Source organism: Pseudochrobactrum lubricantis, assembly GCF_041929865.1.
GTDB lineage: Bacteria > Pseudomonadota > Alphaproteobacteria > Rhizobiales > Rhizobiaceae > Pseudochrobactrum > Pseudochrobactrum saccharolyticum.
The window spans coordinates 1-115,343 of the sequence record NZ_JBHEEE010000002.1; the positions used below are offsets into that span (position 1 = coordinate 1).

At 51.0% G+C, this 115,343-nt stretch carries 99 protein-coding genes, 1 tRNA gene and 2 pseudogenes (1 of these 102 running past the window's edge); 61 read left to right on the forward strand and 41 right to left on the reverse strand.

All coding sequences use genetic code 11. From position 1 onward, the window contains the following. Positions 1–54: 54 nt before the first annotated feature. A complete protein-coding gene (locus JNC80_RS04520; RefSeq protein ID WP_376709654.1) occupies positions 55–963 on the reverse strand; it encodes a helix-turn-helix domain-containing protein in 909 nt (302 codons plus the stop codon). A gap of 886 nt (positions 964–1,849) precedes the next feature. On the opposite strand from JNC80_RS04520, the gene JNC80_RS04525 reads away from it, so the two are divergent. After that, positions 1,850–3,409 (forward strand): D-aminopeptidase, encoded by a 1,560-nt coding sequence (locus tag JNC80_RS04525; RefSeq protein WP_376709655.1) that lies wholly within the window; start codon positions 1,850–1,852, stop codon positions 3,407–3,409. A gap of 42 nt (positions 3,410–3,451) precedes the next feature. Here JNC80_RS04525 and JNC80_RS04530 read toward each other — a convergent pair whose 3' ends face one another. Continuing rightward, complete coding sequence (locus JNC80_RS04530; RefSeq protein ID WP_075655878.1) at positions 3,452–4,336, reverse strand: LysR substrate-binding domain-containing protein; 885 nt, start codon at positions 4,334–4,336, stop codon at positions 3,452–3,454. A gap of 223 nt (positions 4,337–4,559) precedes the next feature. Between JNC80_RS04530 and JNC80_RS04535 the strand changes: the two genes are divergently transcribed. The 7 genes from JNC80_RS04535 to JNC80_RS04565 all read left to right on the forward strand — a co-directional run bounded on the left by JNC80_RS04535 (position 4,560) and on the right by JNC80_RS04565 (position 14,683). Further along, entirely contained in the window at positions 4,560–5,753 is a 1,194-nt protein-coding gene (locus tag JNC80_RS04535; RefSeq protein WP_376709878.1) for a 2-aminoethylphosphonate--pyruvate transaminase, read from the forward strand. A 54-nt stretch (positions 5,754–5,807) separates the two neighbouring features. Further along, positions 5,808–7,067, forward strand: coding sequence for a phosphonoacetate hydrolase (phnA, locus tag JNC80_RS04540; protein ID WP_376709879.1), 1,260 nt, complete (start codon positions 5,808–5,810; stop codon positions 7,065–7,067). Positions 7,068–7,160: 93 nt separating this feature from the next. Continuing rightward, a complete protein-coding gene (gene phnY, locus JNC80_RS04545; RefSeq protein WP_183956653.1) occupies positions 7,161–8,618 on the forward strand; it encodes a phosphonoacetaldehyde dehydrogenase in 1,458 nt (485 codons plus the stop codon). A gap of 116 nt (positions 8,619–8,734) precedes the next feature. Further along, entirely contained in the window at positions 8,735–10,087 is a 1,353-nt protein-coding gene (gene pbfA / locus JNC80_RS04550; protein WP_376709656.1) for a (R)-1-hydroxy-2-aminoethylphosphonate ammonia-lyase, read from the forward strand. Between the two features lie 201 nt (positions 10,088–10,288). Beyond that, positions 10,289–11,311 (forward strand): putative 2-aminoethylphosphonate ABC transporter substrate-binding protein, encoded by a 1,023-nt coding sequence (locus tag JNC80_RS04555; RefSeq protein ID WP_022711017.1) that lies wholly within the window; start codon positions 10,289–10,291, stop codon positions 11,309–11,311. 187 nt (positions 11,312–11,498) lie between these two features. Then, positions 11,499–12,662, forward strand: coding sequence for a putative 2-aminoethylphosphonate ABC transporter ATP-binding protein (locus JNC80_RS04560; RefSeq protein WP_376709880.1), 1,164 nt, complete (start codon positions 11,499–11,501; stop codon positions 12,660–12,662). Beyond that, positions 12,659–14,683 (forward strand): putative 2-aminoethylphosphonate ABC transporter permease subunit, encoded by a 2,025-nt coding sequence (locus JNC80_RS04565; protein WP_376709657.1) that lies wholly within the window; start codon positions 12,659–12,661, stop codon positions 14,681–14,683. The genes JNC80_RS04560 and JNC80_RS04565 overlap by 4 nt, the downstream gene beginning before the upstream one ends. A 36-nt stretch (positions 14,684–14,719) precedes the next feature. Here JNC80_RS04565 and JNC80_RS04570 read toward each other — a convergent pair whose 3' ends face one another. Next, positions 14,720–16,225, reverse strand: coding sequence for a glycosyl transferase family protein (locus JNC80_RS04570; protein ID WP_376709658.1), 1,506 nt, complete (start codon positions 16,223–16,225; stop codon positions 14,720–14,722). 233 nt (positions 16,226–16,458) lie between these two features. On the opposite strand from JNC80_RS04570, the gene JNC80_RS04575 reads away from it, so the two are divergent. From JNC80_RS04575 to JNC80_RS04590, 4 genes are all read left to right on the forward strand, one after another. Then, positions 16,459–18,663 carry a TonB-dependent receptor domain-containing protein gene (locus tag JNC80_RS04575; RefSeq protein ID WP_022711020.1) on the forward strand — a complete coding sequence of 735 codons (2,205 nt, stop codon included), beginning with the start codon at positions 16,459–16,461 and terminating at the stop codon, positions 18,661–18,663. 95 nt (positions 18,664–18,758) lie between these two features. After that, positions 18,759–19,076, forward strand: a complete 318-nt coding sequence (locus JNC80_RS04580; protein WP_376709659.1) for a hypothetical protein — start codon at positions 18,759–18,761, stop codon at positions 19,074–19,076. Positions 19,077–19,307: 231 nt separating this feature from the next. After that, positions 19,308–20,639, forward strand: coding sequence for an MFS transporter (locus JNC80_RS04585; protein ID WP_220160097.1), 1,332 nt, complete (start codon positions 19,308–19,310; stop codon positions 20,637–20,639). Between the two features lie 144 nt (positions 20,640–20,783). Beyond that, positions 20,784–21,326, forward strand: coding sequence for a DUF924 family protein (locus JNC80_RS04590; RefSeq protein WP_220160396.1), 543 nt, complete (start codon positions 20,784–20,786; stop codon positions 21,324–21,326). A gap of 5 nt (positions 21,327–21,331) precedes the next feature. Here JNC80_RS04590 and JNC80_RS04595 read toward each other — a convergent pair whose 3' ends face one another. Together JNC80_RS04595 and JNC80_RS04600 are read right to left on the reverse strand one after the other, a co-directional pair. After that, the gene (locus JNC80_RS04595; protein WP_116087882.1) at positions 21,332–22,396 is read right to left on the reverse strand and encodes a bifunctional transcriptional activator/DNA repair enzyme AdaA; all 1,065 of its coding nucleotides are present in this window, start codon (positions 22,394–22,396) and stop codon (positions 21,332–21,334) included. A gap of 70 nt (positions 22,397–22,466) precedes the next feature. Beyond that, positions 22,467–23,180 carry an extensin-like domain-containing protein gene (locus JNC80_RS04600; protein ID WP_376709660.1) on the reverse strand — a complete coding sequence of 238 codons (714 nt, stop codon included), beginning with the start codon at positions 23,178–23,180 and terminating at the stop codon, positions 22,467–22,469. A 204-nt stretch (positions 23,181–23,384) separates the two neighbouring features. On the opposite strand from JNC80_RS04600, the gene JNC80_RS04605 reads away from it, so the two are divergent. Both JNC80_RS04605 and JNC80_RS04610 read left to right on the forward strand, forming a co-directional pair. Further along, a complete protein-coding gene (locus JNC80_RS04605) occupies positions 23,385–24,050 on the forward strand; it encodes a pseudouridine synthase (RefSeq protein ID WP_376709661.1) in 666 nt (221 codons plus the stop codon). An 8-nt stretch (positions 24,051–24,058) separates the two neighbouring features. Beyond that, entirely contained in the window at positions 24,059–24,673 is a 615-nt protein-coding gene (locus JNC80_RS04610; RefSeq protein WP_376709662.1) for a class I SAM-dependent methyltransferase, read from the forward strand. Here the strand turns inward: JNC80_RS04610 and JNC80_RS04615 are convergent. After that, complete coding sequence (locus tag JNC80_RS04615; protein ID WP_376709663.1) at positions 24,666–25,907, reverse strand: TIGR03862 family flavoprotein; 1,242 nt, start codon at positions 25,905–25,907, stop codon at positions 24,666–24,668. The two genes, JNC80_RS04610 and JNC80_RS04615, sit on opposite strands and share 8 nt — an antisense overlap. Positions 25,908–25,983: 76 nt before the next feature. Here JNC80_RS04615 and JNC80_RS04620 point away from each other — a divergent pair, with 76 nt between their 5' ends. Both JNC80_RS04620 and JNC80_RS04625 read left to right on the forward strand, forming a co-directional pair. Continuing rightward, positions 25,984–26,319 carry a DUF4377 domain-containing protein gene (locus tag JNC80_RS04620; RefSeq protein ID WP_376709664.1) on the forward strand — a complete coding sequence of 112 codons (336 nt, stop codon included), beginning with the start codon at positions 25,984–25,986 and terminating at the stop codon, positions 26,317–26,319. Between the two features lie 381 nt (positions 26,320–26,700). Beyond that, a complete protein-coding gene (locus tag JNC80_RS04625) occupies positions 26,701–27,414 on the forward strand; it encodes an autoinducer binding domain-containing protein (protein WP_022710089.1) in 714 nt (237 codons plus the stop codon). 55 nt (positions 27,415–27,469) lie between these two features. On the opposite strand, the gene JNC80_RS04630 is transcribed toward JNC80_RS04625, so the two are convergent. Both JNC80_RS04630 and alr read right to left on the reverse strand, forming a co-directional pair. Next, positions 27,470–28,726, reverse strand: coding sequence for a D-amino acid dehydrogenase (locus JNC80_RS04630; protein WP_376709665.1), 1,257 nt, complete (start codon positions 28,724–28,726; stop codon positions 27,470–27,472). A gap of 54 nt (positions 28,727–28,780) precedes the next feature. Then, positions 28,781–29,953, reverse strand: a complete 1,173-nt coding sequence (alr, locus tag JNC80_RS04635; RefSeq protein ID WP_213598651.1) for an alanine racemase — start codon at positions 29,951–29,953, stop codon at positions 28,781–28,783. Positions 29,954–30,253: 300 nt separating this feature from the next. On the opposite strand from alr, the gene JNC80_RS04640 reads away from it, so the two are divergent. Continuing rightward, the gene (locus JNC80_RS04640) at positions 30,254–30,742 is read left to right on the forward strand and encodes an Lrp/AsnC family transcriptional regulator (RefSeq protein WP_213598649.1); all 489 of its coding nucleotides are present in this window, start codon (positions 30,254–30,256) and stop codon (positions 30,740–30,742) included. 85 nt (positions 30,743–30,827) lie between these two features. On the opposite strand, the gene JNC80_RS04645 is transcribed toward JNC80_RS04640, so the two are convergent. Continuing rightward, positions 30,828–31,967 (reverse strand): alpha-hydroxy acid oxidase, encoded by a 1,140-nt coding sequence (locus JNC80_RS04645; protein ID WP_151159770.1) that lies wholly within the window; start codon positions 31,965–31,967, stop codon positions 30,828–30,830. A 191-nt stretch (positions 31,968–32,158) separates the two neighbouring features. On the opposite strand from JNC80_RS04645, the gene JNC80_RS04650 reads away from it, so the two are divergent. The 8 genes from JNC80_RS04650 (at position 32,159) to purU (ending at position 42,541) form a co-directional block, all read left to right on the forward strand. Continuing rightward, positions 32,159–33,262 carry an efflux RND transporter periplasmic adaptor subunit gene (locus JNC80_RS04650; protein ID WP_170265280.1) on the forward strand — a complete coding sequence of 368 codons (1,104 nt, stop codon included), beginning with the start codon at positions 32,159–32,161 and terminating at the stop codon, positions 33,260–33,262. A 20-nt stretch (positions 33,263–33,282) separates the two neighbouring features. Then, complete coding sequence (locus JNC80_RS04655) at positions 33,283–34,365, forward strand: efflux RND transporter periplasmic adaptor subunit (protein ID WP_376709666.1); 1,083 nt, start codon at positions 33,283–33,285, stop codon at positions 34,363–34,365. Then, positions 34,365–37,463: an efflux RND transporter permease subunit gene (locus JNC80_RS04660; protein WP_376709667.1), complete on the forward strand. Its 3,099-nt coding sequence runs from the start codon at positions 34,365–34,367 to the stop codon at positions 37,461–37,463. The genes JNC80_RS04655 and JNC80_RS04660 overlap by 1 nt, the downstream gene beginning before the upstream one ends. Positions 37,464–37,707: 244 nt before the next feature. Continuing rightward, positions 37,708–38,523 carry a GntR family transcriptional regulator gene (locus JNC80_RS04665; protein WP_022709351.1) on the forward strand — a complete coding sequence of 272 codons (816 nt, stop codon included), beginning with the start codon at positions 37,708–37,710 and terminating at the stop codon, positions 38,521–38,523. Further along, positions 38,520–39,551: an SIS domain-containing protein gene (locus JNC80_RS04670; protein WP_022709350.1), complete on the forward strand. Its 1,032-nt coding sequence runs from the start codon at positions 38,520–38,522 to the stop codon at positions 39,549–39,551. The genes JNC80_RS04665 and JNC80_RS04670 overlap by 4 nt, the downstream gene beginning before the upstream one ends. Next, on the forward strand, positions 39,551–40,723 hold the full coding sequence (nagA, locus tag JNC80_RS04675; RefSeq protein ID WP_376709668.1) for an N-acetylglucosamine-6-phosphate deacetylase: 1,173 nt from the start codon (positions 39,551–39,553) through the stop codon (positions 40,721–40,723). The genes JNC80_RS04670 and nagA overlap by 1 nt, the downstream gene beginning before the upstream one ends. Then, positions 40,720–41,448 (forward strand): SIS domain-containing protein, encoded by a 729-nt coding sequence (locus tag JNC80_RS04680; RefSeq protein ID WP_376709669.1) that lies wholly within the window; start codon positions 40,720–40,722, stop codon positions 41,446–41,448. The genes nagA and JNC80_RS04680 overlap by 4 nt, the downstream gene beginning before the upstream one ends. Positions 41,449–41,656: 208 nt before the next feature. Next, on the forward strand, positions 41,657–42,541 hold the full coding sequence (purU, locus tag JNC80_RS04685; protein ID WP_151159776.1) for a formyltetrahydrofolate deformylase: 885 nt from the start codon (positions 41,657–41,659) through the stop codon (positions 42,539–42,541). 298 nt (positions 42,542–42,839) lie between these two features. Here the strand turns inward: purU and JNC80_RS04690 are convergent, their stop codons facing one another. From JNC80_RS04690 to hglS, 3 genes are all read right to left on the reverse strand, one after another. Further along, positions 42,840–43,241: a hypothetical protein gene (locus JNC80_RS04690; protein WP_376709670.1), complete on the reverse strand. Its 402-nt coding sequence runs from the start codon at positions 43,239–43,241 to the stop codon at positions 42,840–42,842. Positions 43,242–43,291: 50 nt separating this feature from the next. After that, positions 43,292–44,827 carry an L-piperidine-6-carboxylate dehydrogenase gene (amaB, locus tag JNC80_RS04695; protein ID WP_022709346.1) on the reverse strand — a complete coding sequence of 512 codons (1,536 nt, stop codon included), beginning with the start codon at positions 44,825–44,827 and terminating at the stop codon, positions 43,292–43,294. A 270-nt stretch (positions 44,828–45,097) separates the two neighbouring features. Next, on the reverse strand, positions 45,098–46,489 hold the full coding sequence (gene hglS, locus JNC80_RS04700) for a 2-oxoadipate dioxygenase/decarboxylase HglS (protein ID WP_376709672.1): 1,392 nt from the start codon (positions 46,487–46,489) through the stop codon (positions 45,098–45,100). Positions 46,490–46,880: 391 nt separating this feature from the next. Between hglS and JNC80_RS04705 the strand changes: the two genes are divergently transcribed. From JNC80_RS04705 to JNC80_RS04735, 7 genes are all read left to right on the forward strand, one after another. Further along, entirely contained in the window at positions 46,881–47,813 is a 933-nt protein-coding gene (locus JNC80_RS04705) for a LysR family transcriptional regulator (protein ID WP_022709344.1), read from the forward strand. 365 nt (positions 47,814–48,178) lie between these two features. Beyond that, entirely contained in the window at positions 48,179–49,462 is a 1,284-nt protein-coding gene (locus JNC80_RS04710) for an NAD(P)/FAD-dependent oxidoreductase (protein WP_116087864.1), read from the forward strand. Between the two features lie 274 nt (positions 49,463–49,736). Then, on the forward strand, positions 49,737–50,726 hold the full coding sequence (locus JNC80_RS04715; protein WP_170265281.1) for an ABC transporter substrate-binding protein: 990 nt from the start codon (positions 49,737–49,739) through the stop codon (positions 50,724–50,726). A gap of 11 nt (positions 50,727–50,737) precedes the next feature. Then, the gene (locus tag JNC80_RS04720) at positions 50,738–52,438 is read left to right on the forward strand and encodes an ABC transporter permease (RefSeq protein ID WP_376709673.1); all 1,701 of its coding nucleotides are present in this window, start codon (positions 50,738–50,740) and stop codon (positions 52,436–52,438) included. After that, positions 52,426–53,499, forward strand: coding sequence for an ABC transporter ATP-binding protein (locus JNC80_RS04725; RefSeq protein ID WP_376709674.1), 1,074 nt, complete (start codon positions 52,426–52,428; stop codon positions 53,497–53,499). The genes JNC80_RS04720 and JNC80_RS04725 overlap by 13 nt, the downstream gene beginning before the upstream one ends. Further along, entirely contained in the window at positions 53,496–54,677 is a 1,182-nt protein-coding gene (locus JNC80_RS04730; protein ID WP_376709675.1) for an MBL fold metallo-hydrolase, read from the forward strand. The genes JNC80_RS04725 and JNC80_RS04730 overlap by 4 nt, the downstream gene beginning before the upstream one ends. Positions 54,678–54,758: 81 nt before the next feature. Further along, complete coding sequence (locus JNC80_RS04735) at positions 54,759–55,502, forward strand: 5'/3'-nucleotidase SurE (protein ID WP_376709676.1); 744 nt, start codon at positions 54,759–54,761, stop codon at positions 55,500–55,502. A 59-nt stretch (positions 55,503–55,561) separates the two neighbouring features. On the opposite strand, the gene JNC80_RS04740 is transcribed toward JNC80_RS04735, so the two are convergent. Both JNC80_RS04740 and JNC80_RS04745 read right to left on the reverse strand, forming a co-directional pair. Next, positions 55,562–57,871 carry a Tex family protein gene (locus tag JNC80_RS04740; RefSeq protein WP_376709677.1) on the reverse strand — a complete coding sequence of 770 codons (2,310 nt, stop codon included), beginning with the start codon at positions 57,869–57,871 and terminating at the stop codon, positions 55,562–55,564. Between the two features lie 7 nt (positions 57,872–57,878). After that, positions 57,879–58,097 carry a hypothetical protein gene (locus tag JNC80_RS04745; RefSeq protein ID WP_213630850.1) on the reverse strand — a complete coding sequence of 73 codons (219 nt, stop codon included), beginning with the start codon at positions 58,095–58,097 and terminating at the stop codon, positions 57,879–57,881. A 126-nt stretch (positions 58,098–58,223) separates the two neighbouring features. Between JNC80_RS04745 and JNC80_RS04750 the strand changes: the two genes are divergently transcribed. Both JNC80_RS04750 and JNC80_RS04755 read left to right on the forward strand, forming a co-directional pair. Continuing rightward, positions 58,224–58,727: a hypothetical protein gene (locus JNC80_RS04750; protein WP_376709678.1), complete on the forward strand. Its 504-nt coding sequence runs from the start codon at positions 58,224–58,226 to the stop codon at positions 58,725–58,727. Next, positions 58,727–59,959 carry an HlyD family secretion protein gene (locus tag JNC80_RS04755; RefSeq protein WP_022711331.1) on the forward strand — a complete coding sequence of 411 codons (1,233 nt, stop codon included), beginning with the start codon at positions 58,727–58,729 and terminating at the stop codon, positions 59,957–59,959. The genes JNC80_RS04750 and JNC80_RS04755 overlap by 1 nt, the downstream gene beginning before the upstream one ends. Before the next feature lie 469 nt (positions 59,960–60,428). On the opposite strand, the gene JNC80_RS04760 is transcribed toward JNC80_RS04755, so the two are convergent. Together JNC80_RS04760 and JNC80_RS04765 are read right to left on the reverse strand one after the other, a co-directional pair. Next, the gene (locus JNC80_RS04760) at positions 60,429–61,646 is read right to left on the reverse strand and encodes a tyrosine-type recombinase/integrase (RefSeq protein ID WP_022709084.1); all 1,218 of its coding nucleotides are present in this window, start codon (positions 61,644–61,646) and stop codon (positions 60,429–60,431) included. Positions 61,647–61,649: 3 nt separating this feature from the next. Further along, positions 61,650–62,093 carry an Arc family DNA-binding protein gene (locus JNC80_RS04765; protein ID WP_213906855.1) on the reverse strand — a complete coding sequence of 148 codons (444 nt, stop codon included), beginning with the start codon at positions 62,091–62,093 and terminating at the stop codon, positions 61,650–61,652. Between the two features lie 122 nt (positions 62,094–62,215). On the opposite strand from JNC80_RS04765, the gene JNC80_RS04770 reads away from it, so the two are divergent. From JNC80_RS04770 to JNC80_RS04790, 5 genes are all read left to right on the forward strand, one after another. After that, the gene (locus tag JNC80_RS04770) at positions 62,216–62,404 is read left to right on the forward strand and encodes a hypothetical protein (RefSeq protein WP_022709082.1); all 189 of its coding nucleotides are present in this window, start codon (positions 62,216–62,218) and stop codon (positions 62,402–62,404) included. Continuing rightward, a complete protein-coding gene (locus JNC80_RS04775; RefSeq protein ID WP_139316400.1) occupies positions 62,401–62,805 on the forward strand; it encodes a hypothetical protein in 405 nt (134 codons plus the stop codon). Before JNC80_RS04770 ends, JNC80_RS04775 begins: the two co-directional genes overlap by 4 nt. A 100-nt stretch (positions 62,806–62,905) precedes the next feature. Then, a complete protein-coding gene (locus tag JNC80_RS04780; RefSeq protein ID WP_213598601.1) occupies positions 62,906–63,721 on the forward strand; it encodes a hypothetical protein in 816 nt (271 codons plus the stop codon). After that, positions 63,718–64,023, forward strand: coding sequence for a DUF6074 family protein (locus JNC80_RS04785; protein ID WP_376709680.1), 306 nt, complete (start codon positions 63,718–63,720; stop codon positions 64,021–64,023). The genes JNC80_RS04780 and JNC80_RS04785 overlap by 4 nt, the downstream gene beginning before the upstream one ends. Positions 64,024–64,600: 577 nt before the next feature. Beyond that, positions 64,601–66,544 carry a heavy metal translocating P-type ATPase gene (locus JNC80_RS04790; protein WP_075655953.1) on the forward strand — a complete coding sequence of 648 codons (1,944 nt, stop codon included), beginning with the start codon at positions 64,601–64,603 and terminating at the stop codon, positions 66,542–66,544. 90 nt (positions 66,545–66,634) lie between these two features. On the opposite strand, the gene JNC80_RS04795 is transcribed toward JNC80_RS04790, so the two are convergent. From JNC80_RS04795 to JNC80_RS04805, 3 genes are read right to left on the reverse strand one after another with little or no spacing between them, the layout of a single operon-like run. Further along, the gene (locus tag JNC80_RS04795; RefSeq protein WP_028233176.1) at positions 66,635–67,048 is read right to left on the reverse strand and encodes a DUF2177 family protein; all 414 of its coding nucleotides are present in this window, start codon (positions 67,046–67,048) and stop codon (positions 66,635–66,637) included. 40 nt (positions 67,049–67,088) lie between these two features. Further along, positions 67,089–67,745 carry a ChrR family anti-sigma-E factor gene (locus JNC80_RS04800; RefSeq protein WP_075655955.1) on the reverse strand — a complete coding sequence of 219 codons (657 nt, stop codon included), beginning with the start codon at positions 67,743–67,745 and terminating at the stop codon, positions 67,089–67,091. After that, entirely contained in the window at positions 67,742–68,320 is a 579-nt protein-coding gene (locus JNC80_RS04805; protein WP_051138947.1) for a sigma-70 family RNA polymerase sigma factor, read from the reverse strand. Before JNC80_RS04805 ends, JNC80_RS04800 begins: the two co-directional genes overlap by 4 nt. 215 nt (positions 68,321–68,535) lie before the next feature. Here JNC80_RS04805 and JNC80_RS04810 point away from each other — a divergent pair, with 215 nt between their 5' ends. Genes JNC80_RS04810 through JNC80_RS04820 form a run of 3 tightly spaced genes read left to right on the forward strand, consistent with a single transcriptional unit; the run spans position 68,536 to position 71,973 of the window. Continuing rightward, a complete protein-coding gene (locus JNC80_RS04810; protein ID WP_371257498.1) occupies positions 68,536–69,891 on the forward strand; it encodes an NAD(P)/FAD-dependent oxidoreductase in 1,356 nt (451 codons plus the stop codon). Between the two features lie 2 nt (positions 69,892–69,893). Beyond that, positions 69,894–70,736, forward strand: coding sequence for a DUF1365 domain-containing protein (locus tag JNC80_RS04815; protein WP_075655957.1), 843 nt, complete (start codon positions 69,894–69,896; stop codon positions 70,734–70,736). A gap of 7 nt (positions 70,737–70,743) precedes the next feature. Next, positions 70,744–71,973 carry an SAM-dependent methyltransferase gene (locus JNC80_RS04820; protein WP_213598593.1) on the forward strand — a complete coding sequence of 410 codons (1,230 nt, stop codon included), beginning with the start codon at positions 70,744–70,746 and terminating at the stop codon, positions 71,971–71,973. On the opposite strand, the gene JNC80_RS04825 is transcribed toward JNC80_RS04820, so the two are convergent. Beyond that, positions 71,970–72,749 (reverse strand): SDR family NAD(P)-dependent oxidoreductase, encoded by a 780-nt coding sequence (locus tag JNC80_RS04825; protein WP_238481779.1) that lies wholly within the window; start codon positions 72,747–72,749, stop codon positions 71,970–71,972. The two genes, JNC80_RS04820 and JNC80_RS04825, sit on opposite strands and share 4 nt — an antisense overlap. A gap of 80 nt (positions 72,750–72,829) precedes the next feature. Here JNC80_RS04825 and JNC80_RS04830 point away from each other — a divergent pair, with 80 nt between their 5' ends. Both JNC80_RS04830 and hemH read left to right on the forward strand, forming a co-directional pair. Further along, positions 72,830–74,248, forward strand: coding sequence for a cryptochrome/photolyase family protein (locus tag JNC80_RS04830; protein ID WP_376709682.1), 1,419 nt, complete (start codon positions 72,830–72,832; stop codon positions 74,246–74,248). A gap of 178 nt (positions 74,249–74,426) precedes the next feature. Next, positions 74,427–75,473, forward strand: coding sequence for a ferrochelatase (gene hemH / locus JNC80_RS04835; RefSeq protein ID WP_022709068.1), 1,047 nt, complete (start codon positions 74,427–74,429; stop codon positions 75,471–75,473). A 121-nt stretch (positions 75,474–75,594) separates the two neighbouring features. On the opposite strand, the pseudogene JNC80_RS04840 reads toward hemH, so the two are convergent. From JNC80_RS04840 to JNC80_RS04870, 7 genes and pseudogenes are all read right to left on the reverse strand, one after another. After that, positions 75,595–76,174 (reverse strand): annotated as a pseudogene (locus JNC80_RS04840) (DDE-type integrase/transposase/recombinase); the annotation flags it as partial. A gap of 61 nt (positions 76,175–76,235) precedes the next feature. Then, positions 76,236–76,565 carry a ribose-phosphate pyrophosphokinase-like domain-containing protein gene (locus JNC80_RS04845; RefSeq protein WP_213598587.1) on the reverse strand — a complete coding sequence of 110 codons (330 nt, stop codon included), beginning with the start codon at positions 76,563–76,565 and terminating at the stop codon, positions 76,236–76,238. A gap of 80 nt (positions 76,566–76,645) precedes the next feature. Beyond that, positions 76,646–79,036, reverse strand: a complete 2,391-nt coding sequence (locus tag JNC80_RS04850) for a phosphoketolase family protein (RefSeq protein ID WP_376709684.1) — start codon at positions 79,034–79,036, stop codon at positions 76,646–76,648. Positions 79,037–79,052: 16 nt separating this feature from the next. Continuing rightward, positions 79,053–80,237, reverse strand: a complete 1,185-nt coding sequence (locus JNC80_RS04855) for an acetate/propionate family kinase (RefSeq protein ID WP_075655965.1) — start codon at positions 80,235–80,237, stop codon at positions 79,053–79,055. 62 nt (positions 80,238–80,299) lie between these two features. Then, entirely contained in the window at positions 80,300–81,412 is a 1,113-nt protein-coding gene (locus JNC80_RS04860; RefSeq protein WP_376709685.1) for an ABC transporter permease, read from the reverse strand. Between the two features lies 1 nt (position 81,413). Continuing rightward, positions 81,414–84,197: a ribosome-associated ATPase/putative transporter RbbA gene (rbbA, locus tag JNC80_RS04865; protein ID WP_213599988.1), complete on the reverse strand. Its 2,784-nt coding sequence runs from the start codon at positions 84,195–84,197 to the stop codon at positions 81,414–81,416. A 2-nt stretch (positions 84,198–84,199) separates the two neighbouring features. Next, positions 84,200–85,279 (reverse strand): HlyD family secretion protein, encoded by a 1,080-nt coding sequence (locus JNC80_RS04870; protein ID WP_083647043.1) that lies wholly within the window; start codon positions 85,277–85,279, stop codon positions 84,200–84,202. 291 nt (positions 85,280–85,570) lie between these two features. Here JNC80_RS04870 and JNC80_RS04875 point away from each other — a divergent pair, with 291 nt between their 5' ends. From JNC80_RS04875 to JNC80_RS04885, 3 genes are all read left to right on the forward strand, one after another. After that, positions 85,571–85,795 (forward strand): hypothetical protein, encoded by a 225-nt coding sequence (locus JNC80_RS04875; protein WP_139316401.1) that lies wholly within the window; start codon positions 85,571–85,573, stop codon positions 85,793–85,795. Between the two features lie 209 nt (positions 85,796–86,004). Continuing rightward, positions 86,005–86,544 carry a hypothetical protein gene (locus JNC80_RS04880; protein ID WP_376709686.1) on the forward strand — a complete coding sequence of 180 codons (540 nt, stop codon included), beginning with the start codon at positions 86,005–86,007 and terminating at the stop codon, positions 86,542–86,544. A 97-nt stretch (positions 86,545–86,641) separates the two neighbouring features. Next, positions 86,642–87,052, forward strand: a complete 411-nt coding sequence (locus JNC80_RS04885) for a hypothetical protein (RefSeq protein WP_022709461.1) — start codon at positions 86,642–86,644, stop codon at positions 87,050–87,052. Between the two features lie 427 nt (positions 87,053–87,479). Here JNC80_RS04885 and JNC80_RS20040 read toward each other — a convergent pair whose 3' ends face one another. Then, positions 87,480–87,704, reverse strand: a complete 225-nt coding sequence (locus tag JNC80_RS20040) for a DUF7947 five-stranded beta-barrel domain-containing protein (RefSeq protein WP_445482805.1) — start codon at positions 87,702–87,704, stop codon at positions 87,480–87,482. A gap of 584 nt (positions 87,705–88,288) precedes the next feature. Continuing rightward, positions 88,289–88,365, reverse strand: a tRNA-Met gene (locus tag JNC80_RS04890). Positions 88,366–88,536: 171 nt separating this feature from the next. Between JNC80_RS04890 and JNC80_RS04895 the strand changes: the two genes are divergently transcribed. The 3 genes from JNC80_RS04895 (at position 88,537) to JNC80_RS04905 (ending at position 92,243) form a co-directional block, all read left to right on the forward strand. Then, on the forward strand, positions 88,537–89,496 hold the full coding sequence (locus JNC80_RS04895; RefSeq protein ID WP_376709687.1) for a Gfo/Idh/MocA family protein: 960 nt from the start codon (positions 88,537–88,539) through the stop codon (positions 89,494–89,496). Between the two features lie 361 nt (positions 89,497–89,857). Next, complete coding sequence (locus tag JNC80_RS04900; protein ID WP_116087848.1) at positions 89,858–90,976, forward strand: DegT/DnrJ/EryC1/StrS family aminotransferase; 1,119 nt, start codon at positions 89,858–89,860, stop codon at positions 90,974–90,976. 181 nt (positions 90,977–91,157) lie between these two features. Beyond that, the gene (locus tag JNC80_RS04905) at positions 91,158–92,243 is read left to right on the forward strand and encodes a DUF2218 domain-containing protein (protein WP_376709688.1); all 1,086 of its coding nucleotides are present in this window, start codon (positions 91,158–91,160) and stop codon (positions 92,241–92,243) included. Positions 92,244–92,355: 112 nt separating this feature from the next. On the opposite strand, the gene JNC80_RS04910 is transcribed toward JNC80_RS04905, so the two are convergent. Continuing rightward, positions 92,356–93,315 carry a coiled-coil domain-containing protein gene (locus JNC80_RS04910; protein WP_376709689.1) on the reverse strand — a complete coding sequence of 320 codons (960 nt, stop codon included), beginning with the start codon at positions 93,313–93,315 and terminating at the stop codon, positions 92,356–92,358. Between the two features lie 197 nt (positions 93,316–93,512). Further along, positions 93,513–94,097 (reverse strand): DUF1134 domain-containing protein, encoded by a 585-nt coding sequence (locus JNC80_RS04915; protein WP_022709456.1) that lies wholly within the window; start codon positions 94,095–94,097, stop codon positions 93,513–93,515. Positions 94,098–94,237: 140 nt separating this feature from the next. On the opposite strand from JNC80_RS04915, the gene JNC80_RS04920 reads away from it, so the two are divergent. Beyond that, complete coding sequence (locus tag JNC80_RS04920) at positions 94,238–94,378, forward strand: hypothetical protein (protein ID WP_376709691.1); 141 nt, start codon at positions 94,238–94,240, stop codon at positions 94,376–94,378. A gap of 236 nt (positions 94,379–94,614) precedes the next feature. After that, positions 94,615–95,241, forward strand: a pseudogene (gene chpT, locus JNC80_RS04925) (histidine phosphotransferase ChpT); the annotation flags it as partial. A 224-nt stretch (positions 95,242–95,465) separates the two neighbouring features. Here chpT and ctrA read toward each other — a convergent pair. Further along, positions 95,466–96,167, reverse strand: a complete 702-nt coding sequence (gene ctrA, locus JNC80_RS04930; RefSeq protein WP_022709454.1) for a response regulator transcription factor CtrA — start codon at positions 96,165–96,167, stop codon at positions 95,466–95,468. Between the two features lie 446 nt (positions 96,168–96,613). Between ctrA and JNC80_RS04935 the strand changes: the two genes are divergently transcribed. After that, on the forward strand, positions 96,614–97,000 hold the full coding sequence (locus JNC80_RS04935) for a hypothetical protein (RefSeq protein ID WP_022709453.1): 387 nt from the start codon (positions 96,614–96,616) through the stop codon (positions 96,998–97,000). 412 nt (positions 97,001–97,412) lie between these two features. Here JNC80_RS04935 and sciP read toward each other — a convergent pair whose 3' ends face one another. After that, positions 97,413–97,688, reverse strand: a complete 276-nt coding sequence (gene sciP, locus JNC80_RS04940; RefSeq protein ID WP_075655983.1) for a CtrA inhibitor SciP — start codon at positions 97,686–97,688, stop codon at positions 97,413–97,415. Positions 97,689–97,997: 309 nt separating this feature from the next. Here sciP and mnmA point away from each other — a divergent pair, with 309 nt between their 5' ends. Continuing rightward, entirely contained in the window at positions 97,998–99,209 is a 1,212-nt protein-coding gene (mnmA, locus tag JNC80_RS04945) for a tRNA 2-thiouridine(34) synthase MnmA (RefSeq protein WP_175576091.1), read from the forward strand. A 511-nt stretch (positions 99,210–99,720) separates the two neighbouring features. Here the strand turns inward: mnmA and JNC80_RS04950 are convergent. The 3 genes from JNC80_RS04950 to JNC80_RS04960 form a co-directional block, all read right to left on the reverse strand. After that, complete coding sequence (locus JNC80_RS04950) at positions 99,721–100,401, reverse strand: TrmH family RNA methyltransferase (RefSeq protein WP_376709882.1); 681 nt, start codon at positions 100,399–100,401, stop codon at positions 99,721–99,723. Between the two features lie 156 nt (positions 100,402–100,557). Continuing rightward, complete coding sequence (locus JNC80_RS04955) at positions 100,558–100,893, reverse strand: ArsR/SmtB family transcription factor (protein ID WP_022710093.1); 336 nt, start codon at positions 100,891–100,893, stop codon at positions 100,558–100,560. Positions 100,894–101,361: 468 nt separating this feature from the next. Next, positions 101,362–101,859 (reverse strand): HugZ family pyridoxamine 5'-phosphate oxidase, encoded by a 498-nt coding sequence (locus JNC80_RS04960; protein WP_376709693.1) that lies wholly within the window; start codon positions 101,857–101,859, stop codon positions 101,362–101,364. 342 nt (positions 101,860–102,201) lie between these two features. Here JNC80_RS04960 and JNC80_RS04965 point away from each other — a divergent pair, with 342 nt between their 5' ends. From JNC80_RS04965 to JNC80_RS04985, 5 genes are all read left to right on the forward strand, one after another. Beyond that, the gene (locus tag JNC80_RS04965; RefSeq protein ID WP_376709694.1) at positions 102,202–103,809 is read left to right on the forward strand and encodes an ABC transporter substrate-binding protein; all 1,608 of its coding nucleotides are present in this window, start codon (positions 102,202–102,204) and stop codon (positions 103,807–103,809) included. Positions 103,810–103,872: 63 nt separating this feature from the next. Beyond that, positions 103,873–104,880 carry an ABC transporter permease subunit gene (locus JNC80_RS04970; RefSeq protein WP_022710096.1) on the forward strand — a complete coding sequence of 336 codons (1,008 nt, stop codon included), beginning with the start codon at positions 103,873–103,875 and terminating at the stop codon, positions 104,878–104,880. A gap of 8 nt (positions 104,881–104,888) precedes the next feature. Next, positions 104,889–105,797: an ABC transporter permease subunit gene (locus JNC80_RS04975; RefSeq protein ID WP_028233427.1), complete on the forward strand. Its 909-nt coding sequence runs from the start codon at positions 104,889–104,891 to the stop codon at positions 105,795–105,797. A 2-nt stretch (positions 105,798–105,799) separates the two neighbouring features. Then, the gene (locus JNC80_RS04980; protein ID WP_022710098.1) at positions 105,800–106,654 is read left to right on the forward strand and encodes an ABC transporter ATP-binding protein; all 855 of its coding nucleotides are present in this window, start codon (positions 105,800–105,802) and stop codon (positions 106,652–106,654) included. Continuing rightward, positions 106,651–107,493, forward strand: a complete 843-nt coding sequence (locus tag JNC80_RS04985; protein WP_022710099.1) for a dipeptide ABC transporter ATP-binding protein — start codon at positions 106,651–106,653, stop codon at positions 107,491–107,493. Before JNC80_RS04980 ends, JNC80_RS04985 begins: the two co-directional genes overlap by 4 nt. 73 nt (positions 107,494–107,566) lie before the next feature. Here JNC80_RS04985 and choV read toward each other — a convergent pair whose 3' ends face one another. From choV to JNC80_RS05000, 3 genes are all read right to left on the reverse strand, one after another. Next, complete coding sequence (choV, locus tag JNC80_RS04990) at positions 107,567–108,604, reverse strand: choline ABC transporter ATP-binding protein (protein WP_220160049.1); 1,038 nt, start codon at positions 108,602–108,604, stop codon at positions 107,567–107,569. 2 nt (positions 108,605–108,606) lie between these two features. Continuing rightward, positions 108,607–109,443 (reverse strand): choline ABC transporter permease subunit, encoded by an 837-nt coding sequence (gene choW / locus JNC80_RS04995; RefSeq protein WP_022710101.1) that lies wholly within the window; start codon positions 109,441–109,443, stop codon positions 108,607–108,609. Between the two features lie 123 nt (positions 109,444–109,566). Continuing rightward, on the reverse strand, positions 109,567–110,472 hold the full coding sequence (locus JNC80_RS05000) for a choline ABC transporter substrate-binding protein (protein ID WP_376709883.1): 906 nt from the start codon (positions 110,470–110,472) through the stop codon (positions 109,567–109,569). Between the two features lie 704 nt (positions 110,473–111,176). On the opposite strand from JNC80_RS05000, the gene JNC80_RS05005 reads away from it, so the two are divergent. Next, positions 111,177–112,418 carry a DUF2333 family protein gene (locus JNC80_RS05005; protein WP_376709884.1) on the forward strand — a complete coding sequence of 414 codons (1,242 nt, stop codon included), beginning with the start codon at positions 111,177–111,179 and terminating at the stop codon, positions 112,416–112,418. Between the two features lie 77 nt (positions 112,419–112,495). After that, positions 112,496–113,467: a small ribosomal subunit Rsm22 family protein gene (locus JNC80_RS05010; protein WP_376709695.1), complete on the forward strand. Its 972-nt coding sequence runs from the start codon at positions 112,496–112,498 to the stop codon at positions 113,465–113,467. Between the two features lie 55 nt (positions 113,468–113,522). Here the strand turns inward: JNC80_RS05010 and JNC80_RS05015 are convergent, their stop codons facing one another. After that, positions 113,523–114,221 carry an OmpW/AlkL family protein gene (locus tag JNC80_RS05015; protein WP_376709696.1) on the reverse strand — a complete coding sequence of 233 codons (699 nt, stop codon included), beginning with the start codon at positions 114,219–114,221 and terminating at the stop codon, positions 113,523–113,525. Between the two features lie 148 nt (positions 114,222–114,369). Then, a protein-coding gene (locus tag JNC80_RS05020; RefSeq protein WP_220160046.1) for a glutathione S-transferase family protein crosses the window boundary here: on the reverse strand, positions 114,370–115,343 show its 3' portion. 7 nt of this gene lie beyond the right edge of the window; the window shows 974 of its 981 coding nt (coding positions 8–981); its start codon lies off the right edge, out of view — the gene reads right to left on this strand; its stop codon occupies positions 114,370–114,372.

A 115,343-nucleotide genomic window follows, 5' to 3' on the forward strand; every position in this document is an offset into this window, starting at 1 on the left:
TAAAAACCCGAACATTAATTAAAAGGCGGGTCAATTCTCGGTGGAAAAACTGGGTCAGTTCTTACCGGAAATCAACACGTACTCCTCGGCCAGTTCCGGATACAGGTCGGCGTAGTACGCCCGCCATGCCTGGAGTTTCTTGAGGCCTGCTCTCCGCTTTTCTTCAATACCTTCAGAGTTCGCACGGCGAATGGCCTCTGCGAACTGCTTTACCGAAACCTGGTCTTTTCCTTCCTTGGCTTGCTGCAGTACCGTGGACAGGCGGATGCGCCCCTTGACGATTGCCTCAGCCAGTGCCCGATCGCCGTCCGTGATCTGCGCTAGGAAGTCCGTATCCGGGATGTATCCCGCCGCGCCCGGAACATCTCCTGCCTCGGCGCCAACATACCAGCTGGCATCGACGTAGTCGGCGGCCTGGACGGACAGCCTATGGATTGCGGTGTCGAAGAGATTCCGAGAGGGTTCGTTGATTGGGTCTGGCGATGCAATACCAAAGCACCGCCTCAGCTTGCTGGCTTGCCGATCGATGTGGTCACCGATCATTTGCGTGCTAGCGCGGCCGCGCATCTGAGCCTCGCGCTCAAGCGCCTCATCCTGATCCGGCACCTTTAGTGCGTGTCCCGCCACGACTGCAAAAAGAACTGGTGCCAGTTCCATGATCTGCTTCTGGCTGACCCCGTAACGCCAGCGCATCAGTTCGTACGCGTTGTGGGATGCTGCAGACACATGGGCCTGGATCGAGACCTCTCCCAAGCCCATGTCAGCGAAGAACGGATCGAAATCCTGAGGCTTGCAGTTCAGAATACGAGCAATCGCCTCCAGATCCTTGGGCTTGGGCGGGTTGGTTCCTGCCAGCCAGCGACTCACGGTGCGCTTGTGCTTCTTGATTGCCGCTGCGAGGTCGTCGCGCGATTTGCCCTCTGCTTTGAGCCTCTCTCGGAGAAGTTCTGCCTTGAACGCCATGGGTGCCTCCTTTGCATCCGTGGCCTCAATATGGGTGACACAGTTATCTATATCAATTTGGCATTTTCTGTCAAAGTTTTTGGCCGGAAGCTGCTATGGAGGCGGATTCTCGCACGCTCCTGTACTAAGGGTGACAAAAATGGTGACATTCTCCCTTTCAGAAACAGGGTGCCTCACCAGAATCACCAAATCAGATCTTGCCCATCGGCAGTCGGTTACCGTGATCTCGGCTACGTCGACGATTACGTGCGTCACGAGCTGCCTCCCGTCTCCCCCGCCGTGACCTTTTCGAACGTATCCTCTGGGGGGGGCTCCTACTCAAATTCGGCTACTTCCCATCGTGACGCAAGCGCAGCGGCCGTGAGCCTGGCCCAGAGCGTCACCTCCATGAGGTCCTACGCGGCGGCTCGAAAGAGGACCGAAAGAATGCCGCCTTGTCGATTAGCATCCGCGGCGACGTTAGTCGCTGCGCCGACAGGCAATTGATGACCTTCACTGCATCGCAAGTCATGATCAACGCCGGTCCCCGCAACCATCTTTACTTGCTCGGGCAGCCAGTAAAGATTAGATCCTGCCCCCGCAACCAAATCTCCTCAAAGCAATTAAAACTACGATCCAGACGCCATTCCAATAGGCGCGTCAATGCATCTTGATGCAGCCCGTTCGAGCTAAAATCGATAATCAATCGATTTTTAACGCTCTCACCTCATCACGCTCATAACCGGAAGGCGGAGGAGGGGAGGTGTGGTTGGTTTAGTAGCTGCTTTGCAGGTTGTTTAATGCTCATGCCTGACCCTGCGGCATTACAGGCAGATAATCCCTCTTGAGCTGTAAAGGTGAGTGGCTTATGCCTGTTTGCAAAGACACATAAGCGGGAATGAAATTTATGCAAACCGTTGATAAATCAGCAATTGATACCGTGCTGCTGAGCCTCTCCGAACAATATAAAGGACCGGGGGGCGTCGCTGCGGTTCTCAAAGATGGTGAGGTTATAGCGAAGCAGGTTTGGGGCTATTCTGATCTGGAGAAAAGGGTGCCGATGAGTGCGGCGACCATGATGCCGATCTGCTCCGTCAGTAAAGAATTTACCTGCGCAGCTTTGTTGGATATCTTTGGTGAAGCCTCTGTTCTTGATGATGCGCTTGCTAGCTATCTGCCTGACTTTGAAGGTAAACGCCCTGCAATTGCTGATCTATGCAATAATCAGTCCGGCCTGCGGGATTACTGGGCGCTGACTGTGATCAGTGGTGCCGATCCGGAAGGTGTTTTTACGGCAGATGATGCACGTCAGCTTCTTGGAAAAATCCGGACAACCCATTTTGAAACCGGTACACATTATTCCTATAATAACGGCAATTTCCGTCTGCTGTCTTTTTTGATTGAAGAGAAAACCGGCCGTTCACTGGATGAACTTCTCCGTGAGCGTATTTTCCTGCCTGCGGGCATGAAAACTGCCGGACTTTTCCCTGACACATCTGTGACGCCTGGTGATGCAATCGGTTATGAGGGCAATATTGTCTCCGGTTTTACACCGGCAGTGAATAATATTCATTGGAGCGGGGATGCAGGTGTCTGCGCCTCTCTGGATGATATGATTGCGTGGGATCAGTTTATTGATGCAACGCGTGGTGATGAAAACGGTATTTATAACCGTTTGTCCCGTCCGCAATTTTACACGGATGGTAAACCGGCTTGTTACGGCTATGGCCTTAACCATGTCAATTTCGACAATGTTAAAATTACCGGTCATGGCGGTGCGCTGCGCGGCTGGCGCTGCCAGCGTTTCCATGCGGCTGATGCACGTGTATCTGTTATTGTGATGTTCAATCATCAGGCCAGTGCCTATGGTGCAGCTGAGCAGTTGATGCGTGCTGCTTTGGGCATTCCTAAAGCAAAAACTGAAGTCCTGCCGGTCGATGCAGGTTGGTATGGAAATTATTTTGATCCGGCCACGAAACTGAGCCTTAGCCTTACACCGGCTGTTTGTGGGCAGGTTCATGCGCGGTTTGGTACATCACCTGAAATGATGGATATGCAGGCCGATGGCAGCCTGCAATCTTCGGGAATGGTTTTGCAGCGTAAAGGTGATGAGATTGCTCTCCGTCGCGATGGGGAAAACCTCTCCGCAAAATTGCATCGTGTTTCCGGAAACGGGCGACAGGATATTGCCGGACGCTATCATTGTACGGAAATGGATGCTGATTTTGTCTGTGAAGTTGCAGGTAGCGCTGTCTATGCAGCATTTGAAGGCTTTTTAGGTAAAGGGCCAATGCAACCGCTTTATGCGATTGCTGAAGATATCTGGCTTTTGCCATGTCAGCGTGGAATGGATGCACCGGCGCCGGGAGACTGGACTGTGGTGGCCGAACGCGATGCGTCCGGTGCGATCTCGGGGCTGACAATCGGCTGCTGGCTTGCCCGTGGCATAATTTATAAAAAAGTCTGATATTGATACCCCGCCGGATTATTCCGGCGGTTTTTTTACTTGTTAATTCTTGATAATATTATGTGTATCACTTTCGGAAGCAATTTTAAAAAAAGCATTGATGAGCGTGCCATTGCTGCGTTCCTGAAGGCAGATCAGTGTTTCATCCATCAGCTCTTCACGCGTATTGATCGAAAGCGGATGCAAGCGGCTGTCATTGCTGAATTCGGCTAATGAAACAAAGCCGATACCGGCACCGCCTGCAACAATCTCACGAACAGCTTCGCGTCCTTCTGCTTCAATAGCAGGTTTCAGCACGACATTTTTTTCAAGCGCGAGATCTTCCAGTTTCTGACGTGTTTTTGAGCCTTTTTCACGGAATACCAGTGGCCATTGCAGCAGTTCTGCGAGATCAATATTAGAAAAACGGCTGAGCGGATGATCTCTGGCGACAAAGGCGATGATCGGCGAAGAGTTCAGCTTATGGATGAGAAAGTCCCTTGCTTTGGGTACTTCGCCCAGCACGCCGATATCTGCTTCATAGCGATAGAGGCTGGAGATAACTTCCTCACTATTGCCGGTTTGCACGCTGATTTGTACCGAGGGATATTTCTCCCGAAAGGCTCCGAGAATACCGAGAATATGGTGTGCTGCATCGGCCATAATACGCAATTTACCCGCACGCAGCACCCGCGATTCTGACAAGAAATCCAGTGCCTGTTGTTCCACTTCGAAGAGCCGGTGCGTGATCTCCAGCAGTTTTACACCGGCATCGGTCAGGCTGACTTGTTTCTTATGACGGTTGAACAGCAGAACATCATATTCCTCTTCCAGCTTGCGCACCTGATCAGAAATAGCGGGCTGCGTCAGGCATAAAGCTTCCGCAGCGCGGGAAAATCCGCCGGAAATTGCCACATAATGAAACGCCCGTAACTGAACATAGCGCATGGATTTCTCCTGATGCCGAGTGTTTTCTGACTGTAAAACGAACTCTAACACAGAGGAATTCCGGCACAAGTTATATCTGCAAAACTTATAGTTTGATTTGAAATAACGATTTTACAAATAATTACCTTTGCCTGAGGATGAAGCAAATCCGCATTTTGCACAGCATCCGGAGGGACAGGAAATGCAATCAGCCGGTGAAAAACGACCGCAGGCACAAGCAGATATGCTTCCGCATTGGAAAGCCAATCAGTTTCTGGCACCGGCACTGGGAGAACCCTATTTGCTGACACCGGGGCCGCTGACGACAGACTATGCGGTGAAGCAGGCGATGTTGCGGGACTGGGGCTCATGGGACGGTGATTTTCGGGCAATGACAGCCGAAATGCGTGAGCGCTTGCTGCGTGTTGCCGGTGATGACAAGCATGAATTTGATTGTGTGCCGATACAGGGCAGCGGCTCCTTTGCGGTTGAAGCCATGCTCGGGACATTTCTGCCGAAAGACAGTAAAATTCTGGTGCTGATGAACGGTGCCTACGGGCAGCGCATTGTGCAGACACTGAATTATCTGGGGCGTGCTCATAGTAAAATTGACAAGGGAGACTATCTCCCGCCGCGTGCCGATGAGGTTGCGCAGGCACTGGATGCTGATCCGGCAATCACCCATGTGATTGTGGTGCATTGCGAAACCAGCTCCGGCATCCTCAATCCGGTCGCGGAAATCTCAGAAGTTGTTTATGCCAAGGGGCGCAAGCTGCTTGTCGACAGTATGAGTGCTTTCGGCGCGGTTGATCTGAGTGTGAATAAAATCCGCTATGAAGCCATGGTCTCCTCGGCCAATAAATGCATCGAAGGTGTACCCGGTTTCGGCTTTGTGATTGCCCGCAAAAGCGTGCTGGAAGCCGCTAAAGGCAACTGCCATTCTCTGAGCCTCGACATATATGAGCAATGGGCAACGATGAATAAAACCGGACAGTGGCGCTATACACCACCGACCCATGTGGTTGCTGCGTTTCTGGTTGCCTTGCGAATGCATGAAGCCGAAGGCGGTGCCGAAGGACGCTTGGCACGCTACACCAATAATCGTGATGTGATGGTGGAGGGGATGCGCCAGCTGGGTTTTGAAACACTGCTGCGTGATCGCTGGCTGTCGCCGATCATCGTAACCTTCTTCAATCCTGCTCATCCGAAATTCGAGTTTTCCCGCTTCTATGATCTGATGAAGGATAAAGGCTTCATCATCTATCCGGGCAAGCTGACCGTTGTCGACAGTTTCCGTGTCGGCTGCATCGGGCGCATGGACGCCAATATTATGCGGCAGGTTGTTGTTGCCGCCGCAGACAGCCTGACAGAAATGGGTGTGGACACAGCTGCCCCGCCAGCCGCCGCACTGGACGAACGCGCCAAGCTCGCAGCCTGAGTTTTAAATTTAAAACAGCAGGTTAGCGAAATGCCGCCTGCGGAGGATAATGAAGTGAACAAGATGACCAAGGTAACCGTAACCGTGAACGGCCGTGATTATAACTGGCCGAACGTCCCCGCTATCGCGATCTGCCTTGACGGCTGCGAACCGGCTTATCTGGATGAGGCAATTGCTGCGGGGCTGATGCCGACACTGAAACGCATTAAAGAAACCGGCACGGTACGCACAGCCCATAGTGTTATTCCGAGTTTTACCAATCCGAATAATCTTTCCATCGCCACGGGGCGTCCGCCTGCTGTGCACGGCATTTGCGGTAATTATCTCTATGATCGCGAAACCGGTACGGAAGTGATGATGAATGATGTGCGCTTTCTGCGTGCGCCGACCATTTTCAAAGGCTTCTATGATGCCGGTGCAAAAGTCGCGGTTGTGACTGCCAAAGACAAGCTGCGGGCTTTGCTGGGGGCAGGTCTGCAATTCGGTGATAATCGCGCGATTTGTTTTTCAGCAGAGCGTTCCGATACGACAACGAAAGCGGAAAACGGCATTGATAATGCATCACAATGGCTGGGTATGCCGGTGCCTGAGGTTTACTCCGCAGAGCTTTCAGAATTTGTGTTCGCTGCCGGTGTGAAGCTGCTCAAAACTTTCCGACCTGATGTGATGTATCTGACCACAACAGACTATGTGCAGCATAAATATGCACCGGGTGTGCCGCAGGCCAATGCGTTTTATGAAATGTTCGACAAATATCTGGCCGAGCTGGATGCTTTAGGTGCGGCCATTGTGGTGACGGCAGATCACGGTATGAAGCCGAAACATAAGGCTGATGGCTCACCGGATGTTGTCTATGTGCAGGACGTTCTTGACGACTGGCTGGGCAAGGATGCTGCACGGGTTATTCTCCCGATTACAGATCCTTATGTGGTGCATCACGGCGCGCTTGGTTCTTTTGCAACGGCCTATCTGCCGGATGGTACGGATATCAGCGATATTATGAAGCGGCTGGCGGCTATTGAAGGCATTGATGTGGTGCTGAACAATGCTGATGCTGCTGAGCGTTTTGAACTGCCTCAAGACCGTATCGGCGATATTGTTCTGGTGTCATCGGAGAATAAAGCCATCGGCACCAGCGAGCATCGCCATGATCTTGCAGCATTGAATGAGCCTTTGCGCTCGCATGGCGGGCTGACAGAACAGGCCGTGCCTTTCATTGTGAACCGTCAGATGCCGGACCTGCCGGAAGCACCGGTTCTGCGTAATTTTGATGCGTTTTTCTATGCGGTTACAGCTGCGGTAGCTCAGCAGTAAATTGAGAAAAACATTCCCCCGTGCCGGTAAACCGGTCTCTGATTTTAAAATCAGAACGGTTTCCGGTGGGGGTGAATTGAAGGGAGAGCCTTTGTGGTGAAGCCGGAAACAATCATTAAAACCAGACATGAGCCTATGCGTATCGCCGGTAAAAAGGTCGACGCAGATGCCGTTTTTGATGTGCATTATCCTTACACAAATGCGGTCATCGGCACGGTTCCGGCAGGGCGTGCCGAACATGCCCGCGAGGCTTTCAGGATTGCCGCAGCCTATAAGCCGAAACTCACACGCTATGAACGGCAGAAAATCCTGCTGCGCACAGCTGAATTGCTGGTGGCGCGCAAAGAGGAAATGGCTGATCTGATTACTTCGGAATTGGGCATCTCCAAGATGGATTCCTATTACGAAGTAGGCCGTGCCTATGACGTATTTACGCTGGCAGGGCAGATGTGCCTGCATGATGACGGTGAGATATTCTCCTGTGATCTGACACCACACGGTAAAGCCCGCAAGATTTTCACGTTCCGTGAGCCATTGCGTGCGATTTCGGCAATCACGCCGTTCAATCATCCGCTGAATATGGTTTCGCATAAAGTGGCACCGGCGATTGCCACCAATAATTGCGTGGTGGTAAAGCCGACCGAACTGACACCAATGACAGCATTGCTGCTGTGCGATATTATGTATGAAGCCGGATTGCCGCCGGAAATGCTGTCGGTGGTGACAGGCCTGCCGAAAGATATCGGCTCGGAGATGATTACCAATCCGGATATTGATCTGATTACCTTTACCGGCGGCGTTCCGGTCGGCAAGATGATTGCCAATACTGCGGGCTATAAACGCACAGTACTGGAGCTCGGCGGTAATGACCCGCTGATTATTCTCAATGATCTGAGTGATGATGATCTGGCAAAAGCGGCCGATCTTGCTGTGGCGGGTGCGACGAAAAACTCCGGCCAGCGCTGCACAGCCGTTAAACGTATTCTGTGTCAGGAAAGCGTGGCCGACCGTTTTGTACCGATGGTGCTGGAACGGGCAAAGAAAATACGCTTTGGTGATCCGATGGACCCGAAAACAGAACTCGGTACCGTCGTCCATGAACAGGCTGCCGCACGGTTTGAAAAACTGGTCTATATGGCAGCCGAGCAGGGGGCAAAAATTCTCTATGATCCGGGTCGTCAGGGCGCTTTGCTGCCACCGATTGTGGTGGACGAAGTACCGCACAGCTCGGAGCTGGTAATGCAGGAAACTTTCGGGCCGGTTATTCCGATTATTCGTGCGCCCGATGATGATGATGCGCTGATTGCGCTGTCCAACTCGACAGATTTCGGCTTGTCATCCGGTGTCTGCACCAATGATTACCGGCGTATGCAGAAATATATCCGCGGACTCAATGTCGGTACGGTCAATATCTGGGAAGTGCCGGGTTACCGTATCGAGATGTCGCCTTTCGGCGGGATTAAAGATTCCGGCAATGGTTATAAAGAAGGTGTGATTGAAGCGATGAAAAGCTTCACCAATGTCAAAACCTTCTCGCTGCCATGGGATTGAGACGCGGGAGAAGGGCTTAAAACAAGGTTCGCGATACGTAAAATGCAATAAATTATAACAGGCATGCGTATCGCAACCGCCACATTATCTGAAAACCGTTCGGGGAGGCGGCGAGTATGAAACTGGCAGTGCATACAGAGGGCGAGTCCAATCGCTCCGAGGCAAGGCAGCGATGGCAGGCGCAGCAAAACAGTTCTCACATGGAGGAAGTGCTGCGCCGTGATGCGGATGTTTTTCTGCATCAGAGCCTTTCCAGCCCTTGCCTCACAGCGATTGTTAAGGCGCAGGGCATTTGGATTGAGGATGCCAACGGGCGCCGTTTTATGGATTTTCACGGCAACAGCGCCCATCATATCGGCTATGCCCACCCCAGACTGATTGCTGCTGTGAAGCAGCAAATGGATGATCTGAGTTTTGCACCGCGCCGTTTTACCTGTGAGCCGGCGATTGAACTGGCTGAAAAACTGGCAGAAATAGCACCGGGCAATCTGGGAAAAACGCTGTTTACCACCGGCGGCTCAGATGCGATTGAGGTGGCGCTGAAAGTGGCGCGGGCAGCCACAGGACGGTTTAAAACCCTGTCTTTCTGGGATGCCTTTCACGGGGCTGGCTTTGGCGCATCATCTGTGGGCGGGGAAGCAACATTTCGTTCGGGTATTGCAGGGCCTTTATTGCCGGGCGCAGAACATGTGCCGCCTTTTGCCTGTTATCGTTGTCATTATAAGCATAAAGGGCCTGAAAGCTGCGGCATTGCCTGTGCGGATATTGTGTCTTTCGTGCTGGAGCGCGAGGGTGATGTTGCCGCTGTGGTGGCAGAGCCAATGCGCGCCACACCCTATCCGCCGCCACCCGGTTTCTGGCAAAAAGTACGTGAGGCCTGTGATCGTCACGGAACTTTGCTGATCTTTGATGAAATTCCGACCGGACTTGGCAAGACGGGCAAATTTTTTGCGTCCGATCATGATGGTGTGACACCGGATATGATTGTGCTCGGTAAGTCGCTGGGTGGCGGTATGCTGCCGATCGCGGCGGCAATTGTGCGCCGTGATCTGGATGTGTGCGGTGATTATGCCATCGGGCATTACACGCATGAGAAAAATCCGGTAACGACACGCGCCGCACTCACCACAATTCAGATTATTGAGGAAGAAGGGCTGGTTCAGCGTGCGGCCGAGCTTGGTCAATATGCGATGAACCGTCTTCGGGAGTTGCAGTTGCGCTCACCGCATGTGGGAGATGTGCGTGGTCGTGGCTTGCTGTTCGGCGTGGAACTGGTGCGCGACCGGCACAGCCGTGAGCCGGATAATGCACTGGCTGAGGCTGTTTATTATCGCTGTCTGGAGGGCGGCGTCAGTTTCAAGATCAGTCAGGGCAATGTGCTGACCTTGTCGCCACCGCTCATCATTACTCAGCAGGAGCTTGAACAGGCACTGTCCGTTGTCGAAAGAGCGATATTGGAAGGCGCATAGATTTTTCTGTCCGGAGGAAACGCTCTCTAACCTATAAGTTTTGGAGGGCGATGTATAAAATAAATAGATTTTACTTATTGAACTGCGGTTCGCACTATGAGGAGCCATAAGAGGGAACAGCCTGCAAAAGCAGGTATAAAAATAAGCAATCAGCTATCAAACACATAACAAAAAGCTGATATAACAATGGGGAAATATGAAATGAAAAAGCATCGCGCTTTTATTCTGTCCCTTGCTGCCGGTATTGCTTTGGCATCAAGTGCTTATGCACAAACAGAACTGACTGTTTATACTGCTTTTGAAGCGGTTGATCTGCAACGCTTTGCAGAAGCTTTTAATAAAGATCATCCGGATATTAAAGTGAACTGGGTACGTGACTCCACAGGGGTTATGACCGCCAAGCTGCTGGCCGAGAAGAACAATCCGAAGGCAGATATTGTCTGGGGTATTGCGGCCACATCGCTGCTGATCCTTAAAAATGAAGGTATGCTTGAGCCTTATACGCCGAAAGATGTCGACAAGCTGGATCCGCGTTTTGTGGATAAGGATCGTCCGACCAGCTGGATCGGGCTTGATGCCTATGTGGCTGCGGTCTGTTTCAATACGGTTGAAGCAGAGAAACTTGGCCTGAAACCGCCGGCAAGCTGGAAAGACCTGACCAAGCCTGAATATAAAGGTCATGTGGTCATGCCTAATCCGGCATCGTCCGGCACCGGCTTCCTCGATGTGTCATCCTGGTTGCAGATGTTCGGCGAAAAGGGCGGCTGGGACTATATGGATGCCCTGCATGAGAATATCGCCAATTACACGCATTCCGGCTCCAAACCGTGCAAAATGGCCGGTGCGGGTGAAATACCGATCGGTGTTTCCTTTGAATTCCCTGCCTCTCAGGTAAAGAGTGCCGGTGCGCCGGTGGATATTATCTTCCCTGAGGAAGGCTCCGGCTGGGAGTCCGAGGCCGTGGCAATTATGGCCGGTACAGCGAATATGGATGCCGCCAAAACCCTGATGGACTGGACACTGACACCGAATGCCATGGAAGCGCTCAATAAGAGTTTTGCCGTGGTCGCGTTGCCGGGCATTGCCAAGCCTGTGGAACATATTCCTGCTGATCTCGAAAAGAAGATGATTAAAAATGATCTGGAATGGGCGGCGAATAACCGCAAAGCCATTCTGGAGGAATGGTCGAAACGGTACGATTCAAAATCTGAATCCAAAGGCTGATCGGAACGCTGTCTCATTGAGCGGCAGAATTTCTGTCTTCATATGGTTTCGGACACAGGCCGGTTCCCGTGTTTTCCGAAGCTGCTCTAACAGACACGCATAATGCGACTGCGAACGCGGGCTTTTCCGCGTTCGTTCAGGGAGTGTGACCATGTCAGTCCAGAGGAATGAATTCGTGAAACATGAAATGGCTACAGATGCTGTTCGTATCGGTCAGCAGGCATATAATGCCGGCGATGCGGCAGCAAACAGACAGGAATATCTCAAGGTTGACGGCCTCTGGAAAGCTTTCGGAGAGTTTTATGCGCTGAAAGATATCAATCTGGAAATCAGAGAAGGCGAGTTTATCTGTTTTCTCGGGCCTTCCGGTTGCGGCAAGACTACATTGCTGCGTGCCATTGCAGGACTGGATCTGCAGACAAGGGGGACGGTTCATCAGGCTTCCAAGGATATTTCCTGCCTGCCTCCTGCCCAACGCGATTACGGGATTGTTTTTCAGTCCTATGCTTTGTTTCCCAATCTGACTATTGAAAAAAATATCGCCTTCGGGCTTGAAAATATGAAGAAATCACGCGCCGAGATTACGCAGCGTGTTGCCGAATTGCTGGAACTGGTAGGACTGGCAGATCAGGCGAAAAAATACCCTTCACAACTTTCCGGCGGACAGCAGCAGCGTATTGCGCTGGCAAGGGCGATTGCGATTTCTCCCGGGCTTTTGCTGCTTGATGAGCCGCTTTCCGCGCTTGACGCCAAGGTGCGTGTTCATCTGCGCCACGAGATTAAAGAATTGCAGCGCAAGCTCGGCGTGACAACAATCATGGTCACCCACGATCAGGAAGAAGCGCTCGCTATGGCTGATCGTATCGTGGTGATGAATAAAGGGACAATCGAACAGGTTGGTACGCCGCTTGATGTTTATCGTCAGCCGAGCAGCCTGTTTGTGGCGGATTTTATCGGAGAGACCAATAAATATCCGGTCACGATCGGGGCGGATGGCACCGCAGTTTCCGGCGATCTGGTTCTGCAATGCAATGAGCATAATCTGCCGGGGGGCAGTGAGGCTGTTGCAGTGATCAGGCCGAATGATGTGATCCCCCATGGCCGCGCTGTGGATGCGAGTTCTTCTGCCGGAAACGGGGAAAATCTGATTGAGGTGCAGATTGAAGCCATGGAATTTCTCGGCTCTTTCTGGCGCACGCATATGCGCAGCACCTATTTGCAAAACCAGCAGCTGATTGCTGACTTTTCCATCAATGCGGAACGACGCCTTGGCCTGACAGAGGGTATGACTATTCTTGTTGAATTGCCGAAAAGCCGTTTGCTGATTTTTGACGGAAAGGGCAGGCGATGAGTGCTGTAAGCGATTATTCTGCTGCGCCGCTCATGCCGGCAGGCAAGGCTATCCGTCAGAAGGTCAGTTCGGACGACTGGATCAAGCGCGGTATGATGCTGATTATCGGCGCGTATCTGCTGATAACATTGGCGGCGCCGCTCTATGTGATGCTGTCCAAATCTTTTGCCAGTTACCAGTTTCAGCTGGAAAATTATGAAGTGCAGGTTGGTGACGGCAAAGGCAACTGGGCTCCTGCTCAGTCTTTAAGTCAGTTGAATGCCGGTCTGAAAACCATTTCAGAAGATGAGCTGGCAACCTCCAATAGCGGTCGTTTGTCTCCGGTGGCCTTGTTTCCGGAATTCAGCTTTCGCGGGCCAGAGCATTATCGCATCCGTGGTTTGACGGATAACAGCCGGTTTCTGATCGGTTCTGCTCCCTATCAGGGGCAGGAATGGCAGGAGGTGGATTCCAATAATTTCCGCCGTGTCATGCTTATGCCGCATCAAACGACAGGGCTGGATAATTACCGCACTTATTTTTCATCACCGGCGCTGTTTCAGTCGATCAGGAATTCTCTGGTGATCGCGCTGGTCAGCATGGTGCTCACCGTTTCACTGGCTTTTGGTTTTGCCTATGCGCTCAACCGTTCCAAAATGCGCTTTAAAGGCTTTTTCAAGCTGGTGGCGGTGATGCCAATTCTTGTGCCGTCATTGCTGCCGGGGATTGCGCTGATCTATCTGTTCGGTAATCAGGGAATTTTGAAAGAGCTGCTGTTCGGTCTGCCGATTTACGGACCTTTGGGCATTGTGCTGGGGTCGGTGTTCTTTACTTTTCCCCATGCTCTGATGATTATCTCAACGGCTCTGGCTGTGTCGGATGCCCGTCATTATGAGGCGGCAGATTCCCTGCGGGCAAGCAAATGGCGCACATTCTGGACTGTGACAGTGCCGGGTGCCCGCTATGGTTTGATTTCGGCAGCCTTTGTGGTGTTCAATCTGGTCATCACGGATTTCGGTTTGCCGAAAGTGATCGGCGGTCAGTATAATGTGCTGGCCGTGGATATTTATAAGCAGGTCATCGGTCAGCAGAATTTTGAAATCGGTGCGGTTGTCTCTGTAATGCTGCTGTTTCCCGCTGTGATTGCTTTTGTCGTCGACAGAGTTATCCAGCGCAAACAGGTTGCTCTGTTATCTGCGCGTGCGGTGCCGTTTGCCCCGAAAAAGAAACCGCTGTTTGACAATCTGTGCCTGCTTTATTGCGCTCTGATAGCTGTTTTCATCACCGGCCTTTTGCTGGTCTGCCAATTAGCGGCCATCGTAAAATTCTGGCCTTATGATCTGAGCCTCAGCCTGCGCAATTTTGAGTTCGGGCGTATGGATGGCGGTGGCTGGAGTTCCTATTATAATTCTATCCAGCTGGCTTTTCTGACGGCGATTATCGGAACCGTGGTTGTGTTCGTCGGTGCCTATGCGGTTGAGAAGACCGAGGGCTTTGCCAAAGGCCGTGCCTTGTTTCAGTTTCTGGCCATGCTGCCAATGGCTGTGCCGGGTATGGTGCTGGGGCTTGCCTATATCTTCTTCTTCAACAATCCGGCTAACCCGCTGAGCACTATTTACGGGACAATGATAATTCTTGTCATCTGTACCGTGACGCATTTTTATACAGTGTCCCATCTGACGGCGCTGACCGCACTGAAACAAATGGATCCGGAATTCGAGTCCGTTTCGGCATCACTCAAACAACCATTCTACAAATTATTTGCGCGGGTGACCGTGCCGGTATGTCTGCCGGCCATTCTGGATATTTCAATCTACCTGTTCGTCAATGCGATGACGACAGTATCCGCCGTGGTGTTCCTGTATTCCGCTCATACAACTTTGGCTTCCGTGGCCGTGCTGAATATGGATGATGCTGGGGATGTGGCACCCGCTGCCGCTATGGGGATGATGATCTTCTATACCAATGTCGCGGCACGGCTTGTGCATTATGGCTTGTCGCAAATGCTGCTGCGCAAGACACAGAAATGGCGGGGCACTTGACAGCGATTAAACGGCACTTTCTTCGGGAGGTGCCGTTTATTTATTGTGGCGCTGCTGCCAGAGTTGTTTTGCTTTGGTGTGACAGCCGCTGAAGTCGGGATCATTGTGCAATGTCATCAGGCCGAGCGCCGCTGTAGCTGTGACAACGGTTTCAAGACGCGGGTCAATGGCAGTCCCTGCCCAGATAGCCTGCCAATATTCAAAGGAATCCATGCCGATACGGGGCAGGGCTTCCGGCTCATGAAGTGCTTTTATAATAATGTCAGAGCCTTCCGTGCCGCTGAGACTTAAAAGTGTTGCCACACGAAAAGGATAAAACTCTGCAACATCGCGGTTGCCGCTGAGAACTGTCAGTTGCCGCTGACCATTTCCATAAACAGCAGTGCTATGCACTTCCGGCAGTTCCTGCAACAGCTTTGCCGTATCCCTGTGCAGTTCCCGATAGGCCGGTCGGGATACACCCAGCAGGCTGGCACGCGCTTGCAACGGATTGAGAAGATGCACACAATCGCCCACCGGAGAGCGCGCGGCAAATAGCGGATAGAGCGCCATCATGGATGCAAGAGCAGGCGCAAAACCTGTTAATGGCATATAGACAATGTGGCTGTTCTTCAGTGTTTGGCGGGCATCGGCAAGATTTTGTGCAACAGGAATGCCAAGCGCATGCGCTGCCTGTTCAATCTTACCGCTATTCATACCGCTGCCATTGCTGCCATGGAGTGCGATTTTATATCCGGCCTGTGCGAGCAGTTTGGCGGCCTGTAAAAACCATGGTGCACGCGGGGAGTTGGGGGAGAGATAGGCAGGCCAGTCCAGATCCGCCTGCGGACTGAATGTATCATCCAGCTGATAATATTGGCGTGCAGCCCTGACCATGCCTGCCAGTTCCTGAGCGGCTGTTCCTCGATAGTGGATCAGGCTGAAAAATGCGCTGGCCTGCATCGGATCAACCTGTTGCTGCAGGATCAGGGAAAAGGCTTCCTCTGCCTCCTCAATCGTCAGCGGACGGCTGTTACCGGCACCACGGCCAAGTATGCCCAGAAACCGCGAAAAGCGTAAAACAGGATCATGATTGCTGCTCAGATCTGCCAGCTGATTGGCGAGTTGTTTGGGGCTGGGTTGCCCGCCGATCAGCGGTGTTCTGAGCGATAAAGGCGGAACGGCGAGCAAAGCCTGTTGCTGCCAGCCGGTTTCCGCCGGTGTCTGCGTTGCCGGTATATCGGAGCTGAGCAGGTTTTCAGCCTCATCCGCAAGAGCACGCAGGCGCAGGCGCAACATCTCCGCGCGCGGAGAGGGGATCATCCGGCGGCCGGAACGTACTAAAATGGGGTCGTTAAAGGCTTCCCGAATCTGGTTGAGCAGGCGACTCATCGCCGGAGCGCTGAGATTCATGCGCTTGGCAGCCTGCTGCACGCTGCCCTCCACAAGCAATGTATCCAAAGCTATCAACAGCCTTAACTGCCCTAAGCGGGATGCGGGCAAAGCACTGTTTGTGCTGTCTTTGGCTGACTTCTTGTCATCAGGCACAGTCTTTTCACGCATTTAACTGTTCCTTCCGGCTTTGGTGCAGAGCAAAGCTTTTTTCAGGCGGTGCGATATCTTCATTATGCGGAATGCAAAAAGCTGATGTTGGAATAAGTCTGAAACATGGCGATTGACCTGTTACCTTGCCACACATAAGGGGAGTAAATAACTCATATTTGTGGCAGAGGGCAATTGAAATGACAGATATCGGACATTCAAGAGCGGAAATTCAGACAGTTTCCGGATCTGAGATGTTAAAACAGGTCAAAATGCGTCGTCTCGCAGCTCTTGCATGCGGCACTATTCTGGCCGGAACAATGCTGTCTTTCGCCCTTCCGGCTCAGGCACAGGCTGTTAAAAAGAAGCCGGTTGCGGCTGAAGCGCAGGCCGAGCAACCAACGGAACAAGTTGCGGATCAGTCCGCTGAACAGGCTGCAGCTCCGGCAGGTACTGTGCGTCTGGATCAGATCGTTGTCACAGCCACCGGCTTTGAGCAGAATGTTAAAGATGCGCCGGCCAGTATTACTGTTGTGCCGCGTGAAGAGCTGGAAAAAGGTGCCTTCCGCAACCTGACCGATGCGCTTAACAGCGTGCAGGGTGTCAGCGTGACCGGTATCGCCAATGAGCAGGATATTTATATCCGCGGTTTGCCGGGTGCCTATACGCTTATTCTGGTTGACGGTAAGCGCCAGAGCACCCGTGATGCCCGCACCAATGGTAATGCCGGTTTTGAACAGAGTTTTGTTCCGCCTGCATCGGCTATCGAGCGGATTGAAGTGGTGCGCGGCCCGATGTCTTCGCTCTATGGTTCGGATGCCATGGGTGGCGTTATCAATATTATTACCCGTAAAGTTGATGATGCATGGCATGGTGAGCTGACCCTTGACGGTACCGTGCAGACCAAATCACGCTACGGCAACAGCGGACAGGCTTCCTTCTATGTCAGCGGACCACTGGTACCTGACGTTGTTGGTGTTCAGGCCTGGGGACGCGGGCTCAAGCGCAGTGAGGATAAATTCCTCAATGGTACGCAGGAACAGCGCGACGGTGATCTGGGCGGCAAGCTGACAATTACGCCCAATGAAGATCATGACATTTTCATTGAAGGCGGTGTCACCCGCGTGCGTCGTGAAGGCAATGTCGGTGATACAATCGCTTTGACCGGAACAGATACTTATAATTACAATGACCGCAGACATTGGTCGATCAGCCATACCGGCCGCTGGGGCCCGACAACGTCTGATTTCTCGTTCTCGCAGGAATGGGCAGAACGCACCAATTTCAACTGGGATAAAGCCCGCGGTTCCTATGTGGAAAATCTGCGTTCACCGGAAATCCGTAACTCTGTACTCGACGGTAAATTCACCACACCGTTTGAGTTTTACGGCGATCATACGCTGGTCACCGGCGGTCAGTTCATTGATGCACAGCTGACAGATCAGAATCCGGGACGTCGCACCGGTCTTGATGAGACATTCAGCATTCGCCAATGGGCGGTCTTTGCTGAAGATGAGTGGTGGATTACACCGGACTTCTCGCTGACCGGTGGTCTGCGTATGGATGACCACGAAATCTACGGTTCCCATCTCAGCCCGCGTGCTTATGCCGTGTGGCATGCAACGGAGCAGCTGACGCTGAAAGGTGGTATTTCCACGGGCTTTAAAGCACCGGAAATCCGCACGATCGCACCGGGCTATGCTTATACAACCGGCGGCGGCGGCTGTTTCTATGGTCCTGAGGCAAGCCTGCCATCCGGCAAGAATCCTTGCGGCGTGATTATTGGTGATGAAAGTCTGAAAGCAGAAAAGAGCACGAGCTATGAACTGGGTGCCCTGTGGGACAATCAGGACGGTTTGCAGCTTGGCGCGACTTATTTCTACACGGATTTCAAGGACAAGATCTCCAACAAGCAGATGCTTGATGCGAATGGCAAGCCGATCCGCTGGAGCGAAAATACAAATTACGTTCTGTGGAGCAGCTTCAATATCGATAATGCTGTGATGCAGGGTGTGGAACTGACTGCAAACTGGGAAGCGACATCTGACATCCGTTTGCGCGCCAGCTATACCTATACACATTCCCGTCAGAAGGGCGGGGACTATGATGGTCTGCCGCTGACACGTACGCCGGAACATATGGGTAATATCCGCGCGGACTGGATCACACCGGTTGAAGGTCTTTCTGCATGGACAGCTGCCAATTATCATGGCTCGGAAACCAATGCCGGTGCCCGTATCGGCAGCAACGGCAAGCCGGTTTACAAAAACGGCAAGGTCATTGCCCGCAAATATGATGCCTATATGACCTTTGATATCGGTACGAGCTATGAGTTCAGCGAGAATGTTACATTCAATGCGGCACTCTACAATCTGTTCGACAAGCGTATTGAAGAGAGTGATTTCAATGCTTCGGTTGACGGACGCCGTCTCTGGGTCAGCATGACCTCGAAATTCTGATTGTTCAGCTGTTAAAAATGAAAAGCCCTTGTGTTCTGCACAAGGGCTTTTTTGTCAGATAAATGCTAGTTCACCAGACGCGGTTGACTGGCGCATTGACGGGCAGTGCTCTTTTTGTGGTGTGCGGTATCCAGCGCGGAAACCAGATGGCGGATGAGCAATTATTATTGCTTGATCTGACCGGTGGCGGTTGTTTTCTGCGATTGGTATTTTCCGAGGGCGGATGCATGACCGTAATCTCCGAAAAACAGGACTGCCGCATTCTCTGCAATTTCAATGAACAGCGCATGACTGTTGTGCAACGCATTTGTGATAAGTCCGGCATTCGTTCGCATCATTTGCATGGCCGGATTGAAATGTCGTTATCAGACTATTGCGCGAAAATGCATGTGACATGGCGAACTGCAAAATAAACGTGCATTTTGCGCAATTTTAAAAAGAAACCCTGATATTTTTGATAGTTTTCTTGCTTTTAATCGGATAGACCATTGCGATCAGAATGCGCCGGATTCCGGTTTTCGGTGTCGGTGGTGCATAATTCAGGTCAGTCCTTTTCTTTTTAAACGGCTGTTCTGCGTCGATATTTCAGCAGGTCTGCGGGATCGGATTTTACACTCGTAAACTTGCGCAAACAGGATAAAAAAATGAGTGTTTCCGGTGCCCCCCGGAGTGCTGTTGCCGGTAAAAACGGTCAGGCAGCTCCGGCCTTGAATTCGCCCGCGCGTGTGCTGTTTGCCAGCCTCGTGGGAACAACAATCGAATTTTTCGATTTTTATGTTTATGCAACGGCTGCCGTTCTGGTGTTTCCGGCTGTGTTCTTTCCGGCCAGCGATCCGACTTCGGCCATGTTGCAATCTTTTGCTACATTCTCGATTGCTTTCTTTGCCCGTCCGTTTGGTGCCATGGTTTTCGGCCATTTCGGTGACAAAATCGGCCGTAAGGCAACATTGGTTGCCGCGCTGATGACCATGGGTCTTTCGACCGTTATCATCGGCTTGCTGCCAACCTATGCACAAATCGGTGTGGTTGCGCCGCTGTTGCTGGCACTGTGCCGTTTCGGTCAGGGACTTGGCCTTGGCGGTGAATGGGGCGGGGCGGTGTTGCTGGCAACCGAAAACGCGCCGGAAGGCAAGCGTTCATGGTATGCAATGTTCCCGCAGCTTGGTGCGCCGATCGGCTTCATCCTCTCTGCCGGTACATTCATTATTCTCGGTGCCACACTGAGCAATGAGCAGTTCATGAGCTGGGGCTGGCGTATTCCGTTTGTCGGTTCGATCCTGCTGGTTGCTGTTGGTCTTTATGTTCGTATCAAGATCACCGAAACACCAGAATTCCAGAAGGCAATGGACAAGCAGGAACGCGTTCAGGTGCCGCTGGCGGCAGTCTTCAAGCATCACAAGCGCGCGCTGGTTCTCGGTACTTTCTCGGCGCTGGCAACCTTTGTGCTGTTCTATCTGATGACCGTATTCATGCTGTCATGGGCAACACGTCCGGTTGAACAGGCAGGCATGGGCTATTCCCGTGAGCAATTCCTGTTCATTCAGATGGTTGGCGTTGTGTTCTTTGGTCTGTTGATTCCGGTTTCCGGTCTGTTGTCTGACCGTTTCGGACGCCGTTTCATCATGATCCTCACCACAATCGGTATTGGTGTGTTCGGCCTGTTCATGGCACCGCTGCTGGGTGCCGGTGTTGTCGGTGCTGTGATGTGCTCGATCATCGGTTTCGCGCTGATGGGCATGACCTATGGTCCGATCGGTGCGGCGCTGGCTTCGCCGTTCCCGACTGCCGTGCGTTATACCGGTGCTTCCATGACCTTTAACATGGCCAGTATTTTCGGTGCTTCGCTGGCGCCATATATTGCGACATGGCTGGCTACAACCTATAGCCTTAGCTATGTCGGCCTGTATTTGCTGGCTGCGGCGGCAATTACTTTGCTGGCCATTCTCGGTCATAAAGACAAAGAGTTTTCTTCCTGATTGTTTCATGAAGATGATTTGTAAAAGGAGCCGCTTGCGGCTCCTTTTTTGTTGATGTGCATAGGGAAAGTTTCTGAAACTGGTAAGCGCGGAGATTTGCTCTATGTATTATGTATGAGAATAAGACAGGAGAGATGATCTATGGTGCAGGTGACCCCGCAGGATATTCTGGATTTTTGGTTTTCTGATGCAACGGAAGCGCATTGGTTTGTCCGTTCTGATGATCTTGACCAGCAAATCAAACAGCGTTTCAGCGCGGTATATGAGCAGGCAGTGGAAGGTGAACTTGCGCATTGGAAGAATGATGCCAAAAGCGCTTTGGCTCTGACCATTATTTTTGATCAGTTTCCACGCAATATGTTCCGCGGTGATCCTAAGGCTTTTGCGAGTGATCCGCTTGCCTGTGCACTGTCAAAATATGCGCTGGAGCATGATTATGACATGGCTGTGGATGAGAAAGCACGGCAGTTTTTCTATCTGCCGCTGATGCATAGCGAAGTGATTGAAGATCAGGAGCAATGCGTGAAGCTTTATAAAGCGCTCGGCAATGATTTTGCTCTCGGCTTTGCCAGAGAGCATCGTGATATTGTCGAGGAGTTCGGCCGGTTTCCGCATCGCAATGCCGTACTCGGCCGCAAAAATACGCCGGAAGAAACCGAATTCCTGAAAACCCATACAGGCTTTTAAACTATTCAGGCGGCGGAACGGGCAGCCATGCGCTTTTCGTGCTCAAGCAGCCAGCGTTTGCGCCATAGACCGCCGCCATATCCCGTGAGTGATCCGTCCGAGCCGATGGTACGATGACACGGGATAATAATTGACAGCTGATTAGCGCCATTAGCATTGGCCACGGCACGGATGGCATCGGGGCGTCCGGTCAGCTCTGCCAGCTCGGCATAGGAGCGGGTTTCACCCAGCGGAATTTCCTGCAATGCATCCCAGACCGAGCGGGTAAAGGCCGGAGCATAAAGCGCCAGCGGCGTTTTAAAACCGGTAAAACCACCGGTGAAATAGAGTTTCAGCTCTGCTTCAATTTGATCGATTGGTGCAAGGCGGCCAAAGCTGATGGATGATTTGGTGTAGAGGCGCAGTTTTTTCAACTCATTGGGCAGGCCTTTGCGCTCAAAAAACTCCAGCAAATGCAGATGATGCTGGTCGGCAACGGCGAGCATGGAGCCGATTGGTGTTTCCAGCCAGTCTGCTTTCAGCAGGTCGCGCCCTTTCAGCTGGGCAGGCGTATCACCGATCAGCTGCGTAATGGCTTCACGAAAACCGCTGCCGGAATCATAACCGGCCTCAAGCTGGGCATCGATCACGGAATGACCGGCAGCAATGCTTTCAAGCCCGCGTGCTTTGCGGCGCAGTCGTGCCATATCCAGAAAAGTCATACCCAGATGGCGTTTGAAAGCACGGCGCACTGTGGAAGGATCAAGTTGCATGGCAATGAGATCATCTTCGCACCAGAAATGATCCGGTCGGGCATCCAGACAATCAAGCAATTTGGCGACGACCGGTTCCTTGCCACGATAAAAATCCAGCGGACGACAGCGCTGGCACGGCCGGAAACCTGCTTCCATACAAGCGGCCGGATGATCGAAAAAGCGGCTGTTCTCGAATTTCGGTTTACGTGCCGGACAGGACAGACGGCAGAAGATGCCGGTGCTGGTCACACCGACAAAAACATGGCCGTCATAGGACTGGTCACGATCAAGAAGCGCCTGATAAAGAGTGTGCGGGTCGGGTAAAGAAAATAGCATAAACAGACTTTATCATGATTTGCTTCCGGTGCCGCCGGAAATCGGGCGTCTATTTTTCTGTTTCATCAGCTTACTGGCAGATGCGATAGGTACAGGATTTACCATGACAGCCCATATCAAGATGCAGATTGGTTTCATGGGCACTGTCGGCTTCCGGCCCTAAGACTGTCATGAACAGCGTGCAGCTTGCCTTATGTAACTCACGCCAGAATTTCTTTTGTTTTTCACTGCCGTTCCAGTCTGTGGCAAGTGTGGTTTTTTCACCATTTGCGAGTGTGAAAGACATGATATCCAGAGCATTGCCGAATGCATGTTCGGATACACGTCCTGCCGAGCCGTTATTCACCTTGCGGCATTGATAATGCGAACCGGTGCCGATGGTTTTGATATCACTGCCGAGATGGGTTTGGGCCAGACTGTTGGCCTGCTGCACCCATTCAGTGAGAGCGACAGTCATCGTGCAATTGGTTGTTATCATCTGATCCAGTTCTATCGGGACAGGTTTGGTGAAGGCCGTGATTTCCAGCGGACTTCTGATCTGACATTGCCCTTCATTGACAGGCGGGATGACTTTGCCGGTCACTTCATTTTGCACTAATGGCAGGCAGGCCGCCTGATAAATCCGTTCGGCTTTCGGTGTCTCCGGTTTTGACATATCCGGCTTTGGGGGAGCGGGCGGTTCTTTTAGTTCCGGTTTTGGGGCAGGGGTAATGGTTTTATTCTCTTCCGCTGCGGGTTTTTGTGCAGGTATCGGAACAGTTTTCGCTGTGGCCGGTATTGTCATCAAAGTGCCGCTACTCAGCACTGCAAGCAAACAGAGGGGCAGAAAATATCGCATCAAAAGCCTTTCCGTGAGTGCAAAATCACGACTGATTTTGCAGGGAGTGCCTGGGTAAACCGCTGAACTGCCGTTTCAGTTCCCGTTTTTCTTGGTTTCTCCTGAAAGTCAGCACTTCTATGCGGCGGATAAACTATGTTAGAGGGAGGCATGAGCACATACTCTTCCGCTTCCCCTGTTTATAATCCGCCTATGGATCCGATATCTGTGATCTATCAGGATGCGGATATTCTGGTGCTGGATAAGCCGAGCGGGCTGTTATCTGTGCCGGGGCGTGATCCGGCTTTGTCTGATAGCTTAGCGACGCGGGTGCAAAAGCAGTTTCCAAAGGCACTGATGATCCACCGGCTGGATAAAGACACGTCCGGTGTGGTGCTGATGTCGCTGAACCGCAAAGCCCATGCGCAGATTGCCAGACAGTTTGAAGAACGCAGCACCGAGAAATCCTATGTCGCTGTGGTCTGGGGTAATGTGGCTGAGGATGAAGGGCTGATTGATCTGCCGCTGGCGATTGATCCGGACAATAAACCGCGTCACCGTGTGGATTACGAACATGGCAAACCGGCACAAAGCCGCTGGCAGGTGCTGGAACGCGGAAAGCAGACAACAAGGCTGCGTCTGTTCCCGTTGACTGGCCGCACCCATCAGTTGCGTGTGCATATGAAGGCCATCGGCCATGTGATGCTGGGTGATGAATTCTATGCCGAGGGGGCTGCATTGCAGGCGGCAGATCGTTTGCTGCTGCATGCGGAGAGCCTGAACTTTCACCATCCTGATGGCCGTGCTGTTACTTTTACCATACCTTGCCCGTTTTGAGAGAACCTATGCAGCAAGCAGATGATAATGACCTGATTGTTGATTTTGTCGGCGGGGCTGTCGGTCATCGTTTCCGCTCCGGTGAGGGGCGCGGGCAGGCGCTTGCCAAAGCAGCTGGACTGGTGCGCGGTGCAACACCGGATATTGTGGACGCTACCGCAGGGCTTGGCCGCGATGCTTTCTTGCTGGCATCACTCGGTGCAAAAGTGACCTTGATTGAGCGGTCAGAAAAAATGCATGCTTTGCTGGCCGCAGGGCTAGAACGCGCTTCGGCAGAAGGCGGACGTTTGGCGGAGACCGTGGCGCGGATGACGCTGCTCTTTGGTGACTCCTGTGCATTGTTGCCGGAACTGAAGCCGCAGGTAGTTCTGGTTGATCCGATGCATCCGCCACGCGGAAATACGGCGCTGGTCAAAAAAGAAATGCGCCAGATCCGCGAGATTGTCGGCACTGACCCTGATGCGGAAAGGCTGATGCAGGTGGCGCTGGAAGCTGCGCAAAACCGTGTTGTGCTGAAATGGCCGCTACGCGCCGAACCAATGGCAGGTATCCGCAAACCTTCGCACCAGATATTAGGCAAAAGCACCCGCTATGATGTGTTTGTGAAGGCGAAGATTATTTGAGCTTTTCAGCTTCCAGCCAATCCAGCATACCTTGAGCGGCGGCACGGCCTGTTGCAAAGCAGGCGGTGAGCAGATAGCCGCCGGTCGGCGCTTCCCAATCCAGCATTTCACCGGCAACAAAAACACCCGGTAATTTGTGCAGCATATAATTGTCGCTGACCTCATCCCAGACAATGCCGCCGGCAGAGGAAATCGCCTCTGCAATCGGGCGCGGACGCAGCAAAGGTACTGCAAGATTTTTAATTTGCTGCGCAAGACCTTCTGCGGAGAGCATATGAGCATCCGGCATCAGTTCGCGCAATAGAGCTGCTTTCACACCTTCAAGGCCGGTGGCTTTGCGCAGGCGGTTGGAGAAGCTGCTTTTGCTGCCTTGCTTGGTGAAATCGCGTATCAGCCGTTCAATTGACCGTGCCGGTGTCAGATCAAGATAGAGGCTGGCGGTGCCGGTCTTATTCAGCTGATCGCGCAATGCAGCGGTGTGGGCATAGATCAGACTGCCTTCAATGCCATGCTGCGAGATAACAAATTCACCCTCAATCCGGCCTGCCGGAGATGTGACGGCAACCGATTTGATCGGTGCACCTGCAAAGCGCTCGCGAAAGACTGTGCTCCAATCAACATCAAATCCACAATTGGCCGACTGGAAGGGGGCAATGCCAATGCCTTTTTCGGCAAGCCACGGTACCCATGCAGCATCAGAGCCAAGGCGTGGATAGCTGGCGCCCCCCAGAGCCAGTAATGTAACATCAGGGCTGATCTGTTTTTCACCATCCGGTGTGTCAAACAAAAGAGTGTCTCCGCTGAAACCTTTCCAGCGATGGCGTTTCAGGATTTTGATGCCTTGCGCTTCCAGTCGTGCGACCCAGTTGCGCAATAGTGGTGAGGCCTTCATCCGTTTCGGAAAGACGCGACCGGAACTGCCGGTGAAGACCTCGATATCCAACTGTTCAGTCCATTCACAGATATCAGCAGGTGTGAAAGCATCGAGTGCCGGAATGAGGCGCGAACCGGCGGAACCATAGCGGGTACGAAAGCGTTCATAGGGTTCTGAATGGGTGATATTCAAACCGGATTTGCCTGCCAGCAAGAATTTGCGTGCGACAGTCGGCATAGCTTCATAAACAGTAACGTCATGCCCGTCCGCTGACAGAATTTCTGCCGCAGCAAGGCCTGAAGGGCCGCCGCCAATAATGGCAATGGTCTTGCCGTTGGTATTTGTGTTTTGAGATGTCATCCGGTTCACCTGCTGTTCAGGTTGTTTTAGCCAAGTTCGAAGCTGGCGCAAGTAAGAAGCGAAGACGGAGAAGCCTATGAAAAAGACCTTTATTATACCTGTTGTAACTGCGGCCATTGTTGGTGCCGGTCTGTTGTCGATGCCGCAGGCGAGTGCAGCCGGTAAGAATGAGGTGCTTTATGTGAATAACAAGCTGGTTGATTGTGTTGGTGTAGGGCCGCAAAAATGCATGCAGGTACGCAAAAGCCCGAAAAGCGAATGGACATTGTTCTATGGCGGTATTGACGGTTTCCGGTATGAGCCGGGTTATCGCTACAAGCTGAAAGTGAATGTGAGCAAAATCAAAAACCCGCCTATGGATAGTTCCAGCCTGAAATATAGTCTGGTGAAGGTGCTGAGCAAGAAAAAGTAATCAGCAGCACGAGTGCTCCATCAAATGAGCCCGCCTTTGGCGGGCTTTTTTATTGGCTAGCAATAAGAATCATTAGCGGGAATAGCGGTGTTAAAGGTCGCATTCGCCTTGTCAAAACTCATGGCAAAAATGTCACGTCTTGTAAAAAGCGTTTCATGCAGCTTTTCATCTTTTAGAAAATTAGATTTATCAATCTATGTTATTCAATAAATTTTCATGGTTATTTTTAAATATTTGTATCTTTCTTAAGATGTGAACATATTTTGTGAAATTTATTCTAATTGATTGTCATTTTTTATTTGAATTGTTATTCTTTGGTTGTCCTGATTTTTATACTGTTTTATTTTTATTGATATTTTAAAATAAGATAAGGTTTTTCCGATGAATATATCGCGGCCAATACTTTATGGTGTCAATTTAACAGATGTACAGGAAATTGAACTTGTCGATATTATCAGTAGTCATGCAGTGCGGCTTGGCTTTGACTATTACAGTTTTGTTCTTCGCATCCCGCAGTCACTGACGCGCCCGAAAATTCAGGGTTTCGACAATTATTCTGAAGGCTGGCGCAGTTATTATGTGCGCAATGAATGTATTCTGACCGATCCTGCAATTCAGCAGGCTATGCGGTCTTCCAAGCCGGTTGTCTGGACTGAGAAACTCTATCAGCAGAATAAAATTCTGTGGCAGGAAATGAGGCGTGACGGCCATTCTGTGGGGATTACGCAGTCCTGCTGGGGGCCGCAATCGGTTGCCGGCTTTCTGTCTTTCAGCCGAACCAGCGATGCAATCAGCAAAGCTGAGCTGAAGGAACTGGAGCCGGAATTGCGTGAGTTGAGCCTGTCTCTGTTCACAAGGTTTTATGATCTTTATCGGCTGGATGAGACCTATAATACTGAGGATCAGATTATTACACTGCGGGAGCGGGAAATATTGCGCTGGACCGGTGACGGTAAAACCGCTGAGGATATTTCAATCATACTCAATATCACGCCGCGCACGGTGCATTTTCACATGAATAATGTTCTGAACAAGCTGATTGTTTCCAACAAGGTTCATGCGGTAATGAAGGCGCATCTGATTGGTCTGCTCTGAAATGCAAAACGCCGCCGCAAAATCTTGCGGCGGCGTTTAAGCGGAGGATGTAATTTTACTTGTAACGTGACAGGCCGAGATCTGAAGTATCAATATCCGGTTTTTTGCCGGAGATCAGGTCGGCCATAACGCGGGCAGAACCGGCAGACATTGTCCAGCCGAGTGTGCCGTGTCCGGCATTGATATAGAGATTGTCGTATTTTGTGCCGCCGATAATCGGTGTTGAGTCCGGTGTCATCGGACGCAGACCCGACCAGAAAGTTGCCTTGGACAGGTCACCCGCACCGCCGAACAGGCCGCTGACGGAAAGTTCCAGCGTTTCGCGGCGTTCAGGCAGCAGACGTGTCACATAATCGGTGACTTCAGCCATACCGCCGACGCGGATACGGTCGCCGAGACGGGTAATCGCGATCTTATAGGTTTCATCCAAAATGGTCGAAACCGGTGCGCGGGATTCATCAACAATCGGAATGGTGATCGAATAGCCTTTGACCGGATAGATCGGCACATTGAGGCCGAGACCTTTAACCAGCTGCGGTGTGAAGCTGCCGAGTGCAGCCACATAACGATCAGCAGTGAAGATGCCTTTATTGGTTTCAACCGCAACAATCTTACCGCTGTTAAGCTGGAAGCCTTTAATATTCACATTGTAGTGGAATTTCACACCAAGTTCTTCGGCCATTTTGGCCAGTTTATTGGTGAAAGTGAAGCAATCGCCGGTGCCGTCATCCGGCATGCGCAGGCCGCCGGTGATCATGTGCTTTACATTGGCAAGGGCAGGCTCTGCCTTGGTGCAGCCTTCGGCATCCAGCACTTCAAATTTGATGCCGTCCTGACGCAGGCTTTCAATATCCTTGGTCATTACCGCGTCAAAGTCTTTCTGACTGCGGAACAGCTGCAAAGTACCTTTTGAACCTTCATCATAGGTGATGCCGGTATCATTGCGCAGTTCGGTCAGGCATTCGCGGCTGTAATTGGAAATGCGCAACATACGGGCTTTATTGGTCGCATAGGCTGACGCGGTGCAATTGGCCAGCATGGACATCAGCCAGCTATACATTGCCGGATTGCAGGTCGGACGGAAAATCAACGGTGAGTGTTTTTTAAACAGCCACATTGCCGCTTTCTGCGGAATACCCGGAGCAGCCCATGGGGTCGAGTAACCATAGGAAAGCTGACCGGCATTGGCGAAACTGGTTTCGAGTGCCGGTCCTTCCTGACGGTCAAGTACAGTCACTTCATGGCCGGCTTTTGCCAGATAATAGGCGGTCGTTACGCCGATCACACCGCTGCCGAGTATTGTAACTTTCATGGTCTGCCTCTGTCATATCCTGTCTGATGCCGCATGTGCAGGCTTGTTGGTTCTTCAGGCAAGAATGTCGTTAATGTAATTGCGATGATATCTGTTCCCCAGAGATGTCAGAATCTCATAGGAAATTGTTCCAGCATCCTGTGCCACTTGTTCAAGGTTCTGATGTGCGCCGATCAGTTCCACAAGGCTGCCGAGCTTTAATGTGCCTTCCGGCAGGGCGCTGACATCCAGTGTAATGGAATCCATGGAAACACGGCCGATAATAGGCAGGCGCACAGCACCATAATATGCTGCGCCTTTATTGCTTAAGTGCCGTGGCCAGCCATCTGCATAGCCGACGGCAATCGTGGCAATCCGTGTCTCGCCCTGTGTTTCATAGCTGCCGCCATAGCCGACCAGTGTATGTGCCGGAACGGTGCGGCATTGAATGACGCGCGCCTGCAGCGACACAACCGGCTGCATCGGGTTTGGTGCATTTTCCTGTGGTGCGCCGCCGTAGAGTGCGATGCCCGGACGTGCCAGATCAAAATGATAGCCGCGCTCCATGAAGCTGCCGCCGGAATTGGAAAAAGCAACGGCATAATGCGGCAGAAGTTTAAGAGCTGCCTGCATGCGCTCCAGCTGGGCGTGGTTCTGCGGGCTCTGCACATTATCAGCAGAAGCCAGATGGCTGATAATGAATTTTACATCAATGCCGTCCAGCAAGGAAATATCTGCCAGCAGTTCTTTCAGTTCCTGTTCGGAAAGACCGAGGCGCGACATGCCTGTATCAAGCTGAAGCAGTGCCGGAAGCTTCCGGTTGCCGGCTTTACCCAGAGCTGCCCAGTTGCGCAGCTGTTCCAGCGAATTCAGTACAGGGATAATATTATTATCCGCGCAGAGTTTTTCTGTCTGCGGCTGCAGGCCGTTGAGAACATAAATAACAGCATCTTTGCCGATATGCGGTTGCAGCTTCAGGGCTTCTCCCAGATGTGCAACGAAAAAATCGCGGCAACCGGCGGCATAAAATTGCGGGGCGACTTTATCCGCACCCAGACCATAGGCGTCGGCTTTCACAACAGCTGCGGCTCTGGTCGGGCTCAGTGCATCGGCGATCAGCTTATAGTTCGCGCGCAAAGCGGCCAGATCAACGGTGAGAATACCGCCAGCCGCGAGGATTTCCGGATTTTCACCGGCAGTTGTATCAACAGGCGCTGCCGCACGGGTTTCAGAAAAGAGTACAGACATAAGCAATTCCGCATTGTCATGTTCAACAAGTTGGTTGGCTGCCAGTATGCATATCCGGAAAACTATAACACAGTTTCAGGTTATGCTCTGCATGCAGACCATGCCAGAGATGCCAAACAAATTTTATAAGAGGCAGCATCGTTCAGCGTCGTAACTTTACGAGCGGTATCACGTGCCGGAACTCTCTCCCTGTTTCTCAGTGTAGTCGAATAGTCTTCGAATGTTTTTGCTATTTTTCGTAATTTATGCGAATTATAGCTAAATCAGCACGATAAAATACTATGAATTGGAATATTCTGCGTGTCGACCTTAGATGCTATTGATCGTAATATTATCCGCTGTCTGCGCCGTGACGGGCGTATGACCAATAGTCAGCTGGCAACGGAGGTCGGTTTATCGCAATCGGCGTGCCTGCGGCGTGTGCAATTGCTGGAAACAAGCGGGGTTATTCGCGGCTATACGGCGATTGTTGCGGCACCCGATGCTGATGACCGGTTGGTGGCGCTGGTGCGCATTACGCTGGAGCGGCAGACGGAGGAATATCTCAATCGTTTTGAAGAAGCGGTGCGCCGTCATCCGGAAATTCAGGAATGTTATCTGATGACGGGGGATGCCGATTATATCCTGCGTGCCGAAGCAGAAAACACGGCAGCCTATGAGGTCATTCACAAGGAAATTCTCTCACGCCTGCCAGGCGTGGTGCGTATTCACTCCAGCTTCTCGATCCGCAGTGTACTGCTGAGCAGAGCGCCGGTACAAGCATTTCGCCATCAAGTTGAAACAACTTGATGGATACGATAATGCGTCAGCTAAAAATTAGAGCGGTTTTGCAACGAAGTTGCGTAACCGCTCTAAGAACGGCGCTCTGGAATTGTTAGTCTTTATGCAGGATTGAGGCATCCACATCCGTGATACGGCGTTTGCCACACAGAGCCATAGTCACATCCGCCTCACGGGCGATGATTTCCAGCGCCTTGGTCACACCGGCTTTGCCCATGGCACCCAGACCATAAAGAAACGGCCTACCGATATAGGTGCCTTTCGCGCCGAGTGCCACGGCTTTGAGCACATCCTGACCGGAGCGGATACCGCCGTCGAGATGGATTTCCACCTTGTCACCGACAGTATCAACAATGCGCGGCAACATCGAAATGGATGATGGTGCGCCGTCGAGCTGACGGCCGCCATGATTGGAGACGATAATCGCATCGGCACCGGTTTTGGCTGCCATCAGCGCATCTTCTTCATCAAGAATACCCTTGAGGATCAGCGGGCCGCCCCAGAGTTTCTTGATCCATTCCACATCATCCCAGTTCAGCTTCGGATCAAACTGCTCGGCTGTCCATGAGGACAGGGATGAGAGGTCGCTGACACCTTTGGCATGACCGGCAATATTACGGAAGGTACGGCGCTGGGTTGCCAGCATACCGAGGCACCATTGCGGGCGGGTCATCATCTGCCAGATATGTTTCGGCGTGAATTTCGGCGGAGCCGACAGACCGTTGCGCAAATCTTTGTGACGCTGGCCGAGAATTTGCAGGTCGAGCGTCAAGACCAGAGCTGAGCAACCGGCGGCTTTGGCACGTTCAATCAGATTGCGGACGAAATCACGGTCTTTCATTACATAAAGCTGGAACCAGAAAGGCTTTTTCGTTGCTGCGGCGACATCTTCAATCGAGCAGATGCTCATGGTGGAGAGGGTAAAGGGCACGCCGAATTCCTGTGCTGCCTGCGCTGCCAGAATTTCCCCGTCCGCATGCTGCATCCCTGCCAGACCTGTCGGAGACAGGGCTACCGGCATAGTCACATTCTGGCCGATCATGGTTGTTGCCAGAGAACGGTCAGTCATATCTACCAGTACGCGCTGACGCAGTTTGATTTTGGCAAAATCGCTTTCATTGGCCCGATAGGTCGATTCTGTCCATGCGCCGGAATCTGCGTAATCGAAAAACATCTTTGGCACGCGGCGGCGCGCCAGTTTTTTCAGATCGGCGATTTCCAGAACAGTACTCATGTCAGTTGCTTTCTAAATTCAGTTTTAAAGAGTTATTATCATCCCGATTTTATAAAGTCAGGCTCAGAAAGACTATTAATACCGGAATGATCCGCTATGTTTGCTGTAATGCAATAGGTATTTTAAAGGTTGTGAATTTGATGGTCAGACGGCGCAGACACATTCTTCTTCCTGTTCCCCTCGCTTCCTTTATGTTTGCATCTGTTTGCAGTGTTTTTGCTCAGGCCAATCCTCCCTCGCAACAGCCTGTCACGAATGCCCATAGTGTTGCAGTCAGCGCGCAGACCGTCCGTGTCAGCGATTATCGCCCGAAACTGGTGCAGACTGGTACTATTGCAGCCCGCAATCTTATCAATCTTGCTTTTCGCGCTTCCGGTCAGGTGACAGAGCGCAGCGCTGATGTGGGGCAAAAAGTTGAAGCCGGTGAATTGCTGGCGCGTATTGATGCTGTGGAGCAGCAGGCTGGTTTGCGCTCGGCTCTGGCCTCTCTGAATGCGGCGCAGGCGCAATTAATACAGGCAACCGCCAATTACACACGCCAACAGGCATTGCTGGATCAGGGGTTTACCACGCGCAGTCAGTTCGGCACTGCGGAGGAAACCAAGCAACGTGCGGAAGCGGCTCTTATCAGTGCGCAAAGCCAGATGAAAAATGCGCAGGATATGATGAGCTATACGGAATTGCGCGCGCCGCGCGCCGGTGTGGTGACTGCCCGTAATATTGAAACGGGACAACTGGTGCAGGCGGCACAAACCGCCTTTGTGATTGCTGCCGATGGTGAGCGGGATGCTGTTTTTGATGTGCAGGAAGCGCTGGCTGCCCATGCGGAATCCATGGAGCAACAAGGCGGGAAACAGGCGCTGCCTCAGGTGAGTCTGACACTGGTTTCCGATCCGTCTGTCACTGCAACCGGCCATGTGCGTGAGGTTGCGCCGGTGGTGAATGCCACAACCGGCACTGTGCGGATTAAGGTTGAACTGGATACGCCGCCACCTGCAATGACACTCGCGGCTCCGGTAACCGGCAGTCTGCAATTGCCGGTGGTGCGTGCTGTGATTTTGCCATGGAGTGCGATGACATCACAGGGCGGAAAGCCGGCGGTGTGGGTACTTGATCCGCAGACGAAAACGGTCTCTTCCGCTTTGGTGCGGATTATGGACTATGAGCGGGAAAAAATCATTATTTCTGAAGGTTTGCAGGACGGGCAAATGGTCATAACCCGCGGCGGGCAGTTGCTGAGTGAAGGCGCTGTTGTGGAGCTTCTGGTGGCTGATGAGCAGAAAGTAACACAGTGATGCGGGCGACGGGTTGGACGATGAAGCGCAGAATTTTCAGGGCTGCTGCGGCAGGATCAGTTTTGTTGATGCTGGCAGCCTGTGGTGAACAGGCTGATGAAGCGAAGGAGCCGGTTGTCCGGCCGGTATTGTTTGTTGTTGCAAAAGCGGAAACCTCGCAGCAAAGCGGTTTTGCCGGATCTGTGGAGCCGCAATTCAGCACGGATCTTGCCTTCCGCGTTTTGGGGCGCTTGATCCAGCGTGATGTGGATATCGGTGATTTTGTCAAAAAAGATCAGGTTGTGGCGATGATTGATCCCGCGCAGCTTGATCTGAATTTGCAGGCAGCCAAAGCCGACATGGCCAGTGCCGAGGCACAATATGTGAATGCACAGGCCACAGAGGACAGGCAGGCGCGTTTGCTGGCCATGCGCAGTATTCCGCAGGCGGTTTATGACAGTGCCAAACAGGGGCGCGATACTGCTGCTGCCGGTCTGGAAAAAGCCCGTGCTGCCTTGCGAAAGGCTGAAGACGAGCGTGGTTTTGCACAACTGGATCCGGATTTTGACGGTGTTGTTTCCGCGGTGAATGCCGAGGTCGGGCAGGTTGTGGCTGCCGGACAGAGTGTTTTGACCGTGGCGCGGCCGGATGTGCGTGAAGCCGTTGTCGATGTGCCGGACCACATTGCGGAGACGGTCAAAGACGGCGATAGATTCATGATTTTCCTGCAGGCTGATCCGACTGTGCAGGCAGAAGGTCATGTGCGGGAAATTGCACCGCAGGCGGATAATGCCACGCGTTTGCGCCGTGTAAAAATCACGCTTGATGATGCACCGGAAGCTTTCCGTTTAGGCACAACAATCACAGCGCTGCGCAGTAATGGTGACCATCAGGAACAGATTGCTCTGCCGCTATCCGCTTTGCTGGAGCTGGAGGGCAAGACCTATGTCTGGATCGCTGATCCGCAGAGCCAGACTGTGCGCCGTCAGGCCGTCGAAGTTGTCAGCCGCAGGGACGGGCAATTCATTGCCAAAGGCGTGGAAGCCGGTCAGCGCATTGTCAGTGCAGGCGTGAACAGTTTGCAGGATGGCCAGAAGGTTAAGCTGCCGCAGGGAGAGCAATAATGAAGAAATTTAATCTCTCTGACTGGGCGCTTAATCACCGCTCGCTGGTCTGGTATTTCATGCTGGTCTTTCTGATTGCCGGTATTGCCGCCTATATCAATCTCGGCCGCGAGGAAGATCCGCAATTCACCATTAAAACCATGCTGATACAGGCCAACTGGCCCGGTGCATCGGTGGACGAGACGATCAATCAGGTGACTGACCGGATTGAGAAAAAACTGCAGGAACTCGACAGTCTCGATTTTACCAAATCGGTGACAACACCGGGTAAAGCGGTGATTTTTGTCAATCTGAAAGCGACAACCAAAGCGCGGGATGTGGAGAAAATCTGGCTCCAGACCCGCAATATGATTAATGATATCAAAGGGAATTTCCCTGAAGGCGTCTACGGGCCTTTTTATAATGACCGCTTCGGCGATGTGTTTGGTAATATTTACGCCTTCACGGCTGATGGTCTGAGCCACCGGCAGTTGCGTGATTACGTAGAGACTGTGCGCACACAGGTTCTGCAATTACCGAGTGCCGGTAAAGTTGATCTGATCGGCGCGCAGGATGAGGTGATTTATCTCGAATTTTCATCCCGTCAGATTGCGGCGCTGGGGCTGGATCAGCAAGCGATTTTAAAAAGCCTTCAGGATCAGAATGCGATTACCCCGTCCGGTGTGATTAATGCAGGGCCGGAGCGGGTTTCTGTGCGGGTGAGCGGGCAATTTACCTCAGAAGAAAGTCTGAAAGCCGTCAATCTGCGGGTTAATAACCGCTTCTTCCGCCTCAGCGATGTGGCGGAAATCAAGCGCGGCTATACCAATCCGCCGGAAAGCCTGTTTCGCGTGAATGGTGAACCGGCAATCGGGCTTGCCATTGGTATGAAGCCGAATGAGAACCTGCTGGATTTCGGCAAGGCGCTCAATGATTTGATGGCGCGTGTTGAAGGGGAGCTGCCGGTTGGTATCAGTGTGCATCAGGTGGCCGATCAGCCGGATGTGGTGGATGAGGCTGTGTCCGGTTTCACCAAAGCCCTGTTCGAGGCGGTGGTTATTGTTCTGGCTGTGAGCTTTATCAGCCTTGGCGTGCGTGCCGGTTTTGTGGTGTCGCTGTCCATTCCGCTGGTTTTGGCGATCACCTTCCTCACCATGCAATATATGGATATTTCGCTGCAGCGTGTGTCACTGGGGGCTCTGATTATTGCGCTCGGCCTGCTGGTGGATGATGCGATGATTGCCGTGGAGATGATGGTTGCACGTCTTGAGGCGGGTGATCCGATCAATAAAGCGGCGACCTATGTCTATTCTCACACCGCCTTTCCGATGCTGACCGGTACGCTGGTGACGATTGCCGGATTTATCCCGATCGGTCTCAACACCAGTCAGGCGGGTGAATATACTTATACTTTGTTCGTGGTGATTGCCGTTTCGCTGGTCGTGTCATGGGTGGTGGCTGTATTGTTTGCGCCGCTGCTTGGCGTGACGCTGCTGCCAAAAACGATGAAAAAACATGAGGAAAAGCCGCGCCGTGTCGGCAAGGCTTTTGCTTCGGCTTTGCTGTGGTGCATGCGTCATCGCTGGACGACAATCTTTGCCACGGTTGTGCTGTTTCTGATTTCTCTCGGCGGTATGACACTGATTGAACGACAGTTTTTCCCGTCTTCGGATCGGCCGGAACTGGTGATTGACTGGAAATTGCCAGAGAACAGTTCAATTGCCGAAACGCAGGCGCAGATGCTGCGTTTTGAAGAGACGATGCTCAAAGGCAATGAGGATATCGACCACTGGAGCAGCTATATCGGGCAGGGCGCAGTGCGTTTCGTACTGACTTTCGATGTGCAGCCGGTCAATCCGTATTTCGGTCAGATGATTATTGTCGCCAAGGATGTGGAGGCGCGCGACCGGCTGAAGCAGAAATTCGATGCGGTGCTGCGCAAGGATTATATCGGCACCGATGCTTATGTGAAATTCCTTGAGCTGGGGCCGCCGGTTGGCCGTCCGGTGCAGTATCGCGTCAGCGGGCCGGATATTCAGGCTGTTCGCGGCTATGCGCATCAGGTTTCTACGATCATGGCGCAGGATCAGCGTCTGGGTGTTGTGGCTTATGACTGGAACGAACCGGCACGCGTGGTGCGGGTTGATGTATTGCAGGATAAAGCGCGTAAACTCGGCGTTTCTTCCAAAGATATTTCGATGACGCTCAACAGCGTGGTCGGCGGTCTGGCGATCACACAGGTGCGCGATGCTACCTATCTGATTAATGTGGTGGTGCGGGCACAGGCGCAGGAACGTGACCGGATTGAAACTCTGCGCAATCTGCAGATCGGTACCGGCAACGGGGATTCCATCCCGCTCGCCTCGATTGCCAATTTCCGTTACGAGATTGAGCAGCCGGTTGTCTGGCGCCGTGACCGCCTGCCGACGATCACTGTCTCTGCCGGAATTCTCGACAAGACCATGCCGGATACGGTGGTGGAGCAGATGAAGGGGCAGGTTGATGCATTTGCGCAGAAACTGCCGCTTGGTTATTCCGTGCATGTTGCCGGTACTGTGGAGGAAAGCGCCAAAAGTCAGGGGCCGATTGCTGCTGTTGTGCCGCTGATGCTGTTCGTTATGGCGACGATTTTGATGCTGCAATTGCAGAGTTTTCAGCGGCTGTTTCTGGTGGTGGCGGTTGCTCCGCTCGGTCTGATCGGTGTGGTGGCGGCCTTGTTGCCAAGCGGCAAGCCGCTGGGCTTCGTCGCTATTCTCGGTGTGCTGGCGCTGATCGGTATCCTGATCCGCAATTCGGTGATCCTGATCGTGCAGGTGGAGGATCATATCAAAGAGGGGATGCATCCGTGGGATTCTGTTTATCAGGCTTCCCAGCATCGTATGCGTCCGATTGCGCTGACCGCAGCGGCGGCCAGTCTGGCGCTGATCCCGATTTCCCGCGAAGTGTTCTGGGGGCCGATGGCCTATGCCATGATGGGCGGGATTATTGCCGGAACGGTTATTACATTGCTGTTCCTGCCTGCGCTTTATTTGGCCTGGTTCCGTGTGAAAGAGCCTGAGCATCCGGAGCCGGAAGATAGCTCCGAGGTGCCACCGGCTGAACCGGTGTTAGTACAATAGCTCAAATGCTAAAGCGGTTTGCGTCCAGATTGGATCATAGCGCTCGCGTCTCAATTCTTTATTTGGTCGCATTATCACGGGCGTCAAGTTGATCCAACTTGACATAATCAAGAAGTCAAGTTGATCCAACTTGACTGTGAAATGCTCTAAAGGGCAGCTTTCTCAACAGAAGCTGCCCTTTTTATTTTGAGCTGACAGATAATTCCATTTGTCATTGGTATTAAAAAGGTATTATAGTCTGGGTATGGATAATACCAGATTACTTCCTCTTCTTCAGCGCGGATTAGCGGCGCAAACGACCGGCGGACCGCTTTATAAGCAGGTTTCCGTGGTGCTGACCAATTTGATTGAGGATGGCAGTCTCGCCGCTGGCAGTAGTCTGCCGCCCGAGCGTGAACTGGCGCAGGCGCTTGGTCTGGCGCGGGTCACCATCCGCTCGGCCTATCAGGCATTGCTTGAAAACCGGTTGGTGGAACGCCGTCATGGCAGCGGCACCTATATTTGCGAACGCCCGAAAAAGATCAGCCAGCCGCTCTGGCAACTTACCTCATTCTCGCAGGATATGATCGCCCGTGGTAAAGTACCGGGGGTACGTATTCTATCCGGCGGTATCGGGCAGCCGTCACCGGAAGAGGCATTCCAGCTTGGCATTTCCATGCAGGATCTGGTGGTGCGGGTAGAGCGCCTGCGCCTTGCCGATGATATGCCGATGGCAATTGAACGTGCAGTGGTGCCGCAGCGTCTGTTGGGTACCGCTACATTATCTGCTGCCGGACAGGAAACGGAACTGGCACAGGCTGTGCTCAGCGGTGCGCTGTCGCTTTATACAGCACTCGAACAGCATGGCTACAAACCGGTGCGCGCTTTGCAGAGGCTGACCGCTGTTGTGCTTGATCCGGTCAATGCGCGTTTGCTTGGTGTGGCTGACAAGGCTGCTGCCCTGCAAATGGAGCGCGTGTCGCGCACGCAAACAGACCGGATTGTTGAATATACCCGCTCGCTTTATCGCGGCGATGCTTATGACTTTATTGCAGAATTGAAAACGGGAGAGGTCCGATGACCGTATCACCAACACTCATGCTTCAGGAAACCGAACAGGCTGCTTCAGTTGTTGCAGCCATGTTAAAAGACCAGAAGCCGGTTTTTGAAGAAATCGCGGCGGTCTTTGCTTCCCGTAAGCCCGCGCTGATTTCGACCTGTGCACGCGGTTCTTCTGACCATGCGGCAACATTTTTCAAATATCTGGCAGAAATCCGTTTAGGCTTACCGGTGGCAGCAATCGGCCCGTCGGTGGCATCAGTTTATGATGCGCCGTTGCAGCTTGGTTCTGCCGTGCATTTCACCGTTTCGCAGTCCGGAGCCAGCCCTGATATCGTTGCCATGCAGCGCGCAGCTAAAAAAGGCGGTGCGGTCACTGTCGCCGTGGTCAATGTGACCGACAGCCCGCTCGGCAATGAGGCCGATATCGTGCTGGGGATCGGTGCAGGCCCTGAGAAAAGTGTTGCTGCGACCAAATCTTTTATCGCTTCTGCTGCGGCTCTGGCCGGTGTGATTGCTGCAGTGAGCAAAGACAGCACGATGCAGGGCGGGCTTGACCAGCTGCCGGAAGCACTGGGCGCGGTTCAGGTTGATGCAGGCAATGCGCTTGAGAATATTCTGGCTGAAAAACAGTCGCTGTTTATCGGCGGTCGCGGCCCTTCAATGGCGATTGCGCTTGAAGCGGCGCTGAAAGCCAAGGAAACTTCGGCGATTCATGCGGAAGCCTTCTCGCTGGCCGAGCTGATGCATGGCCCGATGCGTCTGGTGGAAAAAGGCTTCCCGATTGTGGCCTTTGTCTCGCAGGATCAGGCCTATCAGCATAATCTGCAGGCGCTGAAACATCTGGAAAGCATTGGCGGCAATATTCTGGCCATTTCCCCGCTGGATCTGCCATGGAGCCAGATTAAAACACCGGCAACCGGTTCGGCTCTGCTTGATCCGCTGGTATCGCTCGGTGCCTATTATCGTGTGATCGAAGCGGTGACGCGCCGCCGTGGTTTTAATCCTGATAAGCCGCTTAATCTGAATAAGGTAACGGAGACTGTCTGATGGTTTTTCAGCTGCTGCGTGGTGCGCGTGTTTTTGACGGTCATCGTTTTCATGAGCGGACTGCCGTTCTGATCGAGAAGGGCAGGATTGTCCGTCTGGTGCAGGATGGTGACGCATTGCCGGAAAATCTGCAGATCATTGAACTGGACGGCGGCATTCTCAGCCCCGGTTTTATTGATGCGCAGGTTAATGGCGGTGGCGGAGCAATGCTCAATGACGGGCCGACACCGGAAATCATGTGCACCATCGCAGCAGGCCATCGCCCATATGGCACAACCAGCCTGTTGCCAACCCTGATTACCGATACCGGTGATGTGACAGAACAGGCAATGACTGCCGCCGTGGCTGCGGTGCAGGCTGATAAAGGTGTTGCCGGTCTTCATCTTGAAGGGCCGCATCTGGCACCGGCGAAAAAAGGTGCGCATCTGGCTGAATTGATGCGCCCTGTAGAGGCAGCTGACATTCAGGCGCTGACTGCAGCGGCGCAGAAAATCGGTTGTCTGCTGGTGACAATGGCTGCGGAACAGGTCACACCCGATCAGGTGCGTGAGCTGACCGAAGGCGGTGTTATTATCAGCATCGGCCATAGTGACAGCACTTATGAAATGGCTATGGCGCGGTTCGATGCGGGCGCGCAGGGCGTAACCCATCTGTTCAATGCAATGAGCCAGTTCGGCCATCGTACGCCTAATCTCGTTGGTGCGGCATTGGATCATCCGTCCGTGTGGAGTGGCATTATTGCCGATGGTCATCATGTCGAACCTGCGGCTTTGCGTGTGGCATTGCGGGCAAAACGCGGGCAGGGTCGCCTGTTCTTTGTTACCGATGCAATGTCGCTGGTCGGTTCCGGCCGCGATACATTCCAACTCAACGGCCGCACAGTTTATCGTGTCGAGGGTGGTTATTGCCCGAAACTGGTGTTGGAAGATCGAACTACGCTGGCTGGTTCTGATCTCGATATGGCATCGGGTATCCGCTATGGTATGGCAATGTTGGATCTCTCTTCCGAAGAAGCTCTGCGCATGGCGACATCCTATCCGGCCGCGTTTTTGCAGCTGAAGGATCGTGGGGTGCTGGCACCGAAAAAGCGTGCTGATCTGGTTTGGCTGGACGATCAGTGCCATGTCAGAGCGACATGGATTTCCGGTGCGCGACAGGATCAGCAGGCATGAGCATTATCAATGATTATTTCGACCGTCTAACTGCGCATCTCACGCAATTGCGTGACAGTCAGGCTGAGGCGATGAAGCAGGCCGTTGCCATGATCGGCAAAGCTGCACGCAATGATAAGCGTGTCTTTGTGTTCGGTACTGGTCATTCGCATATGCTGGCGGAAGAGGTGCATTATCGTGCCGGTGGTCTGGCGATTACCGTACCGGTTCTGTCAGCTTTCACGATGCTGCATGAAGGCGCATCTTCCAGCACCAAATTCGAACGTATCAGCGGCATGGTTCAGCCTTTGCTGCAACGCTATGATATTGGAGCCGGTGATATTCTGCTGGTTGTTTCCAATTCCGGTGTTAATGCCGCGCCGGTTGAAGCCGCGCGCTTTGGCCGTGAAGCCGGTGCAAAAATTATCGCGCTGACATCTGTTTCTTATTCTGCGAGCGCTGCCAATGGCCGTGTACGACTGTCCGAATTGGCTGATCTGGTGCTGGATAATGAAATTCCGGCGGGTGATGCGATGATGCAGCTGCCAAACAGCGGGATGAAAGCGGGCGCGGTTTCCACCGCCGTTGGTGCCACCATTCTCCACGCGATCTTTACCGCGGTTGCTGCAGAACTGGCTGCAGAGGGCGGGGAAGTTCCGGTCTATCGCAGTGCGAATATGCCGGGAGCCACGGAAATCAATGACCGGTTGATTGAAAAATATAAGACCCGCAATCCGCATTTGTGAGTTTTACATACCACCCATAAGTCAGGAAATCATCACCTGTAACCTGAGATTATGGGTCATGCAGATTTGTTTGCAAATGGCAGGAATCCGTCAAACAAAAGCGTAATCGGGACTGTTAAGCGCTGAAATTCTGTGTAAGAGCTTCATACGGAACCGGAATTTTCTGGTTCATTCTCATTTGAACTGTTGAAGCTTAAGGGACACTCCCATGCAGAATTATGTGTTGACCGTCAGTTGCCAGTCACGCCTCGGTATAGTTGCCGCTATTTCCGGATATCTCGCGGGTATGGGGTGTAACATCGTTGACAGCGCACAGTTCGATGATCTCGGTGCTGATAAATTCTTTATGCGCGTTAGCTTTATTACCGAGCAGGGCAAGAGTTTCGAAGAAATCGCCGGTGGTTTTCAGGACACTGCCGACAAGTTCGGCATGGCTTATGATTTCCACGATACCCGCAAGCCGGTGAAAACATTGCTGATGGTTTCACGCTTTGGCCATTGCCTTAACGATCTGCTCTATCGCTGGAAAATCGGCGGTCTGCCGATTGATATTGTCGGTGTGATCTCCAACCATTTTGACTATCAGAAGGTTGTGGTCAATCACGATATTCCTTTCCACCACATTGCGGTGACCAAGGAAAATAAAATCGAAGCCGAAGCCAAGATGATGGATATCGTCAACCAGACCGGTACTGAGCTGGTGGTTCTGGCGCGTTACATGCAGGTTCTGTCTGATGAGCTGAGCCAGAAAATGTCCGGCAAGATCATCAATATTCACCATTCCTTCCTGCCGTCTTTCAAAGGCGCCAATCCTTACAAGCAGGCCTATGAGCGTGGCGTGAAACTGATCGGCGCCACCGCGCATTATGTCACCGCTGATCTGGATGAAGGTCCGATTATCGAGCAGGATGTTGCCCGCATTACCCATGCGCAATCGGCTGCCGATTATGTTTCAATCGGTCGTGATGTCGAAGCGCAGGTACTTGCACGCGCCATCCATGCGCATATCCATCACCGCGTGTTCCTCAATGGTAACCGGACAGTTGTATTTCCGGCGTCGCCAGGGTCGTACGCCTCTGAACGCATGGGTTAAGGAGAATTTCGGCTCTGGCGGGCTGCAAATGGCAATTTTCTGCGCTTCCGGTGCTCACGTACACACGGCACCGCACGTCCTATTGGACGTGCAAAGGCTGCCGTGATCTTTAAGACTGCATAATCTTATCTTTCATCAGCGGATGAAAGGATTATGCAGGGTACGCTGCGCGCCGGTTCTCAAAAATCACCATTTTCGCCACGCCATAACCAAAATTCAAAGCGTCGCGCTTTGTTGGGGCGCCAGCAGGTTGAGAAGGTTGAGTGTAGAGACAATAAAAGCCGGAATTTCCGGCTTTTTATTTTTGCAGAGATGACTGGCATTTCTCTTCAACCGCATTTCTGAAGTCAGACATATTTCTCACCCACGCATTTTCCCCCTCAACCAGAGGTCTGGAATAGGCATCCAGAATGACCGTCTGAAAAATCTCATGCACCGCCGGATCAAACTTGACCTGCAACAGATCAGCCAGCGGCTTTCCCTGTAAACGTGCCGCCATCGACCGCCCCGCAAGCTCTCCGAGCTTGGTGCAGAACACCGTATTATTCTCGCTCGCATGCGCTGCGGGCAGAGGAGCGGTATAAATAATAGTCGTCAGGGCTGCTAAAAATAAACGCATGTAGGCCTCCAAGGCGGAGAAGTCTGACAGGATATGCGTGATTGCTGCGTCTAATAGAGACCTGCGTGTGATTTTAGTCAATAAAAAAGCCCCTCGTGAGAGGGGCTTTTCTTTGTCATCAGTACTGATGATTAGTCGATGTCGAAGGATACGCCCTGTGCGAGCGGCAGTGCCTTTGAGTAGTTTACAGTGTTGGTTGCACGGCGCATGTAAGCTTTCCATGCATCTGAACCGGATTCACGACCGCCACCGGTTTCCTTTTCACCGCCGAATGCGCCGCCGATTTCAGCACCGGATGTACCGATATTGACGTTGGCAATACCGCAATCCGAACCGGATGCAGAGAGGAAACGCTCAGCTTCCTGCAGGTTCAGTGTGAAGATCGAAGACGACAGACCGGCGCCAACTGCGTTGTGCAGTTCGAGTACGTTGTCGAAATCGCTGTATTTCATCACATAGAGGATCGGTGCGAAGGTTTCTTCGAGAACTGGACCAGCCTGTTCTGGCATTTCAACGATTGCTGGCTGTACGTAGTAACCTGTGTCCGGACCAACGGAAACGCGTTCACCACCGACAACTTTACCGCCATGAGCCTTGGCTTCTGCCAGAGCTTTCTGCATGCCGTCGAAAGAAGCTTTGTCGATCAGCGGACCGATCAGTGCAGGAGTTTCCAGCGGGTTGCCGATGGATACGCTCTGATAGGCTTTGACCAGACGTGGTACCAGTGTGTCGTATACGCTTTCGTGTACGAACAGACGACGCATGGTGGTGCAACGCTGACCTGCAGTACCCATGGCACCGAAAGCAATCGCGCGCAGAGCCATGTCGAGATCGGCTGACGGGCAGACGATACCGGCATTGTTGCCGCCGAGTTCGAGGATAGCGCGTGCGAAACGCTTGGCCAGACGTGGACCTACATCGCGACCCATGCGGGTTGAACCGGTTGCGGAAACCAGCGGAACCTTCGGATGGTCAACCAGAACTTCACCGATTGTACGGTCGCCGATGATAACAGCGGACAGACCCTTAGGAGCATCTGCGCCGAAACGGGCAGCTGCACGGTTGAAGATCGCTTCACAAGCCAGAGCTGTGAGAGGGGTCTTTTCGGAAGGTTTCCAGACAACAGAGTCACCGGCAACCAGTGCCAGAGCCGCGTTCCATGACCAGACAGCTACAGGGAAGTTGAAGGCGGAGATAACGCCGACAACGCCGAGCGGATGCCATGTTTCCATCATGCGGTGACCGGCGCGTTCAGTCGCAATTGTCAAACCGTAAAGCTGACGGGACAGACCAACTGCGAAATCGCAGATGTCGATCATTTCCTGTACTTCGCCGAGGCCTTCGGAGATGATCTTACCGGCTTCGATCGAAACGAGACGGCCGAGATCAGCTTTGGAAGCGCGCAGTTCTTCACCGAGCAGGCGGATCAGTTCACCGCGGCGTGGAGCCGGAACATCGCGCCATGTGCGGAATGCTGCATCAGCTTCTTCGATCATGCGGGCAGTGTCTGCAGCCGAATGAGTCTTGAGGGCGCCGATCTGTTCGCCGGTAACCGGGCTGAACGAGGCAAGATCACCGCCTGTATAGGCAGCGCTGTCAACGCCAAGCTTGGCGAGAATGTCAGCAGCTTCCTGCTTAACGTTCACTTTTTTATTTTCGGTGCTCATAAATCGCATTCCCTATTGTTTATCGTTCAGAATATCAGGCGCTTGTTCGGGTAAGGGAACAGACCTGATATTCTATCTGGTACGGTGGAGCAGTAATCTGCTCCGGAGCATTTCGCAGTTAACTGGCTTCAGTTAACGACCGCGATAATGCGACAACTCAAGAATCTAGAGCGAGTGTTGTGGATCAAATGAAGCGCGACACGCTCTAGTATAAACAGCTGAACGGCAATCCGCTTTGAGGGCAGATTGCCGTTTTCATATGTTATCTAGTTATTCTGCTGCAGCTTTAAAGGCGAGAGCCTTCAATGCACCCTCAACAGATTCGCGCTCGATGCGGGCATAGTGTTCAAATTCATTGAGCACGGTTGCGCCGAGATCAGCTTCGAAACGCTTCTGGTTCGGGCTTTCAGTGAATTCCTGTGTATCGTCGTCGCCGAGATTGGACTGGAAGATACCAGCGGCGCTGACCGGCAGGAAGTCTTCATAGACAATCGGATCAAACTGGATTGCGCCTTCAGCAATCAGGCTGTCGAGATTGGCGGCTGTCAGTTCACTCTTGGCTTTCGAGCGGTCTGCAACGCTGTAAGCGAAGTAGCCGAGACCCTGTTCACGGATTTCTGCCCATGTGTCCGGGAATTCTTCAAAAACTTCACCGAGAATACGGACATATTCAGCAGCATTCGAACCATCCGGCGCAGGGCGGATGCGTGCACGGGTCTTGTCGAGCAGCGCATCATAAAGACCGCGGCCTTTTGGTGTCAGAGCGATACCGCGCTGTTCAATTTCACCAAAACGGGCAGTGTGTGTACCGGCTTTCCATTCGCCTGCAGCATCGGTGAAAGAAACGGATTCTTCGAGCGCTTTGAACGAGGTCTGACGCAGCAGAACCGCACATTTACGGGTTGGCGGGCCTTCAACAACAGCTTTAGGCGAAATATTGCGCGCCGGCATCTGAGCCTGCACGGCATCGATGTCGAGTGTGCGTGGTGTCAGGTGGTTGATGTGCGGGCCTTTGAAAGACACAACGTCAGCAATCAGACGATGGGCGTCGTGCAGACGGTGATAGAGTTCTGCACTCACATTGGCTTTATCGTGCCAGCGGAATGTTTCCAGAACTTCAGCAACAAACTTGTCAGCCTGTTCCTGTGTGAGACCACCCTGTTTTTCAGCAATCTCGATCAGCTCAATCGCACCGGCAGTGAAGATGTTGCGTTTTGCGAGTGTTTCTTCAGCTTCCTTGCGCAGCTTTTCGTCAGCGATCAGGTCGAGACGCAGCAGCGAAGTGAAAACGCGGAACGGATTGATCTTCAGCGATGCATCAGCAACCGGACGGAAGGCTGTGGAATGCACAGGCACACCGGCAGCGGACAGATCATAGTAACCGACAGGGAACATGCCCATAACGGCATAAGCACGGCGCATCATGGAAAGTTCAGCGGCGGTGCCGAGGCGGATCGCGCCGTGACGCTCTTCGGAAATACGATCCAGAGAATCGGTATCCTCGAGACGGGCGAGCAGTTCAGGCTGGGCTTTCAGGGTCGCAGCATTAACATCTGCAACCAGTTCCATCAGCGTACCGTAAGCAGGCACTTCTGTACGGTACATTGCGGACATTGCGGCTGAGAATGCAGCGCGGATGCTGTCGGCTGATACGAAATTCATGGTTTGCCTCCTTGAGGGCTTTCCGTATGCGAGCTGTTATCTGTCTTGGGAGAAGATAAAGCCCTGTCTGTTTTGCTCTTGGTGCAGTTCCATAAAGAAAAGCGGATGACGTTTTTCCTGAAACTGCCCTAAAACTGCTTCGTGTGGTTGATTTGTGCTCTTTGGGAGTCGCACAAAACCATCCTGATGTTGTTATAAAGGCCTATCTGATCCGAAAAATGTCAGCCAGTTTTCGGGATATGCTTTAAATTTGATGCGTAATTTCTTTTTAAATCGATTTTCGACTATCAGAAACACGTATCAGATGTTGATATCATGACTAAAATTGATCATATCAGCTGTAGTGGCCGCATGATTGCGACGAAACCGACTATGTTTATGCGAGGCAGGAATGAAGCTCAGCCGACGACTGATACCGGATATCGCCATTTTGCAGGCTTTTGAATGCGCTGCACGTCACGGAAGTTTTACACAGGCAGCCCACGAGCTGAACCTGACGCAAAGCGCGGTGAGTCGTCAGATCAAGGATCTGGAAGGCCAGCTCGGCGTTTTGCTGTTTGAGCGAATCCGTCAGCGCATCCTGCTTTCCGATGCGGGACGCAAGTTTTTGCCGGAAGTACGCCGTCTGCTGAACCAGACGGAAGATACCATGTTGCGGGCGATGGCCTCGGCACAGTCTTCTTCGGCTTTCAGCGTGGCGACATTGCCGACATTCGGCGCGCGCTGGCTGATGCCGCGTATTCCGAATTTCATCGAAGAAAATCCGGGTGTGGCTTTTAATGTCGGCTCACGCACCGGCGTATTCGACTTTGAAGAATATCCGTTTGATATGGCTATTCATTATGGTCAGCCGGTTTGGGCACATGCCACCTGCAATTATCTGTGCAGTGAGATGGTGGTGCCTGTTGCCAGCAATGCTTTGATCGAAAGCCACCGCATTGTTGAGCCGGAAGACCTGCAGAAAGAGCCTCTGCTGCATTTGACAACACGTCCGAAAATGTGGACGCAATGGTTTGAACTTTGCGAAGTGGATGCGCGCAGCACCTATAGCGGCCATCGTTTCGATCAATTCTCTATGGTGATAGAGGCGGCTGCCGCAGGGCTTGGGATTGGTTTGTTGCCGGTTTATCTGATTGAGCAGGAATTGCAGGAAGGTCGCCTGCGAATTCTGTTTGATAAGCCTATGCGCACCGAGAATGATTATTATCTGGTGGTGCCGGAAGGCAAACATGAAAATCCGCTGATACAGACATTTTCCAGCTGGATTCGCGGGCAGGTCGGCCAGCATGACTATATGGCGCTGGTGCATCTGAACGCAGAATAAGATATGTAATGCAATTTAAGTGGAATAGGTCATTCCGCAAATGAATGATCTGTTGCGCAAAAATTGCTACTTTTGCCAAAACCGAAAGGTGTATGGCTACTTAAGCGCCAGAAGAAAAAGACGATAAGAACACTGGTAAATAACAAGCCGGATGATTTTCCGTGTTGTGCTTCAAATTTCAAACACTCAGAGTGTTGTGTGTGTATCCGCATTATATATACGGCGCTCTTTATCCATTTTGATCGTTGACCTTTTGTCTGAGCCGCTTTTGCGTGGTGCGTATATTTCAGGCGCATAATCGTAGGCTTGTTGCTGCAATCCAGGCTGACATAAGTGGCAACGTTGTTTTTGAGAAATGAACTGACATGTTGAATAATCCCCGTTCTCACGGTCTCTGGGAAAAATCCGCTCCTGCCGCTCCGGTTACATCTGCCCTGCAAGGCGAGTTAAACGTTGACGTGGTTGTTGTAGGCGGTGGTTTTACCGGACTTTCAACCGCACTTAATCTGAGTGAACGCGGCAGCAAAGTTGCCGTGCTGGAAGGTGTTGAAATCGGTTTCGGCGGTTCCGGCCGCAATGTCGGTCTGGTCAATGCCGGTATGTGGGTTATGCCGGATGATCTGCCGGGTGTGCTCGGTCAGAAATATGGTGACCGTCTGCTCGAAGCACTCGGCAATGGCCCGAAAATGGTTTTCGAGCGTATTGAAAAACACAATATCGCCTGTGAAGCGACCCGCACCGGTACGCTGCATTGCGCTGTCGGTCAGAAAGGCCTGCGCGAATTGCAGGATCGTGCGGAGCAGTGGCAGCGCCGTGGTGCGCCGGTTACACTGCTGAGCGCCGAAGAAACCGCAAAGAAAGTCGGCACCAAGGCCTATAGCGGCTCACTGCTGGATATGCGTGCAGGCACCATTCAGCCGCTGGCCTATGTGCGTGGCCTTGCCCATGCGGCCATTGCTGCAGGTGCACAGATTTTCACCGGTTCACCGGTGACTTCCACTGAACGTGTGGGCAATGACTGGGTGGTTCGCACTGCCAAGGGTTCGGTGCGTGCGCAGTGGATCGTGGTGGCAACCAATGCTTATACACAGGCACCATGGCCGCAGATTCGCGCAGAAATTATGCATCTGCCTTATTTCAATCTGGCTACCAAGCCGCTGACCAAAGAGCAGCAGGCACAGATTCTGCCGGAACGTCAGGGCGTATGGGATACCAAACAGGTGCTGTCGTCTTATCGCTATGACCAGTCCGGTCGTTTGGTTTTTGGTAGTGTTGGCGCATTGCGCAATACCGGCACAGGCATTCATACGGCATGGGCGAAGCGCGAAATGAAGCGTCTGTTCCCGCAGCTTGGCAAAGTTGAATTTGATTATGAATGGTACGGTCTGATCGGCATGACCAATGACAGCCTGCCGAAATTTCATCGCTTTGATAAGAATGTGATCGGTTTCAGCGGTTATAATGGCCGCGGCATTGCCACCGGTACTGTATTCGGCAATGTGCTGGCACGTCATATCAGCGGTGAAATCAGCGAAGCTGATCTGCCATTGCCGGTGACTGAGCCGGAAACACAGTCCTTCCTCGGTATCCGCGAAGCCTATTATGAAACCGGCGCACAGATCGCGCATTTTGCCGGCGCTCGCTTCTGAGCGCCTAAATCAAAGAGCATGCTCGCTTCTGAGCGCCTAAATCAAAGAGCATGCTCGCTTCTGAGCGCCTAAATCAAAGAGCACGCAAGATTCTGAGCCAACTGCCAGAATAGATGAGGTTTTAACAGGGCATTGCTGGTTCAATGCCCTGTTTGTTTTTGTTTTCTGTGGTGACTTTATTCTTTGTCATAAACTTGTAGTGTTCATTTAATAAATGAACGGCGAGTAACCGGCTCGCTCCGGTGTCGGATGAATGATTTCAGGGATAAGAATCATGTTGCAGAAACGCACGTCACGTAAAACAGTTCTGGCTACTGCTCTGGCAGTGTTTATGGGCGCAACTGCGGTGAATGCAGAAACGCTCAATCTTTATACCTCGCAGCCGGAAGCTGATGCGACCAAAACCGTTGAAGCATTCCGTAAAGCCAATCCTGATATTGATGTGCAGGTATTCCGTTCCGGCACCAGCGATATCCTCAGCAAGCTGGCTGCTGAATTTGCTGCCGGTGCGCCGCAGCCGGACGTGCTGCTGATCGCCGATGCCGTGTCGATGGAACTGCTGAAAAAAGACAATCGTCTGAAAGCCTATGAAGGCGCGAAGACAGATGGTCTGACCGAAGGTTCGTTCGACAAGGACAAAACCTATTTCGGTTCCAAGCTGATCACCACAGGTATCGCCTATAACACACAGGCGAAAAGCAAGCCTGAAAGCTGGGCTGATCTCGGCAAAGAAGAATATAAAGGCCAGATCGTGATGCCGAGCCCGCTTTATTCCGGCGCGGCTGCTTATCTGCTCTCCGGCTTTGCGCTGAATTCCGAACTCGGCTGGGATTATTTTGAAAAGCTGAAAGCCAATGAGCTGATCAGCGTGCGCGGCAATGGTGCTGTGCTGAAATCCGTTGCCAGCGGTGAAAAGCCTTACGGTATTCTCGTGGATTTCATGGCACTGAATGCCAAGGCAAAAGGTTCGCCGGTTGAGTTCGTATTCCCGAAAGAAGGCGTGCCTGCGGTAACTGAGCCTGTTGCAATCATGGCGACTGCCAAGAATGTTGCCGGTGCAGAGAAGTTTGTTGATTTCATCCTCTCCGACGATGGTCAGAAACTGGCACTGGAGCAGGGCTATCTGCCAGCCAAGGAATCTGTTGGTCGCCCGGGCTGGCTGCCGGAAGGTACAAAAATCAACATCATGTCGATTGATACGCTCAAAGTTCTGGGTGTGACAGAAGCCGACAAGAAGCGTTTTTCTGAACTGTTCGGCGGTTAAGGCATTCTTTGATGTCAGATAAAATATTTGGTCAGAGCCGGGATACGGCTCTGATTTTTCTTGTGGCGGCAGTGGTGTTCACGCTGTCTCTGTGGCCGATGCTGCGGCTGGCCAGCGAGATCATCGCGCCGAATGGTCACCTCTCTGACAGTGCATTGCGCTCGGCGCTTTCTTCAACCTCCACATGGGTTGCCACCCGTAATTCTTTAATCACCGGCTTTGGCGGTACACTTGCTGCTGTTATTCTTGGCAGTGCCGTGGCGCTGCTGGTAAGCCTGACCAATATTCGTGGACGCGGCGTGTTCGTGCTGATGTTTGTGGTGCCATTGCTGATTGCGCCGCAGGTGACGGCATTGGCATGGCTGCAACTTTTTGGTCCCGCGAGCCCATTTCTCAAAATGATCGGCATGGCGCCGGAGCTTGGCAGCCGTAACCCGCTCTATTCTACCACTGGTATTATTGCATTGCTCGGCATTCAATATGCGCCGCTGGTGTTTCTGATTGTACGCGCCGGTTTGCGTAAATTACCGCGCGAGCTGGTTGAAGCCGCTTTGAGCAGCGGTGCCAGTAAATGGCAGGTGACGCGCACAATCATTGTGCCGCTGATGACACCATCGGTAATCGGCGCTTCTGCGTTGGCTTTCGTGTCCTGTGTGGGTAATTTTGGTATTCCTGCTTTTTTGGGAATTCCGGCCAATGTGCTGGTGCTGCCGACTTTGATTTATCAAAAGCTTGCCGGTGGTGGACCATCTGTGCTGTCGGAGGTCGCTGTGCTTTCACTGCTGATCGGTGTGATCGCAATGGCGGGTATTCTGTGTCAGGATTATATGGCACGCCGCCGCGATTATCGTATCGCTTCAACCTCGCTGCCTGCTGCGCCTTTTGAACTTGGCTCATGGCGCCTGACTGTTGAGGTCGCTTGCTGGCTGCTGATAGCCGTGGTGCTGGTGCTGCCGATGTTCGGCCTGTTGCTCACCGCATTGGTGCCTGCTTTTGGTATTCCGCTGAGCTGGCAGACGGCAACGCTGGATAATCTGAAATTCGTGCTGCTTGACCATGCAGGGGCTCGTCGTGCGCTGGTCAATTCATTCACCCTGTCGCTGGCCGCAGCCGGTTTTGCAGTGCTGGTGGCGGTGCCGCTTGGTTATCTCATCACATGGCGGTCGCGCTGGTGGACACGCTTGCTCAATCTCGCAGCCGAATTACCCTATGCTCTGCCGGGTGTGGTATTGTCGATTGCGGCATTGCTGATGTTCCTCAAGCCTTTGCCGGTTGTCGGGTTGCATCTCTATAATACGATCTGGATCATTCTCTACGCCTATCTGGCACGGTTTCTGGTGCTGGCATTGCGTCCGACCATTACCGGACTGCATCAGATTGACCGTGCTCTGGAAGAGGCGGCGCAGGTGGCAGGCGCAGGGCTGCTGACACGGCTGCGCACCATCGTGTTTCCGCTGGTAGCACCGGCAACTCTGGCTGGCGGTGTGCTGATTTTCATGACCGCTTTTTCGGAGCTGACTGTTTCCGCGCTATTATGGTCATCGGGATCGGAAACGCTGGGCGTGGTGATTTTCTCTTTTGAACAGGGTGGCGATTCACCCTATGCGGCTGCAATATCTGTGCTGGTCGTGTTGATTACATTCTTACTGATGCTGGTGACCAATATGTTTGCCAGATATCTGCCTGACGGAGTTCTGCCATGGCGGGATTGACTATCTCTCAGCTTTCCAAAAGCTTTAACGACACCAAAGTGCTGACCGATGTGTCGCTGGATATCGCCAATGGTGAATTCATTGCCGTGCTGGGGCCTTCCGGCTGCGGCAAGACCACATTGCTGCGTATGATTGCCGGATTTGAACAGGCGAATGACGGTGTGATCTATGTCGGCGATAATCTGGTGACCGGCAAAGGCCAGTTCGTGCCGCCGGAAAAACGCCGTGTCGGTATTGTGTTCCAGAACTATGCTCTCTGGCCGCATATGACTGTTTCGGAAAATGTCGGCTATAGTCTGAAGATAGCCAAGGTGGAAAAAGCCGAGCGCGAGCGCCGTGTGCAAGAGGCACTGAAGCTGGTTGATCTGCAGGGCTATGGTGATCGCCGTCCGGCGAACTTGTCCGGCGGGCAGCGTCAGCGCGTGGCACTGGCGCGTTGTCTGGTGGCTGCGCCGTCGCTGGTATTGTTTGACGAACCTTTGGCCAATCTGGACGTGCATCTGCGTGCTTCGATGGAAGATGAGTTTGCGCGCTTCCATAAGCGCACCGGCACAACGATTGTGTATATTACGCATGATCAGGCCGAGGCGATGGCACTGGCCGACCGTATTGCGGTGATGGACAAAGGCAAGCTGATGCAGTTTGCTTCGCCGAAAACGCTTTATAATGAACCGGCCAATGCGATGGTCGCGTCTTTTATCGCGCAGGGCATGGTACTGCCTGCGGAGATTTTGAGCGTCAATGGCAGTGGTTCCTGTGAGGCATTGGTGCTGGGGCAGCAAGTGCGTTTGCGTTGCCGCGCCGATGAAGTGGTACGTAAAGACGCACAGATTTGTATCCGTGAAGATGATCTGGAACTGGTGAAACAGGACGGATTTTCCGTGCGGGTGACACGCTCGGTCTATCAGGGCGGTGCATCGCGGATTGAAGCTGTTGCCGAACAGGCTCCGGAACTGAATCTGCATTTCAATCTGCCGGATCCGCTGCATCTCAAAGCGGATGATGTGGCGCAATTACGTATCCGGTCAGGCTGGGTAATCCCTGAAGCAGGTGCCGTATGAAGATCAATCTCTATGGCGGTTTTGGTGAAAAAGGACGCTTAGGCGTTGGTATCAGCACAACTAAAACCAAGCTGCTGTTTGATATCGGCATTAAGGTCGGAGCCACTGGGCGCGATTATTATCCGCTGATTGAGGTGGATGCGATTGCTGCACTTGATGTGGTGCTGATCTCCCATGCCCATGAGGATCATGTCGGCGGGTTGTTGTGGTTGCTGGCGCAGGGCTTTCAGGGGCGTATCCTGATGACTGCCGAAACTTTGGCAGAAACAGGTCAAACTCTGAAGAATTATGCCGAGCAACAGCATTTGGAAAAGATTGTCTTTCCGCAAGAACGTATTGAACTGTTCAAAGCAGGCGATGTGCTGACCATCGGAGATGCGGAAATCACCACCGGTCGTTCCGGCCATGTGGCTGGTGGCGTGTGGTTCTGTGTTGAGGTCGAAGGGCACAAAATTCTCTATAGCGGCGATGTGGTGCCGGATAGTCCGGTGCTGGAGATGGATGCATTTCCGCAATGTGATCTGTTGCTGCTGGATGCCTCTTATGGTGCGGATGGGGTTTCGGGTAGCGTGCGGGCACAGCAAATCCGCGAATGGATTTTGCAGAACCGTGATGGTTGTCTGCTGCCGACCCCACTCTCCGGTCGCTCGCTGGAACTGATGGCACTGATGCCGGTTAATTTTGCTATTCATGCGGATATGCGTGCTGCACTGGCTGAGCAGATTGCAGCCACAGGTGCCCTGCGGGATGGTGTGGCCGGACGGTTGAAACAATTGCTGCATCAGGCGCAGGAGTGGCGTGAAGATCAGGCGCTGCCGCGCTGTCCGCTGCTGACATTTGATGCGATGGGGCAGGCAGGGCCTTCCGCCTATGCGATGAATCGTGCGCTGCGCACCGGCTGGCCGGTTTTGCTGACCGGCCATGTGCCGGAAGATACACCGGCCTTTGATATGCTGCGGGATGAACTGGCTGATTGGATAAGACTGCCGACCCATCCGACTTTGAGCGGTATGGTCGCGCTTTGGGAGCAGGCGGGTAAGCCTGATATACTTGGTCATTCCTGCTCGGCTCAATTGCTTGGCGAACTGGCAGAGCATATTCCAGTTGTGCGTCAGGATGTGAAGAGCGGTGATGTGATAGAGCGCATTCCGAAAAGTGTGAAGCGGTTTTCGGATTAAAATGCGCGTTAATTTAAAAAAACAAAGCATTTCTAACAATGCAAACTCAACTGGAAATGCTTTGGAATTGGGAGAAGCCTGATGCGTATTTTGCTTTGCAATGATGACGGTATTGATGCCGAAGGTCTGGCTTTTCTGGAACGTGCTGCACGGGCGTTGAGTGATGATGTGTGGGTTGTGGCACCAGATGGTAAGCGCACGGCTGCGGGTGCATCCATCACCATCGGCAAACCACTGACCATGGTGAAACGCGGTGAGCAGCGCTATTCCTGTTCCGGCACACCTGCGGACTGTGTTGTGTCGGCGATGAGCTGGTTGTTCAAAGATCAGGCCAAGCCTGATCTGGTGCTGGCAGGGATTAATGACGGGCGCAATGTGGCGGAAGATCTGGCCTATTCCGGTACGCTTGGTATTGCCCGTGAGGCAACATTCTGGGGTATTCCTGCCATTGGTTTTTCACAGGTCAAACAGCCGCGCCGTGGTGAAGATGATCTGGTGGCGCTGGTGCAATTACTGCGCAATCTTTTAGAGCGGCGTGCAGACTGGCAGAGAGAAGGGCACTGGCTGAGCATTAATCTGCCGCATAGTCTGCCTGCGCCAATTGCCCAGCCGCGTATCGGTCGGGATAAGATTGCATCATCATCTGAGGTGGTCAGCACAGATGGGGTCGAGACAGTGCTGCTGGTGCCACGGGGTCGCCCGCATTCATCTTCCGAAGGTGATGATAATGATCTGATTGATCGCGGTTTCATCTGCATCAACCGGCTCAACTGGTTTGGTGAGACGGAGCTAAATGAGAATCTTATCAAATCCTTAGGTAGATAAGTTCTTCTTTTGATTCAGATATGAAAAAGGCCGCTCAATTTAGCGGCCTTTTTATTTGGTTATTTACGTTTCATGGCTTCAAGCAGTGCTGCACCAAAACCGCCCTGAGCTTCAGCAGGCTTTTCCTGCGGCTTGGCTGTGAAATGTTTCTGTGCCGGACGTTGCCCGCGCTCACCCATAGGCTTGGGGGCGGCTTCGCCACCGCCATCTTTGCGCATGGTCAGGCCGATACGCTTGCGCGGCACATCCACTTCTGTCACACGCACTTTCACCACATCACCGGCTTTTACCACCTCATGCGGATCCTTGACGAATTTATCGGCAAGCTGGGATACGTGCACAAGACCATCCTGATGCACGCCGATATCAACAAAGGCACCAAAGGCGGCAACATTGGTCACGGTACCTTCCAGCAGCATGCCGGGTTTGAGATCTTTGATATCGTCAATGCCATCGGCAAAGGTCGCGGTTTTGAATTCCGGACGCGGATCACGGCCTGGTTTTTCCAGTTCCGACAAAATGTCTTTCACCGTTGGCAGACCAAAACGCTCATCAACAAAGAGCTTCGGATCAAGCGCACGCAAAGCACTGGCGTCACCCATCAGTGAGCGCACATCGCGGCCGCAGGCGGCAACGATTTTAGCAGCCACGCCATAGGCTTCAGGGTGCACTGATGAGGCATCAAGCGGCTCAGTACCATTCGGGATACGCAGGAAGCCTGCGGCCTGCTCAAATGTACGGTTGCCGAGACGGGCGACTTTGAGCAGGTCTTTACGCTTCTTGAACGGGCCGTTTTCATTGCGATGCGCAACAACGGCTTCGGCAAGCGATGTGCCAAGGCCGGACACACGGGCGAGCAGTGAAGCGGAAGCAGTGTTGAGATCAACACCGACAGCATTCACCGCATCTTCCACAACGGCATTCAGCATATGGGCAAGACGCGCCTGATCCACATCGTGCTGATACTGGCCGACGCCGATGGATTTTGGCTCAATCTTCACCAGTTCTGCCAGCGGGTCTTGCAGGCGGCGGGCAATGGAAACCGCGCCGCGCAGCGATACATCAAGCTGCGGGAATTCTGCCGCCGCTGTTTCCGAGGCTGAGTAAACCGATGCACCGGCTTCTGAAACGATCACTTTAAGCGGTTTCGGAGCTGGCATGTCAGTGAGCAGGTCGGCAACCATACGCTCGGTCTCGCGGCTTGCAGTGCCGTTGCCGATAGCGATCAGCTCTACTTTATGCTTGCGGATCAGCGAGGCGATTTCAGCCTGTGCACCGCGCAGATCATTGCGCGGCTGGAACGGATAGACCGTTGCAGTGTCCAGCAGTTTGCCGGTACCGTCAACGATCGCCACTTTCACGCCTGTGCGGATGCCCGGATCAAGACCCATCGTTGCACGGGAGCCGGCAGGCGCTGCCAGCAGCAGGTCTTTCAGATTGCGGGCGAAAACATTGATCGCTTCTTCTTCCGCGCGTTCACGCAGATCACGCATCAGATCGAGGGAGAGGGACAGTGAGAGTTTCACGCGCCAAGTCCAGCCGATCACTTCCATAAGCCATTTATCACCGGCCAGCGTGCCGCCGACCTGATAGCTATGGGCGATCATCCGCTCAACCGGTTTGACCGGCGATGTGTCCTGCTGGTCAACAACAATATCCAGCGTCAGGAAATCTTCATTGCGGCCGCGCAGCATGGCAAGAGCGCGGTGACCGGCAACCTTGTTCCACTGTTCGTTATGGGCAAAATAATCGGAGAATTTTGCGCCTTCAGTCTCTTTTCCAGCAACGACACGAGACTGCAGGACCGCATTGTCCTTCATGTAGCTACGCAGACGGCCGAGCAGGTCAGCATTTTCGGTGATACCTTCGGCGATAATATCGCGCGCACCTTCAAGGGCGGCTTTCACATCAGCTACATCCGGCGTGATATAGGCGGTCGCCAATTCGGCAGGCACCGCAGCGCGGTTGTCGAGGATTGCCTGAGCCAGTGCACCAAGGCCACGCTCACGGGCGATTTCCGCACGGGTACGGCGCTTCGGCTTGAAGGGTAAGTAGATATCTTCCAGCTCAGCTTTGGTGCTGACGTTTGCAATTTTCAGCTCAAGCTCCGGTGTGAGCTTTTCCTGTGTACGGATGGAGTCCAGAATGGAAGTGCGGCGGGCTTCCAGTTCACGTAAATAGGTCAGACGCTCGGACAGGTTACGCAATTGCGTGTCATCAAGACCACCGGTCACTTCTTTACGGTAGCGGGCGATAAACGGCACGGTCGAGCCTTCATCAAGCAGGCCGATAGCGGCAACCGCCTGTTCCGGTTTTGCATTGATCTCACCGGCAATGATGGCGGCAATCCGTCTGGTAATGTCTGTCATAAGAATCTCATGCTGATAATAACGCCTTTATCATAGAGCTTTGATGCGGCGCATTGAAGGCGGGAATCATATCCTTGCCGGAATATGACGCAGAGAGTTTCACAACTGAGCAATATTGTTTTGTGTATTGCAAAATTCTGATAAAATATTTGCTGTACTCATGATGAGGACGCACGGAACTTTTCAACTTAGCGTTATCAGCAGCAGTTAATGCCGTTTTACTCATATGCGCCTTGTTCTGGCACTAAAACCAACATTTTTTGGCCTTGTTTGCACAGGAAGTGCGGCCTGTTTTTCGCTGAGTGTATTTAATCACTGAAACTTAATCTTCAGATCAGGAGACAGGCAAATTATGGATGTGAGTAAACACCCCATAGCCATTGATCATGTGCCCGCATTTATTACGGCACCGGGACAGACCGATATTCTGTTTAATTTCGTCATTGTTTTTCTCATTTGCATGATCTTTGCCGTTGGCACCCTCTATCTCCGGCTTCATGCTTTGCCGGAGCAAATGGCACATCGTACCAATAAGGTGCAGTTGCAGGTTGTTGCGGTTCTGGCGCTGATTGCGCTCTTTACCCATAATCAGCTTTTCTGGATTGCTGCCCTGTTGCTGGCGATGATTGAACTGCCGAATTTTATTACGCCGGTAACCTCGATGGCCAAGTCTCTGAACAGGATTGCGCGCAGTACTTATGTGCCACAGAACTATCCGCCTGCATCAGCACCGGCTGCGCAACAGCCTGCTCCTGTAGCGGAAGCTGCCGTTAAACCAGTGGAAACAGTACAGCCGCAGGCAGCTCAAGACGGGCATTCATCTCATAATCCGGATCAGAACGGGGAGAAGCAATAATGTTGGAATTTCTTCTCTGTTCAATGGTGACGATTTTGCCGGATTATCTGTTCCGGCGTTATGGTCAGGGTAAACTTATCGGTCACCATATCACGCTTTATTCGGTGTGGTTTGAGCTGCGCTGGGGGATTACAGCCTGTCTTATTCTGACAATCTCGCTGATTACGATGATCTTTTATTATCACCCTTCCACATCCAATGTGACCGCCGCTTATCGCACGGTGACAATCCTGCCGGAAATTCCGGGGCGTGTTGAAGAGGTCTATGTGTCCCGCTTTCAGAAAGTGAAAGCCGGTGATCCGCTGTTCCGCCTTGACAGCAGCAAGCAGGAAGCTGCGATGAAAACTGCAGAGCAGCGTATTGTCGAAGTGCAGGCGGAAACTGAGGTGGCGAAATCTGAGATTGCTGCAACAGATGGTGCGATACAGTCAGTTGAGGCCGCCTATTTGCAGGCGCAGATTGATCTCAATACTCAGACTGAGTTGCAGCGCCGCAATCCGAATGTGGTTGCCCAGCGCGAGATTGACCGCCTGACATCCAGCCTTGAAGGACGCAAAGGCGCACTGGCTGAGGCAATTGCCAGAAAGCAGACATTGCAGACCAAGATCAGCACTTTACTGCCTGCGCAAAAAGCCAGTGCAGAGGCCGCACTGGAAGAGGCGCGTGTGCAATTGGATAAAACCACTGTGCGCGCCGGTGTGTCCGGTACCGTGCAGCAGTTTACCTTGCGCACGGGTGAGGTGGTGAACCCGCTGCTGCGCCCTGCAGGTGTTCTGGTGCCGGATGATGCCGGACGGGGCAGGCTGGTTGCCGGTTTCAACCAGATTGAGACACAGGTCATCAAGACCGGCATGATCGCCGAGGTTACCTGTATCGGTCAGCCTTTTACTGTCGTGCCGATGGTGGTGACAGAGGTTCAGGATGTGATTGCAGGCGGGCAGGTGCGTGCCAGCGATCAGCTGGTGGATGTGCAGCAGCTGAGCCGTCCTGGTACGATTACCGCGACGCTGGAACCTCTTTATGAAAATAGTTTTGGCAATGTGCCTCCGGGCAGCAATTGCATTGCCAATGCCTATACCAGCAATCATGAAGAGCTGCAGGCAGGCACAGCAGGGCCATTGCGTTCGGCATTCCTGCACGCAGTGGATGCCACCGGCCTCGTTCATGCTGTCATTCTGCGCATTCAGGCGATTATGATGCCGGTACAGCTGCTGGTGCTCGGCGGACATTGATACTGCTGAAAATGGCTAGAGCGGTTTACGTCCATGTTGGATCGCAGTGCTCGCTCTAGATTTCTTAGTTTGTCGCATTATCTCGGACTGTCCAAGTTAATCCAACTTGACTGTGAAATGCTCTAGTCAGCCGAAATGAAAAACCGGTGCCGGACTTATACTCCGGCACCAGTCTTGTGAAATTTACAGGTCTATCCGATTGATTCTCAAGTGATTCCCAAAACGGGAATAAATCGCTGATGCACGAGGCATTTTACAAAATGCCGTCGAAGTGAAGTAAATATCTCATGCTTAAAACAGATGAGACATTCATAATATTGTTTTATGATTGAGAAAATTTGTTGGTAGCGGAGGACGGATTCGAACCGCCGACACAAGGATTATGATGCCTTATATCTTCATTGATTTTATAAGGTAATTTATATTCATGTTGCGCTCATGTCGCGTTTAATGGCTTTAACACCCGCAGTTAGCTTAAAAGGGCATGCTCGGCCGCTGCAAGCTCAGCAGCGTCATCACCACGGGGAAATAAGTGCCCATATGTATCTGCAGTCATGGTGACTGATGAGTGTCCCATGCGCTCTTGAACGACCTTGAGAGGTAATCCAAGGCCTCCATCTTCTAGGCGGTTAATGCACCACGACGCGTAGAAATGGCGCAGAGCATGAAGGCCTGTATATTTGGCTTTCACTTCCTGTCCGTCTTGTTGGGTGATGCCGGCTTTTATCTGAACGGGTATCAGGCCGCGATTGATGATGTTTGCGTGGCTCTCGATTTTACCTAAACCGTTCGGGAATACATAGTGAAGTTCCGTGACAGGATTGCCGTTAGGATCCAGTCTCACGGTTTCTCTGCGAGGGCAGGCTAATTTCCATTCACGCAATGTGTTTATGACAAGTGGTGGTACTGGAATAGTCCGTTCGCCTGCACCAGACTTCGGTCGACCAATTTCTCCAAATTCATCAGCGCGCTGATGTACATTGATAGCGCGCTTTTCAAAGTCCACATCCTGCCAGCGCAAACCTCGTAGCTCGGATGATCTCATGCCTGTAAAGATTGCAGTGATGAGCAATGGCTTCCAGCGGCCGTCTATGGCGTTAATAAGAGCTTTGATCTCTTCTCTGGTGGGAATGTCTATGCCGACCTTGATACGGCCATTCTGACGGCGCTCTGCCTGTCTATCTTTCCCCGTACGGCGTGTACCGCGCATATCTTTGACCGGATTGCGAATGGTAAGGCCGCGCTCCTGCGCATCGGCTAAGATTGAACCAAGAGAGCCAATGATTTTTTTAATCATGGCAGGCGATCGGTCTTCGTCGCGGAGCTTATCTTCAAACTCTCGAATAGCGGGAACATTCAAACGCGAAAGCAACGTATTGCCTATGAACGGGTCAATATGCAGTTTTACGTGTCTTTGGCGCTGGTTGATGGTGGAGCGCTCTAAGCTGTCATTTTCACCGCTAGCGATCCAGAAACCGCCTGCCTGTGCAACTGTTGCGCTTGCACTATCTGCAACGTGAACGCCTTCGCGCACTTCAATTTTAGCAGTGGCTGAGAATGCATCCGCTTCTTTTTTCTTCGCAAATGTTTTCAGGCGGCGTGTGCCCTGACTGTCAACGTAGTCGACAACCCACGCCTCTTTAATAATGCCTTTTGGGTTAGTCCATTTGCGTTTGCGTATCGACATTGCTTAATCAGTGAGGTCTGGATTTATTGTTTTGGGAGTATACTTCTCATCAATTTGATCGATGGAAAATTGAGCCTCTTCAATACGTGCAAGATGCCAGTCGTCGAGGCTTTCTCGAATGCGTTGTCGTGTTACCTCGTCGATGTCGGGGACACGGCCAGAGGCAATCCCTTCGACCGCTTCTAACAGACCGTCAGTTAATTCGTTGATAGCGTCTTCATGTCCTCTGACTTTACGAAGCGCTGTAAATAGGCCAAGCAACTCATTCAGTCTAACATCAAGAGGCATTGGCTCAGGGAACTCTTTTTCAAGAACACGCACTATTTCTGTGTTCATTGAGCGACCGTGTGCTTCCGCGAAGACTTTTATACGGTCTCTCAGCCCCGGAGGAAGTCGGAGTTGAAAGCGGTCAGCGATTTCACTTGGGTACTTATTTTTTTCATTCATTTGCAATGAGTGCAACTTGCCATCAAAAATGTCAAGAGTGCGACTTGATATCATGGTTAATTGATGGTAGCCATTGAATGTTGATGCGAGTTGCACCCATGAACATATAGGGAATTTAAGTCATGAGTAATAATACAAATTCAATGGAACTAATTTGGGAAGTTTCAGAAATTGGAAAGCTGATTGGGCGCAATGAGCGGCAGACGTTCCATTTGCTCAATACTGGCCAGCTTCCCGCGAAGAAGGTGGGTGGCAGATGGGTCGCTGAACGTAGCAAGCTGATTGCATTTTTCATGGATGATGCGGCATGAGCCAGAAATCAAAAGGCTCGGCAGAGGCGGCAACCTCAAAACCGAGCCAGAGTTCAAGCCAAACCATCGCAGGAATGAAGAACATGCAGAGGAATAACACAAAGGGTGTTCCGCAGGCAACTACGGGTGCAACGGTCAAGATAAACGAAGCTCTGTTCAATCTTGAGAATCCGATCAACGATTCAAAGAATATGGCTTCAATCCTCGGTGGGTTGCTCCATGATGTATTCGACAAAGATCATTCGTCCGTAACCGGCAATCGTGAGTTTTACTTTGTGTCTGAAAGTGATGCCTCGAATATCATTTTTGCGGCCGGCCAGCTGCAGCGCTTCATCAAGTCCAGTCTTGATACATGGAATGAAGCCCTTGATCACAGCGCGGGAGCAGGCCAATGCGCTTAATCCTCATTCTTATAGGTCGCGCTCACTTCGCTCTTGCCGATTGGCATCATAGACAGGCCACCCGCTGCGCCAAGTCCGCGCAGGCCAGAAAGAGGTCTGCATGAGTAAATCCGCAAAGGACTGGCTTAAGCGTCAAAAAATTGATGACAAGTCACTAAACACGATATTGGTAGGTTTGGTAGCCTCCTCTGTTGGTGGGGTATGTCAAATTACTCAGATGCGCCTTGCTAAGAAGGTCGGCATGTCCGAACGCCATGTTCGGCGTGGTCTGTCAGCATTAGAAGCGCTTGAAGTAATTGACCGATCAAAACAGTCTGAGTGGGGCAAGAGGGGGCGGTCGACAGACACGATTTACTTATCACTTGATCTCGACTTTAACCTACCGAAGGATGTCATTTTGTCCGCAAAAAACAACGCCGCATTAACCGGACATTTGTCCGGTGCTGCCCATGGCGTATTAAGCGGACAAATGTCCGGTGCGCCCACGATTTCCTATATAAGGAAGAATATATACGGTGATGACGGCGCACTACACCATCGCTGCATTGGGAGAATTTGGTGGGACAGTAATCGTGAACTTTGGCGCTCAATGCTTACGGTTGATGGCGAAGAACTTGACCTAGGACGGCACGAGACGAAAGACCTCGCTGAAGCTGAAATTAACGTTGCTATTTGTGATTTAGAGTTCTGCTTCTCTCGCCCGGCAGGCACACCGGTAGATCCCCAAGTAGATCCTTTTCTCAAAAGCCTAACTGGTAAATGCCTTTGCGAGTTCGTGCTCGGTAGAAGCAAACACGCAGTCAACCAAAACGATCCGCGTAGCGGGTCGTCAGGGTCTGGGGGATTATCCCCCAGTCAGGAGTTTGAGGATGAAATCCTCATATTGCGAAGCAACAAGAACCTTGGTGCAGCATGAGTATAGATTTTTGTAAGATAATAATATTCCCACTCGATGCCAGAATTGGAAAGGTGCGGCGTACTGCCTCTCTGCTCTATAAAAAACATGGTGAAGATGCAGAGCTGTATTGGAAACAGGTCATTGCTGCTAACCGCAAACACCTCATCCGAATTGGTCTGACGGCCGAGCAGCAGCATGAACAGCTTTCAGGCTTTTCGCGCGCTGTCCAGCAAGAGTTGAATAGCATTGCAACATTATGGGGTGGAGGGTGGCATAATATTTATCAGTTTCATTGCCTTAGAAATGACAGCTTAGATTAATTAGAGTAAAACTCACCAATCCTTATAAAATTTGTAATTACAGTATTTAGGATGAGAGTTTTCCGCGGTTTAATCAACGTTGAAACTTCACCACAGATTGATCACAATCTACGCCGTAATATCCGCCCGTTATCATGGCGCAGGCAGGAATTAATGACTGCCACGAATGATAAAAAAATATTACGCACATTCTGAAATAACTATTAAATTTGAAGTCTCTTGCCAGTCATCGAGAGGTTTTGACCTGAAAAGGTCCTATCAGCAATTTTTCCAGTAACCGGTTTTGTTTTTGTTCTGCTTGCAATCAATGCAATAAAAAATATTCTGCATAATAAGTCCCGTTAACGGACGATGGCTGTGTTTCATACGACTTTATGGCAAACAACTAACCCTGTTGAATTTTTTAGTATGCTCAGTGACGCTGCGATTGCACTGTATGGTGTGATCATAGTCGCAGCCGGGATAACTTCTATGGAGTTGGTTCCAAAACGCCTTGCGGCGACTTTAGTTATGATAGGATCATTGGCGCAGCTGTTTGAACATTCTTAGTTCATTAGCGAAGTGGAGCAATGTATCAATGTATCGATTTTTAACTAATCCATCAGTTGCTCTTACTTCTGCAACCGTGTTGGGGCTTTTGTTGGCCTTGGTTGGGACATGGCTATTCAGTGGTGCATTGGCTTTCGCATTGACTAGTTTCGGCGTGGTATTGGTATATTTTGCTGGCGGTGTTCCCGCCGGATGGCGGGCGTTGAGTGTGTTGGTCCATGAGCGCGTACTCGACATCGATTTGTTAATGATTGTTGCAGCTATTGCTGCGGCGATTGTTGGTGCGTTTGTCGAAGGTGCTATTTTGCTGACGCTGTTTAGTTTGTCCACGACATTGGAAGAGCGTGCCATGGGGCGAGCGCGCCGCGCCATTGAAGCATTGATGGCGTTACGGCCTGAAATCGCTTTACTTAAACTAGCAGATAGTTCGATCAAAGAAGTGCAGGCAGCAAGTCTTCGTGTTGGAGATATTGTTATCGTTCGGCCTGGCGCACGAATACCCTCTGACGGAACAATAGCAAGCGGAAGTGGAGCGCTGGACGAGTCTACGATTACGGGTGAATCTATGCCTGTGCGCAAAGAAACTGGTGCTAAAGTTTTTGAGGCAACGGTCAATCTTGATGGCGTACTTGAGATTAGGATTACTAAAACTGTTGAACAAAGTACTGTGGCACGCATGATTGAGCTAGTCACACAAGCTCAGGCAGCGAAAGCTCCTTCAGAACGGTTCAGTGTTTGGTTTGGGCAACGTTATACAGTTGCCGTTTTAATGGTCTCGCTGATTGCTCTTGGCATTTTCTATTGGTTTGGGAATGACTGGGAAGCTGCATTATACTTTGCAGCAACTTTGCTTGTAGCCGCGAGCCCGTGTGCGATAGTCATTTCGGTGCCAGCAGCAATTTTGTCCGCTCTATCATCAGCTGCACGGGGAGGCGTTTTATTTAAAGGTGGGGCAGCGCTTGAGACACTTGCAGCAGTTAATATCTTTGCTTTCGACAAGACTGGAACGTTGACAACCGGGCGTGCAGAAGTAACTGGAGTTGTTCCTCTAGCTGATGATGAGATGAGTTTTTTATCCGCACTAGCTAGTATTGAAGCCAATTCCGAGCATCATATTGCCGACGCCCTGAGGCGCGAAGTGCTCCGTCGAGAGGTGAAACTACATGATGTTTATGATGTGAAAACAATTCCAAGCGCTGGCATTGTTGGACGTGATATGGACGGCCCTATTTGGGCAGGTAATCGTCGAATGGCCCATAATATGGGTGCTCTTCTTGATGATGAGCGCTTTAAAAACTTACAGGACGGAGCAGAGACAGTTGTTTATCTTGGGCGTGGGGCGCTTGTTTTAGGTGCGATCAGTATCGCGGACAAAGTACGTGAAACTTCAGCTGGAGCACTTGTCGCTTTGCGAGAAAACGGCGTTAAGACCATCGCAATGATGACAGGCGATAGACAGGCAGTGGCGCTGCGTATTGGCAAGCTGCTTGGATTCAAGCCAGATGAGATTCATGCCGAGATGTTGCCAGAGGATAAGGTGAGGCTGGTTGCAGAAATGGCTAGTGGTGGGAAAGTTGCATTTGTTGGTGATGGTGTGAATGATGCAGCGGCACTAGCGCGCGCCGATGTCGGCATTGCGATGGGGGCGGCAGGATCTGAAGTTGCTTTACAGGCTGCTGATGTCGCTCTGCTTTCAGAGAATATGGAAAGATTAGCGGCAGCCCATCGTCTTGCCAGGCGAACCGTATCAATAATTCGTCAAAATCTTATTTTTGCGATTTGTATGATGTGTGTTTTGGTTGTGGGTGCAGCTTTTTTTGAATTGCCATTGCCTTTGGCGGTACTTGGCCACGAGGGGGGCACGGTTCTTGTGGTGCTCAACGGGTTGAGACTCTTAAGCGACCCAATTAGAAGTACGATAAGCGTCTTTGCCGATCAAAATCTTCTGAAAGATAATACTCGTAATAAATAGCTGCGAAGATTATTTAGGTCGGCGTCGGTTCACTCCACTAATGTTTTGGAATAAATAGTAATTCTGCAGCTAAAAAACACATCTAATTTGTTATATTTTGGGGAGAATAAACGATGTTGCAAAGTATCCTGCTGAACTAGCCATAGCAGTGAGAAGCAGACCCCACACCATATCAACTATACTTACTGATAAGGACCAATTTTTTAACGTAGCGAGATTTGTCATATCATAGGTGCCATAAGCAATAAGCCCAAGAATGGCACCATTAATAACAGCAGTAAGCCAGCTGTTTGAGTTGAGAGCAGGTATTACCGCAAAATAAATAATCCCGCCTACATAAACGAGATAGAAAAGACCCGCTACAGTGAAATTTGGCTGATCCATTAGGATGTTGGCCATTCGTGGGCGGTAAAACAAGCTTGTCATCTTTGACAGCCAGATAAAGTCAACAACAAAGAACACTATGGCAGTCGTAGTATATGCAATTATGGCCTGTTTTAACATTGCAGATCTCATCTTTGTTATATTCAGGATTCGTTAGCCGCTAAATTCCAAGCACAGGTTGCACTAAACGAACAATCCATGAGCGGAAACGTAACGGGGCATCTGTAACCGCCAGACAAATGCAATCAGCGTCCGATGTAGCTATAGGCTGATGAATAATATCGGAATTTGCCTCTTCGATATCGCCGCGAGTAAAACTCTCGTCGCCATCGATAAAACTTCCGCTAAGAACAAGTGTCAATTCCCGTCCGCCATGACCGTGCTCAGGAACCGGCTTGCCGGCAGGTATCTTGAGCAGGCGTACGGTTGATGAATTGTCGCTGGTCGGAATGACAATATGACTGGCTCCGCGACCAAGAGCGCGCCATTTCAGCTTATCGACATCTCCTCCGAGATAAGAGCGTAATGGCTGAGGTAAAACAGGTGCCTGAGGTTGTGGTTCCGGCCGTTCTTGCTTGGTCTTTAGTGATGTCTTTGCCAATCTCGACCGAACCGCCTCCCATGCTTTATCCACAGACGTATCAGCAGGTAGTTCCTCAAGCAATTTTCCGCCCAGACATTCATAGTTTTTAAGACGAAAACGGCATGAAGGGCACAATGATAAATGTGTGGCTACGGCAATGCTCCAGCCCTCGCTTAAGGTGCCGGCAGCATAGCTTTCAAGCAACGCATCGCTTAAATGATGATGTATATTCATGACGCTCTCCCTAAGTGTTTGAGGGAAAGACGCAATTTTTCAAATGCCAGTCGCATTCGTGATTTAACTGTACCAAGCGGAATATTCATTTTCTCGGCAATAGCACTTTGAGAGTGATTATCATAAAAAGACATTTTTATAAGCTCGAACTGTTCCTTCGGTAATTTTTCCATTGCTTGCTGTAATTCATTACTTGATTGCTGCATTATGATTAGAGCATCAGCGGGTATTGTTTCATCAGGAACAAAAGCCGGATCATCCGGGTCAAATTCGGGTCTTTTCTCTCGTCTTACAGCATCAATGCGCAAATTTCGTGCAATCGTAAAAATCCATGTTGAAAGCGCTCCTTTGAGCGGATCAAAACGGTCCGCTTTGTGCCATACAGTGATCATTGTTTCCTGCATCAGCTCTTCTGCGAGCTGTTCATCAGTCGTAAGCCGCAACATGTAAGATTTAACACGCGGCGCAAAGTATTTAAAAATCACCTCATAAGCATCAATATCGCGATCCAATGTGACAGCTTTCATTAATACTTCGAGTTTCCCAATCTCCGCATTGGGGGTGGTTTTTTTCATTTTGAAACATTCCCGCCTGAATCGGAGCAGCATAGATCTGCGCTCTGCAATTCCTTTGTATTTGTTGTGCCACGATTGCGGCTGGATGGAAATGTTTGTTTTCATGCCATCTTTACGGAGAAAATCAGCAAACGGATCACGACATCAAAATAATTTAAAAAAAGAGATCCGAAACGTCGTACGGCGCGTATTGGAATATATAAAAAACAAAAGGAATAGCCGTGAGCAGTTCTCACTCATTCTCTGAAAATAAAAAACACATTGCTGTCATCGGATCAGGTATTTCCGGATTGTCTGCAGCATGGCTGTTGAGCAAAACTGCGCGGGTCACCATTTATGAAGAGAATAACCGTTTAGGCGGGCATTCCAATACGATTATGGTTCCGTGCGGACAAAACGAGATTGCCGTTGATACGGGCTTTATTGTTTATAATGAGCGGAATTATCCCAATCTTGTCGCATTATTTGAAACATGCGGGGTTGAGACACAAAAATCCAATATGTCATTTGCCGTATCACTCAATGAGGGCGGGCTGGAATACTCCGGTTCTGGCATCAACGGTTTGCTTGGTCAGCGGCGTAATATCATTCGTCCCCGTTTCTGGTTTATGGTCAGGGATGTGTTGAGGTTTTACCGCGAGGCGCCTTCTGTTCTGGATAGTGAACATTACGCGCAGACTAGCCTTGGCGAATATCTTCGTTCTCATAATTATGGTAATGATTTTGTTGAAAATCATCTGCTGTCTATGGGGGCTGCAATCTGGTCTGCGGGCGCGGATGAAATGCGGGCTTATCCTGTGCAAGCCTTTGTGCGCTTTTTTGTCAGCCACGGATTGCTCAGTCTTAAAAATCGCCCGCAATGGCGCACTGTTACGGGTGGCAGCCGCCGTTATGTTGAGCGATTGGCACAGGCAATATCCGGTGACATCAGGCTTGATGCCAAGGTTGTGCGCATCAAGCGCACTCCTGACGGCGTCATGGTGACAGATAACAAAGGCCATACAGAGCGTTTTACCGATGTTGTTATTGCCGCGCATGCGGATCAGGCGCTTGCAATGTTGGATGATCCCAGCTTTGAGGAGCAGAAACTGCTTGGTGCTTTTCGTTACACAGCCAATAGCGCCGTTTTGCACTCCGATACGTCACTTATGCCAAGGCGCAGGCGGATCTGGTCGAGCTGGAATTATACCGGCGATCAAAAGAATGCAGAAAAGCAACCTTTATGTGTGACATATTGGATGAATAAGCTTCAATCTCTTGATAAGAAATACCCGCTTTTTGTTACGCTTAATCCGACTAAGCCGATCGTTGGTGAAAAAATTATCAAGGTGATTGATTATGAGCACCCGCTTTTTGACCTTCGAGCATTGGAAGCGCAGCGTGCGCTGCATGTCCTGCAAGGCAAGCGTAATACATGGTTCTGTGGTGCGTATTTTGGCTATGGTTTTCATGAGGATGGTTTGCAGGCAGGGCTTGCAGTGGCAGAAGGGCTGGCTGGTTTGAAACGACCTTGGAATGTACCAAACGCATCCTCCAGAATTTCACAGCCGTCTGAGAGTGAGGCATCATAATAATGCGCTCTAGTGAGAAGATACAGTCAGGTCTTTATATAGGCAAAGTTATGCATATGCGGTTGCGTCCTCAACGGCATCGCTTCACTTATCGTGTATTTTCATTGCTGCTGAATATTGATGAGCTTCCGTCATTAGACAAGGCAAAGCGTCTTTTTGCTTATAATCGCCGCGCAATTGTGAGCTTTCACGATAAAGATCACGGAGATGGCACAAAGGGCGGATTGCGCCATTGGGTTGAAGGGCAACTAGCCCGTGCTGGTCTTCAGGGGGCAGGGATGAGTATTTATATTCTCTGTTATCCGCGCATTTATGGCTATGTCTTCAATCCGCTGACACTCTATTTTTGTTATGACGCGCAAGGAGGGCTGCGCGCTGTTCTTTATGAGGTCAGCAATACATTCGCAGAACGTCATACCTATATTATGCGTGTTCTCGAGGGGAAGCTGACAGGACAGGGCTTTCACCAGCAATGTAAGAAGGATTTTTATGTATCTCCTTTTTTGCCGATGGACTGTTTCTATAATTTTTACATTGAGCCTCCCGATGAAAAGCTGCTGGTTCGTATCCATGAGGAAGATGCTGATGGCATGGTGCTTGTTGCAAATTTTGCAGCGACACGAAGCCCCATAAATGACCGCACGCTTGGTTTGGCATTGTTGCGTCACCCGTTGATGACCCTGAAAGTCAGCGCGAGCATTTATTGGGAGGCACTGCGCCTTTGGAGAAAAGGCCTTACCATTTATCGCTATAAGGCGGCGGCCAGCAAGGTCGACAGTACTGTTGTTTCAAACCCCACTCCGATCAATCAGCCCCGTGAGTTAAATCCTGATGAGCACCACTGAAGAGACAATGAACATCAAGAGGGAAGTCAAAGCAGGGCTCAACGAACGTCCGCCGCTATGGATGCGCATTGCGCAGAAATGGGCTGGCCGGATTGCTTTCGGCACACTGACTGTTGAGTTTCCTGATGGGCACAGTTTTTATGTCAAAGGCTCAAGACCGGGCCCTGATGCAACAATGATCATTCGTTCGCCGAAATTTGTGTGGCAAGTCCTCTCCGGAGGAAAACTCGGGCTGGCGCGCGCATTTATTGATAATAACTGGGATAGTCCAGATATTGGTGCTGTTTTGGATCTGGGAATTTTCAATGAGGATTATTTAAATTCGGTTCTCGCATTGCCGGCACTTGCAAGATTGATGGCCAATTTGCGCCATCGTCTCCGTGCCAATACGCCTACAGGAAGCAAGCGCAATATTGCTTTCCATTATGATCTGGGCAACCAATTCTATGCTCAGTGGCTGGATGAGACCATGACATATTCTTCCGGCTTGTTCCAAACGGCCGGACAGTCCTTATCTGATGCGCAAAATGCCAAATATGACCGCATCGTCAGGCAATTGAATATTCAGAAAAATGACCGTGTTCTTGAGATCGGCTGCGGATGGGGCGGATTTGCGGAATATGCTGCGCGTAAAACCGGTTGCAGCATTGTAGCCCTGACACTTTCTCAGGAGCAGGCACATTTTGCGCGAGAGCGCATGATGAAAGCGGGCCTATCTGATCGTGTTGAAATTCGTATTGAAGATTACAGAAATTGTGAGGGGCATTTCAACAAAATCGTATCTGTCGAGATGTTTGAAGCTGTCGGCGAGGAGAACTGGTCTGTATATTTTGCAAGACTGCAAGCCTTGTTAGAGAGTGACGGCGAGGCTTTGCTACAGGTTATTACCATCGATGATAACCGCCTTGATGAATACCGGCGCAATGCTGATTTCATTCAGACCTATATTTTTCCGGGCGGTATGCTGCCTTCATGCAACGCACTTATTGATGTCGCACGAAGACATAATTTAAAGCTGACTGACCAGCTGATGTTTGGACGTGATTATGAGAAGACGCTGCTTCAATGGGATGATCAATTCATAAAGCAATGGTGCACTATCGAGCCACTCGGCTTTGATGCGCGTTTCAAGCGGATGTGGCGATATTATTTCCATTATTGCGCTGCCGGTTTCAGAGCGCAGCGCATTGATGTCGGGCAGTTTCATTTCCGTCAGCTCTGCGTCAATCAGGATTAACGTAACAATTTGCGCGTAATTGCAAATCGCAATCCAGCGGGCAGACATGCCAGACATTTGGTAAGCCAAACCATCTTCCACGGAAATGCAATTTCAAAACGATGTGAATTCAGGCCGCGAATGATGTGATCAGCGGCCTCATTCTCTGAAATTATAAAAGGCATAGGAAAGTCATTTTTTTGTGTGAGCGGCGTATCTACAAAACCGGGATTAACAACGCTGAGAAGCACATTCTTACGTCGCAGCTCAGGATAAAGGGCCTCACACATATTAATGAGACCGGCTTTGGTCGCGCCATATGCTGCTGCACCTGGCAGGCCGGTATATCCTGCAACGGAGGAGACGACCAATATGCGTCCCGATTGCCGCTTGAGCATGGGCTCCATAACGGCGCCCAGACAATAGGCAGTTCCTATAAGATTGACATTGACCGTTTCCTCAAAAAGCGCAGCATCAAAATTAAACGCATTGTCCCGCTTATATATGCCTGCATTGAGGATTGCGACACTAACAGGGCCAAGCTGTGCTTCAATCGCGGCATATGCAGCCGGTACCGCTGCGTGGTCCGTCACATCCATCGGAAAAGCAAAAATCTTGTCCGGTATTTGTGCGGCGACCTCTTCAAGATGCGCTCTTGTGCGGGCGCTGATTGCTACTTTCCAGCCTTGGCTGGCAAGCCTTATTGCCAAAGCGCGCCCCATTCCGGTGCCGGCACCCGTTATCCATACAAGTTTATTATGTATATGAGCTTCCATTACATTCACCTCATTAGACAAACTTTACATTCTCTATACGCAACAGGGGTGGCAGCGGTTCATCCATCATCCGCTCTTTCTCTTAGCTCTCAGGATTTTCTATGAAAAATCATAGTCTTATATGGTTGCGCAATGATCTTAGAATGCAAGATAATCCGGCACTTGATGCGGCATTGTTAGCGGGCGGATCTGTTACAGCCGTTTATATCCATGAGGAAACAGGAATTTCGCGCTGTCCTGGCGGCGCTGCGCGATGGTGGCTTGAGAGAAGCCTTGAAAAATTTGCTGCGCAATTGGCGCAAAAAAATATCGAATTAATAATTGAGACAGGTGATCCGGCGATTATCATAGAACATATCGTAACAACGGAGCATGTTAAAGCTGTCTTCTGGAACAGGCGTTATGCGCATACAGAGCGTGAATGCGACGCAGATATAAAACATAACCTCAAAGGCAAAGGTATCCATGTTGCCTCATTCAGGGGTAATTTATTGATCGAACCTTGGGAGGTTATGACTGGAAACGGTGACCCCTATCAGGTTTATACACCCTATGCCAAAGCCTTGCGCCGGCAAGGTGTTCTTCAGCCTCGTGCTATATCGGCTCAGATGGCAGCCTCCAGAAATTGCGTGCAGCACCAGCCGGTTATGATTTATAAACAAACGCACTGGGCACACACAATTGCCCAGCATTGGCAAACCGGCGAGGAGGTGGGTTACCAGCGTTTGACCGTATTTTTGAAAGATCTGGTCCGGTCTTATGCGGATGACCGCGACTGTCCTTCTCTTGACGGCACTTCAAAACTTTCGCCTTATATGCGCTTCGGGCAGATGAGTGTGCGCCAGATATGGCATGAAGTTGTTCAGTTCGCGCAGCAGCATCCGCATGTGGCAAATGGTGCTGATAAGTTTTTGTCCGAGTTGATCTGGCGTGATTTCCATTACCATCAACTTTATCACAGAGCAGATATTACCACGCATGATATGCGCCCGACACTTGAACCAATTGAGTGGCGCAAGGATCCCGCATCTTTCATTGCATGGACAAAAGGACAGACCGGCATACCGATTATTGATGCTGGAATGCGTCAATTGTGGGCAACAGGATGGATGCATAATCGTGTCAGAATGCTTGTGGCGTCATTTCTGACGAAAAATCTTATGATCGACTGGCGTCTTGGGGAAGAGTGGTTTTGGGATACGCTGGTTGACGCTGATGTGGCCAGCAATCCGGCCAGTTGGCAATGGGTTGCGGGATGCGGGATGGATGCTGCCCCGTATTTTCGGGTTTTTAACCCTGTGGTGCAAGGAAAACGCTTCGATCCAGAAGGTGATTACGTGCGTCAATGGGTGCCTGAACTGCGCTTATTGCCCTCAAAATGGATGCACAGTCCGGGGCAAGCGCCTGCTGATGTCTTGCGCGGAGCAAAACTGAAATTGGGCACCGATTATCCGTTGCCGATTGCGGATATTGCAGAAAGCCAGAGGTTCTTCAAGATGATTATGAAGAACGAGATTTAGAGCATAAAGCCTTATTCTGATTTCAGCTTAAGGTCGATTTTACGTAAATTTTAGTATGTCAGATGGGCGCACGGCACTCTGATTGTAATTATGCGTATTTTCCGGTGATCCGTTTTGTTCAGGCAAACGTAAAGGATGGTTAGATAGTTACTTAACCAAAAAATCGGATGTATTTTCAGTGAAACATAGTCTTGTTTATAATGGCAATCCCGTACAACATCCTGATGTCAAAAACGGGAAAATCGGGGTTTTGCTTATTAATCTCGGCACACCTGAAGGGACAGACTACAAGTCACTTCGTGTTTATCTCAAAGAGTTCCTGACGGATAAACGGGTTATAGAATGGTCGCCTTGGAAGTGGTACCCAATTCTATTTGGCATTGTGCTCAATACGCGGCCGCAGAAGGTTGGCAAAGCCTATAAATCTATCTGGAATAACGAACTGAATGAAAGTTATCTTCGTACATTCACCAGAAATCAGGCAAGTCTTATTGCCGAGAAATTCAACGATAATGATAACATTATCATCGATTGGGCTATGCGCTACGGCAACCCTTCCATTGCAGACCGCATAGATGCACTGCAACGTGCCGGATGTGAGCGTATTATTATTTTCCCTCTTTATCCTCAATATGCGGCGGCTACAACAGCATCGGTTAATGATGCGGTGTATCGCAAATTATTAAATATGCGCTGGCAACCCGCCATAAGAACAGTGCCGCCTTATTATGATGATCCTGTTTATATTGACGCCTTGTATAATTCTGTAACTCAACACCTGAGCACTATTAGTTGGACGCCTGAGGTTATTGTAGCCTCTTTTCATGGCATTCCGCAGAACTACTTTGATAAGGGCGACCCTTATTATTGTCACTGTATGAAGACAGCTCGCTTACTGCGTGAAAGATTGGGCATGTCAAAACAGCAATTGATTGTTACCTTTCAGTCTCGCTTTGGGCCAGAAGAGTGGATTAAGCCCTATACAGACAAAACAATTCAGTCACTGGCTGAAAGTGGTGTTAAAAAAATCGCGGTTATTACCCCAGGTTTTGTTTCCGATTGTTTGGAAACACTGGAAGAAATTGCGGTGGAAAATCGGGAGTACTTTATGGAACACGGTGGGGAAGAATACACTTTTATACCATGTCTGAATGATAGTGAGGCGGGAATAAAGGTATTGGAATCTGTTCTATTAAAAGAAATGTGCAGTCTAGATCGGGTGTAAATGTAAAATTTATTCAGATTCCTATCTAGCAAGGTATCGTGATTTTTAGCGGCTTGCTCCGATGTTAAACAGACAATTGTAGACTGCATCAGGCAATCTTGCCTTCCTTTCAATCGTGTTCTACTTTGCGCCAAACACATTCTCTATCAAGTCGATTAGAAAAGCTATCAGCTAGATCAATATCGTGACAATTCCCAAGCCGGCTCATACTGTGCAGAAGTTGTGCTGTTTCAGGAATGAACCCAGTTCATACTTGTAAACAGGGAGCCTTGGTCGGAATGAATCAGTACTAGCTCTTTTGGTATACGTCGCCACACGACAATCCAAAAAGCCTGTAAGACCAGGTCTGTGGTTTGGTGCGATTGTATTGAACAGCCAATAAAACGTCTGTCAAAATGTCGACTACGACAGCCAGAATAGCACCGTTCACATATGTTTTGATGTAGCCAATCTAAGCTACGATACCTGCCAGTCGAGTCAGTCTCGCAACTCGGTTTGGACAGCAAGTCCACTCCTGATCTCTGACAATTGATCATCCTGAGCAGCTGCTTTCTCAGGGGCGTTGTAATGCTTCATCCAGCTATAAAGTGAATGAGTGCTTACGCCCAAGCGACGCGAAACATCTGCTACGGAATAACCGCGCTCAGTTATTTGTTTAACAGCATCAATTTAAATTCGTCGGTGAAATTAGCTTTACTCATCGTAAGCTCTTTACCTTTTTTAAAGTCACAAGGTGTCTACAAATCTAGGGTTATTCAATGATCACATCACCGGATTTGAAGCGTTTGTCCTGTCGCAATAGGCCAGAAAGGGGGGGGGCCAGATTGACAGAACGGTCTTTAAACTCGCGAGCTGCATCCGCCGCAAAAAATCACGATAGGAAGTTATGATTGGGATGTGCCGTGTGTAGATGAGATCCACATCGCGGCCTTCCACATCATCAAGAAACCGCAGATAACTCTCACCGTCCGGAAAATTGCGGGTTTCCAGCGATCCAAGCTGATAATTACCTGCGGCGGCAATCGCGCGTGCCAGATCTTCATTGCCGAACAGAGGAATGGTCAGACGTTTCTCAGCAGAGTGCAGAGCCATATTAACATATCCATTCACTGTTCATCAGAATAAAACTCAAAGACCGGAGGGGTATGTACCGCTCCGGTAAATATCTGCAATCAGCTCTTGGCTACGCGGCTATGCGGCCATTTCCAGTCACGGATTTCCGGCATATCCTCACCATACTCACGCACATAGTCATGATGCTGCTGAAGCTTTTTTTGAAGATACGCGATAATCGGGTCTGCTATACCGGCAGCCAAAGGTAGACGGTTAAGCGCTTCAATCGCCAGATTATAACGATCAAGTTCGTTCATCACAGCCATATCAAAGGGCGTTGTGGTTGTGCCTTTTTCGATAAAGCCACGCACATGGAAGTTCGGATGGTTGGTGCGCTTATAAACCAGCCGGTGGATCAGATACGGATAGCCGTGATAAGCGAAAATTACCGGACGATCAGTGGTGAAAAGCGCATTAAATTCACTGTCGGCAATACCATGCGGATGATGCTGCGGTGATTGCAGCGCCATCAGATCAACAATATTGACTACGCGGATGCGCAAATGCGGCAGCGCTTCACGCAACATTGCGGCGGCGGCCAGAGTTTCCATGGTCGGTACATCACCGGCGCAAGCCATCACCAGATCAGGCTCCATACCATCTTCGCTGCCTGCCCAATCCCATTTACCAAGACCGGCCTCACAATGCTTTTCTGCTTCATCCATGGTTAGCCATTGTGGTGATGGCTGCTTACCGGCAACGATCACATTCACACGGTTCCATGTTTTGAGACAGTGGTCACCCACCCAAAGCAGTGTATTGGCATCCGGCGGGAAATAAACGCGGACAATATCGGCGCTCTTATTGGCGACCAGATCGACAAAACCCGGATCCTGATGGGAGAAGCCGTTGTGGTCCTGCCGCCAGACATGGGAGGTCAGCAGATAGTTGAGCGATGAAACCGGTTTGCGCCATGGCAGTTCGCGCGCGACCTGCAACCATTTGGCATGCTGGTTGAACATTGAATCCACAATATGGATAAAGGCTTCATAGCAGGAGAAGAAGCCGTGACGACCGGTCAGCAAATAGGCTTCCAGCCAGCCCTGACACAAATGCTCACTGAGCACTTCCATCACGCGGCCGTCGGCGGCCAGATGATCATCACTGTTTAGCGTTTCAGCCATCCAGACGCGGTCGGTTGCCTCAAAAACACTGCCAAGGCGATTGGACGCCGTTTCATCTGGCCCGAAGACACGGAAGTTTTTATCCTCATCATTGAGGCGGAGGACATCGCGCAGATAATCACCAAGGATTTTGGTGGTTTGTTCCTGTACCGCACCCGGCACGCTAACATTGACTGCATATTTGCGGAAATCGGGTGTTTTCAGGTCTTTACGCAGCAAGCCACCATTGGAATGCGGAATAGCGCCCATGCGTTTTTCACCGCTTGGTGCGAGCGCGCGCAATTCCGGTTTCAGCTTGCCGCTTGCGTCAAACAGATCTTCGGGATCATAGCTGCGCATCCAGTCTTCAAGGATTTTGCGGTGGGCATCATCTGCGCGGCAATTGGCAACCGGCACCTGATGGGAGCGCCAATGGTTCTCCACCATTTTGCCGTCAACCACTTTTGGCCCTGTCCAGCCTTTGGGGCTGCGGAAGATAATCATCGGCCAGCGCGGACGCTCCGGAGATTTAAGATCGGCTTGCTCTTTAATGGCTTTGATACGATCAAAAGCACGGTCAAAAGTTGCAGCCATCAGTTGGTGCATGGCTTCCGGCTCGTGGCCCTCTACGAAAAATGGTTCATAGCCATAGCCTGTGAAAAGGCTGTACAAGTCTTCATCTGACATACGAGCAAGCAGGGTCGGATTAGCGATTTTATAGCCATTCAGATGCAGGATCGGCAACACCGCGCCGTCGCGCTTCGGGTTGAGGAATTTGTTAGAATGCCATGCAGCCGCCAAGGGGCCGGTTTCGGCCTCACCGTCACCGACAACACAGGCAACGACGAGATCGGGATTATCAAAAGCTGCGCCATAAGCATGCACAAGCGCATAGCCAAGCTCGCCTCCTTCATGGATGGAACCCGGAGTTTCCGGTGCCACATGGCTTGGAATACCGCCCGGGAACGAGAACTGGCGGAAGAGTTTTTGCATTCCGTCAACATCTTCGGTGATATCGGGATAGGTTTCCGTATAAGTGCCTTCCAGATAGGTATTCGCCACCATGCCAGGGCCACCGTGACCGGGGCCGCAGACATACAGCACATCTTTGTTGCGCTTTTTAATGATGCGGTTGAGATGTACATAGATGAAGTTCAAACCGGGTGTAGTGCCCCAATGGCCGAGCAAACGCGGCTTGACATGTTCAGGTTTTAAAGGCTCACGCAGCAGCGGATTTTGCATCAGATAAATCTGCCCGACGGAGAGGTAATTGGCCGCGCGCCAATAGCGGTCGGTCAGTTTCAGCTGATCCGGAGTAAGCGGCTGGGCGCCAGTCTGATTATTCATTCCAAAATTCCTTAACTTATTGGGAGGATTGGTTTAAAACAGTGAGGGTTTCCGCAGCAATCACTTGCTCTTCATCAGTTGCGAGCATGAAAGCCGCGATTTTGCTTGATTGTGTACTAATGCGGAAAGCATTTTTATCATTGGCCGCACCATCCAGTTCGACGCCCAGCCATTGTAATTTTCTGGCAATATGGGCGCGGATTTCGGGCTGATGTTCGCCAATACCTGCGGTGAAAATAATGGTATCCAACCCGCCAAGGCTGGTCGCCTGACGACTGATTTCACCGGCAATGCGTGTGGTGAAGAGATCAATAGCTTGCTTTGCTTCAGGTGCCTCACTTGCCAACAAGTCACGACAATCTCCGCTGATGCCGGATACACCGAGCAGACCGGAGCGATGATAAAGCATATCAGTCAACCCATCGGCGTTAATATTCTGCTGGCTCAACAGATGCAGCAGCACACCCGCATCTAGATTTCCGCAGCGCGTTGCCATCGGAATACCGTCCAGCGTGGAGAAACTCATACTGGTATCAACGCTTTTGCCTTCTCTAAGTGCGCAAAGGCTGGCGCCGCTGCCAAGATGGGCAACAACAAGTTTCTTACGGCCTAAATCCGGGTCAAGCTCGTTAAAATGTTGTGCAATGGATTGATAAGAGAGTCCGTGAAAACCATAGCGCTTGATGCCTTGGTCATGCATTTCCCGCGGAATGGCAAACCGGCGGTTCACATCCGGCATGGTGCGATGGAAGGCTGTATCAAAAGAGGCTGTTTGCAAAATATTAGGGAAAAGTTGGTGGATCGCTTTAATCAGCGCCAGACTTTTAGGCTGATGCAACGGCGCATAGGCCGACAAATCGTCAATGGCCTGAATTGAGCGTTCATCAATCAATGCAGGACCAGTAAAAACATCGCCGCCATGCACCACACGGTGACCAATGGCTTTGATACGGGTCAGGTCTATATGCGCAGAAAGCTTATCGAAAACCTCGCTCAACACGCTGACTATATCCGCAGAAGCCTCAGATTGCAGTTGCAAATCCAGCCGTTCTTTGCCGCGCTCCATATGAAAACTCAAAGGAGACGCGGCAAAATCAATGCCAGCCTTAGCGGATTTATGCAAAGACGAGCCGTTCCATTCAAAACTGCCGATTTTGACGGTCGATGATCCTGTATTGAATGTGAGAATTAAATCATTCATTCCAAGTCTTTCCATAATCAACAGCTTTGCAGGAAAAGTGAGGCAGGCTTTATTGTGTCAGCTCACCTCAGGAAGTTACGGAAACGTTTGAGTGCGAAGAAGAAGAGCACGGAACCGATAATCATGAGGGCGAGGAACTGCGGCCAGACCACGCTTAATCCTGCACCGCGGAACAGCACCGATTGCGCGAGAATCACAAAGTGCGTGTTTGGTGCTGCCAGCATGATATTCTGAATGATTTCCGGCATGCTCTCACGCGGTGTCATTGCACCGGAGAGAACCTGCAACGGCAGCAGGATCAGCACAATCAATAGTCCGAATTGCGGCATGGAACCGGCAATGGTTGCTAGATAAATGCCGAGACTGGTGGTGGCAAAAAGCTGGAGTGCCACCCCGAGCAGGAACAGGATGATCGATCCATTGATCGGTACCGACAGCACACCTTTGACGATGAACAGCAAGGACATTGCCGTGGCAACCAGCACCACAAGCCCCATAGACCAGACCTTACTGATCATGATCTCGATCGGGGTGACCGGCATCACCAGCAGATGTTCAATCGTGCCATGTTCACGCTCGCGAATGAGTGCCGCACCGGTCAGGATGATTGACAGCATCGTCACCGAGGCAATCACGTTGGTAACCGCACCGAACCAGCCTTTGTTCAGATCCTGATTGAAGAGCGCACGCAGGTTCTGCGCGACCGGCATTTTAGTGGCACTGCGATAATGATTGAGAAACTCGCTCACCTCATTGGTCACAATGGCCTGCACATAGCGCCCGCCGCTGAAGGCCTGACTCATACGCGTCGCATCAATATTCAGCTGAATAGTCGGATTGCGTCCGGCCAGAAGATCACGCTGGAAGTTCGGCGGAATATCCAGCGCAAATGTATCCAGACCGGTATCCATGCGCTTGTCCATCTCATAAGTGGAGATGAGTTTCGGCGGCACAAAATAAGGCGGATAAAATGCGGTGGTAATCCGGCCGGAGATCGGGGACTGATCCTCATCAATAATTGCGATCGCCGCATTGTTTAGGTTTTCCGGCATTGCTTTGGAAGCCGTATAGATTGCCAGTGTGAACGCATAAACAATCAGGATCATCAGCATCGGATCGCGGGCAAGACCGCGTAGCTCCTTGATGCCAAGACGGAATATATTGGAAATCCTCATCTCAGCGCGCCTGTTTCTTGAGAAGAACAATACCCAGCACCATCAGCACCGGAATGGTTATCAGCAACATCAGAAAAGGCATGCCCAGATCAGAGAAGCTGAGCGCTTTCGAGAACGTCCCGCGCGAGATGGTGGTGAAGTAGGTTGTCGGATAAATCTGACCGATCAAAGCCCCTGCACCACGCAAAGAAGAAACCGGATCAATGATACCCGAATATTGCACGGCAGGTATCAACGTCATCAAGGCGGTGCCGAAGATAGCGGCGATCTGACTGTTCATGAAAGTGGAGAGCACCAGCCCCATGCCTGTTGTGATAATCACATAGAGCAAGGCAGCCGTTGAATAGGTCAGAAAACTGCCGGTAAACCGCACCTGAAAGATGAACACTGCGAAGGCGGTCAGCATCAGGAAGTTGAAGAAAGCCAGCCCGATATAAGGCAGCTGCTTACCCATCAGAAACTCGAATTTCGTGACCGGTGTCACGTAGAAATTGATAATCGAGCCCAGTTCTTTTTCGCGCACAACACTCAGCACCGAGAGCATGGCCGGTATAACCAGCAGCAACAGCGGAATAACCGCTGGCACCATGGCTACCAGACTTTGCACATCCGGATTATAGCGATAGCGGATTTCCATATTGAAACTGGTGAGGGCCGTGGTGTTGCCATAGAGCTCGCGGGCTTTTTGCGACAACCAGTTGAGATGCGTGCCCTGCACATAACCCTGAATGGTTTCTGCCCGCGTCGGCATTGCACCGTCAATCCATGCGCCGACTTCAACAGGACGTCCATGTTCGACATCGCGGGCAAAGTTCGGTGGTATCTCAATCGCCAGACTGATCTCGCCGTTTCGCATGCGCCGGTCGAGATCGTCATAATCAAGGATCGGATCTTTTTCGATAAAATAGCGTGAGCCGGAGAATTGGAGGATATAGTCACGACTGATCGTTGTGTCGTCGCGGTCAATCACTGCAAAACTTAAGTTATTCACGTCGAGATTGATACCGAAACCGATCACAAACATCAGGATAACACTGCCAAGCATTGCCAGTGTGGCGCGGATCGGATCGCGCCGCAGTTCTAGCGTTTCGCGTCTGGTATAAGCGAGCATACGGCGCAGATCAGGCATCCAGCTTGCAGACGGAGCCGGAAGCTCTCGTACCCGTTTTACTGTTTGTGCTGTCTGTTCTGCAACTGCTGTATGGGCAGGTTGCGGCGCAGGTGCGGTTTCGCCAATGGCATCTTCAAGATAGCCGATGAACGCCTCTTCCAGTGTTGCTGCCGAACAGCTGGCAGTGATTGCAGCCGGTGTATCACTGATCAACACTTTACCGGCATGCATCAGGGAAATCCGGTCACAAAGCTCTGCTTCATTCATGAAGTGGGTGGAGACGAAAATCGTCACATTATCCTTGCGCGAAAGATCGGCGAGGATTTGCCAGAAGGCATCACGTGCCACCGGATCAACACCGGAAGTCGGCTCATCGAGAATGAGAATATCCGGCTGATGGATCAGGGCGACCGCGAGAGACAAACGCTGACGGATACCGAGCGGCATATCATCCGGATAAATATCCATCATCTCGGTCAGATCGAAACGCTGTGAAAGCTCTGTAATACGCTGTTTGGTTCTGGCCTCTTCCATGCCGAATAATTTGGCGTGGAGTTCCAGATTGTGATGCACAGTCAGTTCTGAATAGAGCGAGAAAGCCTGTGACATATAGCCGACACGACGGCGGATATCGATATCTTTGGTATCAACTTCACGGCCAAACAGGCGGGCAATACCATCACTTGCAGGCAGCAAGCCGGTCAGCACTTTCATGGTCGTGGATTTGCCGCAACCATTGGAGCCGAGGAAGCCGAAAATCTCGCCGCGCGGAATACGGAAGCTGACATTATCAACGGCTGTGAACTTACCAAAACGCACGGTGACATGCTCGGCTTCAATGGCAATATCCGTGATGCTTTCATCACGCGGCGGGATCACCACCTTATGATGGTCTTGGCGCAGTTCTTCCGGCAATAAGGCGATAAAGGCATCATCCACATTCGATGTGCCGGTTTGTTGCATCAGCTCTTTTGGTGTGCCACTGGCGAGGATCTGCCCGTCATTCATAGCAATAAGCCAGTCGAAACGCTCGGCTTCTTCCATATAGGCCGTGGCAACAATCACGCTCATACCCGGGCGATCTTTGCGGATATCGTCGATCAGCTCCCAGAACTGGCGGCGCGACAGAGGATCAACGCCGGTGGTCGGCTCATCAAGAATCAGCAGGTCAGGATCATGGATCAGCGAACAGCAAAGACTGGTTTTTTGCTTCATCCCGCCGGAGAGTTTGCCGGCAGGACGATCCGCAAAGGGCGACATGCCGGTGCGTGCCAGCAAATCCGTAATTCGGCGCTCACGTTCATGCTTGTTATGGCCGAATAATCTGCCGAAGAATTCAATATTCTCAAAGACCGACAGGGTCGGATATAGGTTTTTACCCAGCCCTTGCGGCATATAGGCAATACGAGGAAAAGCGGACTGGCGATGGCGCTTGTCAGCAATATCCCCGCCCAGCACGTCAATGCGCCCTTGCTGCATAATACGCGCACCAGCAACCAGTGACAGCAAGCTGGATTTCCCCACACCGTCAGGGCCAATGAGGCCGATCATGCGACCAGTCGGAATATCCAGCGTCAGATCACACAGGGCTTGTTTGGCGCCATAGGTCAGGCTGACATTCTGTATGCGGACGACAGGTTCATCGTCCGCGCTGTTATCGCTCGCCAGATCCATGTTCATTGTACAGGTTCCGCAAGGTTCTGTGGCCATGTGGCTTCAGAGTTCAGCTTAACATAGACAGTGCCCGGCAGACCGGTTTTGACCTGCTGAATATGTTTTTGCAGCAGTTCCTGCGGGATTTTGGCTTTTACGCGAAACACCAGCTTCTGGCGCTCTTCTTCCGTTTCAACGGATTTCGGCGTGAACTGGGCAACGTCGGCAACAAAACTGATTTTGGCCGGAATAACAAATTGCGGTGCAGCATCCAGAACGATACGGGCTTCAGCACCGATTGCGACCTGTCCGGCCTGTGCAGTTGGCAGGAAGAACGTCATATAAACATCGCTCAGGTCAACCAGATTGAGCACACGGCCACCGGCAGCAATCACTTCACCCGGCTGGGCAATACGATATTGAACGCGACCCGGTTTGGGTGCTTTCAAACTGGCATCATTGATCTCAACGGCAATTGTTGCAATCGCGGCTTTAGCAGCATCAACGGCTGCTTCCGCATCAACAACCTGCGCTTTGGCGGCGCTAATACCGGCTTCAGTTGCTGCCAGCTGCGCTTTGGCAGCACTTACGGCCGCTTCAACGCCACGGGCATTGGCACGGTCATCATCGAGAATTTGCTGGGAGACAGTACGGGATTCATTCAGCTGCTGCGAGCGTATCAAGCGGCGCTGCGCGGCATCTAGTTGTGCTTCGCGTTGTGCGATGATGGCAGCAGCTGCTTTTTGTTCTGCTTCACGCTGTGCTACAAGGCTACGGGTTGTTTCAATACTGATTTCTGCACGGCGCAACTGTGCTTCAGCCTGACGACGCTGGCTTTCGGCCTGATCGGTATCCATCTGCGCCAGAACATCGCCGGCATTCACAAAATCACCCTCATCCGCCAGAATTTGACGAATACGACCGGCACTTTTGGTGGAAATGTCGACCTCAACGGCTTCAATACGTCCATTTCCGGAGGCAATGCCTTCGGGTAGGTTGTCATTATTCAGTTGTTGCCATGTATAATATCCGCCTCCAGCAAGCAGGACTGTAACGACAACAAAAGTGTATTTCTTAAACCGAATCAATTTGCTTTTGATCATTTACTATGCCTGAGTTTATATGAAACTTTGTCTATGAGGTGTTATATGAATCAATAAATGTCATTGATTGCAGTCAATACTGTTTATTTCTTTTTGTTGTAATAAAAGTTACATTCTGCCCCAAAAAGCATCATTTTTTATTTATGTTGGTTCCAGTCTAAATCGGACAATATCTGTGCTATTATGGATTGAGTTTCTTCTTTTTTGACGCATGACGTGATCCTAGGCAATAATGGAAGCGATATTTGGATTTGAATTTTGCAAGACCAATTAAAGGCCAAGGTAGATCAAATGATTGCCGATCTGGACTTTAATGGCGCAATGACCTTCGCCGAACAGCATACAGCGAGTCGTGCGACTCTACATAAACGTCTTGAACTTGAACCTCAGGAGGAAGTTCTTATTGTTGTGACTGAAGTCAGTGGATGGCCAGTTACTCGACATGTCGATCTCTATCCGCGCACCCTTACTCGAATTGAACAATCCAACAACAAGCTTGCCCATTTGTGCGATTGAACGGGCTGTACAAGCGCGGAACGGTTCATGGTAGTAAATCATTCATTTGCCTTCCCCCCCTCTGTGCGCCTCTGCATCGCGACGTCAAGGGGCAAAGAAAAGGTACCTTACCCCATAGGCAAGCTGTGCGGTCACGCTGCACCCCTGAATATGAGCGTTTTCCAAATTTGGAAAATCGGAGTTTGCTTTGCATTTTGAGGAAAATCGAAATGGCAAAAAAGGCCACAACAACTTCGACCTCGTCCGCAATCATCGACCTTACGGGTGAAGAAATGCTGTCAACGAGTGGGGCATCTTCACTGTTGGGTATTACATCTCAATGGCTTCGTCAGCTATCGGCGAATGGTTATATCCCCGTGGCAATCAAGGGAAAGTACCCACTGGTTGCTGTAGTTCAAGGTTATGTCCGCTCCCTTAAAGACGAGGAACGGAGGTCGTCTAAAGTAGCGGCCGACAGCGGCCTTAAGGCCGCACGGCAAAGAGAGGTCGAACTCCGGATCGGGAAAGAGGAAGGTCGTCTCGTCGATATGGAAGACGTTGAAGCCATCGTCTCAAATGTTTTTGCAACACTACGCGCAGAACTTACCGGCATCCCCGTAGCGGTAACGCGCGATGTGAAATTGCGCGCGGAGATTGAGAAGGGATTAAATGGGGCGTTTGCTCAATCACAAGGCAAGTTCAGAGAAGCGGGTGAGGCTTTACGATCTGGCAGCGATCTTTTGGGAGCCGGCGGAGAAAACGACTCCTGACAAATGGGGGGGCGGAGAACTGCGTCTATCCGTCAGCATAACAATATCCTAGAAGGTGGGAATACTGCCTGTAATAAACTAATATGAGAGGTGCTTTATGGCTAAAGGTCGTCTTGATAGTTTAATGGATCAATTGGGCGTTAAATTGGTGCCTACCTACCGGCGCAGAGCGCGCGGCCAGAGCCATGCACGGGGCACAATGAAAGCCATAAGGGACGCACACGGCGAAGGTCATTTGGTCTTTGTTGTGAAAACCATAAAGCAAAGCGCCGGTAATATTGATGAGCTGTGGTCTGAAACAATCGGTGCAGTCTCAGACATAGTGCTGCAGCGCCCAGATTGGGCAGAGAGGCGTGCTGGTGACTTTATGGCGGCTTTTGATCAGATAGACCTTGCCGTGCTCCGTGGTCGCTCTCTAGCGCTCAGGCCGTGGCCGGTACGCGGGACACTACGCACATTGATACTTTCGGAGCTTGAAGGATTGCTTGCGCCAGTGTGTGCGGCGTAGTTTATTCTGTAGCCAGTCGCCCCAACTGAAAGCACTCATGCGACCTACAAAAGCGAGAAAGCACGCCACACGGCAACCTCGAAGGAACCAGTCGCCATTTCAGACGAGAGGCCTATATTCCAGCCCTATACGCGCCACACAGAAGCGGAGCTGATCGAGATAGGGCAATTCTCATCCAGAATAAGCTATCGCTTCCGCACGGCGAATTTGGGCCGTGGGTACGCGATAAGACCGGACTGCCATATGAGACCGCGCTGAATGCCATGAGACTGGCGCAAGTGGCTTAAACGGCGTTCGTGGCTTTCTGATCGGTGAAGGCTTGAAGTTGCTATGACCGGTCAGCAATAAAAAAGCCGCCCGACTGGAACAGGGCGGCTAATCAGTTATTTATTCTAAGGCCGTTCCACTTTGGTAATAAGAATATTCTTTAACGCTCCGTACTGCTAACAAATTTGAAAGCACTACATGAGATCCGACCATCGGGTGATATTCTGTCTCTATTGTTTGCGCGCAGGCTCGAAACAATCAGATTTCTTGTGGCAATATCTCGGCACATATCTACTAAAATAAACGGGACTGGTCTTTTCTCATCTTCGAGAAATATCCGTCCTTTGTATGTGTTGATGTTATAGCTACTGATCCGGCCGAACATATCATTTTGGTTATCGGAAGTCAGGAATGGGCGAAATTCGTACCAACCTTGGACGCATCTCCCACTCCATCATTTTATGGTGCGGACTTTTACTGAAATTTGAGTAAAAGGTATCACTGAATTGATGATGCCCCAAATTTAGGGCACGTCCACAAATTGTGGATGAACAATTCAACTTCCTTAAATTGAGGAAGTTGAATTACACTATTCGTTGGGCAGGTGAATTCCGCAAGCAGATTGTGCCGCAATAGGGGACTCGAAATGATCTTGTAACTTCTGATAGTCGCCGCCCCAAGTTATCCGCCAGCAAGTTGCCGCTCAAGCTGGCATGTCAGGCCAAACCAAATCTGGTTCGGCTGAATTCAACCCTTCGATTTGAGCGAAAGGTTGCTCAGTCCAAATCTGGGCTGAGTGTCACAACGATTCGACGGGGCATGTTGCACGGCATGTCGCGTGGAGCTACCGTGTACCAGTGTAACTCATTGAAATTTATAGAATGCCATTTGCAACACGATGCGACATGAAATTTACATCATGTTCCAGCTACGTGCTTTATAACTATTTGATTTTGTTTTGTAATTTTTTGGTAGCGGAGGACGGATTCGAACCGCCGACACAAGGATTATGATTCCTCTGCTCTAACCTACTGAGCTACTCCGCCCCACGATGCTTCAGAGCTTTTCAGCTGCTTCGCGAAGCAATGTTCTCGTTGGGAACGGGGGTCGTATAAGTCGGTATGCGCATAGCTGTCAAGCACTGTTATGCATTAATCGGTATTGAAATCCAACTTTTGCAAAGTTATTGAGTTTTCAACAAGCAAAGGCAGGAAAATATGGCACCGCGTATCGCAGTTCTCGGTTGTGGCTATTGGGGCAACAACCATATCCGTACTCTTAAAGGTCTGGGCGCACTCGTTGCTGTCAGTGACATTGATCCGGCGCGCTCCGCAAAATTTGCTGCGGATTATGATGTGGCGCAAATCAGTGTTGATGATCTTTTTGTTTCAAAAGATATCGACGCAATTGTTATGGCGCTGCCTGCGCAGTTTCATGCGCAATATGCTATCCGCGCAGTTGAACATGGTAAAGATGTTCTGGTTGAAAAGCCGATCGCTCTGACTGTTGCTGATGGCGAGGCCGCAGTACAAGCGGCTGAGAAACATGGCCGTATCTTTATGGTTGGCCATATTCTGCGTTTCCATCCGGCATTTGAGAAATTGCTGGAACTGGCACAAAACGGCGAGCTGGGCAAAATCGGTTATATTCAGGCGCATCGCATTGGTCTTGGCAAATTCCACGGCCAGAATGATGCGCTTTGGGATCTCGCACCACATGATTTGTCGATGATTCTGGCACTGACCGGCTCTGAACCTACTGAGGTGCGTGGTGAAGGTGCGGCAATGATTGATCATTTGAGCGATTTTGCCCATCTGCATATGGAATTCCCGAATGGTATTCGCAGCCATTTGTTTGCTTCACGTCTGAACCCGATCATGGATCGCCGTCTTGCAGTTGTCGGCGACAAGGCAATGGCTGTTTTTGACGATGCTGAGCCGTGGGAACGCAAGCTGACCCTGTATCGTCATAAAGTCTGGCAAGAAAACGGGCAGATCGCTTTCACCAAGGCTGATCCGGAATATGTGCCGGTACAGGAAGGCATGCCGCTGACCCGTGAGCTGGAACATTTCATTCATTGCATTGAAACGCGCGAAACACCGCGCACCAATGGTGAAGAAGCTGTGAGCGTGTTGCGGATTTTGACCAAGGGCACTGTGAACCATCCGGTTCGCTAACCGGAATCACAGATATTTGAGATATCCGGCTCTTTGTCATACTGACGGTACTGATAGATTGGCCCATAGTCTGAGGGGCTGAACGGGATAATCAGACTGTATCCATGTGGACAGACTGCAGGATGCGAATAAAACAACGCGATTGAGCGGCTTTTCTGGTATAAGAACCGGCGAGCCGGTCTTCGCGACTGCTGTGCGGAACAAGGGAGACGCGATGTTCCGCCATTGCTTCAAGCTGTGTTACATTGTTTGCCAAACAGTGAAGAATGCACCATGGCGAAGTCTCTTATGAGGGACTACATACTACTCGATTCGCGGGTGTGCGCGTGCATGATGCGGATCAATTGATATTGGAGCCGACATGCAATTCATTGATCTTGTGAGCCAGCGCGCTCGCATTGAAGACCGTCTTAACGCTGCTGTTCTTAAAGTGGTCGCGGAAGGCAAGTATATTCTCGGACCTGAAGTTGCTGAGTTTGAGAAGCAGCTTGCCGATTATGTTGGCGTCAAACATGTTCTGGCCTGTGCCAATGGTACAGACGCATTGCAGATGCCGCTGATGGCTATGGGCGTCGGCCCCGGCGATGCAGTTTTCTGCCCGAGCTTTACCTTTGCAGCAACCGCTGAAGTGGTGGCGCTGGTTGGTGCGGAAGCGGTTTTTGTAGATGTTGAAGAAGACACCTACAATATGAATGTGGAACAGTTGCAGGCTGCTATTGATGCAGTGCGCAAGGAAGGCCGTCTGACACCAAAGGCAATCATTCCGGTTGATCTGTTCGGTCTGCCTGCTGATTACCGTGCCATTATGGCAATTGCTGATAAAGAAGGCCTCAAGGTTATTTCCGATGCTGCCCAGTCGATCGGCGGCAAGCGCGACAATGCAATGTGCGGTTCTTTCGGTCATGTCGGTGCAACCAGCTTCTATCCTGCCAAGCCGCTCGGCTGCTATGGCGACGGCGGCGCAATCTTTACCAATGATGACGAGCTGAACGATGTTCTGCGCTCCATTCATTTCCACGGTAAAGGCGAAACCCAGTATGACAATGTGCGCATTGGTCTGAACTCCCGTCTGGATACAATTCAGGCTGCGGTTCTGCTGGAAAAAATGGCTATTCTCGAAGACGAAATGGAAACCCGTCAGAAGGTTGCCAATCGTTATGCCGAAGGTCTGGGTGACATTGTTAAAGTAACCCGTCCGGCTGCCGGTATCCGTTCCGCATGGGCGCAATATTCGATTGAAACCGAACGCCGTGATGAGCTGAAAGTCCATCTGCAGGCGCAGGGCATTCCTTCGGTTATCTATTATGTGAAGCCGCTGCATCTGCAGACTGCTTATAAGCATTATATGGTAGCACCAGGTGGTCTGCCGGTGTCTGAAGCTCTGCCTTCACGTATTCTCAGCCTGCCGATGCATGCTTACCTCTCCGAGGAAGATCAGGAACGCGTTATCGCTGCGATTCGCGAGTTCCACGGTAAGTAACCGGAATTTTCCGCTTTCAGTTATGATTTTAAAGGCCGGATGGAAACATCCGGCCTTTTTGCTGTTTCAGTCGGGCAGTCAGTGTGACTGTAAATTAAAATATGAATTGAAAATTCATATTATCGGGTGTTAGCTGCAGATAACCCGCTGGTTTTAACCGGCAGAGACTGCAGGAGAGATGATGAATAAGCCTGTATTTATTGCGCAAACGGAAGTTTCCTCCGCGCAGGCAGAGATAATTTTTGAAAATCTGCTGCGTGTTTATGGCGAACATTATACCGTGGAACGCACAGGGAATGAAGGTACAATTCCGCTGCTGATGGGTGTGGCAAAACTCAGGCTGGAACAGGAGCGTTTTACCGTAACCGCCGAAGCTGCCAATGAAAGCGATTTGTCTTATCTGAAATTTGCTGTCGCGGAAGGCATTGTCCACCATGCGGGTGCCGAAGCTGTGAGCTTCCGCTGGGAAGGCGACGGCGCAGGTGAGGGTAGTCTGCCACCGTTTTTCCGTGAAATGAAGGTCATTGCCGTGCGCAATATTACGCCGCATATGCGCCGGATAAGATTGCAGGGCGATGATCTGGGGCGCTATGCCAGTGGCGGGCTTCATATCCGCCTGATATTGCCGCCTAAACCGCCGCTCAAGCCGAAATGGCCGCATCTGGGGGCTGATGGTCGTCCGGTCTGGCCGGATGGTGAGCACCACCTGCAAAACCGTGTCTATACAATCCGGACCATTGATGTTGAGCAGGGCTGGGTTGATATTGATATGGTCGTGCATCCCAGCACGGTTGAAGCACCGGGAACAGAATGGGCCATGCAGGCGCAGACCGGTGATATTATCGGTATGACCGGCCCCGGTGGCGGGGATATGCCGGCGGGTGATGATTTTATTCTGGTTGGTGATGAGACTGCCTTACCCGCTATTTCCCGTATTCTGGAAAGACTGCCGGCTACGGCATCGGCAATTGTGCGTATTGAAGTAGCCGACAGTGCGGAAGAGCAACTACTGGAAACTCAGGCACAGCTTGATCTGAAATGGCTGCATCGTAATGGTGCGGAAGCCGGAACGACAACGCTGCTGATTGATGCGGTAAAACAGGCCATGCCGGTGCAAAGCGAAGGGCGTCGGCTGTTCGCATGGGCTGCTTGTGAGTTCGATGCTTTTAAAGCTATTCGCGGCTTCTGGCGTAAAGAATGCGGTCTGAAACGCGATGACCACATGGCGGTTGCCTATTGGCGGCGTGGCGTTGTGGACGATCATTAAAAGCTCGTGCTACCTGCAGATGGCTCTGGCTTTGGCTGTGTGATTTCAAGGAAAGCTACTGCCTGACGTTAAGGCGACCTGTGTGCCAGGTCCGGCACACGACGCTCTCATGTCAGGCTGTGATCTTTTTAATGCGTCCGGCCAGACTTTTTTGTTTTGATGCTTTTGCTTTTTTGGTGCTTTTGGCCGGAGCAGCCGGTTCTGTGTCCGGCTCTTTCAGTAATGTGTGGATAGGGGAGGTTTCACCTTCCTGAGCTGCTGTTCTGGCAACCATTTCAGCAGCGAGATCGCTGATGGTTTCCCGCAGCTGGTTATCTTCATCGCTCAGCGTCCGGCTTTCATTTTCAGCGGATTTTTCGCCGGAGCGCAAGGTTTTGCTCTGTCGTTCGAGTTTTTCCTGCGCATCAGAGAGTTCTGAAATCAGACGATGCAGTTTCTCCTCAAGCGCCTGATTACGCTGTTTCTCGCTTTCAAGAGATGTTTTCAATGATGCCACCTGAGAAGCCAGTTCTGACTTCAAGCTGTTAAGTTGTTTCTTTTCCTGCCGCAGATCGCCTGCCTCACGCCGCAACCGGTCTGTTTCGCTTTCACGACGGGAGACCTCTTCACGCAGCGTATCACTGAGATGGCTCAGGGCTTCATTCTGACGTTGCATCCGGCCGTTTTCCTCAAAGGACGCCTGCTGTTTCTGCTGAAGCTTTTTCATCTGCTCCTGCGCAGCGTTTAAAGTCTGCCGGTCGTCTTTCTGCTGTATTCTGGCAATTTCAAGCTCCTGCTGCAAAGGCAGAATCTTCTCAATTTCATGACGATCCGTGCTGATTTTCAACAATGCCTGAGTGTGCTTCTCGCGGATTTCCGAGGCTTGCATTTCCGCTTTACGGAGCGCAACGGCATGGGATGCACGCAGCATATCCCTGTCGGCTTCAATAGCTGTCAGCGAAAGCGGCAGCTGGGCATTCATCTGTTTTTGCCACAGATAATTTGCGCGTCGCCAGAACAATGGCGCTGCCAGCAAAATCAGAAAGACTGCGCATAAAAAGCCCAGCAGGAAAACCAGTACGGATTGTATCACGATCTGCCGATCTCCGGTGCTTTCAGATTATGACATGAATGCATGAAATTTAAATCATTCAGAGTGCATTCCGGTCTGATTTAACCGGATTACTGCTCTGTCCCTTTGACTGAATGCGTATCTGATCCGCAAAATATACGGGATGCGCCTGTAAAAGAGAGAATTTTCCAATTCTCTCTCCGGTCATATGTCTGCGCTCAGAACGGATTCCATGTCGCGCTTGGTGTCAGCTTAAGATAGCCGATATTGACGCCGAGACGGCCACCGACACCGGTACGGATCGGTACCAGCAGAATATTGCCGCGCTTCAGCACATTAAAACCTGCACCGGCAATAATATAGGCAGAGCCGGAAACGCCCGCATAGCGGCCATAGAGCATGTTTACATCATCAAGATTGTAAACCAGCATCATAACGCGCGAACCCTGACCTCCAAAATCCCAGCCAAGGGAAGGCCCCTGCCAGTAGGTTTTGTGATCGCCGGCATTTTTGGTGTAGAGCGTGCCTTCACCGTAAGTGAGACCGCCTACAAAGGCGCCGGAACCTTCTTCACCCAGAATATAGCCGTTTGGCAGGCCGTAACTCTGGAACGCTTTTTCAATGGCGGAGGCAATGCCGCCTGAGGTTGAGCCAAAGAAACGGTGGCCGGAGGCAACAATTTCCTCCATGCTGAAGCCTTCATTGGCTTTGGCCTGCTGCGGTATGACGCTGATCAGAGCCAGTAATCCTATTATGACCGAGGCAATATGCACACGGAAAGAGGACAGGTTTAGGGTAGCCATAAAAAAATCCTTCTGGCTGCTTGGCTCATTCTGTCTGACGGGACAATGAGCACCCTGAACAGGCGCTGTTGTCCGTATTTCCAAACATGCGCAAATGATTGCTACACATGTTTAAATCCCTGTCCGGAGCAGCAATTCTGATGACTGCTTTGTCCGGTATGTATCTTGCCGGAACAGCAGGATACGGTGGTTTGGCGAAACGGCTGTTTGATTTTTATAGCCTTCCGCACGGATATGACCCTTATTGTAGCGTCAAAAACCTTGTCGAATTGTTTATATGAAAAATTGTCCTTTCAATGGCTTAATGAAAAAGCATTAAAGCTGTTTTTGTCCTGTTATTTGGTAATCATTAAGCCTATTGGCGCATAATCACGGCACAAGGATGCCATGGCGTCCTGTTATCAGTTTATGTTCCGGTGATTCGTTTTGCGATGTGCCAGATTTTGCCCGCAAGGCTGAGCCGGAACTTTGATCGAAGCCTGCCGGGAGGCAGATATGAAATTTGGAGATGCAATCAATGTCCTTGCCTGTTGTTCTTTCCGCGGTTGATCTCGGCGCATTGCTGTGCAGCCGCATTTGCCATGACATTATTTCACCGGTCGGTGCGATTAATAATGGTCTGGAATTGCTGGAAGAGGGCGGTGCGGATGAAGATGCAATGGCGCTGATCGCTGCCAGTGCGCGTAATGCGTCTGCCCGTCTGCAATTTGCCCGTATCGCTTTCGGTGCTGCCGGTTCTGCCGGAGTGCAGATCGATACCGGTGATGCGCAAAATGTTGCCACCGCTTATATGGCGAATGAAAAGCCTGAATTTACCTGGACCGGCAACCGCGCTTTCCTGCCTAAAAATCAGGTGAAGCTGCTGTTGAACCTGATCCTGATCGGTATTTCTTCCATTCCGCGTGGCGGCAATCTGGATGTGGTGCTGGAAGATGCGGAAACCGATCCGAAAATCAGCATCAAAACACGCGGCCGTATGCTGCGCGTTCCGCCGAAATTTAAGGAATTGCACGACGGTATCATTCCGGAAGAGGCAATTGATGCGCATTCCGTGCAGCCTTACTACACGCTGTTGCTGGCACAGGAAGCCGGTATGGAAATCATTATTGATGTGAGCGAAGAAGAAATCGTCTTCCGTGCGCAGAAAGCAGAAGTCGAACCGGCTTTTCAGGGCGATGTGCCTGAAGCCGATGACGGCACACTCGCCGCCGATGCCGGTACACTGGCTGACGATTAATCAGCTCTGACTCTCAGTTAAATTTGAAAGCCGCGCAGTTTTGAATTGCGCGGCTTTTTAATATTGCTGACACAGGGCAATAAAAAACCCCGCTGAAGCGGGGCTTTTTGAAACCTGAATTGCATAAGAACTTATGCGATTTCGCGGTGATCCATGCTGTCCTGATCGCGCAGCACATAGCCACGACCCCAGACAGTTTCAATATAGTTCTGGCTGCCGGAAACAGCATCGAGCTTCTTGCGCAATTTGCAGATGAAAACGTCGATGATTTTCAGTTCCGGTTCGTCCATGCCACCATAGAGGTGGTTGAGGAACATTTCCTTGGTCAGGGTTGTGCCCTTACGCAGGGAGAGCAGCTCCAGCATCTGATATTCTTTGCCGGTGAGGTGAACGCGCTGGCCGCCGACTTCAACAGTCTTGGCATCCAGATTAACGATCAGATCGCCGGTGGTGATAACAGACTGTGCATGGCCTTTCGAGCGACGAACGATTGCGTGAATACGGGCAATCAGCTCATCTTTATGGAAAGGTTTGGTCATATAGTCGTCAGCGCCGAAACCGAGGCCGCGAACCTTATCTTCAATGCCAGCCATACCGGACAGGATGAGGATAGGTGTCTTTACCTTGGACAGGCGCAGTGTGCGCAGCACTTCATAACCTGACATATCCGGCAAGTTCAGATCGAGCAGAATGATATCATAGTCATAGAGCTTACCCAGATCGATGCCTTCTTCGCCCAGATCTGTCGTATAAACATTGAAGCTCTCTGACTTGAGCATCAACTCGATGCTTTGTGCGATTGCACTATCGTCTTCAATCAAAAGAACGCGCATCTTCAGAATCCTTTTTTCCGCCGCTTAACCTGATCCAGCAGTTAATTGCCTAACAGCACTCGCTTTGAACCAAGTCTGCCACCGAATGGTTAACAAAATATGATTCTCATTGGCAATAGTAAATATGAGTCTTATAGAATTTTCAGTTAACTAATTGAATTTACAGGATAATCACTCGAAAAATTTCTTAACAAATTAGTTTAAGAAATCGTTATAAGTGACTCATTGGATTCAAAGTTTTAATGTTGCTGAAAAAACACAGTTAATTTACCTAGCCTTAAGTCCTAACGGCTATGATTAACGCTGTACGTAAAGGAATGGTTACCAAAAGCCCGAAATCTTAATTTTATGTTTCGAAATTAAGTGATTTCTTTGCGTAGAGGGTGGTCGCAGGCAGCAAGTGTTGAAAAATTGCCTGGGAACTTGGTGTTCAAGGAGTAATGCGTATGAAGCCACGTGAGAGTCTTGTCCGGCTGAAACTGTTTCAGGTTAAAGAAAAGCGCCGGCAAATTGGTCAGCTGGACCTGATGATGGGCGAGTTTGAGCGGATGGCCGGTGAGCTTGATGCGCAAATCCAGTCAGAAGAGCGTAAAGCAGGGATTACGGATACCACGCATTTTGCTTATCCGACCTTTGCCAAAGCTGCCCGTCAGCGCCGCGACAATCTTTTTGATTCGATCCGCGATCTGATGTCTCAGAAAGAAGCCGCCGAAGCCGAACTTCTGGAAGCCGAAGCCGATCTCTCCCGCGCCGAAGCCCTCGAAACCCGTGACGGCAAGCTCAAAGAGATTGAAGAGGCTCCGGTCTACGATCGTCGCGTCATGATCGGATAAAGATTTCGGTTCTGATGGCCTGCAAATGGCAATTTTCTCCGCTTCCGATGCTCACGTACTGTAAGTACGCTCCGCTTCGGGGCTCGAAAATCACCATTTTCGTCTCATCATAACCAAAATCTGACCGGTTCTGCTTCGTCGGGCATGATGAGAACCGCAGCCTCTGCGTTTTGATCAACAGGTCTCAGTTTTACAAATGCATAATTCCTTAAACCACACGGTCTAAGGAATTATGCATTTTTTGTTTTTCAGGCTGGTGTTGGTGAAGGGGGGGTAATGAGGCGTGGCGTTCTAAGCCCCTGAAAACAAAGAAAGCCGGAGAGCAGAACTCTCCGGCTTGATCTGTAGAATGCGCCGCGTACGGCATATCCTTATTTTGTTTTCATCAGTCCTTTAAAGAGGGAAGATGAAATTAGTGTCTGTATTGTTGAATGCGTGTTGTCCGCAAACCGGCGAGACCATGCTCGTCGATGGACAACTGCCAAGACAGAAACTCTTCGACTGTCAGCGTATAACGCTGACAGGCTTCCTCAAGACTGAGGAGGCCGCCGCGTACTGCGGCAACAACTTCAGCCTTGCGGCGGATAACCCAGCGCCGTGTATTCGACGGCGGAAGATCAGCAACGGTGAGCGGACTTCCGTCCGGACCGATGACGTACTTTACTCGTGGTCTTACCAGATCGGTCATTGTACTCTCTACACAACACTCAAGGACCTAATCACGCTTCACGATAGCGTCACAGCTTTAAAAAAGAGCTAAGCACTCGGTAAGGCTCTGGTAATAAATAATAATTTTCATTAAAGATTATGTAGAAAGAGCTTGAAAACGCCATATTTAAGCCGTTTTGAGGCTTTTTTACTCGTTTTCAGCTCAAAATATTTTATTAAAAAATCTCCTTTGCCCTGCGGCATCTTGGCAAGGCGGGTCACAATGGCCTATATAAGGGGAGAATTTGAAGCAAGATATCGGGTTTTGACCCCGGATATGGACCTAATCATGAAACTGAACAGCCTCGATTTGCCGGGAAAGCCGGAAGATACGCGCATTGTTGTTGCAATGTCAGGGGGCGTTGATTCTTCGGTTGTTGCCGGTATTCTCAAGCGTGAAGGCTATGATGTTGTTGGTGTAACCCTTCAGCTCTATGATCATGGCGCTGCCGTGCACCGTGCCGGTTCCTGCTGCGCAGGACAGGACATTGAAGATGCGCGCCGCGTTTCCGAAAGCCTTGGTATTCCGCATTATGTACTGGATTATGAAGCGCGCTTCCGTGAAGCGGTTATCAATCCTTTTGCCAACAGCTATGTGAGCGGTGAAACGCCGATCCCGTGCGTTGCCTGTAACCAGACTGTAAAATTTGCTGATCTGCTGGCCACAGCGCGCGATCTGGGCGCGGCAGCGCTTGCGACCGGTCACTATATCCGCAGCGGTGCAAACGGCGCTCACAGAGCTCTATTCCGCCCAGTTGATGCGGATCGCGACCAGAGCTACTTCCTTTTCGCCACCACGCAGGAGCAGATCGACTATCTGCGCTTTCCGCTTGGTAATCTGCCAAAAGCGCAGGTTCGTGAAATGGCTGAGGAAATGGGGCTGACTGTTGCCAAGAAGCAGGATAGTCAGGACATTTGCTTTGTCCCGCAGGGCAAATATTCCGATATTATTTCACGCCTGAAGCCGGAAGCGGCGACACGCGGCCATATCGTGCATATTGACGGTCGTGTTTTGGGTGACCATGACGGTATTGTTCATTATACGGTTGGCCAGCGCCGCGGTATTGGTATTGCGACCGGTGAACCGCTTTATGTTGTGCATCTCGATGCTGCCCATGCGCGCGTTATTGTCGGCCCGCGTGAAGCGCTTGAAACACATAAAGTATTCCTGCGTGATATGAACTGGCTTGGTGACGGTCCGCTTGCTGATCTGCCAGCGGAAGGTATGGAAGTCTTTGCCAAGGTGCGTTCAACACGTCCGCCAAAGCCTGCTGTTTTGCATCATGCGGACGGTCAGACCTGGGTTGAGCTGATTGATGGTGAGAGCGGTATCGCTCCGGGACAGGCCTGTGTGCTCTATTCCGACGACAGCAATACGGCGCGCGTATTCGGCGGTGGTTTCATTGCCCGTTCCGAACGTGCTCCGGAAGCCGAAAAAATGCTGCGTGAACTGACCGGCAATGGTGCAGGAGCGACATCAGGCTCAGTGTCAGCAGCCTGAGCTGCATATGAGTGTTGAAGACTATGATCCGGAGTAAACAGATGAATGATACATTTGTTTACTCCGGATTATTTATGTACTAGGCTCTTTCTTCGTAATATATATGCTTGCAAAGCTGTGTTTTGGATATATTCATCGCTCCTGTGATTGCGATAACCTGTCAGATAAACATTTCATTTTGATCTGATATAGCCGGCATCAAAAAACTCCTGAAATACACGGTACTTGAGCAGCAGCCAGAAGCTGAAGCCAATATTTTCAGAATTGATACGGTTCATCAATAAAATTGAGCTTAGATTTTCACCCGGAAAAGAGTGTTGAAATTCATATATTTGATGATTTATTGAACTGATAATTTAGAATTTAATAATTCTATTTCAGGTTGTATGTATCCAGTATTCTGTTCAGTCAATTGATGCTGAGGTTTTGCAGCATTGCCCGCGTTGCAGTGAAATGATTTGTTTGTTTCCGGTGGCATGAAACGAGCGGCTTCAGTTTGAAATCAGGCAGTTTAATCAAAATTTGCGCGGCTCAGGCAGGATAATGCGATGCCGGAGGCTGTCGCTACATTCAGGCTGTCAAACCGGCGGGACATAGGAATGCGGGCGCTTTGCAGGGAGGTAAGCAGATGCTGCGGCAGTCCTTCGCCTTCAGTGCCCAGCAAAAGCGCGGTTCGCCCATTTACAGGCAGATCATAGAGCGATTGCGGGCTTTGCGGTGACAGTGCAATGAGGTTGATGCCCGCTTCGGCAACGGTTTTTACAATATCGTCAATCTTGCCGTTATGGGCATAGGGAACTTGTAATGTTGCGCCGACCGAAACACGGATTGCTTTACGGTAAAGCGGGTCGCAGCATGTTTCATCCAGCATTACACAACTGGCTTCAAAGGCGGCGGCATTGCGGAAAATTGATCCGATATTGTCATGGTTGGATATGCCGCAAAGGATCAGGGTAAGGGCATTATCCGGCAAATTCTCTATGAGATTCTGGATGTTATGAAGGGTTTTTCTTTTCCCGACAGCGAGAATGCCACGATGGACATTGAAGCCCGCAATCTGATCCATATCGGATGGTGAGACTGCATAAACAGGGACGTGATCCGGAACCAGAGGCAAAATATCCTGAAGGCCGGCCAGTTTGTTTTCGGTGATAAGAAGAGATTCAGCTTCAAACTGCGATGAATTCAGCAGAACGCGTTAGACGACCTTGCCTTCTGCAATGAAGCGGGACTCGCGCCCTGTAAGGTCTTTTTCTTTAATATTGAGATAAGCGCCGAGGCGCTTATCTGCTAAGTCATTAATAAATATGACGGAATTATATTTAGTCTGATTATGCATCAGTTTAGTTTAAGCAAACGCTTCCCGTCTTTTCTCGCTGCGTGCCAGATACAGACTGCCTAATGTTGAAAGCACCAGCTCAATATGCGGAGATGAAACAACATAGTAGATTGTCTGGGCGTCCCGTCTTGTGGAAACAAGATTGAGTGCGCGCAGTTTTGCAAGGTGCTGTGATAATGCAGACTGGCTGAGGTCGATTGCTTTTGCAAGACTTCCCACAGACATTTCATTATGCAACAGCTTGCAAAGGATCAGCAGCCTTTTATTGTTGGCGAGAGCCGACAGGAAGTCGGCAGCCTGATCCGCGTTATCGACAAGATTTGCGTAGATATTATCATGTTTCATGTGCAGTCCTACCCCCGTATGACAGCAATTTTGATAGTGCGCTTATAAGAAAGAAATCAGCGCACTATTACAACTACCAATAGAATTGATATTTGCAAGAATTATTTTAAAACGTACAGAATAATTACTCTTTAAGGGAGTGATAAATCGATTTCAAAATTATTTGTTTATTTTATATTTAGCGGTTGCTAAAATATTAAAAATGTCATTTTAAACTAAAATATTAATAATAAATATTGGTCGCTTTTGTAAAAAAATAATCGTTGAATTTCAAAATTTATGAGCAGGCTTTTGAATAAGTACACATTTTTGTGATCTTGTTAATTTAGAGTATTGATAGAGAAAAAATCTAAGTCAAACACAGGCAGAAAAGACGAAGCTCAATCAGATTGTGCTTCGCCGTATCATTCAAAAACTATTATATAAGTCGCAAATGTCGCAGGCTGGACAGCGGGAAATCGTCGATATTTATTGTGGCAGTATAATATCTTCGGTTTTTAGATGGAAAGCTTTTCCGAAACCACCGTTGAGACCGGCACTTTCCACATTGAGGCGGAAAATAACAAAATCTCCGAGATCAATATAAAGTTTAACTTTAGGGCGTTTTTCGAGAAACAGATCCCGCAGGCGCTGATATCCCTCCTGACCACGCATGAATTTCTCTGCTGAACAGGCAAGGGTAATGCGCGGATGAACCAGCGGGTCACCTTTATCGGCAGGTTCGCCAAGCAAAAGCGAACACACAGGATTGGCATCCAAGGCCGGTGTATGGGTGGCAAGGCCCGATGCCAGAAGCAGGGGCGTGTTATCCGTATCAGTGGTGATTGCAACGCGTGTTACACTCGGACGACCGGTTGCCGGATCAAGCACTGCGAGTGAGCCGTAAGTAGCATTTGAAATCAGCTGAACAGCGAGTACACGTGCTTCCTCTGTTGTCTGCTGAATGACGTCTTTCTTTTCACTCATAATCCTGCCTCATTTTCCGTGTCTTGTCCTGATCTATCAATAGCTTGCGTAACGTCCGGTACTGTTCCGATTCTGACAGGAACGGGCGCAAACAGGCTGATTACTAGCAGCTAATCACAAAAAAATCCTGCGTGCTTTGTGAAATTGAAACGGTTGAAAAGCTGAAATTATCATTAAAAATCAAATATATATTTTTTATGTCTAATTATGGAGCGGAATTATTTTTTCTGCGCCGTTGACCAAGACGTAAATTCAACTTGCCTTTTTGCCGCGCAAAATGCTTCTTTACGCCTCAGACTGCGACGTGAGGCGTTGCAGCTTGTTATCGGGTGGAGGCCTATAATGAAATTTCACACTAAACTTCTTGCTGCGACTGCGCTGACCGCTGCCATGATGGCGGGTTTTTCCGGCGCTGCATCCGCAAAGACGCTGGTATATTGCTCGCCGGCATCGCCGGAGGGATTTGATCCGGCACCTTACACTGGTGGTGATACTTTTGATGCGTCTGCGCATCCGGTTTATAACCGTCTGGTTGAGTTTGAGAACGGCACAACTGTTGTTGAGCCAGGTCTCGCTGAAAAATGGGAAGTGTCCGAAGATGGTCTGGAATATACATTCCATCTGCGTAAGGGCGTAAAATTCCAGACAACGGATTATTTTACACCGACCCGTGATTTCAATGCTGATGACGTTCTGTTCTCATTCGACCGTCAGCGCAACAAAGACAATCCTTGGCACCAGTATACTGCCGGTATTTCCTACGAATATTTCGACAGTATGGAAATGGGCACGCTGATCAAGGATATCGTCAAGGTTGACGATAATACTGTTAAATTCGTGCTGACACGTCCTGAAGCACCATTCCTCGCCAATATTGCGATGCCTTTCGTATCCATTATGTCGAAAGAATATGCAGACAAGCTGGAAGCAGATGGTAAAAGAGAAAACCTCAACCAGTTCCCAGTGGGTACCGGTGCGTTTACTTTTGTAGCCTATCAGAAAGATGCGGTTATCCGCTTCAAAGCGAACCCTGATTACTGGGGTGAAAAGCAGAAAATCGACGATCTGGTTTTCGCAATCACAACCGATGCTGCAGTTCGTGCGCAGAAGCTGAAAGCCGGCGAATGCCATCTGATGTCTTATCCGGCTCCGGCAGATATCAAAGGCCTGCAGGCTGACAGCAATCTGAAGGTTGATGAACAGGCCGGTCTGAATATTGCATATTTTGCCTATAATACGCTTGTTGCACCTTTCGATAAGCCGGAAGTGCGTAAGGCACTCAATCAGGCTGTGAATAAGCAGGCGATCATTGACGCCGTGTTCCAGGGTTCCGGTCAGGTTGCCAAAAACCCGATCCCGCCGACAATGTGGGGTTACAATAACGCGATTGAAGACGACAAATATGATCCTGAAGCCTCGAAAAAGGCTCTGGAAGCTGCCGGCGTTAAAGATCTGAAGATGAAGCTTTGGGCTATGCCTGTAAGCCGTCCTTATATGCCGAATGCACGTCGTACAGCTGAGCTGATGCAGGCCGATCTGGCCAAAGTCGGTGTAACAGCTGAAATCGTTTCGATGGAATGGGGTGAATATCTCAAGAAGTCGGGCGAAAAGGATCGTGACGGTGCGGTTATCCTCGGCTGGACCGGTGATAATGGTGATCCGGATAACTTCCTCGGCGTTCTGCTCGGCTGTTCCGGTGTTGGCAGCAACAACCGTGCACAATGGTGCTACCAGCCATTTGAAGATCTGATCCAGAAGGCGAAAGTGACTTCCGATCAGGCAGAGCGCGTTAAGCTTTACGAGCAGGCACAGGTAATTTTCAAGGAGCAGGCTCCTTGGAACACACTGGCACATTCCACAGTTTATGTGCCGATGTCTGCCAAAGTTACGGGCTTTAAGATGAGCCCGCTCGGTGATTACCGTTTCGACGGTGTTGATATTTCCGAGTAATTCTTAAAAGGAGAATGACCGGGCGCTGGATGAAATATTTCAGCGCCCGGTCTTGCTATATTCATGATACGATTCATTTTAAGCAAAATTGCCTATCTGATACCGACATTTTTCGGCATCACTATTCTTGCTTTCGGCTTCGTACGCGTTTTGCCGGGTGATCCGGTCCTGCTGATGGCAGGTGAGCGCGGCGTATCGCCGGAGCGACATGCGGAGCTGATGAAGCAGTTCGGTTTTGACAAGCCGATGTGGCAGCAATATCTGGATTATATCTGGAATTTGCTACACGGCGATTTCGGCATGTCCATGGTTACCAAAAAACCGGTTATTACCGAGTTTTTCACGCTTTTTCCGGCGACAGTCGAACTGGCGCTGTGTGCTATTGTGCTTGCGGTTCTGATCGGTATTCCTGCCGGTGTTTTCGCGGCGGTTAAACGCGGTTCGTGGTTTGATCAGACATCGATGGGCGTAGCACTGGTCGGCTATTCCATGCCGATTTTCTGGTGGGGCCTGCTGCTTATCATTCTGTTTTCGGGTATTTTACAGTGGACACCGGTTTCCGGCCGTATTTCACTCATGTATTTTTTCCCGCCGGTTACCGGTTTTATGCTGATTGACAGTCTGCTGTCGGGACAGAAGGGGGCTTTTACCTCTGCGCTTTCGCATCTGATCCTGCCGACAGTCGTATTGGCAACAATTCCGATGGCGGTGATTGCACGTCAGACCCGCTCGGCTATGCTTGAAGTCTTGGGTGAGGATTATGTCCGTACAGCGCGCGCAAAAGGCCTTGGCCAGCGTCGTGTTATCGGGCTGCATGCTCTGCGCAATGCGCTTATTCCGGTTATTACCACAATCGGTTTGCAGGTCGGCGTTTTGCTTGGCGGTGCTATTCTGACTGAAACTATTTTCTCCTGGCCGGGGATCGGTAAATGGATGATCGACAGTATTTTCCGTCGTGACTATCCATCTGTTCAGGGCGGTTTGCTTCTGATCGCCATCCTTGTGATGGTCGTTAATCTGGCTGTTGATTTGCTTTATGGCTTAATCAACCCGCGCATCCGGCATAAGTGAGGCTTCCAATGAGTAATTCTACTGTACCAATGGAAAAGTCAGTTGATGTGTCTTTGCGACGCCAGCTTGCCGATTTCTGGTATTATTTCAGCGTGAACCGCGGTGCGGTTCTTGGCCTGATCGTTTTCGTAGCGCTGGTTCTGGTGGCTGTTTTTGCACCTTTGCTGGCTCCCCATGATGCGACACAGCAATATCGTGACGCATTGCTGACCCCTCCGGTCTGGCAAGAGGGCGGTAAAGCCGCATTTCTGCTCGGTACAGATGCGGTTGGCCGCGATGTTCTGTCCCGTCTGATTTACGGCTCGCAATATTCGCTGTTTATCGGTCTTGTGGTTGTTGTTCTGTCGCTGGTTTCCGGTGTGACCGTTGGTCTGATCGCCGGTTTCTTTGGCGGCGTGGTTGATACAATCATCATGCGCGTGATGGACATCATCCTGTCCTTCCCTTCGCTTATTCTGGCGCTGGTTCTTGTGGCAATTCTCGGACCTGGTCTGATGAATGCGATGATCGCTATCGCGCTTGTTTTGCAGCCGCATTTTGCACGTCTAACCCGTGCAGCCGTGATGGCGGAAAAGAACCGTGAATATGTGATTGCTGCCCGCTTAGCCGGTGCCAGCCGTCTGCGTCTGATGTTCAAGACCATTCTGCCGAATTGCATGGCACCGCTGATCGTACAGGGCACTTTGTCCTTCTCCAATGCGATCCTTGATGCTGCTGCTCTGGGCTTTCTTGGTATGGGTGCACAGCCACCGACACCGGAGTGGGGTACAATGCTTGCTGAAGCACGTGAATTTATCACCCGTGCATGGTGGGTTGTTACATTCCCGGGTCTTGCTATCCTGATTACGGTTCTCGCGATCAATCTGGTTGGCGACGGTCTGCGCGATGCGCTTGATCCAAAACTGAAGAGGAGCTGATAATGGCTCTTTTAGAAATCAAAAACCTGACAGTTGCCTTTGATACGTCAACAGGTGCTTTCAAAGCCGTAGACGGCATCGATATTTCTGTCGATGCCGGTGAGGTTCTGGCTATCGTTGGTGAATCCGGTTCGGGTAAATCCGTTGGTATGCTGGCGGTGATGGGATTGTTGCCGAAGACTGCTACAGTCACCGCGGACAAGATGCTGTTTGACGGCCGTGATCTGCTCAATATGAGCGATAAAGAACGCCGCGCGATTATCGGTCGTGAAATCTCCATGATTTTTCAGGAGCCGATTGCCAGTCTCAACCCGTGCTTTACCGTTGGCTTCCAACTTGAGGAAGTTCTGCGCTTTCACCTGAATATGGGTAAAGCACAGCGCCGTAGCCGTGCGATCGAGCTTCTGGAACTGGTGGGCATCCGTGATGCCTCTGAGCGGCTGGGCAGCTATCCGCATCAGATGTCCGGTGGTCAGTGCCAGCGCGTGATGATTGCCATTGCGATTGCCTGTAATCCGAAATTGCTGATCGCGGATGAACCGACAACTGCGCTTGATGTGACCATTCAGAAGCAGATCCTTGATCTCTTGATGCGTTTGCAGGAAGAGCACGGTATGGGCCTGATTATGATTACGCATGATATGGGCGTTGTGGCAGAAACCGCAGACCGCGTTATCGTGCAGTATAAAGGTCATAAGATGGAAGATGCGGATGTGCTCTCATTGTTTGAGAATCCGCAGAACCCTTATACAAAAGCACTGCTTTCAGCCCTGCCGGAAAATGCAACCGGTGACCGTCTGCCAACGGTTTCGGATTTTGTCTTGCAGAATGCCGCATCGTCAGGAGCTGCCCAATGAGTGAGATCGTTCTTGAAGCCCGTAATATTGTGCGGGATTATCACACTGGCGGCGGTTTGTTTTCCAAGGCGAAAACTGTGCATGCGGTGAAAAATGTCAGCTTCTCGGTCGAGAAGGGCAAGACACTGGCTATTGTCGGTGAAAGCGGTTGCGGCAAGTCAACACTTGCCCGCATCCTGACTTTGATTGACCCGCAGACATCCGGCGAGTTGCTGATTGACGGTCATCCGGTGAATATTGCCACCGATGGTCTGACTCGCGAAATGCGCCAGCGTGTGCAGATCGTGTTTCAGAACCCGTATGGCTCGCTCAATCCGCGTCAGAAAATCGGTGATGTGCTGGCGGAACCTCTGCTGCTGAATACCAATATGACAGCGGAAGAGCGTCAGGAAAAAGCGATGCAGATGCTGCTCAAGGTCGGTCTTGGCCGCGAGCACTTCAATCGCTATCCGCATATGTTCTCCGGCGGTCAGCGTCAGCGTATTGCGATTGCCCGTGCATTGATGCTCAGCCCGCGTCTTCTGGTGCTGGATGAGCCGGTCTCGGCACTCGATCTCTCGGTGCAGGCGCAGGTGCTTAATCTTCTTGCGGATCTGCAGGAAGAGTTTGAACTGACCTATGTTTTCATCAGCCATGATTTGTCTGTGGTACGCTATATCGCCGATGAGGTGATGGTGATGTATTACGGTGAGGTTGTTGAATATGGCACACGTGACGAGGTGTTTAATCATCCGCGTCATGACTATACGAAGAAGCTGTTCGGGGCCACTCCGCGTTCGGATATCGAAAGCATTCGTCAGCGTGTGACTGAACGTGCGAAAAAACGTTCAGCAGCCTAAACCGCGATTACAGTGATAACAAAAACGCCGCGCTGATAAGATCAGCGCGGCGTTTTTGTTTGCAGGTTTTAAATTATCTTCGGTGGCGGGTGAGGCTGCGCACAACATCATCAGCCGAGATTTTGCCGACAATCGCACCATTATGCACAACACCGACATCGCCATTATTGCGCACCATCGCCTGCATAATATCCTGAATTGCGGTTTCCGGTTTTGCTGTTGCTGCAAAAGGGCGGGGCGGCGCACTGCGGTCAAGCGGGGACATGATATCAGCGGCGAGCAACACACCCAGAGGGTTCATATTGGCCACAAAATCCGCCACATAATCATTGGCCGGATTAAGCAAAATATCCTGTCCGCTGCCGCATTGAATAATACGGCCGCCTTCCATGATAGCAATGCGGTTACCGAGTTTCATTGCCTCATCCAGATCATGGCTGACAAAGACAATGGTTTTTTTCAGATGATCCTGTAAATGCAGCAACTCATCCTGTAAGCGCGCGCGGATCAACGGATCAAGCGCGGAGAATGGCTCATCCATCAGCAGGATCGGTGCGCCGGTTGCAAAGGCACGGGCAAGACCGACACGCTGCTGCATGCCGCCGGATAATTCACCGACCTTGCGCTTAGCCCAATCCTGCAATCCGACCAGTTCCAGCTGGTTCTGTACCGCTTCTTTGCGTGCCTGTTTGCTTAAGCCCGCAATTTCAAGACCGAAGCCGACATTGTCCTCGACTGTGCGCCATGGCAGCAGACCGAATTGCTGAAACACCATGGACACCACATGGGTGCGCAGAGCGCGCAATTGTGCAGTACCGGCTGCGGTTACATTGATTTCGTCACCCTGATTATAGACCGTGACGCAACCGCGGCTGATCGGGTTCAGGCGATTAATCGCGCGTAAAAGCGTGGATTTTCCGGAGCCGGACAATCCCATCAGGACGAGCAGCTCACCCTCGCGGATATCGAGCGAGCAATTATGCACGCCGAGAATATGGCCGGTTTCTGCCTGAATTTCTGAGCGGGTAAAGCCCTGATCGGCAAGATCCAGTGCCTTGTCCGTTTTATTGCCGAAAACAATACTGATATTCTGAAGACTGATAGAGGCCATGATTATTTTTCCCTGCCCGGACGGAAAATGCGGTCGAGGATGATGGCGACAACCACAATCACCAGTCCCGCTTCAAAACCGAGCGCGGTATTGACCGAGTTAAGAGCACGCACAACCGGCACGCCAAGACCATTCGCACCGACAAGCGCTGCAATCACCACCATAGACAAAGACAGCATGATGGTCTGGGTGAGACCAGCCAGAATTTGTGGCATGGCATAGGGCAGTTCAATCTTCCAGAGCAACTGGCGGCGCGAAGCGCCGAAAGCCTCTCCGGCTTCTCTTAAATGTTCCGGCGTTGAGGAAATACCGAGATGGGTGAGGCGGACAGGCGCGGGCAGCACAAAAATGGCTGTTGCCAGCAGACCCGGCACCATACCAATGCCAAAAAACACAATCGCCGGAATGAGATAAACAAAGGTCGGCAATGTCTGCATCAGATCAAGGATCGGGCGCACCACCGCATAAAGCTTTGGCCGGTGTGCCGTTGCGATGCCTAATGGTACGCCAAGCGCCATACAGATGAAACAGGCCGACAGAACCAGCGTCAGGGTTTCCAGCGTCTGATCCCAATAGCCCTGATTGAGGATGAATAAAAATCCGATAATCGTCAGAATGACAGTCGAGATTTTTCTTTGCAGCCCCCATGCGATCGCGGCAAAAATGGCAATCAGAATAAAGGGATGCGGAAATTTGAGTGCGGCCAGTAAGCCGTCAATCAATGTCTGCATAATGGCGGCAATACCATCAAACAGCCAGCTCAGATTTTCAGTTAACCAGGTGACAACATTCTTCGCTGTACGCCCGACGGGAATTTTTTGTGATGTCAGCCAGTCCAAAAGTCAGGTCCCCGTTTTCCTGTCAGTCTATTTTTCAATCGGGTTTGGTTTGTGAAAACCATGAATAGTCGTACGGTAAATCTGCTGCCGGTGTGATACCGGCAGCAGATTGTCTGTGTGCGGTCAGAGACCGAAAGTTTGTTTGACAGCTGCAAGGCCGTCTTTGCCGTCCAAAGTGGTAACGTCTTTCAGCCATGCATTCAGCGCATCCGGATTGGCTTTGATCCATGCCGTTGCCGCTTTGGCCGGATCTTCACCATCATCCAGAATTTTACCCATGATCTGGTTTTCCATTTCAAGGGTGAATTCAAGATTGGTCAGGAACTTTCCGACATTCGGGCATTGTTCTGTATAGCCGTTCCAGACATTGGTTTCGACCTTCGCGCCACCGAGATTAGGGCCGAAAAAGTCGTCGCCGCCCTCCAGATAACGCATTTCAAAACGGGAATTCATCGGATGCGGTTCCCAGCCGAGGAACACGACCGGTTTCTTGGCTTTAATATCTTTGGCAACCTGCGCCAGCATACCCTGTTCGGAAGACTCCGCCAGTTCAAAGCCCTTCAGATCAAAAGCACCTTTGGAAATCATGTCGAGGATCAGGCGGTTGCCGTCATTGCCCGGTTCAATACCGTAAATTTTATTGCCGAGCTGATCTTTGAATTTGGCAATATCGGCAAAGCTTTTCAGACCTTCATCATAGGCGAAAGCAGGCACTGCCAATGTGTATTTCGCGCCGGTCAGATTGGTGCGCAGGGTGATGACGGTCTTGTCATCAAGATATGGCTGGAGATCAGCAGCCATGGACGGGTTCCAGAAACCGAGGAACACGTCGATATCTTTTTTGCTGAGCGAAGCATAGGTCACCGGCACAGACAGAATTTTAATGTCTGTTTTATAGCCAAGACCTTTGAGAATTTCTGTGGCAACGGCTGTGGTCGAGGTAATATCTGTCCAGCCGACATCAGAGAAGCGGATTGTGGAACAGGCTTCAGGTTCTGCCGCCCATGCACTGCCGGCACTGCCCGCCATTAATGCGGCACAGGTGAGTGCCAGCACGGATTTGCGGCTTTTAGCGAAGGACAGGTTGGCAGGGTACAGATGTTTCACTGGCAGAAAACGCATGAATCTCTCCATCGACGGGATTATATTTATTTATAGCAGAGCATTTCCGCTTCCCCGAAACTGCTCTGTTGTTTGTTTTTATGCAGTTTGATCAGAAAACCGCAGCACTGTTTTGCGCGACATGTCCCGGTCCCAAATCTAAACAAGCATCAAAGTCCGGAGTCTTCAAGCAGTTTTGTGATCCAGGAATCCGCAAACACGACAATTAACGTCGGAATGAGGCAGGCTAAAAATAATATGCAGTAATTTCAAGGCTAAAGCTGAAAATTAAATTCAGACTCACCGGTTGAACCTGCGCTGTTGCGGTTTATATCAAAGTCGTAATGACATCGTTTCTCTGTAAAGCGCCGGGTTTCTCTGTAAGACGCCGGTGCCGGACATACTGGTGCCGCTTGTGCCTGTTTCAGGTAAGACGTGCTGAGCAGGTTGTACCGGATTGAATGATTGCTGTTTAAAAAATCCGGCGCTGTTGCGTATTTCTTTGAAACTATGCAAGGGTTTACAGGAAAAATACCTTTCGGGCTGCGTTCTGTTCAGGACGTGGGGCAAGAGCTGACACAAAGGACAAGATCGTGACGGTCATCGGAAATATCTTTGCTTTTATAGGGCGTATGATTACAGCACTTGTGCGGCTGATCGCAGTGCCTTTCGGCGCGTTGTGGCGCGTTTATCAGAGCCTCAGCGTCTTGTGGAAAACCCTTATCGCCATAGCCGTTATCGGTTGGGCGGGCCTGTATGGTTATTTCGTAGTGCAGACACAGGTCTGGACGAATTTTGATCCGGATTATCCGGCAAAATATGCCTATCAAAGTGCTGTTACGCCCGGTGAAATTGTCGAGCCGTCAAAAGCGCTTACATCGCCGACAGCCCCATCACCATCATCGGCAGAAAGCACATCGCCTGCTGATCCGACGGCACTGCCAGCGGAAGGTGCCACTGGGAATAATGATAGCACGACAAATAATGCAGCGCCTTCGACTGAGCCAGCCAGCCAGCAACCTGCGCCGCAAATGGCTTTATCGCAACCAGCAGGGGCGCGGGTTTGTGCACCATCGGCTCTGGCTGAAGTGACCGCTGAACTGACCGATTTCAATGTGAACCAGAATGCATGGGTCTCTTCCATGCTGTTCTATAAAACAGGTTTCTTCGGGCTGGATTGGGACCGGACACCGTTTCTGGATAATAAAGCCTCGTTCCAGCGCGGCGTGCATTCGGCTGTACGCCGCACAACGATTGAACTGGTAGATTCTCTCGGCCGCCTGCGCGGTACCTCGCAGATTGATAATGATCTGCAAAAAGCCCGCGGTAATATGCAGTTCCGTGAAGATACATGGTATTTCGGCTTAAGCCCGTTTGGTCCGAAAACGCCGACACCGAGCTATTACCGTTCCGCCATTAAAGAGCTGCGTGCCTTCAATGCGCGTCTTGAAAAATGCGAGGCAACTTTCGATGCCCGCGCAGACAATCTGATCCAGTATGTGGATCGTATTGCCAGCGATCTCGGCTCGACATCTGCCATTCTGAAAGACCGCTCTGATAATTATCATGCGGGCTGGTTTGATACCCGTGCCGATGACCGGTTCTGGTTCGCCTATGGTCAGCTCTACGCTTATTACGGGCTGATCCGCGCAACGCATTCTGACTTTAAAGCTGTGTTGGCTGAGAAACATCTCGATGGTTTGTGGGATACAATGGAACAGCAATTGCGCTCGGCACTGGATATGCAGCCAACCATCGTTTCCAATGGTCGTCAGGATGCATGGTTCACTCCGTCCCATCTGACGACAATGGGTTTCCACATTCTGCGCGTACGCTCCAATCTGGTGGATATCCGTCAGGTTCTGGAACGCTGATTATCAGAGCAGATATGTTTTAAATCACTCTGCCGCGTGTTAAAGCGCGGCAGAGTTTTTTTACGTGAGATAGAATTATGGAATTACCGGCGGCATTGAGACAGGCTGTGGATGCGCAGTTGCAGGGTGTGGCGCTGGCGGATCTGCAGCGGGCTTCCGGCATCCTCAGCCGTCGTTACCGTGCCGAGACGCGCGATGGCAAATGGCATCTATCCGACGAACTGGCCGCACATGCCTATCTGGCTGCGCGTTTGCCTGCGACTTTTGCCGCTGTGACCTCTGCTTTGCAACATGCGGCTGATATCATCCCAGACTTTGCCCCGCGCAGTCATCTGGATATTGGTGCAGGACCCGGAACAGCATTATGGGCGGCATCTGCCGTCTGGACGGAGATTGAAACATCGCTTCTTCTGGAAGGCAGTAATGCAATCCGTGCTGTAGGCGAGAAGCTTTCTGCTCATGCGCCGGTGGCCGATGTGCAATGGCGTGCCGCCGATGTGACAACGGGGCTGAAAGATGCCAAAGCTGCAGAACTTGTGACACTGGCCTATGTGCTGGATGAACTGAATGAACCTGCACGGCAACAGTTGATTGCGCAATTATGGAACCTGACGGAAGGTATGTTTGTGATTGTGGAACCCGGAACACCGGCCGGTTGGCAGCGCATTCTCGATGCCAGAGCACAATTGCAGGCTTTGGGCGCGCATATCGCAGCGCCTTGCACCCATAGTCAGGCTTGCGCTGTGCAGACACCGGACTGGTGTCATTTCTCCCGCCGCGTGGCGCGTTCCAAAATCCACCGCCTGACCAAAGAGGCTGATGTGCCTTGGGAAGATGAAAAATTCAGCTATCTGGCTGTCAGCCGTCAACCGGTATCCCTTTCAGGCCAGCGGGTGCTGATGCAGCCGAAAACCGGCGGCGGGAAAGTTATTGCTAAATTATGCAGCACTGACGGACAGGTTGCAGAACATCTGATTACCAAGCGGGACAAAGACCTGTTCGGACAGGCGCGACGCGCTGACTGGGGTGATCTGATCGGTGAGGAATAGAAAATCGCATTACAAAAAAAAGCCCGCTTTTCAGCGGGCTTTTTAATGACACATATCAGAAGCGGTAGGTGATACCGGTACCGATCAGCCATGGGTCAAGTTTGGCTTTACCGCTCATCTGTGCGCCGCCAACGGTTACATCAAAATCAGGACGCAGATAGAGTTTCTTCACGTCGAAGTTGAAGCCCCAATGATCGTCGATCATATAATCGAAACCAACCTGTAATGCGCCGCCGAAAGTGTTTTTAACTTTCAGATAATCGGCATCATGAGATTTCTGGTTGTAGAAGATGCTGTAATTCACACCGGCACCGACATATGGCTTGAATGCGCCGAAATCAGTGAAGTGATATTGCAGGGTCAGAGTTGGTGGCAACAGCCAGACTTTACCGACATCCAGACCGTCGATCGCGCCTTTACCGTCAACATTGGCATAGGTCGTACCGAGGATCAGTTCAGCTGCAATATTATTGGTGAAGTAGTAGGAAATATCGAGTTCCGGGACCACTGTGTTGGAATATTTCAGGCCGGAACCCGGAACTTCATTCACATGGCCTTTGTTTTCTGTGATGACGCCAAGCGCACGCACACGAACCTGCCACGGGCTGAGCGCCACGGCAAGCGGTTCCGATACCTGCGGTTCAACCGGTGCGATAACCGCATCTGCGGCCAGTGCAGGCTGCATAGCGATTGCGGTGAGAGCAGTTGCAGCAAGAAGAGCACATATATGACGATTTGCCGGGAGGATAGCCATGTCAGTTTTCCTTAAAGTCTGAGAATGAAGGCAAACTGACAGCGGGCAGGCGGCTTTCCATTGATTGAAATCAATTGCAGATAATAAAACACCGCATAGCGGGATGTTCGCTATGCGGTGTGATAAAACTGTCACTTAATATGCGAGCTTAGCTGAAACGGGCACGGTCATGCGGTGCATCATAATCAAGCTGCGGGCCGAGGGGGACAACACCGGTCGGATTGATTGTTTTATGGCTCATATAATAGTGGTTTTTGATATGTGTGAAATTCACCGTACCGGCAACGCCCGGCACCTGATAAAGCTCACGCACATAATTTGAGATATTCGGATAGTCGGCAATCCGTGCTTTGTTACATTTGAAGTGACCGACATAGACCGGATCAAAACGGATCAGTGTGGTGAACAGGCGCCAGTCCGCTTCAGTCAGACGGGAGCCGGTGAGATAGCGTTGTTTGCCGAGAATGGTCTCGATCCTGTCCAAAGCATCAAACACATTGCTATAGGCTTCCTCATAGGCATCCTGAGAGGTGGCAAAGCCTGCTCGGTAAACGCCGTTATTGATGTTCGGATAGACGAACTCATTCATTGCATCAATTTCTGCGCGGAGATCTTCCGGATAGAAATCAAGCGACGCGTCACCGAATTCATTGAAAGCAGTGTTGAGCATACGGATAATTTCAGCGGATTCATTGGAGACAATGGTCTGTTGCTGTTTGTCCCAGAGAACCGGAACAGTCACGCGGCCGGAATAGTTCGGGTCGGCACGGGTATAGATTTCATAGAGGCGTTTGGCACCATAGAGATGATCCGGCGTTGCGCCGTCTTTGCCGGTCAGCGTCCAGCCTTCTTCCGCCATCAGATAGTCAACGACAGAGACGCTGATGACATTTTCCAGTTTCTTCAGCGCGCGGAAAATCAGTGTGCGATGCGCCCACGGACAGGCCAGCGATACATAGAGGTGATAGCGTCCGGCTTCAGCTTTGAAACCGCCGGTGCCGCTGGGGCCTGCGCTGCCATCTGCTGTGATCCAGTTGCGGAATTGCGAAGCGGAGCGGACAAAGCGGCCGTCTGTGGCTTTCGTATCATACCATTGGTCGTGCCATTTGCCGTCAACTAAGA

Coding starts and splice junctions, on each gene's coding strand:
- JNC80_RS04605 (WP_376709661.1), top strand. CDS start 23,385: ATGAGCACATACTCTTCCGCTTCCCCTGTTTATAATCCGCCTATGGAT.
- JNC80_RS05000 (WP_376709883.1), bottom strand. CDS start 110,472: ATGGCGGGCAGTGCCGGCAGTGCATGGGCGGCAGAACCTGAAGCCTGT.
- purU (WP_151159776.1), top strand. CDS start 41,657: ATGCAGAATTATGTGTTGACCGTCAGTTGCCAGTCACGCCTCGGTATA.
- JNC80_RS04855 (WP_075655965.1), bottom strand. CDS start 80,237: ATGAATGATTTAATTCTCACATTCAATACAGGATCATCGACCGTCAAA.
- JNC80_RS04575 (WP_022711020.1), top strand. CDS start 16,459: ATGTTAAAACAGGTCAAAATGCGTCGTCTCGCAGCTCTTGCATGCGGC.
- pbfA (WP_376709656.1), top strand. CDS start 8,735: ATGAAACTGGCAGTGCATACAGAGGGCGAGTCCAATCGCTCCGAGGCA.
- JNC80_RS04920 (WP_376709691.1), top strand. CDS start 94,238: ATGACTGCTTTGTCCGGTATGTATCTTGCCGGAACAGCAGGATACGGT.
- amaB (WP_022709346.1), bottom strand. CDS start 44,827: ATGAGCACCGAAAATAAAAAAGTGAACGTTAAGCAGGAAGCTGCTGAC.
- JNC80_RS04715 (WP_170265281.1), top strand. CDS start 49,737: ATGTTGCAGAAACGCACGTCACGTAAAACAGTTCTGGCTACTGCTCTG.
- JNC80_RS05005 (WP_376709884.1), top strand. CDS start 111,177: ATGATTACAGCACTTGTGCGGCTGATCGCAGTGCCTTTCGGCGCGTTG.
- JNC80_RS04735 (WP_376709676.1), top strand. CDS start 54,759: ATGCGTATTTTGCTTTGCAATGATGACGGTATTGATGCCGAAGGTCTG.
- JNC80_RS04775 (WP_139316400.1), top strand. CDS start 62,401: ATGAGCCAGAAATCAAAAGGCTCGGCAGAGGCGGCAACCTCAAAACCG.
- alr (WP_213598651.1), bottom strand. CDS start 29,953: ATGTCTGTACTCTTTTCTGAAACCCGTGCGGCAGCGCCTGTTGATACA.
- JNC80_RS04980 (WP_022710098.1), top strand. CDS start 105,800: ATGGCTCTTTTAGAAATCAAAAACCTGACAGTTGCCTTTGATACGTCA.
- JNC80_RS04610 (WP_376709662.1), top strand. CDS start 24,059: ATGCAGCAAGCAGATGATAATGACCTGATTGTTGATTTTGTCGGCGGG.
- JNC80_RS04730 (WP_376709675.1), top strand. CDS start 53,496: ATGAAGATCAATCTCTATGGCGGTTTTGGTGAAAAAGGACGCTTAGGC.
- JNC80_RS04745 (WP_213630850.1), bottom strand. CDS start 58,097: ATGAGTAAAACGGCATTAACTGCTGCTGATAACGCTAAGTTGAAAAGT.
- JNC80_RS04740 (WP_376709677.1), bottom strand. CDS start 57,871: ATGACAGACATTACCAGACGGATTGCCGCCATCATTGCCGGTGAGATC.
- JNC80_RS04660 (WP_376709667.1), top strand. CDS start 34,365: ATGAAGAAATTTAATCTCTCTGACTGGGCGCTTAATCACCGCTCGCTG.
- JNC80_RS05010 (WP_376709695.1), top strand. CDS start 112,496: ATGGAATTACCGGCGGCATTGAGACAGGCTGTGGATGCGCAGTTGCAG.
- JNC80_RS04570 (WP_376709658.1), bottom strand. CDS start 16,225: ATGCGTGAAAAGACTGTGCCTGATGACAAGAAGTCAGCCAAAGACAGC.
- JNC80_RS04710 (WP_116087864.1), top strand. CDS start 48,179: ATGTTGAATAATCCCCGTTCTCACGGTCTCTGGGAAAAATCCGCTCCT.
- JNC80_RS04780 (WP_213598601.1), top strand. CDS start 62,906: ATGAGTAAATCCGCAAAGGACTGGCTTAAGCGTCAAAAAATTGATGAC.
- nagA (WP_376709668.1), top strand. CDS start 39,551: ATGGTTTTTCAGCTGCTGCGTGGTGCGCGTGTTTTTGACGGTCATCGT.
- mnmA (WP_175576091.1), top strand. CDS start 97,998: ATGAAACTGAACAGCCTCGATTTGCCGGGAAAGCCGGAAGATACGCGC.
- JNC80_RS04885 (WP_022709461.1), top strand. CDS start 86,642: ATGGCTAAAGGTCGTCTTGATAGTTTAATGGATCAATTGGGCGTTAAA.
- JNC80_RS04720 (WP_376709673.1), top strand. CDS start 50,738: ATGTCAGATAAAATATTTGGTCAGAGCCGGGATACGGCTCTGATTTTT.
- JNC80_RS04725 (WP_376709674.1), top strand. CDS start 52,426: ATGGCGGGATTGACTATCTCTCAGCTTTCCAAAAGCTTTAACGACACC.
- JNC80_RS04560 (WP_376709880.1), top strand. CDS start 11,499: ATGGCTACAGATGCTGTTCGTATCGGTCAGCAGGCATATAATGCCGGC.
- JNC80_RS04985 (WP_022710099.1), top strand. CDS start 106,651: ATGAGTGAGATCGTTCTTGAAGCCCGTAATATTGTGCGGGATTATCAC.
- JNC80_RS05015 (WP_376709696.1), bottom strand. CDS start 114,221: ATGGCTATCCTCCCGGCAAATCGTCATATATGTGCTCTTCTTGCTGCA.
- JNC80_RS04845 (WP_213598587.1), bottom strand. CDS start 76,565: ATGGCTCTGCACTCTGCTGAGAAACGTCTGACCATTCCTCTGTTCGGC.
- JNC80_RS04900 (WP_116087848.1), top strand. CDS start 89,858: ATGCAATTCATTGATCTTGTGAGCCAGCGCGCTCGCATTGAAGACCGT.
- JNC80_RS04935 (WP_022709453.1), top strand. CDS start 96,614: ATGAAGCCACGTGAGAGTCTTGTCCGGCTGAAACTGTTTCAGGTTAAA.
- JNC80_RS04830 (WP_376709682.1), top strand. CDS start 72,830: ATGAAAAATCATAGTCTTATATGGTTGCGCAATGATCTTAGAATGCAA.
- ctrA (WP_022709454.1), bottom strand. CDS start 96,167: ATGCGCGTTCTTTTGATTGAAGACGATAGTGCAATCGCACAAAGCATC.
- JNC80_RS04535 (WP_376709878.1), top strand. CDS start 4,560: ATGCTTCCGCATTGGAAAGCCAATCAGTTTCTGGCACCGGCACTGGGA.
- JNC80_RS04705 (WP_022709344.1), top strand. CDS start 46,881: ATGAAGCTCAGCCGACGACTGATACCGGATATCGCCATTTTGCAGGCT.
- JNC80_RS20040 (WP_445482805.1), bottom strand. CDS start 87,704: ATGTTCGGCCGGATCAGTAGCTATAACATCAACACATACAAAGGACGG.
- JNC80_RS04915 (WP_022709456.1), bottom strand. CDS start 94,097: ATGGCTACCCTAAACCTGTCCTCTTTCCGTGTGCATATTGCCTCGGTC.
- JNC80_RS04790 (WP_075655953.1), top strand. CDS start 64,601: ATGTATCGATTTTTAACTAATCCATCAGTTGCTCTTACTTCTGCAACC.
- JNC80_RS04595 (WP_116087882.1), bottom strand. CDS start 22,396: ATGCTATTTTCTTTACCCGACCCGCACACTCTTTATCAGGCGCTTCTT.
- JNC80_RS04665 (WP_022709351.1), top strand. CDS start 37,708: ATGGATAATACCAGATTACTTCCTCTTCTTCAGCGCGGATTAGCGGCG.
- JNC80_RS04795 (WP_028233176.1), bottom strand. CDS start 67,048: ATGTTAAAACAGGCCATAATTGCATATACTACGACTGCCATAGTGTTC.
- JNC80_RS04905 (WP_376709688.1), top strand. CDS start 91,158: ATGAATAAGCCTGTATTTATTGCGCAAACGGAAGTTTCCTCCGCGCAG.
- JNC80_RS04585 (WP_220160097.1), top strand. CDS start 19,308: ATGAGTGTTTCCGGTGCCCCCCGGAGTGCTGTTGCCGGTAAAAACGGT.
- JNC80_RS04750 (WP_376709678.1), top strand. CDS start 58,224: ATGGATGTGAGTAAACACCCCATAGCCATTGATCATGTGCCCGCATTT.
- JNC80_RS04880 (WP_376709686.1), top strand. CDS start 86,005: ATGGCAAAAAAGGCCACAACAACTTCGACCTCGTCCGCAATCATCGAC.
- JNC80_RS04645 (WP_151159770.1), bottom strand. CDS start 31,967: ATGAGTACTGTTCTGGAAATCGCCGATCTGAAAAAACTGGCGCGCCGC.
- JNC80_RS04650 (WP_170265280.1), top strand. CDS start 32,159: ATGTTTGCATCTGTTTGCAGTGTTTTTGCTCAGGCCAATCCTCCCTCG.
- JNC80_RS04525 (WP_376709655.1), top strand. CDS start 1,850: ATGCAAACCGTTGATAAATCAGCAATTGATACCGTGCTGCTGAGCCTC.
- JNC80_RS04975 (WP_028233427.1), top strand. CDS start 104,889: ATGAGTAATTCTACTGTACCAATGGAAAAGTCAGTTGATGTGTCTTTG.
- JNC80_RS04670 (WP_022709350.1), top strand. CDS start 38,520: ATGACCGTATCACCAACACTCATGCTTCAGGAAACCGAACAGGCTGCT.
- JNC80_RS04620 (WP_376709664.1), top strand. CDS start 25,984: ATGAAAAAGACCTTTATTATACCTGTTGTAACTGCGGCCATTGTTGGT.
- JNC80_RS04820 (WP_213598593.1), top strand. CDS start 70,744: ATGAACATCAAGAGGGAAGTCAAAGCAGGGCTCAACGAACGTCCGCCG.
- JNC80_RS04555 (WP_022711017.1), top strand. CDS start 10,289: ATGAAAAAGCATCGCGCTTTTATTCTGTCCCTTGCTGCCGGTATTGCT.
- JNC80_RS04615 (WP_376709663.1), bottom strand. CDS start 25,907: ATGACATCTCAAAACACAAATACCAACGGCAAGACCATTGCCATTATT.
- JNC80_RS04770 (WP_022709082.1), top strand. CDS start 62,216: ATGAGTAATAATACAAATTCAATGGAACTAATTTGGGAAGTTTCAGAA.
- JNC80_RS04875 (WP_139316401.1), top strand. CDS start 85,571: ATGATTGCCGATCTGGACTTTAATGGCGCAATGACCTTCGCCGAACAG.
- hglS (WP_376709672.1), bottom strand. CDS start 46,489: ATGAATTTCGTATCAGCCGACAGCATCCGCGCTGCATTCTCAGCCGCA.
- JNC80_RS04970 (WP_022710096.1), top strand. CDS start 103,873: ATGATACGATTCATTTTAAGCAAAATTGCCTATCTGATACCGACATTT.
- JNC80_RS04805 (WP_051138947.1), bottom strand. CDS start 68,320: ATGAAAAAAACCACCCCCAATGCGGAGATTGGGAAACTCGAAGTATTA.
- JNC80_RS04520 (WP_376709654.1), bottom strand. CDS start 963: ATGGCGTTCAAGGCAGAACTTCTCCGAGAGAGGCTCAAAGCAGAGGGC.
- JNC80_RS04680 (WP_376709669.1), top strand. CDS start 40,720: ATGAGCATTATCAATGATTATTTCGACCGTCTAACTGCGCATCTCACG.
- JNC80_RS04860 (WP_376709685.1), bottom strand. CDS start 81,412: ATGAGGATTTCCAATATATTCCGTCTTGGCATCAAGGAGCTACGCGGT.
- choV (WP_220160049.1), bottom strand. CDS start 108,604: ATGGCCTCTATCAGTCTTCAGAATATCAGTATTGTTTTCGGCAATAAA.
- JNC80_RS04600 (WP_376709660.1), bottom strand. CDS start 23,180: ATGACAATACCGGCCACAGCGAAAACTGTTCCGATACCTGCACAAAAA.
- JNC80_RS04630 (WP_376709665.1), bottom strand. CDS start 28,726: ATGAAAGTTACAATACTCGGCAGCGGTGTGATCGGCGTAACGACCGCC.
- JNC80_RS04955 (WP_022710093.1), bottom strand. CDS start 100,893: ATGAAACATGATAATATCTACGCAAATCTTGTCGATAACGCGGATCAG.
- JNC80_RS04960 (WP_376709693.1), bottom strand. CDS start 101,859: ATGAGTGAAAAGAAAGACGTCATTCAGCAGACAACAGAGGAAGCACGT.
- JNC80_RS04760 (WP_022709084.1), bottom strand. CDS start 61,646: ATGTCGATACGCAAACGCAAATGGACTAACCCAAAAGGCATTATTAAA.
- JNC80_RS04895 (WP_376709687.1), top strand. CDS start 88,537: ATGGCACCGCGTATCGCAGTTCTCGGTTGTGGCTATTGGGGCAACAAC.
- JNC80_RS04765 (WP_213906855.1), bottom strand. CDS start 62,093: ATGAATGAAAAAAATAAGTACCCAAGTGAAATCGCTGACCGCTTTCAA.
- JNC80_RS04965 (WP_376709694.1), top strand. CDS start 102,202: ATGAAATTTCACACTAAACTTCTTGCTGCGACTGCGCTGACCGCTGCC.
- sciP (WP_075655983.1), bottom strand. CDS start 97,688: ATGACCGATCTGGTAAGACCACGAGTAAAGTACGTCATCGGTCCGGAC.
- JNC80_RS04755 (WP_022711331.1), top strand. CDS start 58,727: ATGTTGGAATTTCTTCTCTGTTCAATGGTGACGATTTTGCCGGATTAT.
- JNC80_RS04655 (WP_376709666.1), top strand. CDS start 33,283: ATGAAGCGCAGAATTTTCAGGGCTGCTGCGGCAGGATCAGTTTTGTTG.
- JNC80_RS04815 (WP_075655957.1), top strand. CDS start 69,894: ATGCGCTCTAGTGAGAAGATACAGTCAGGTCTTTATATAGGCAAAGTT.
- JNC80_RS04800 (WP_075655955.1), bottom strand. CDS start 67,745: ATGAATATACATCATCATTTAAGCGATGCGTTGCTTGAAAGCTATGCT.
- JNC80_RS04785 (WP_376709680.1), top strand. CDS start 63,718: ATGAGTATAGATTTTTGTAAGATAATAATATTCCCACTCGATGCCAGA.
- JNC80_RS04850 (WP_376709684.1), bottom strand. CDS start 79,036: ATGAATAATCAGACTGGCGCCCAGCCGCTTACTCCGGATCAGCTGAAA.
- JNC80_RS04870 (WP_083647043.1), bottom strand. CDS start 85,279: ATGATCAAAAGCAAATTGATTCGGTTTAAGAAATACACTTTTGTTGTC.
- JNC80_RS04530 (WP_075655878.1), bottom strand. CDS start 4,336: ATGCGCTATGTTCAGTTACGGGCGTTTCATTATGTGGCAATTTCCGGC.
- rbbA (WP_213599988.1), bottom strand. CDS start 84,197: ATGGATCTGGCGAGCGATAACAGCGCGGACGATGAACCTGTCGTCCGC.
- JNC80_RS04625 (WP_022710089.1), top strand. CDS start 26,701: ATGAATATATCGCGGCCAATACTTTATGGTGTCAATTTAACAGATGTA.
- JNC80_RS04565 (WP_376709657.1), top strand. CDS start 12,659: ATGAGTGCTGTAAGCGATTATTCTGCTGCGCCGCTCATGCCGGCAGGC.